Origin of the sequence: Robiginitalea sediminis (assembly GCF_002198115.1) — a bacterium.
Taxonomy (GTDB): domain Bacteria; phylum Bacteroidota; class Bacteroidia; order Flavobacteriales; family Flavobacteriaceae; genus Robiginitalea; species Robiginitalea sediminis.
On record NZ_NGNR01000001.1, the window covers coordinates 1,336,018 to 1,427,618 of the forward strand.

A 91,601-nucleotide genomic window follows, 5' to 3' on the forward strand; every position below is an offset into this window, starting at 1 on the left:
CACCTGTGGGGGGTTATGCCCGGGAATAAATAACGTAATCAGAGGGGTGGTCATGGGCCTCTACTACTTTTACGGCGTCAAGAAAATTATCGGGATTCCCTATGGGTTTGAAGGCCTCACAAGGGATTGCCCGCACCCGTACCGGGAACTAACCCCGGATTCGGTCCGGGACATCCACCAGTTTGGTGGCACCATCCTGGGGTCCTCCCGGGGAGCGCAGGACGTGGGGGAGATGGTGGAAACCCTCCAAACTCTGGGGGTTAACATGCTCTTTACCATTGGCGGGGACGGAACCCTCAAAGGGGCAGACGCCCTGGGTGCCGAAATCCAGAAGCGCGGCCTGGACATTGCCGTGGTGGGTATCCCCAAAACCATCGACAACGACATTGACCTGATCGATAAATCCTTTGGGTTTGAAACCTCCTATGGGGTTGCCGCAACGGTAATCCGCGATGCCCACAATGAGGCTACCGGGGCCTACAACGGCATCGCCCTGGTGAAGCTCATGGGGCGCGACAGCGGGTTTATAGCCGCTTCTGCCGCCATGGCCATGCCGGAGGTGAATTTTGTTTTGGTTCCGGAGTTGCCTTTCCGTCTCGATGGGGACAATGGTCTTTTAAAACTCCTGGAGCACCGGCTGAAAATAAAGAAGCACGCGGTCATTGTGGTGGCCGAAGGCGCCGGGCAGTATCTCTTTGAGAAAGGAGAAACGGTGAAGGACGCCTCGGGTAACATCAAGCACCAGGATATCGGGGTCTTGCTGAAGGACCGCATTGGCGCCCATTTCAAGGCCCTGCAGACCGAAGTGACCATCAAGTATATAGACCCGAGTTATATCATCCGCTCGGCCCCGGCCAATGCCAGTGACAGCATTTTCTGCAACCGGTTGGCCTACCAGGCCGTCCATGGCGCCATGGCAGGCAAGACCCGTTTTTTGGTAGGTCTTGCCAACAACCAGCTGGTGTACTTCCCCATCGAAGCAGTGGGAGGCCGTCGCAAGAAAATCGACCTGGAAGGGGAGTTTTGGTTCGCTACCCTCCAGAGTACGGGGCAGCCCTACCATATCGGTTAGTCGGCGTATAATTCCCGGTAATACTGTTCTGCCATCCGGTGGCTTGAAAACCCGGGGACCACGTCCTGCATCCCGTTAAAGACCATTTCCTGCCAGGCTTCGGGTTTCTCATAGTAGAGGGGTACTACCTCCTCTTCCAGAATCCGGTACAGGTTGCCTGCATCCATGTCGTCCTGGACCGGGTGCGGCTGCCGGGCATCGGCCTCGGGCAGAATGAAGGCATTTTTGCCGTGTTTTCCGAATTCCGGGATCCACCCGTCGTTAACCGTCAGGTTCAGGGAGCCGTTCATGGCCGCTGTCATCCCGCTGGTGCCGGAGGCTTCCCGGGTAATCCTCGGCGTATTGAGCCAGATATCGGAGCCTTCCTTCAGGGCCCGGGAGAGGGCCATCTCGTAACCGGTAAGGACGGCCAGGTTGGGAAACTGCCAACTTACTTCCATGAGCCTGTTGAACACCTGTATGGCCCCGAAATCGGTCGGGTAGGGTTTTCCGGCCCAGATAATCTGCACCGGGCGGTCCGTTTGTGAAACCAGTTTCCGGAAGCGCTCGAAGTCGCGCAACAGGAGGTCGGCCCTTTTATAAGCCGCAAAACGGCGCGCCCAGACCACCGTGAGAACATTCGGGTCGAAGCGTTTGCCGGTCTGGTCCAGGACGGTTTCGAACAGGGCGGCTTTGAGTTCCCCTTTACGCCTTTTAAAAGCCCGGGTATTTCTTTTTTCAAAGGCCTTTTGCAACGCGGCATCGGTCCAGTAAACGGGGTGTTGGGCGTTGGTGATGGGGATAATCTTCCCCTCCAGCCCGAAAGGCTGCCACATGCCCCTGGCCACCTCGGCGTGTAGCTTGGAGACCGCATTGGCCTTTTTACTGTGGCGCAGGGCAGAGACCGTATAGTTCAGGGTATCTCCCCCAACCAGTTCCTGTTGCAGCTCGGGTGGGGTGAGTTCCCGCCCGAAAAACCCCCTGTTGTTCAGATGGTATCCGTTGCGTTCCTCGTTTCCGCCTTTTTCCGGGGTATGGGTAGTAAAGACCATTTGGGACTGCGGGACGCCGCGGTCCCGAAGGTAGTAGAAGGCCGGGAGGGCGTGGCCCTCGTTTAGGTGGTAGATAGATGCCCCACCCAGCATCTCGACAATCTTGGCGCCCCCGACCCCAAGGACGATGCTTTGGGAGATCCGGGTCTCGTCGTTGGAATCGTAAAGCTGGTCTGTAATAGTCCGGGAAAGGTGGTCGTTTTCGGGCAGGTCCGTGGTGAGCAAATACAGGGGGACAGAACCGAAGACTTCCGGCTTCAGGATATAGGCCCGGACCCTGACGTTAGGGTTGCCACTGATGGTAACCGAGACTTCCAGCCCCGTATCCTCAAGGAAATCGTAGCGTTTGCGGATGCGTTCGGCCCGCATACTGCGGTCCTCGTGCCGGCTTTGGTCGTAATACCCGTATTTCCAGAGCATCCCTATACCAATCATGTTTTGCTTCAGGTCGAAGGCCGACCGCAGGTGCGAGCCCGCCAAAAACCCCAGGCCGCCACTGTAAATCTTAAGGGCCTGGTCGATGCCGAATTCCATGCTGAAATAGGCCACGCGTTTGGAGAAAGCTTTTGCCGGCGTATAAGGGTGGTGCCAGGTACGGTATAGGGAAGGTGAGGTGGACATAGGTCGGATTTAAAGACCCCGAAAATACATATTAATCCCCATTTGCAATACGCTCTGTCCGTTTAACAACCGGTTAGTACGGCCAGAATACCGGAACCAGCAGGAGGGTGGCGGCAAAAAACAGCAGCAGCAGGGGAAACCCAACCCTGAGGTAATCGGTAAACCGGTACCCCCCGGCAGACAGCACCATGGCATTGGTGGTAGTCCCCACCGGGGTGAGGAATGCCGTGGAAGCACTTATGGCCACCGCGATCAGGAAGGGTTCGGGGGACAGATTCAAAGATGCGGCCGCCATGAGGGCTATGGGAGCCATCAGGACGGCAGTTGCCGAATTATTGATGGTTTGGCTAAAGGCAGTGGTCAGCAGGAAAATACCGCCCAGCAACAGGGTCGGGTGGGTATTGCCCAGGGCTGTAACCAGGGCAGTAGCGGCCGTAGCGGCCATCCCGGTCTTCTGGAGGGCAACCCCCATGGGAATCATTGCGGCAATCATAACGACGCTGGTCCAGGAGATCCGGGCATAGGCTTTACTGACCGGGACGCAGCCGGTAAGCATCAGGATGCCGGCTGCAAGTAGCGCGGCCATGGCCCCTGGCATAATTTTGAAAACAAGCAGCAATACGAGCAGCAGCAGGCAGCCCATGGCAATCCAGGATTTGGGGGTGAGCTGTTCCACATCCCGCGCCATGGATTCCGGGCTCCCGGTAATAACCAGGTTCCGGTATACGCGTTTGAGCTGGTCCATATTTTCCCAGGCGCCCCGGATGACAAAGGCGTCACCGGCCTGGATGTCCACCTCAGGGCCGGATAGCGGTTTGTTATTGCGGGAGGCCCCTAGAAGCTGGATGCCATACTTTTCCAGGTAGGCCCCCATAGCCACCCGCCTGCCCACAAAATAGGAGTTGGGGGTAATGAGCATTTGGGCCATGCCGATTTCCTGGTTGATGAATTCGGATTTCAATTCCTCGGGGCTGAAGGGCTGCGGCAGGACCCCCAGCTTGCAATCCCGCTGCAGGCGGTCTACCGCCTGGGGCGTACCCTTTACCGTCAGGATATCGTGGTAGCGCAATTCGGTCTCAGGGGCCGGGAATTCCACAAATCCTGCCCCGGGTTCGCGCAGGAGCGGGTGGCGCCGGCGCAGGCGCAAGGCCTGAACCCCATAGGTGCTTTCGAGGTTCCACGCCCCCAGCAGGGTCCCGATCATGGGCGACATGGACCGGATCCGCAGGCGGTACACATCTTCTGCTATGCTGAAATGCCCGAGCCAATTCTGCATTTCCGAGTCGATGTTGGCGGGCTGGTTAGAGGTGCGGTTGGAGGGAAGCAGGCGGTGCCCCACAAAGCGGAAATACAAGAGGGAGATGACCAGCAGAGGTAACCCGATTAAGCCAAATTCGAAAAAGGAAAACCCTTCGGCCCCGGACTGTTCCAGTACCCCGCTTACAATGATGTTGGGCGGTGTCCCGGTCAAGGTCAGCAGCCCCCCGGTGTTGGAACCGAAGGCAAGGGGCATCAGTACCTTGGAGGGAAAAGTACCGGCGCTCCAGGCAGCGGCAACGGCTACCGGAAGCAGGGCGGCAACCGTCCCGGTGTTGCTCACAAAGCCGGACAGGAGGCTGGAGCCCCCGCTCAGGATGACGGTAAGGCGGGAAGCGCTGCGCCGTGCCAGGGAGACAAAGGTCTTTCCGGCCACGGCCGTCCAGCCCGTACGGGAGAGGCCTTCCCCAATGATAAACAGGGCGGCAATCATGATCACGGTGGGGTCGCTGAAGCCGCTGAGGGTTTCCCCCAGGGTCAGGATACCTGTAAAGAACAGGGATAGCATCGCCATCATGGCCACTACATCCGGGGGCCATTTCCCCCAAAGGAATAGCAGCACCGTTAGCAGGAGGATAATCAGGACCAGGGTCATACGCTCCGGACCTCAGTGCTCGATAGCCAATAGGGGAGAGTGTGACTGCAGGGTCAGGATGCGTGTCAGGCGGCCTTCCGAAGGCGTCCCTTTACGGGCATGGTTCCTCGGCAGGATGGCCAGCATGTCGATTTCCTTTTCCCGAACGTAGTCGAAAATACCCTGTACCACATCTTCATTTTCAATAAAGATGTGATGGGAGTAGAAACTCTCCAGGTAGTACTCCAGGAGCTGTTCGTTGCGCTCCTCGCTTTCGGAGTACCCATAGGTCCCTGGCTTGTTCTCTATGGTAAGCACGTGGACTTTGGCATTGAAGGTCCGGGCGACATCCAGGAGGGTGCCCAGTACATGGGGGTCGTCTATTTCCTTGGAACCCAGTACCAGGGCGATGGTTTTCAGCTGGAATTCCTCTTGTACATCATGAGGGACCACCAGTACCGGGCATTCAGTGGAAAGGACGGTTTCGGATGTCTTGGTAGTACCGTTGGGGTCCTCCGACCCGGCGGTACCCATAACGATCAGATCCGGTTGCGCCCATTGGCATTTTTTGAGCAGCCCTTCCACAGATGGGGGGGAGAACGCCACCCAGGAAAGTTTCGCCCTGAAGGCCTTGCTTAAGCCGGACTTGATTTTATTGAAAGCTGCCTCCAGGGCGGGTTGATCTTCTTTTTCCTGCATAAAGCACACTTCGATGTGCTTCTCCGGCCTGCTGCCGGCAAAATCGATCGCATAGCGCAGGGCGCGATCCGAAACCTCACTGAAATCGTAGGGAACGAGGATTTTGGTAATTCGATCCATTTGAGCGGGTGATTGAGTTATGGCATAAAACTAAGGGTAAGGTTACGAACAATTCATGACAATTATCAAATCTTTGCCCGAACTTTTCCCTGTTTTGCAGGAATTGAAGGATACGCCCGCTATAGGGGTACTTCCATAAGCAGGACCTTGCCGGGGGTATCGAAATGGAAGGATAGGGAGTCCGTTCCGGATACTTCCATGGCATCGCGTTTGCCGAGCAACTGATCCCCTGCCTTTGCAGACCCCTCAGTGACAAAGACGTACACGCCATTCTCAGGATTTTTAAGGGTGTAGGAGGAGGAACTCCCGGCCTGGAATTCCCCGAGGTGGAACCAGGCGTCCTGGTAAATCCACAACCCGTCGAAGGCTCCGTGTGGCCCCAGGATGGTATTCCACCTACCCTGGGATTGGGCGGGGTCCAGGGTAACCTGGCCGTAGCGGGGTTCCACCCCCTGGGTATGCGGCAGGATCCAGATTTGGAGGAAGGCTACCTCCTTGTCTCGGTTTTTGTTGTATTCACTGTGGGTAACCCCTGTTCCGGCACTCATCACCTGGATGTCGCCCTGGCGGATAACCGTGGTATTCCCCATATCGTCCTTGTGCTCCAGGTCCCCTTCCAGGGGGATGGAAATAATTTCCATGTCGCGGTGCGGGTGGGTGCCAAACCCCATCCCGGGCGCCACCCGGTCGTCGTTAAGGACCCTCAGGGCGCCGAATTGGATGCGCTCCGGGTTGTAGTAATTCGCAAAACTGAAACTGTGGTAACTCCTGAGCCAACCGTGGTTGGCAAAGCCGCGGGAATCTGCACGGTGCAGGGTTGTTTTCATAGTAGGAATAAGGTTGAGGTGGTTGTTTGATGTGTAAAAATACGGCGGGAAAGAGGATTGAGGGCTTAAGGAAAGGTTAAAGACCTTAGGGGGTCCACCCGCCCTCCTAAACCGACCTGAGCGCCACCAGTATATCCCGCTGTATGGCCTGGTCTACCCGGTGGTCAAATTGCTGGTAGGGTCCTTCGGTAAGCACCTCGAATCCCGCTTCCCGGAAGGCCTTTTCCATGTCCTTCCTGGGGGTTACCCGGGTGTTCCAGGACAGGGCGATGGCGCCGCCCGGGACCAAAACCTCTTTCCAGGCCGGCAAACAGTCCCGGACCAGTTCCAGGGTGTTTCGGGACCCACCCTTTCCTTTGCGCGCGTTTTTGCTGGTATGGGCAATCCCGTAGGGGAGGTCGCCTGCAATAAGCTCAAAAGACGCCTTCTTAAAATAGGTGTCCGCCAGGCGGGAGTCTCCCTGCACCAGGGCCCAGGTTTTGGGTTGTGGAGATTTGCCGCCATCGGGAAGATTCGGGGTGTAAAGGATTTCCCGGGCCATGACGGCGTCGGATTTCTGCCGGCCGGCCACCCGGCGCTGGCCTGCCTGGTGCTTGATGCGTTCCTTCTCCAGGAATTTTTTGAAATAGGTAAAACCTTCATGAACCGCTTTGGGGTCCAGTTCTATCCCCTGGGCCTCGTACCCCTTTATTGCAGCTTCGTATAAAGTGGTACCCCGGCCGGCTACCGGGTCCAACAGGCGGATGGGCCGGTTGGGTTCGGTTTCGGCGGAAAGCCCTGCCACACTTAGGAGCAACCGGGTAAAATTCTCATTGGTTTTGCCCTTGTATTTCAAAAGGGAACTGAGTTTGTTATCCAACACCCCGGAGGCCGGTCTGGCCAGGGGTTTCAGACAAGGGCCATGGTCGGCTTCCAGGAGCTGGAATAGGGCATAGGTAAAGGACAGGCCGGCGAGCAGGCCGAGGTCTGCTTCGGAAGGGGTCCCATCGAGTTCCAGCCGGAGGTAGCGCACCCCGCCCAGGCGCACCAGTTCCGGGGGTTTCCCGCCAACGGACAGTTTGCGCAACCCCAATTCCAGTTCTGCGAGGGCCATAGGGGCAGACGCTTCAAAATACATCTGGTTATGCCCGGGGTGTTCCAGGATCAACAGGGTCATGGGTTGTTCTTTTGAGATTCCCTGAACGCCTGGTTCACTCCTTCTATATAAGTAAGGACTTCCTCTTTTCCCACACCATGGGCCGATGAGGTAATAAAGTGGGGCGGGGTTTCTACCCACCCGGCCTCGCGCATCTGCTCCAGGTACTGCCCGGCCTGCCGCTCCTGTGCCCCCTGTTTTAATTTGTCTGCCTTGGTAAAGACCATGCAGAACGGGATGCCTGCCCCGTTAAGCCAGGCCATAAAGTCGAGGTCAACGCTCTGGGGTTCGTGCCGGAGGTCCAGCAGGACAAAAGCACAGAGCAGCTGGCGCCGGTTGGCGAAATAATGCCGGATAAGGCCCTGGAAGGCAGCCTTGTCCTTTTTGGAAGCGCGCGCATAGCCATACCCGGGGAGGTCTACCAAATACCAGGTGTCGTTAATCAGGAAATGGTTAATGAGCTGGGTCTTGCCCGGGCGTCCGGAAGTCTTGGCCAGGTGCTTGCGTTCGGTGAGCATATTGATCAGGGAGGATTTCCCCACATTACTCCGGCCTATAAAGGCGTATTCAGGCAGGTCGCCCCCCGGGCACTGGTCTGCTTTGGTACTGCTTTTAACAAAAGTGGCGGATTTGATTTTCATCTTCGGGCAAATGGGCCTGCTGCTTTTTGGGCAAAGTTACGTGTTTTCCTACGACCGGATTTCCGATAGACTACTAAAAGGACTGTTCAACGACACCTGCAAATATATCAGGGAATACGCTGATTTTTATGGAAATCCCCAGAACAGTTACTTAAACGAGATTTTATGCAGTTCATCGACTAAAAATCACGGTGAATTGTAAAATCCTATACCCGGCCGGAACTTTAAATAAGCATTTTTTTTGGCCGAAAAGGCATGTTCCGGATTGCTTTTTCAGCCTTCAGCCCGGGTTCGGGTATCCATGATACTTCCCAAGGAAGATGTCCCCAACATCTTCGGGTACAGCAACTACTTATTGCGTGTTTCGGCACAGCCAACAGGCTATGGTTTTTGGATTATCTAACCTTTAATAATTAAAACCGTTAACCATGAAAAAAGTAGTTTTATCTGCACTGGCACTGGCTATGGGGTCTTTTATGATGGCCCAGGACAATGACAGTAAGGTTACTCAGAACGGAGATGCGAACAAAGCCACGGTCAACCAGGCCGGGACCACCCACCGCAGTGTGGTACGCGTTTTCGGGGACGAAAACCAAAGCAGCGCATTCCAGCGCGGAAATTCCAACAACCAGGTTACCGAAATTGCCGGACTGGGCAGTTCCGATGGGAACAAAACCAGTGTGGAGCAGCGCGGTACGACCAATAATGCGACCTTGGATATTGCAGGGGATGGCAACACCGTAAGTGTAGACCAAAGGGGTAACTCCAACAACAATGGCCCCAACTCAGGCAGTGTCTGGTCTGGCGATCCGAATGCTGTGGAAATCACCGGTAACGACAACCGGGCAACCCTTAAGCAAAACGGACACCTCAATGAAGGTTTTGTGTTGACTCAGGGAGATGGCAACATTGCCAAAATTACCCAGATGGGAGACGAAAACCTGTCCTATGTTACCGCTACAGGCGATGCCACCGGAAACCGGGGAGAATCCTTCCAGGACGGTGCGTCAAACAAGTCGTTTATCAACCAGACCGCCACAGGTATTTTTGCGGATTCCCGGCCCGATGGCAATACGGCATTCGTTCGTCAGGTAGGAACCTCCAATGAAAGTACCGTAGAACAATCCCGGTATATGGCCTATGCCAATGTAGACCAGGGAGGAACCGGGCATATGAGCGAAGTAGTTCAGGAGTCCTGGGGAGACGACAGGGCTTACGTAGAACAACGGGGCCAGAACCAGGATAGCTATATCGAACAGGTATCCGGACTTGGTAACCGCGCGGATGTAACGCAGCGTGGCGATGGCAATGAAAGCGACGTCATTCAGGGCGGCGAGTACGACAAAGCCGTGGTTTTCCAAAGCGGAAGCGGAAGCGTCAGTATGATAGACCAGGATACCAATGCCAGTAAGGCAAACGTAAACCAACAGGGCATGAACCACGACAGCATGATCCTGCAACGCGGGGCCGGTATGAACCAGGCCAATGTGACCCAGACAGGCATGGGCCAGATCAGCACCATTAACCAAAACGGCATGTCTAACGTGGCAACCGTTATTCAAAGCAACTAATCCGGATGGTTCAGGAAGGGAAGGGTATCTTCTGCGATGCCCTTTCCTTCCCTTTTGCCTTGTCCTGCCTTGAGTATTTCCGGAACCCGGGCGGGACGGATTAGCAATATTCATTCTTTAAAAACCATTAATCATGAGAAAAGTTTTATTAAGTGTAATGGCACTTGCCATCGGGTCCTTTGGTATGGCCCAGAGCAACACCAGTGCCGTAACCCAGTCGGGTACGGGCAACGCTGCCAATGTGTCCCAGACAGGAGCCAGCAATGCCTCTACCATAACCAACACCAACGGGGTGGACAATACTGTAAAAGTGGCCCAGGTGGGCCAGACCAACGTTTCCACCTTCGAAACCACCGATGGTTCCAGCACCAACGTAGCAGACCGCATTTACCAGAATGGGGTTACCAATACCTCAGCCTCCATCATCACCGGAAACGGGAATGACCAGAGCGTGGACCAGCGCGGGGAAATGAACGTCAGCACCGTAACGGTAGTGGGCGACAATAATACCGTTGAGGTGGATCAGCGGGGGAATAAAAACACCTCTGTTATTGACCAGATCAACGGTACATCAGGCAGTACTGCAGATGTTTACCAAGGCAATGGCTCCGACAAGCAGATGAGCACCATCAATCAGGATGGCGCTACGGATAGTGATGCTTTTGTTCGGCAGATCGGGCCGGACAAAAATACCAGCACGGTAAAACAAACGGGTACTACCAATGCCTTGGCGGATGTGTACCAGAATGGTACGGGTAATACCAGTACGGTACAGCAAATTACCGGCCAGGCAGAAGGAAATACAGCCATGGTAGACCAGATCGGAACCAATAACAAGAGCTTTGTGAACCAGATTTTCGGGGCGCCCAACCTTGCGACGGTTAACCAGAATGGTGACAGCCATGAGAGCCAAATTCGCCAGGAATCCGCTCAGCGCAATGAGGTTCAGGTTTCGCAGTCCGGTGTGGGCCAGTGGAGCTGGGTGAAGCAACGCACCAGCCAGGATAACCTTGCCAAGGTAAATCAGTCCGGTACTGCAAACCGCAGTAAAATCCAGCAGGGATTTGCACCCCCAACTGCATCTGTGGGTTCAGTAGCCGATGTGAAACAAACTGGTAATGCGCAGAACAGCTATGTGGAGCAAACCGGATTCGGGGATGTAGCCACAATTAGGCAATCCGGAGCGGTTGGCGGTAACGACAGCTTTGTGCAACAGGATACCGACGCCAACAGTATGGCCAAAGTAACCCAGAACGGGGAGGCCAACGAGAGCGACGTCCTCCAGAACGGTGCGGGCGATAACATGGTTACCGTGAACCAGAATGGTGCTGCCAACATGAGCCTGGTAGACCAGATGGCAACCGGTGCCGGCCAGAACGCCGCCACTGTGATGCAGAATGGCTCCGGCCACATGAGTACAGTTAGCCAGATGGGCGCCGCAAACGTGACCAATGTCATGCAAAACAACTAGGATGGAAAGTACCTTCCGTCTGTGATTTAAAAGGGCTGCGGGGCGCCAACCAGGTGTTCCGCTGCCCATTTTAACCCTCTAAGTGCTCAGTTATGAGACCCATTACTTTCATATTATCCTTTCTGATGTCTTGTGCCACAGCCTTTCAGGTCAGCGCCCAGGGTATAATCAATACCGAAATCACGGGGGAGACCGAAGCGCAACAGTTTAGTTTTCTCACCCTGCAATCCGACCAGGCGCCAGCGCCTTCCGACCTGCTAATTGCCAACAACGGCGTGTTTATCAACCAGGTGGGCAACGATAATGCTGCCCTTGTGGCCATACGGTCCAAGGTAAGTGACGTAAACCTGCTCCAGGCGGGCGACCTGAACAAGATGCGCCTGAATCTGCAGGCCGATTTTGTGGACTACCAGGCCCTCCAGCTTGGGACGAACAACTTATTGCTCGAATACCCCTCCCTTGGGAACAAAACCCTGCTGCAGCGGGTGGTAGAGCAGTACGGGGATAACCAGAGCCTCATTATCCACGGCCAGAACAGCATTATTGACAAAATGAGGATCCGCATGGAGGCCGGGTCCCAAAGCCTGATTATCAGGAATACCCAGTAACGATGGTCTTGCCCCGGATGACCACACCAAAGGCGATATGCCTGTTCCTTATCCTTGGAATCCACGGCCAGCTCCTGCTTGCCCAGAATTTCAACCGGGAAGTGGAAGCCTTTATTGATGTGGATTCCCGGGGGGTCCGCACTTCTATCGTCTTCTCGGCCTACAACAAAACCCCCTTAAAGAAAAGCCTGAGGTACCGTGCCCTGATCGTGAAGAGCGACCGGGAAGGGACCTCCCAACAATACGAGGACGAGCAGTACTTCATTGCCGAGGCCGGTGAACGGAAAATCATCAGCCAGGCCAATATCGAAATCTCCGAAGGGGAGCGAACCATTGTCTTTGTCCTGATTTATGAAGAGGACCAGGTCATTGGGAAGGACCGCATTGTGATTAACGGTTTTGAGGGTGAGGACGACCTGCAGCCCAGTATTGTGGAAGAGCAGCGCCTCGTGCCTCAACAAGAGGCCGCTCCTTCGGCAGATGTGGAGCTACTTACAGGGCTGGTCTTCGAAAACACCAAAACCAAGCCGGGCCGGGATTTCTACCAGAAATTTTATCTGGCCTATACCACCAACAATATCAACGGAAACAAGATGGTCAAGGTAGACGAGGTCCTGGCCATTGGGGGCAATACCCAAATCCGCATTTATGCGGGGGACGACCTGGTGGTCCAGTTCTTTGTGAACCCCAGAAGCTCCTACATGGATCAGATGGTGGAGTATTCCATCCGCCGGGTGAACCAGTATTTCCAGCAGAATAAGGCCATCCGCCAAAACACCATATCCTATTAAGATGAAACGATTCCTTTTCACCTGCCTTCTCCTGGTATTTTCAGGATACACCTACAGCCAACAGCTGGTCTATACCCCCAAGAACCCGAATTTCGGGGGGAACACCTTTAACTACCAGTGGCTGCTGAGCTCTGCCAATGCGCAGAATTCCTTTACCGACAATACGGACCGATTCGGGTCCGACCGGTCGGAGCTGGAGGATTTTCAGGAAAGCCTCAACCGCCAGCTGCTGGGCCAGCTCACCCGTTCGGTTTTCGATTCCGAATTGGGCGACGGCTTGCAGCCCGGCACCTTCAATATAGGGGATCTGCTCCTGGAAATTTTCGAATCCGGTGAAGGCCTGGTCATCAACATCCTCGATACCACCACCGGGGAGCAAACCCAGATTATTGTCCCGAACTAACCCCGTATCTATGAAGCGTTACAGAACGTTCGCAGCCCTGGGAGCCCTCCTCGCATTATCGGCCTGCGGCACCTATTTTAACCAGCCCGTTGCACCCACTACCTCCAGGACAGGGGAAACCACTTCGGAATCGGATGCGCTTAGGAGCTTACCCCTCCCGGCAGAGCCAATCGTGGTGGGGGTGTACAATTTCAAGGATCAGACCGGGCAGTACAAGGCGGTCGAAAACGCCAGTACCTTCAGCACGGCGGTTCCCCAGGGGGCAACTACCATGCTGATTAAGGCCCTGGAGGATTCCAAATGGTTTACCCCCATAGAGCGGGAGAACCTCTCCAACCTCCTCAATGAACGCAACATCATCCGTTCCACCCGCCAGGAGTATACGGGCGACCAGAGTGGTCAGCCCAACCTGCCCCCCTTGCTCTATGCCGGGATCCTGCTCGAGGGGGGGATTATTTCCTATGACACCAATATCATCACTGGCGGCTATGGCGCCCGGTATTTCGGGGTAGGGGGCTCTGCCCAATACCGGCAGGACCGGATCACCATCTATCTCAGGGCCGTATCCACCTCCAATGGAAAAATCCTGAAAACCGTTTACGTGTCCAAGACCATCCTGTCCCAGGCCCTGGATGCCAGCCTTTTCCGTTATGTAAAGTTCCAGCGCCTGCTGGAAGTGGAAACGGGGATTACCAAGAACGAACCCATACAACTGGCTATTCAGAATGCGATAGAGAATGCCGTCGAATCCCTGATCATTGAGGGGATACAGGATAACCTCTGGAGTACCGCTGAGGGGCTAGAGGTAAACGATTCCCTGGTGTTGGCCTACAACCTAAGGAAGCAGGAAGAAGAGTCGTCCCTCCTGTACAACCGGTCGCAAGCCGGTGAATTGCGCAAGTCCGGGCTTAGTGTGTACGGGAATGCCCCCGTGTTCAACGGGGACTTCACCAAGAAATCCTTAGGGGTAGGCGGCGGCCTTCGATACAGTTTGTACCTGACCCCACACCTGGACCTCGGACTGCGCGGGGACTATTTCTATTTCACCGGCGGGCAGAACTTTTATAAGGAATATATGTCCGCGAACCTGAACCTGGGCTACACCATCCTCCCGCGGGACCGGTTTACCCCCTATGTATATGGCGGCGGCGGGCGTATTTTCGATTTGCGATCGCCCAAGCCGGGCCTTACCGAGGACCCTTCAGGTTTTAACTTCCAGTACGGACTGGCCCTGAAATACCGGGTTAACCCCGGCCTGTCCATTTTTATTAGTGCAGAGAACAACCATACGACCACCGATGCCCTGGACGATGTCGTCAACGGGGTGCGTGACGATTTTTACAGCAACTTCAGCCTGGGGCTGGAGTGGCGATTTGGAAAAAACATATCAATACGATAACTGATAACCCATGACCCAACGCTATTTCATCCGTTTACTGGCGCTTTCAGCCTTGTTATTTGTAGGTTCATGCGAGGAGGAGACCCTGGACGACCAGGCCTTCGGCACCCTGGAGGGAAAAGTGGTAACCCAGGGGGATAACACCCCGGTGGAGAACGTCAAGATTACCACGAGCCCCTCTTCAAACACCGTCTTCACAGACCGGGATGGGAATTTCAGGATTCCCGATATCCTGGTGGGGGACTATTCTGTGCAGGCCGAACAGGAGGACTTCCAGGCCGCTTTCGAGCCCGCCTCAATCCTGGCGGGTAAAACTACGAATGTGGTTTTTGAGCTGGACAGCCTTCAGGCAGCTAACCTGAGGCCACGGGTACCCCTGTTGCTGGCCCCGGAGGACAAGCAGACCGATGTGCTGAGCCCCGTGGAGTTCGTCTGGTCGTCCGCTGCCAATGACCAGGACCCCATAACCTACTCTCTGGAGCTGCGAAATGGAAATACGGGAGCTACCCAGACATTTGAAGCCCTTGCCGATACGGTCCTGGTCGTGGAGGACCTGGCTATTGGCGCCAATTATTTCTGGCAGGTAACCGCTACGGACGATATTACCGAGCCGGTCCAGAGTAAAATCGGTAGTTTTCAGCTGAGGGGTGTTTCACAGAACCGCTACCTTTTTGTAAGGAACCTGGAAGGCAACAATGTTATTTTTTCCGGTGGCGAACCGGGGGGAACTTCGGCAGAAGTCAACCAGAACGAGATCCAGCTGACCGCTTCGGGCATCAATGCCTACAGGCCAAAGGCCAACCGCCTGGTGGGTAAAATTGCCTATATCCGGACCGTAGGGGGAGAAGCGCATATCTTCACCATGAACCTGGACGGTACCGACCAGAAACAACTTACTGCCGAGGTGCCCGTGGCCGCATTCCGCCAGGATGAGGTGGAATTCGCCTGGTACCCGAATGGCAGTGCCCTCTATTACCCGAATTTCAACAAAGTGTACAGCATCAACCTGGATGGTTCCGGGGTGCAGGTGGTCTATGAGGCTGCTGTCAATGAATTTATTACGGAAATTGCCGTGAGCCCGGGAGGAGGGGAACTTGCCCTGAAACTCAACGATGCACAAGGCTACAATGCCGAAGTACGGACCGTCAATATCGCCAGTGGCCAGGTAACCCGGACGGTCATTTCCGGGGTGAGTGGTGCCCTGGGTGGCATTGATTATGCCCCGGACGGAAACCGGATCCTGTACACCCGGGACGTATCGGGCACCCAGAACAACCAGTACCGCCAACTCGACGCGCGCATTTTTGAATACAACCTGGTAAGCGGTACAGCTGTGGAGATCGATACCCGGAAACCTGCGGGCTTTAATACCCTCGATGCCAAATACGCGCCCAATGGCGGGTCTGTTATCTATACGTATACTTCCAACGATGGGATTTCCGAAAGGAGTATCCGAAGGAAGCAGCTGGATACCGAAGAATTCTTCGAAAGCGAAGTGGTATTCACCAATGCCTCTATGCCGGATTGGGAATAAACGGGGAACAGGAGTTTCCTGAGTATCAGAACCCCCTGGCTACCAGCCAGCTCTCCAGGATGCGGTTGAAGTCATTGGGGTGCTCCATCATAGGGGCATGCCCGCATTTCGGGATCCAGAACAGGTCTGAATCCGGCAATAGCTGGTGGAATTCCCGGGCCACGTTGGGTGGGGTAACCGAATCGTTTTCCCCCCAGATGATACAGGTGGGGGTGGTCATCTTGGGCAGGTCCTTGGACATGTTGTGGCGGATGGCGCTCTTCGCTATGGAGAGGGTCTTGACCAGTTTCATCCGGTCGTTCACCGTGGCGAATACCTCATCCACAATCTCCTTGGTGGCCACAGCCGGGTCATAGAACACATCCTGCGCCTTTTTCTTGATAAACTCGTAATCGCCCCGTTTCGGGTATCCGTCCCCCATAGCGCTTTCGTAAAGGCCGGAGCTCCCGGTAATGACCAGGGCCTTCACCATTTCAGGGTACATCTTGGTGTGGAGCAGGCCGATGTGCCCGCCCAGGGAATTTCCCAGCAGGATGACATCCTTCAGGCCTTTGTATTCTATAAACTGCTCCAGGAAACGCGCAAAATTCTTGACGTTGGTCTTGATCAGCGGCATGTCGTAGATGGGCAGTTCCGGGATCAGGACCTTATATCCTTTGGCAGGAAAGTACTCCGAAACCCCCTGGAAGTTGCTGAGGCCTCCCATGAGGCCGTGCAGGATGATCATGGGGGTGCCTTCCCCCATCTCGATATAGCGGTATTTACCATCCTTTATTATCTGCTCTTCCATCCCTGGGGCGTTGTTATGAGTTGGCAAATATAGGGATTTCCCCCTTACCGCAAGGCCTCAGGCCGCTTTCCCGAACGGACAGGAGGCCGGTGGGATGCCAGTTTTCGGCGCAGGGACCCTTCCCACTTTACAACCACAATAAAACCAATGCCTGAAGGCGTGTTGGTATGACTTCTTTCACTTTTTTTTCACAAAGTGGGATTTTGTGGTAAAATGTGGTAATAATTTCTATATATTTGAGTTTTATAAGAAGAATCAACCTGACTTTTTCGTGATCACCTTCGTAGGAACATACGATTGCAAGGCCGATGCCAAGGGGCGTGTTATGATCCCCGTGGCCTTGAAAAACCAGATGGCGCCCGTGGTGAACGAAGGGTTTGTGATCAAGCGGTCGGTGTTCCAGAATTGCCTGGAACTCTATCCGATGTCTGAGTGGAACCAGTTGATGCAGCAGATGCATCGCAAGAACCGGTTCAAGAAAAAGAACAACGATTTTATCCGGAGGTTTACGGCCGGCGTCAAGATTGTGGAAATCGATGCCACAGGCCGTTTGCTCATCCCCAGGAACCTGATGGCGGTGGCCGGCATAGACAAGGAAGTCGTGCTGAGTTCTGCCATCAATATTTTGGAAATCTGGGACAAGGATAGCTATGAAAAAGTGCTGGAGGAAACCGCGGCAGATTTTGCCGACCTGGCCGAAGAGGTAATGGGCGATGACGGAGACGCCCTACCATAGGCCCGTGCTGCTGAGGGAGTCGGTCGACGGGCTGGCGGTCCGTGCAGATGGGGTCTATGTAGATGTCACCTTCGGAGGCGGGGGGCACAGCCGGGAAATCCTCAGCAGGTTGGGTTCTGAAGGCAGGCTAATCGCGTTCGACCAGGATGAGGACGCCTTGGCCAACGCCCCTCAGGACGACCGGTTTTTGCTGGTCAATGAAAATTTCAGATACCTGAAAAGGTATTTAAAGTTCTATGGCATTCTGAAGGTTGACGGTATCCTGGCGGATTTTGGGGTTTCTTCCCATCAATTCGACCAGGCCAGCCGGGGCTTTTCCACCCGTTTGGAAGGGGAACTCGATATGCGCATGTCGCGCCGTTCGGGGCGTTCGGCCAGGCAGGTGATCGGGGAATACCCTTTTGAAGCCCTGCGGGAAATCCTCCGGAATTACGGGGAACTCCGCAACCCGGCACCCGTGGCCCGTGCTATTGTGGAGGCCCGGGAGAAGGCGCCCATCTTAACCACCTCCGACCTGAGTGCCGCGGTGCGGCCCCTCTTGCAAAAAGGGAAGGAGAACAAAGGGTTGGCCCAGGTGTACCAGGCCATACGGATGGAGGTCAATGAGGAGCTCGGCGTGTTGCGCGAATTCCTGCTGCAGACCCCGGATGTCCTGAAGGCAGGGGGCAGGCTGAGCCTGATCAGTTACCATTCCCTGGAGGACCGGCTGGTTAAGCGCTATATCCGCTCGGGCAAGTTCGAAGGGGAGGTGGAGAAGGATTTCTTCGGGAACCCCATCAGGCCGTTTAAGGCTGTGGGCAAACTTATCGTCCCGTCCGATACTGAAATACAGGTCAACCCCAGAGCCAGAAGCGCCAAACTGCGGATCGCAGAGCGGCTGCAAACGCATAACGAGAGCAAAAAATGAAAAAAGGAATCGTGGCCATACTGAAAGGAACCTTCCTGGTGAGCGGGGATGCCCTGCGCAACTGGAAGTTTATCCTTTTTGCCTCCGCCCTGGCTACCATCATGATTGCCAGCTCTCATGCCGCAGACCGGAAGGTGCACCAGATTGCAGCTATGAATGATGAGGTGCGCGAGCTGCGGAGCGAGTTCGTGGAGACCCGTTCCCGTGCCCAACGCCTCAAACTGGAATCGACCATCCGCGAACGGGTCCGGGAGGTTGGGTTGTTGCCCGCCCAGAGCCCGCCCCGCAAAATCCTTATAAACGCAACTCCGTAACCCTTGGCCATCACCCCGAAAAACATATTGATCCGTTTGTACGTCGTGGCCGGCGGGATGTTCCTTTTCGCCCTTGCCGTGGTCTTTAAGCTGGTGAATATCCAGACGGTAGACGGCGACAAGTATCGCGATCTGGCCATGCAGCGGACCGAGAAAATGTTTACCATTGCCCCCAACCGGGGCAACCTCTATTCGGACGATGGCAGCCTGCTGGCCACTTCCGTTACCAAATACACCATCCGCTTCGATGCCGTTACGGTTTCCGAACAGGATTTCCAGGAAGAGGTCGGTCCCCTGGCTTCTGCCCTGGCCAACCTCCTGGGCAAACCCCAGGCACACTATGAGCGGCTGCTTCGCAAGGCGCGCTCGGGTAAGAACCGCTATGCCCTGGTGGCCCGCAACCTGGATTATTCCCAGTACACGGCCGTTAAGCAGTTCCCGCTTTTTAGAAAAGGCCCCTACAAAGGGGGCATGATCGTGGAGCAGCGCACCGTACGGGAACACCCCCTGGGCAAGATTGCCGAACGCAGTGTAGGGTACGAGCGCATTGACGACAATGGCTATGCCACCCGGGTAGGCCTGGAAGGGGCTTTCGGGAATTACCTCCGCGGGATGGAGGGTAAGCGGCTCAAGCAGCGCATTGCCAAGGGGCAATGGAAACCGATCGGCCTGGACAACATCATTGAGCCCAAGGACGGGTATGATGTGGTTTCCACCATAGATATCAACATCCAGGATATTGCCCACCACGCCCTGTTGCAGCAGCTGGAACACTACAAGGCCGAACACGGCACTGTTATTGTCATGGAGGCCGCCACGGGGGAGATCAAGGCCATCAGCAACCTGGGCCGCACCGAGGAAGGCACCTATTACGAAAGGCTCAACTACGCCATTGGGGAGTCCCACGAACCCGGCTCCACCTTTAAGCTGATGTCCCTGGTGGCCGCCCTTGAGGATGGCATTGTAGACACCGCAACGGTGGTAGACACAGAGAAGGGTTACTGGCGTATATACGATCGGGTGGTACGCGATTCGCGCCATGGGGGCTACGGAAAGATCACAGTGGGGGAAGCCTTCGAGGTTTCTTCCAATACCGCATTTGCCAAAATCATCCATAACGGATACAAGGACCGCCCGCAGGATTTTGTGAACCGCCTCATGGAGATGAACCTGCACAGCGACCTGGGCATGCCCATAAAGGGCGAGGGCAAGCCCGTTTTGCGCAGCCCGGGAGACAAGGGTTGGTCGGGGATTTCCCTGGCCTGGATGTCCCACGGGTATGAGGTGTCCCTAACGCCCCTTCAGACCCTGGCCTTCTACAATGCCATAGCCAACGGGGGGGAGCTGTTGCGCCCAAGGCTTATCAAGGAGGTCCGCGAGTGGGACCGCACCGTACAGCGCTTCGACAAACACGTGCTCAACCCGCAGGTGGCCTCTGCCGAAACCATCTCCAAGGTGCAGCAGCTGTTGCGCAATGTAGTGGCCAAGAAACACGGTACGGGCCATAAACTGGAAACACCCTACCTGGCCATCGCCGGAAAAACCGGGACGGCCCAAAAGAATTACGCCCAGCGCGATCCGGAAAAGCTGGCCTACATCTCCACCTTTGCCGGGTATTTCCCCGCAGACAATCCGCAGTATTCCTGTATCGTGGTCATCCATGAGCCGGATAAAAGTGTAGGGTATTACGGGGCCGATGTGTCCGGACCGGTTTTCCGTTCGGTGGCCCAGAAAATCATTGCCAACCAGCCCATTGTGGAGCAGTTGCCCGGGGTGGTGTTGCACACGCCGGACCTGGACCAGTCCTATGAGTCGTATTACCAGGCCCTCCGACAAGAGTATAAAACGCTCCCCGACCTGCGTGGGATGAGTGGGATGGATGCCCTCTCCATTCTGGAGAATATGGGGGTTCAGGTCGAAATACGGGGCAACGGCAAAGTGCGAAAGCAATCGGTCTCCAAAGGAACCGACCTGAAAAAAGTAAAACGAATCGTCCTGGAACTATCATGAAGCCGCTAAAAGACTTGTTGTTCGGGGTCTCCATCAATGCCGTTAGCGGAAGTACCGCCATACGGGTAGGAGGCCTTTGCTTCGACTCCAGGTCAGCAGGCCGGGACGATGCCTTTGTGGCCGTCCGCGGAACCCAGGCAGACGGGCACCGCTTTATAGATAAAGCCCTGGAAGGCGGGGCAAGCGCCGTAATCTGCGAAACCCTGCCCGAAGACCTCAGGGATGGGGTTACCTATGTGGAGGTAACGGATACCCAGGAGGCGCTGGCGGTAATGGCTTCTAATTTTTACGGAAATCCTTCGGCCAACCTCAAGCTGGTCGGGGTTACCGGAACAAACGGGAAAACCACCGTGAGCAGCCTGCTTTTCGATTTGTTCCGCCAGGCGGGGTACAAGGTAGGCTTGCTTTCCACCATCCGCATTGTGGTGGGCGATACCGTTTATCCTACAACCCACACCACCCCGGATGCCCTGACCATCAACAAATACCTGGCCGAGATGAGCCGGGAAGGGGTGGAGTTCTGTTTTATGGAGGTCAGTTCCCACGGGATTGCCCAGGGGCGGATTGCCGGGCTGCATTTTCAGGGGGCGATATTTACCAACCTCTCCCACGACCACCTGGACTACCACAAGACCTTCGCGGAATACCGGGACACCAAGAAACGCCTTTTTGACGGCCTGCCGGCCGCTTCCTTTGCCCTGACCAATGCCGACGACAAGAATGGCCTGTTCATGATCCAGAACACCCGGGCACGAAAAGTTACCTATGCCCTGAAATCCTATGCGGACTACAGGGCCCAAATCCTCGAACAGCAGATAGACGGGCAGTTGCTCAAGATCCAGGAGAGCGAAGTCTGGACCAAGCTGATCGGGGCTTTCAATGCATACAATATTCTGGCAATTTATGCCACAGCCCGCTTACTCGGGCTGGAACAGCTGGAGATCCTGAAACTGCTCAGCGGCCTGCAAACCGTGGATGGCCGGTTTCAGTACTTCGTCTCCAAACAGCGTATAACGGCTATTGTTGATTATGCCCATACGCCGGACGCCTTAAAAAATGTGTTGGTTACTATCAATGCATTGAGGACTGGAAATGAGTCCGTCATCACCGTAGTGGGGTGTGGTGGTGATCGTGACAAGTCTAAGCGTCCGGTAATGGGTCATATCGCATCGGAAATGAGCAATACGGCCATTTTCACCTCGGACAACCCGAGGTCAGAAGACCCGGCTGCGATCATTGCCGAAATGGAAAAAGGGGTAGAGGCCCAGAATACCCGCAAGGTCCTCTCCATCGAGGACCGGGAACAGGCCATCCGTGCAGCTTGCAAATTGGCTGCCGGCGGCGATATCATCCTCATTGCGGGCAAGGGCCATGAGACCTATCAGGAAACCCGGGGTGTCCGCCGGGATTTCGACGATTTCAAGATTGTCCGGGAGATCCTGGAGGAGTTGGCGTAACGATTAGAGCGGAGCGAGATGCTGTATTACCTATTTGAGTACCTGGAACAGGCCTACCAGTTGCCTGGTGCCACCCTTTTCCGGTTTTTGACCTTCCGGGCAGGGATGGCAGTCCTGCTCTCGCTCATCCTGGCCACGGCATATGGCAAGCGGGTGATCCAGTTCCTGCGCCGCCGTCAGATCGGGGAAACCATCCGGGACCTCGGTTTGGAGGGGCAGCAGCAAAAAGCCGGCACCCCAACCATGGGTGGTCTCATAATTATTTTTTCCACCCTTATCCCGACCCTGCTTTTTGCCCGGCTGGACAATATTTACGTCATCCTGCTGATCATCACCATGCTCTGGATGGGGGCCATCGGTTTTATCGACGATTACATCAAGATTTTCAAAAAGAACAAGAAGGGCCTTAAGGGGCGTTTTAAGATAACCGGGCAGGTGATCCTTGGCCTCATGGTGGGGGCGGTGCTTTACTTCCATCCGGAAGTAACCATGAAGGAGAAAAACACCACCATCATTACCCAAGCCTACGAAGTTCAGCAAATCGAGGGGCGGGAGGTAAAGTCCCTGAAAACCAATGTGCCTTTTTTCAAGAATAACCAGCTGGACTACGCCAAATGGGTGTCCTGGCTGGGAGAAGGGGCCGAGAACTACGCCTGGCTGATCTTTATCCCGATCGTCATTTTTATCGTCACCGCGGTTTCCAACGGGGCCAACCTCACAGACGGCATAGACGGCCTGGCTGCGGGCACCTCCGCCATAATCGTCCTCACCCTTGGGATTTTTGCCTGGGTTTCGGGGAACGTGATTTTCTCGGAGTATCTGGATATTTTCTTTATTCCCCGGGCAGGGGAGCTGGTCGTGTTTATTGCGGCCTTTGTAGGGGCGCTGGTGGGCTTCCTCTGGTACAATGCCTTTCCGGCCCAGGTCTTTATGGGAGATACCGGGAGCCTGACCATAGGCGGGGTCATTGCGGTTATTGCCCTGATCGTCCGCAAGGAACTGCTCATTCCGCTGCTATGCGGGATCTTCTTTGCCGAGTCGCTTTCGGTCATGTTACAGGTGAGTTATTTCAAGTATACCCGGCGCAAGCTGGGAGAAGGGAAGCGGATATTCCTGATGGCACCGCTGCACCACCATTACCAGAAGAAGGGATACCACGAAAGTAAGATCGTAACCCGCTTCTGGATTATCGGTATCCTGCTTGCCATCATAACCATCGTGACCCTCAAGGTGCGTTAAGGATGGGAACAGGAAAGGAGTACCCCGGAATGGAACCCCTGTTGAAAGACGGCCTGCTGGTAGTTCTGGGATCCGGGGAAAGCGGGGTAGGGGCAGCCCTCCTCGGGAAACAAAAAGGGTATGAGGTCTTTGTTTCGGACAAAGGCCAGATTGCCGAGAAGTACAAGGAAGTTCTTATACAAGCTGGTATTCCCTGGGAGGAAGGGACCCACACTATTGGGCGGGTCCTGCAGGCAACCCTCTGCGTGAAGAGCCCCGGGATTCCCGATACGGCCCCCCTGGTGGTAGCCCTGACGCAACGCGGTATTCCGGTGATTTCGGAAATCGAGTTTGCCTCCTGGTTCAGCAACGCCACCCTGGTGGCTATAACCGGGAGCAACGGAAAAACAACCACTGCCATGCTTACCCACCACCTGTTGGTGGAGGGCGGGCTCAAAGCCGGGCTGGCGGGGAACATCGGCAACAGCTTTGCGCGGATGGTGGCCGAAGACCCGCATCCGTGCTACGTGCTCGAGGTAAGCAGCTTCCAGCTGGACGGGATCCGCCGGTTCAGGCCGCATATCGGGGTCATAACCAATATCACCCCGGACCACCTGGACCGCTACGGGAACCAGATGGAGTTGTACACACGCTCCAAGCTGCGTCTGGCAGAGAACATGCAGCAGACGGACCACCTGGTTTACGACCGGGATTGTCCGGTGCTCTCGGAGCATATCAGTCCGGAAGGGATGCAGCCGCAAGTGTGGCCGTTTTCCCTGGAGGAACAAGGAACCAAAGGCGCCTGGCTGGACCAGGACATGATTTATATACAAACGGATAACACCGAAATGCAAATGAGTACGGATTCACTGGCCCTCGAAGGCCGGCACAACATTAAAAACACCATGGCGGCGGCCACGGTGGCCCGGCTTCTGGGTATTCGCAAGGAAAGCATCCGGCAGAGCGTCGCCAATTTCCAGGGGGCGCCACACCGTTTGGAAAAGGTGCTGAAAATACACCACGTGCAATACATCAACGACTCCAAGGCTACCAACGTAAATGCCACTTATTACGCCCTGGAAAGTATGACTGCCCCCACCGTCTGGATTGTAGGAGGGGTGGACAAGGGCAATGATTACAGTGCCCTGATGCCTCTGGTACGCGAGAAGGTTAAGGCTATCATCTGCCTTGGGGTAGACAATACCCGCATCCTTGAAGCGTTCGGGCGTGCCGTGGACCTGGTGGTCGAGACTGTGGCCATGTCCGAGGCGGTTAAGGTGGCGTACAAGATAGCCGAGCGGGGCGATACCGTCCTGCTGTCTCCGGCCTGCGCCAGTTTTGACCTTTTTAAGAATTACGAGGACCGGGGCGATCAATTCAAAGAGGCAGTAAAGGCGCTATAAGGTGAAAAGGGTTCTGCAACATCTGGAAGGAGACAAGGCCATCTGGGCCGTGGTGGCCCTGTTGGCGCTCTTTTCCTTTTTGCCCGTTTACAGCGCCAGCAGTAACCTGGTCTACGTAGTGGGCAGCGGAACCACCTTCGGACACCTGCTTAAGCACGGGGTACTCCTGTTGTTGGGCTTCGGCATCATCTACGGGATCCATAAGATCCCGACCCATTTCTTTAAGGGCCTTTCCATTATTGCCATCCCTGTAGTACTGGTCCTGTTGATCTACACCCTGGCCCAGGGGAACACCATTGAAGGGGCCAATGCCAGCAGGTGGATCCGCATCCCCGTGGTGGGCTTCACCTTCCAGACCTCCAACCTGGCTGCCGTGGTCCTGATGATCTACGTGGCCCGGTACCTGAGCCGGATCAAGGACCGGAGCATCCGTTTTACCGAGAGCCTGTGGCCCCTCTGGGCCCCGGTTTTTGCGATTATCGCCCTTATCCTGCCGGCGAATTTCTCAACAGCGGCCATCCTGTTCTGTATGGTACTGATGCTTTGCTTTTTGGGAGGGTACCCGCTCCGCTACCTGGGCGGGATTGTCCTGACCGGCCTCGCATGCCTGGCCCTTTTTGTGCTGTTGGCCAAGGCTATGCCAGGGGTGTTCCCAAACCGGGTGGATACCTGGATGAGTCGTGTGGAAAGCTTCTGGGACGGGCAGGACTCCGAAGGGGACTACCAGATTGAAAAAGCCAAGATTGCCATTGCCAGCGGCGGGCTGGTTGGAAACGGTGCCGGGAAGAGTGTGATGAAACACTTCCTGCCCCAGAGCAGTTCGGATTTTATATACGCCATCATCATTGAGGAGTACGGGCTTCTCGGGGGGCTGAGCCTGATGTTCTTTTACCTGTTGCTCTTGTTTCGAATTGTGGTGGTGGCCAATGCCAATGCCAGTGTTTTTGGCAAACTGGTGGTGATAGGGGTGGGCCTGCCTATCGTATTCCAGGCCCTGATCAATATGGCTGTGGCGGTGGAACTCTTCCCGGTAACCGGGCAGACCCTGCCGCTGATCAGCAGTGGGGGGACGTCCATCTGGATGACCTGCCTGGCCATAGGGGTAATCCTTTCGGCCAGCCGGAAGCAGCCGGAAGTGCCCGATGAGACTAAAATTAATGAGGAACATCCTCTGGAGATATTGAGTGGACAACTATAGGTTTTTACTCTCCGGCGGTGGCACCGGGGGCCATATTTACCCGGCCATTGCCATTGCCGATGAACTGAAGAAAAGGTACCCCGGGGCCCGGTTCTTGTTTGTAGGGGCCCGTGGGCGGATGGAAATGGAAAAAGTTCCCCAGGCGGGGTACGAGATTAAAGGCCTCTGGATAAGCGGCCTGGTGAGGAAACTGACCTGGAAGAACCTGCTGTTTCCGATCAAGTTAATAGTGAGTCTGATGCAAGCGCGGAAAATCATACGGCAATTCAAACCCCACCTGGTGGTGGGCACGGGAGGTTTTGCCAGTGGCCCCACCCTGCGCATGGCCGCCGCCCGCGGAATCCCCTGTGTGCTTCAGGAACAAAACTCCTATGCCGGGATTACCAATAAATGGCTGGCTTCCAGGGCGCGTCGCATATTTGTGGCCTACCCGGAGATGCACCGGTTCTTCCCCAGGGAAGCCATCGTCTTTACGGGCAACCCCGTACGCGGAAAGCTGGCCGGGACCCTGCCGCCCCAAACCGACGCCCTTCGGCATTTTGGCCTGGAACCCGGAATGACCACCTTGCTGGTACTTGGGGGAAGCCTGGGTGCCGGAAGGATCAACCGCCTTATAGACGAGAACCTGCCGCTTTTTGAGGCTCTGGGCCTGCAGGTATTGTGGCAGTGTGGCAAGATGTATTTCGACCAGTATGCCCACCGCGAAAGCCACTCGGTGGCAGTCCGGGCCTATATCCCGGAGATGGAACAGGCCTACGCGGCGGCCGATATGATTATTTCCCGGGCCGGGGCGGGTTCCGTATCGGAACTCTGCCTGGTGGGAAAACCGGTTCTTTTTATCCCATCGCCCAATGTGGCTGAGGACCACCAGACCAAGAATGCCCAGGCCATGGTAGACCAGCAGGCGGCCCTTATGCTTCGGGAACGGGAACTGGAGGAGCGCTTCGAAAGCACCTTCCGCCAATGGGTGGCTTCGCCCGCGGAAATGCTGCGCATGGGCCAGCGGCTTCGCGAGCAGGGAAAGCCGGCAGCCACAGCCCACATCGTCAATGAAATAGAAAAAATACTCGCAACAGATGCAGCTGCAAGCCGTTCATAGGGTTTACTTCCTCGGGATAGGAGGCATCGGCATGTCCGGGTTGGCGCGCTATTTCCTGAGGGAAGGCCGCCAGGTGGCCGGGTACGACCGTACCCCTACCCCCCTGACGCGCGCCCTGGAGGCCGAAGGGGCCCAAATCTGTTACGAGGCGTCCACAGCGCTGATTCCGGAGCCTTTCCAAAAGGCCGGGGGTACCCTGGTGGTTTATACCCCAGCGGTGCCCCAGACACACCCCGGTTTTGCCTTTTTTAACGCCGGTGGGTTTGAGGTGCTCAAACGGGCGCAGGTCCTGGGGATGATCAGCGAAGCTACCCGTTGCCTGGCTGTAGCCGGGACGCATGGCAAGACCACTACGAGCTGTATCCTGGCCCATTTGCTTAAGGAAGCGGGGATGGACGTCCTGGCATTTTTGGGCGGGGTTTCCGAGGATTTCGGCAGCAATTTCCTGATGGAGGGAACCGAATTTTCCGTGGTGGAGGCCGATGAATACGACCGGTCCTTCCTGTGGCTTACCCCGGAGGTGGCCTGCGTGACCTCCATGGATGCAGACCACCTGGATATCTACGGGAGCGGAGCAGCCCTTACCGAAGCCTTTGGCGCTTTTGCCGGGCGGGTAAGGCCTGGCGGTAGGTTAGTGGTGCGCAACGGGTTGCCGTTAAAGGGTATCACCTACGGCATTGGGGACGATTCCCAGTACTGTATCGAAAACCTCCGGACCGAGGACGGTCACTATTGCTTTGACATCCGTACCCCGGACAGAACCTACCGCTCGGTGCGCTTCAGCAAACCGGGCCGGCATAATTTATTGAATGGATTAGCTGCTTTTACCATGGCGGTCCAGGTTGCAGCCCAGCCGGACCGCCTCGTAGAAGCCTTGGCGACCTTCAAGGGCGTCGAGAGGCGATTCTCATATAAGCTCCGAAGCGAGCACCTGATTTTTATAGACGATTACGCCCACCACCCCACCGAGATCGATGCGGTGTACGAGGCCATCCGGGAAATGCACCCGGGCCGGGAAATCCTGGCGGTTTTCCAGCCCCACCTGTTTTCCCGCACCCGCGATTTCGGGCCCGAGTTTGCACGGAGTCTCTCCCGATTTGACCGGGTCTGGCTGCTGGACATTTATCCGGCTCGGGAAGAGCCCCTGGAAGGGATCACCTCGGAGTGGTTGCTAGGGCAAATTGAAAACCCGCGGAAAAGGCGGGTGGAAAAAGGGCAATTAATAGATGAAATCCGGGCCGCGGCACCTGAGATCCTCCTCACCATAGGGGCCGGCGACATCGGGTTGGAAGTAGAAGCGATCAAAGATGCATTAAGCCATGCGAATGAATATGAATAAGTGGAAGCTGATAGGGTTATGTATTTGTATAACAGGGTTATACGCCTTTACTGATATCCGCAGCAACAAAAGGCAGGTACAGGGGATCCGGGTGCAGTTTACCGGGCCGGATGCCCTCTATATGACGGAGTCTGCGGTTAATAAATTGTTAATACAAAATTATGGGAGCCTCCAGAACGTCCCTCAAGAAGCGATAGTTTTGAATACTATAGAATCGGTTCTGAGGAGCCATGATATGGTGAAAAGTGCCCAAGTCTATCTCACTGTCAACGGTGAACTTAACGCGAAAATAACCCAGAGGCATCCCATTGGCCGCGTGGCCGCCGACCGGCAATTCTACCTGGACGACCAGGGTACGAAAATGCCATTGTCTGCGAACCATTCAGCGCGGGTCCCAATTATTACGGGCAAGATTACGGGCAAAAGTCTGGAAGACGCCTATGTAATCTTAAAATTCATCAACGAGGATCCCTTTCTGAGTAAAAATGTGATCGGGATCCACATTGAGGAAGAAGGCGATTATCGCCTGAAATTTCGCATGGACCCCTTCGAGGTACACCTGGGCGGGGTTGCAGACCTGAAACAGAAGTTTGACAATTTCAAGGCCTTTTACGCCAAGGCCGCACAAGACAAGACACTGGCACAATACCAGATGGTAAGCCTGGAGTTTGAGAACCAGGTAGTGTGTACTAAAATTTGAGAAGCCATGGAAGAAGCGAAGTATTCGGTAGGACTTGACATCGGAACCACCAAAATCGTGGCCATAATCGGTAAGAAAAACGAATATGGCAAGATTGAGGTAGTCGGTACAGGCCGATCCAAGAGCCTGGGGGTACACAGGGGGGTGGTAAACAACATCACCCAGACCATCCAGTCCATTCAACAGGCCGTGGAACAGGCCGAAGCCAATTCGGGCCTAAAAATCGATTCGGTAACCGTTGGGATCGCCGGGCAGCACATCCGCTCCCTGCAACACAGCGACTACATTACCCGCCCGGATTCCGAAGAGGTGATCTGCGAGGAGGACCTGGAAAAGCTCTGCGACCAGGTGTATAAACTGGTCATGCTTCCCGGGGAGGAGATCATCCATGTCCTGCCACAGGAATACAAGGTAGACGGCCAGGCCGAGGTCAAGCAGCCCATCGGGATGTACGGGGGGCGGCTCGAGGCGAATTTCCACGTAGTAGTCGGGCAGATTTCTTCCATAAAAAATATTGGTCGCTGCATAAAGAGTGCCGGCCTGGACCTGGACAGTATTACCCTGGAACCCCTGGCTTCAGCAGATGCCGTCCTGAGCCAGGAGGAGAAGGAGGCGGGAGTGGCCCTGATCGATATAGGGGGGGGTACCACAGACCTCGCCATCTTCAAGGATGGGATTATCCGGCATACAGCTGTAATCCCTTTCGGGGGCAATGTGATAACCGAAGACATCAAAGAGGGGTGCTCTATTATTGAAAAGCAGGCCGAGTTGCTCAAGATCAAGTTCGGGTCGGCCTGGCCCGGGGAGAACAAGGATAACGAAATCGTATCTATCCCGGGGCTCAGGGGCCGTGAGCCCAAGGAGATCTCCCTGAAAAACCTCTCAAAGATCATCAATGCCCGGGTGGTGGAGATCATCGAGCAGGTATACCTGGAGATCAAGAATTACGGGCACGAAGACCAGAAAAAGAAACTCATCGCCGGGATTGTACTCACCGGCGGGGGCAGCCAGCTCAAACACCTGAAGCAGTTGGTGGAGTATATCACCGGTATGGATACGCGGATTGGCTACCCCAACGAACACCTGGCCGGGGATTCGGAGGCGGAAATCGCCAGCCCGCTGTACGCCACGGCAGTGGGGCTGCTGATGAATGCCGTGAAGCAGAAGGACCGGCATAAAAAGCGCCCGGAAGCCGGGGAGGACCAGCCCATGATGGGCGAGCCTGTTCTGGAAGGTGTTCCGGAGGCGGTTGCCGGGGGAATGAAGAAGGAACGTCGGTCCGTACTCGATAAATGGGCAGACAAGCTCAAGGAATTCCTGGACAACGCCGAATAGGCTTTACAATAAGAGAACCCACAATCTATAATTACAAAAAACGAACAGAAGACATGGAAATGGAGAACATCACCTTCGACCTGCCTAAGAACCAAAGCAACGTCATCAAGGTCATCGGCGTAGGCGGCGGCGGTAGCAACGCGATCAACCACATGTTCCAGGCGGGCATTAACGGGGTGGACTTCGTGATTTGCAATACGGACGCCCAGGCCCTCCAGAACAGTGCCGTTCCCAATAAGATCCAGCTCGGGGTAAGCCTTACCGAAGGCTTGGGAGCCGGGGCCAACCCTGAGGTTGGCGAACAGGCTGCCCTGGAGAGCATGGAAGAGATCAAGGGGATGCTCTCGGCCAACACTAAAATGGTATTTATTACCGCAGGTATGGGAGGCGGTACCGGTACAGGTGCGGCCCCTATTATCGCCAAGCAGGCCAAGGAGATGGACATCCTCACTGTGGGTATCGTGACCATCCCATTTCAGTTCGAGGGTAAGATGCGGTGCCAGCAGGCCCAGCGCGGCATCGAAAAACTGCGCGGCAATGTGGATTCCCTTATCGTGATTAACAACAACAAACTCAGGGAGGTCTATGGCAACCTAGGTTTCAAGGCCGGGTTCTCCAAGGCCGATGAAGTGCTTTCCACCGCTGCCCGCGGGATTGCCGAGGTGATTACCCACCACTATACCCAGAACATCGACCTTCGCGATGCCAAGACCGTCCTTTCCAACAGCGGCACCGCCATTATGGGGTCGGCTGCAGCCACGGGGTCTGCCCGGGCGCACGAGGCCATCATGAAGGCGCTGGATTCGCCCCTGCTGAACGACAACAAGATTACAGGAGCCAAAAATGTACTGTTGCTTATCGTTTCCGGTTCCCAGGAAATCACCATCGACGAGATCGGGGAGATCAACGACCACATCCAGGCCGAAGCCGGCCACGGGGCCAATATCATCATGGGGGTTGGGGAAGACCCGGACCTCGGGGAGGCTATTGCCGTGACGGTCATCGCCACCGGGTTTAACATGGACCAGCAGGACGATATCGTCAATACCGAATCCAAGAAGATCATCCATACCCTCGAAGATGAACAAAAGGCCCAGCAGGACCTCTCCGAACCGGAAGTAGTACATCATGTCCTGGACATGAGCGAGGCAGAACTGGACGAGATTGAAGTGGTGGAAGCAGATATCCTGGGTGCAGAACCCGAACTGGTACCCACCACCGACTATATCCGGAACTTTAATGTTTTCTATGAGGAGGTAGTGGCCAGTCCGGCGCCTTCCGAAGATTTTGTCATTGTAGACACCCAGGACCTGATCCGGGATATGGAGGTCATAGACCCCATTGTGGTGAAGGCCGATACAGAGGAGCGGGACCAGATGAGCCTGCTCTTCGATATGCCCATGGAGAACAAGCAAAACCCGGAAGAAGAGGAGGAAAAGCAGCACATCATTACCTTCGACCTGAATGACGATATCCGGGATATGGATGTGAAGGAACACGTGGAGATTACCCCTGTTCTGGAATACCGCAATGAGGGGGAAACCCGGTACTCCCTGGATGAGTACATGGAACTGGAGCGCCACCTGACCGGGGCTACCTCCAAGGCCGAGCACTACGAGCCCAAGCTGGTGGAGGACGAACTGGTTTTTGAAAAGAAAACAGTGGAGGCGCCCAAGCCCCAGGAAACCCCGGCTGATGCCGACCCCACAGACCGACCCATTAGCGAAATCCTGAAGGAGCGGGCCGATGAGCGCCGCCGGAAGCTAAAGGACTTCAATTACAAGTTCCAGCACAACCGTTCCCATATTGACGAGATAGAAAAAGAGCCCGCTTACAAACGGAAAGGCGTGGACCTGAACCCACCCAAGGAAGGGGAGGGCAGGGTTTCCCGGACCACCCTGAGCGAGGACTCCAACGAGGAGATGCGCCTGAGGACGAACAACTCCTTTTTGCACGATAACGTGGACTGATATTACCAATATTCGTTTCCGACCCCCGGGGCTTTGCTTCGGGGGTTATTTTTTGGCGGGATCTCTGGAGGTTCCCTGGGACGGATATACTTTCCTAAGGAGTTCCGGGAGTAGGAAGAGGTCGCAGGCTAGGGCCAGAAGGATGGCGGAGGTACTCAGCAACCCGAAATAGTGGATAGGGGGTGCCCCTGAAGCCATCAGAACGGAGAACCCCATGGTAATAATGACCGTGGTAAGCACGATGCCAGGGCCGGCATACCGGAGGGCGGCATCCACATCTCGGTGCTTGCGGTAGGCGTGCATGAAGTGGATGGTATCGTCCACCACAATCCCAAGCAGGAGGCAGCCCAGGGGGATCGTTATCATGTCCAGGCGGATGCCCAGCCAGCCCATGGCCCCCAGCATGGCCCCTATGGGGACCACATTCACAACCAGGGTGGGAAGGATCAGTTTCCAATTTCGCAGATAGAGAATCATCATCAGGAAAATAATGCTGAAACCCAGTAGCATCCCGTTGTGGAAGGCCTTCAGCAAATCGTCCGACATTCCGGAATACACGGGCATAAACCCTTTGATCTGAGGCCGGTTTGTCTCAAAGAAGTCATGTCCGAGCGTTTCTATCCGGCCTGCGAGGGCTTTCCCTTCTTCGGTGGATAAGAGGGGAATGAAAAAGGTAATCCGGTACTGGTCCGGTTCCTTCCGGGAACGAAGCCCCAGGCCAAACAGGTCTGCCATGGGCGGGATGCGGTGGAAGGAGGCCATGGCGCCAACTTCGGGAAGTTCAAAAACGGCCCGCGCCCAGGCGCTGAGTTCTTTCCTCGGGACGGATTCGCTTACGGTGTATTCCAGGGGGAAATAGGGGCCTACGGTTTCCAGGGTTTTCAAATGGTCCTGGTAGGCCTTCTCGGACCGGTCCAGAAGGGAGAGGCTGTGGATTTCGGACCGGAGCATCCCTACTCCGGGGGCAGTTATGGCAAAGAGGGCGAGGACCGCCATGGCCATATACTTCCGCAGGGGCCTTTTGATTTTCCCGAAGCTGCGGGTAAACCGGTTGCCTGGGTAGGGATAGACCCTGGGGAAGAACACCCACAGGGAGGCTAGGACCACCCCAACCATCCCGGAAATGCCCAGCAGGGCAAAGTCCTGCAACAAGGGAATACGGCTCACCAGGAAAGCCGAAAACCCAAGGATGGTCGTGCCCGCCACCCAGAGGCTGGGCGCGAGGATTTCACGGTAGTTGCCCCCATGGGCCAGCACATGCATAGCTGTGGAGGTACTGTAAAAGAGGATCAGGACCGGGATTACCGTATGGGCCATGCTGATGGGCACCTCCAGGAGGACCGAAGCGTAAACCAGCGTGGCAATGGCGGCCAGGGCAACCGAGAATACCTGGAGGATGGCAAGGGCGTCCCGGACCAGGTACACCAGGCCGGCCAGCAGGAGGATAAACCCGATAACCAGGAATTGGGAGGCATCCCGTTGCGTCTGTTCGTTGATGGCCCGCCCGACCACCCCTGTCCCCGCCAGGTAATAGTCCCTGCCGGTTTGGGCCATGATGGAATCGATCCCTTCCAGGAGTTCCATGCGGTTGGGGTTCAGGTGGGATTCCGGCCGGAACCGGATCAGGGCCGTGCGGTAACCTGCCGTTGGTTTGACCTTGTGTTGGACATAAGGCGGGGGCCAGGGGCTTATGTCCAGGACGTGTTCGAAGTCTTTAACGACCTTCAGCTCTTCTTCGAAGGCTTGGGTTCCTGCCTCTGAGGTGTCTACCTCCCTGCTGAGCAACAACAGGGCATCGGACCCAAAGCTGTCCAGGAAGTCCGCATATTGGGAAAGGGCTTCGGAATCCCGCGCCAACCACCGCTCCAGGGAATTGTTTAGCTGGAGGCCGGGGAGCAGCCAAAGGGCTCCTGCTATATACAGGAATAGGGGGAATAATCGAAAGGCAAGCCTACCAGGTTTCATGCACACGTATCGGTAGGGATTCCGGACAGGTTGCCCGTTTGGATCTTCTCGGTCATAGCGGTACAAAAATAGCCATTGCGGGGGAGTTTGCCCAATGGGCCTTTACCACTTAATGCCTCCATGGTGTTTATGGGATACCCTCTCTTCTTCGGTTTGGGCCAGCCCACGCGAGTTCCGTATCTTTGAATGGCAATTTAAAGTCTGAAACTATGAGCCTGGAATCGAGAGTTATGGAGGAAATGAAGGCCGCCATGAAGGCCAAGGATACGGTAACCCTGGAATCGCTTAGGGCCATTAAGTCTGCGCTCCTGCTGGCCAAGACCGAAAAAGGCGGGGGCAGTGGCCTGGCCGAGGCCGAGGAAATGGCCTTGGTGCAGAAACTGGTCAAACAGCGGCGGGACAGCGCCGCAATCTACAAGGAACAGGGCCGGGAGGACCTGGCCGGGCCCGAACTCGCACAGGTGGCCGTCCTGGAGCGTTTCCTGCCGGAACCCCTCACCGAGGCCGAAATTGAGAAAGTTGTGGTGCAAACCATCGAAGCCCTGGGGGCCGATGGCATGAAGGATATGGGGAAGGTAATGGGCGCCGTGACCAAGGAGCTCGCCGGGGCTGCCGATGGGAAGACCATTTCGGCTATCGTGCGGAAAAACCTCCTTTGAGTATTCTGCCCCTGTGGTTTCGGGGCTATTAAGGGTTGTATTTATCTTCTAGTATCGACAGGAAACTTTTCCAGGAACATGAAGCTCTTTAAAGGTTGCTTTTCAGGCCAATCGCTACGCTCGCGGTCGTCTTTCATTGCGGTAGGCCTCGCGGTTTGCCTCCTTTTGCAGTCCTGCAGCATCTACCGGAAAACCTCCATTTCCCTGGAGGAGGCAGCAACATCGGGTACGCCCGTCAAGATTCAGCGCCAGGATGGCCGGCCCCTGCGGTTCAAGGCAGTAGAGCAGCGCGGGGACAGGTACTTCGGCATCCCCAATTCGCCAAGGAAAAGCCAGATTCCCATCGATACTGCGGGGATAAGCGGCGTATACCCGAAGAACATCAAAGCCTCCCGCCGGGTAACTACGGCCGTTGGGGTTTTGGCTGCCGGGGGAATCGCATTTGGGTTTATGGTTGCCATGTTCTCCTATCTTGGCGAGACGGTTGTCGATGAAGGGGAACAGTAAGCGGGCAGAAGGACAATACTATCCCACCCGGATGGGCATACGATCGGGCCGCTGACCCGTTGCCCGCGTCACGGCATTGGCAATGGCGGCCCCTACAGGCCCCAATGGCGGTTCGCCAACAGGCCCTGGGGTATCCTTCCCTTGCAGCAGGACCACCTCGATTTCCCGGGGGGCATCCTTCATCAGCCCCATCCGGTATGGCCCGTACATGGAAGGGGTCAGTTGGCCGTCTACTACCTTCATTTCCTCAAAAAGGGCCGCGCTGAGCCCCATGTGGATGGCGCCTTCGCATTGGGCCTTTACCTGGTCCGGGTTTACGGCCAGGCCGGGGTCCAGCACACAAGTTACCTTGTGCAGCCGGATCTCCCCGTCCGTAACGGAAAGCTCCACGACCTGGGCGCATGGGGTGCCCACATCTACCGAGGCAGCGAGGCCCATGGCACGCCCATCCCGGACTTCTTCTGTATACCGGGAAGTCTCCACCGCTTTTCGGATCACGGCTTTCAGTCGCCTCCCTGCCGGGTCATCCGGTATATGCCGCAGTCGGAACCCTGCAGCATCCTGCCCGGCGAGGGATGCCATGTGGTCCATAAAACTTTCGATGGCAAAGGTGTTGGCCAACAGGCCCAGGCTCCGCCACCAACTGGTGGCAAACGGCAGGTCCACATGCCAGTAAACCGAGCGGTGGTTGGGAACGGCCCCGTACTGGAGGAACCCGCCCCGGACAGCACCTATATCTGCCCCGACCAGGGTGGGGACCCCCGGGGGCATCAGGGCGGAATCGTTACCTACATCCCCGCTCACAAAATGGTGTTCGAGTCCTTCGAGGCTGCCGTCCGCGGCCAGTTTGCCCCGCAGGATGTGGTGGGTGGGCGGGCGGAACATGTCGTGCTGGAATTCCTCCTCCCGGCTGAAGATGTATTTTACGGGTTTACCCACTGCCCGGGACATCAGGGCAGCCTGAACGGCGTGGGGCGTATGGAGCCTGCGGCCAAAACCGCCCCCCAGGTAGGTGGGAACCACATTGACCTTTTCCTCCTCAAAGCCCAGGCTTTTGGCCACCTCTTTGCGGGTGAGGGCTACCACCTGGGTGGAAAGGATAACCGTGGCCCGGTCTGCCTCAACATGGGCGAGTGCCCCGTTGGGTTCCAGCTGTGCATGGGCCCCGATGGGACTCCTGAACTCCAGTTCCACGACGTGATCCCCGTCCAGGCCGCGTCCCTCCTTCTGGATGATGGTGGACTTGCCATGGCCAACGGTCATCAGGGCTTCGATATCGGCTTGCTGCAGGTCCGAAGGGGCATCCCAGGTGACCTCAATGGCATTCTTGGCCCGCTCGGCCTGCGGGTAGGTGCGGGCTACAACCCCTACAAACCCGGCTTCTTCCACAATTTGAACCACCCCGGGCATGGAAACGGCCCGGGAGGTATCCGCGCTTACAAACCGGGCGCCAATCCGGGTAGGTCGCACCACCGCCCCATAGAGCATGTCCGGCAGTTCGGCATCCAGTCCGAAGATGGGATGGCCGAAAACCTTGGGCTCCAGATCTACGCGGGGCTCGGGCTTTCCGATATACCGGAAGGATTCCCTGGGTTTCAGTTTCGGGACTTCAGGGATGTCCCAGCTGGTTACTCCCTGTGCAGCCTGAGCATAACTCAGGCGTTTCTCTCCATACCGGAATATGCCTTCGGCAACGGTAAGTGCCGCCGGGGAGGCATTCAGTTTTCCTGCGGCGGCCTCCCGTAGCATTTCCCTGAAGGTGGCGGCCAGGGACCGCAAGGGTTCCCAAAGCCCGGAGATAGAGGTACTGCCCCCGGTACTCATGCCGTCTATGTTCCCGGTTATGGTGGGGGCGTGGATTACCTGCAGGCGGGCTAAAGGGAATTCCAGTTCTTCGGCAGCCAGTTGTGCCAGGCCCGTAAAGGTGCCCTGCCCCATTTCCACCTTTGGGGAATACAGGACAATATGGTTGTCCGAAGTTAGTTCGAACCAGATCATAGGGTTGTCGATTTCCCCTATATAGCTCATTTCCATTGTGTTGGCCATGGCCAGGATGGACCGGCGGATGGGGTTGCGCGCCAGGTAGGTCCCCAGGGCGAGGACCCCGGCCGTACCCAGACCGCCGCGGATGAGGAATTTCCGGCGGGATATCTTTTGGGTGTTGGTCTTGCGCCTGGCCATTACCGGGGATTTTCGGTTGAAGGGACGGCGAGCAATGCTGCGGCACGGTGGATGGCTTTTCGGATGCGCCCATGTGTGCCGCAGCGGCAGACATTGACGATATGCTGGTCGATATCGGTATCGGTGGGCTGCGGGATTTTCTCCAGCAGGGCTGCTGCTGCCATTATAAAGCCGGGCTGGCAATACCCGCATTGGGGTACGATTTCCTCCATCCAGGCCTGCTGTACCGGGTGGGGGGCATCCGGGGAGCCGAGCCCTTCGATGGTAGTGATTGTTTTCCCCACAACATTGGCCGCCGGATAACTGCAACACCTAACGGCCTCACCATCTATCAGGACGGTACAGGCCCCGCATGCTGCGCGGCCGCAACCAAATTTAGTGCCCATAAGCCCCAGGGCGTCCCTGAGGACCCACAGCAGGGGGGTGGCCGGGTCTTCCAGTTCCAGTTGCAAAGGGGCGCCGTTAAGGGTGCATTCCAGGGTCATGTGCTCTTAGTATGGCCTTCCTGTAAAGGTAGGAAAATGATATGAGGGTCCTGTGGGGAAAAACCGGGACTTTCCGCTGGCGGCCCGGATTTTTCGTACCTTAAACTCAACATAAAACCAACCCTATGAAAACCCGACTTTTACCCCTCCTTTTGATGCTGCCCCTACTGGTAACCGCCCAACGCGATTGGAGCCAGGTGGAGGTCACCTCCGAGCCTCTGGCCGACAACCTCTATGTGCTTTTCGGGGCCGGTGGGAATATGGGCCTGGCCCTGGGGGATCAGTATGCCTACCTGATCGATGACCAGTTTGCCCCCCTGTCCGATAAAATCCTGGCGGCCATACGCCAGATCACCGACAAGCCCCTGAAATATGTCGTAAATACGCATTGGCACGGCGACCATGCCGGTGGTAATGCCCCCATGGCCGCGCAGGGGGCCGTCCTGATTGCCCACGACAATGTGCGAAAGCGGATGTCCTCCGTCCAGTGGGAGGGAACCGACCGGGAGACCCAGCCTGCGCCGTTTGCAGCCCTTTCCCGGATCACCTTCAATGAGAAAATGACGGTCCACCTCGATGCCTCCAACAGCATGCACCTGATGCATGTGAACCCATCCCATACCGATGGGGATACCTATGTCTACTTTCCCGAGGCCAATGTAATCCACATGGGAGACAACTTCATCAGTGGGTATCCGTTTATCGACATTGCCTCCGGGGGCGATATAGACGGCCTGGTCAGCAACCTGAATATGGCCCTTTTTATCGTGGACGACCAGACCCGGATTATCCGGGGCCATGGGCAAGTGGCTACCCGTGCAGACCTGCTGGCATTCCGGGATATGGTGGATACCATCCGCATGCGGGTACATCAGGCCAAGTCTTCCGGCAAATCCCTGGAGGAGGTACAACAAATGGGCCTTACAGCCGAATGGGACCAGCAATACGACAACGGGTTTATCAATGCCCAGCGCTTGCTGGAAGCGGTTTACGCCTCTGTGGACTAAAGCCCTGCCTGTAAAATTAAAAGCCGCCTCTTCAGGCGGCTTTTTCATTTATTTCTTCTGAGCTGCCAGCCACTGCATGACCGTTACCGGGGTGTTGCCCAGGCGCACCGGTTTCCCATCGAAGTCGCGCATGGCGGTATTCGCGTGGGAATAGATCCAGGACCAGTGCCCGCTATAGTGGAAGTCTTCCCCGCCATATTGCCCCGTGATATCGGTAACATGGTCGTAGAACGAGAAATGGACCTTCCGGGCCCCGGCTGCCATAAGCCGGTTGTATATGGGGACCACGGTTTCCTCCGGTACAGTAACCGGGTCGTCCTTGGAGTGGATAAACCAGATGGGTACGTTGCGGATGCTTCGGATCTGGGCATCGGAGAGGAACTCGGAGTGGTAGGCCAGGGCGCTGATATAACCGGCGGCGAAGTAGTCCGGGTGTTCCAGGATGAGCTTCAGGCTCATGTACCCCCCGTTGCTGCACCCGCCTACGTAGATCCGGTTGCGGTCTATTTCCGGATGGCGTTCCACATAATCCTGTATCAGCGCCATAAGCCCGGCATGGTAGATGTCATCGACGTCCCCACGGGTATATCCGCCCCCTTCTCGGTTCATCCAGAAGGTAGGGGTTTGGGGAACCAGAACATAGGCCCCTCCAAAAATTTGCTGGATCTCCGGAGAGGCGTAGTTGGCCGCCCGGTTGCCCAACAGGGCAATGGTGGGGTCGGTACCTCCTTCACCACCGCCGTGAAGCCAGATGAGAAGGGGTTTTTTGCCACTTCCCGTGGTAGGGGTATAATGGGCATAGGAGAGGGATTTCCCGGGGGCGTATTCGAAGGAGCCATCCAGGCGGAAACGGTCTGCCTGCGGCATGATCCGGCCGGTTTTCCAGGTCCAGGTCCTGCTGCTGGGCAGGTGGGTAACGCCTACCTGGTAGTCTACCCAGAAGTTGCCCCGTACTTTTTCATTGCGGGCATAATGGAAAGGGGAAGCCAGCCGCATCTGTGGGTTTACCGAAAGGACCAGGGTGAGGTATTCCCCTTTCGATTGACGGTTCCCGGAAGCATCTGAGATATAGGCGCCCAGGACTTCCCTCTCCCCGGAGGCGGTGTCCTCAGGCAGCTCTGCCAGGTCGGTTTTCCGGGTGGCCAGAACCGTAAAGGACCCTTCCGGGACGGAGTCCAGGGTTTGCCCGAAGTCCAGAACGACCTTGTTTACGGCGGGTCCCCAATCGAAGCCTTCAACCACAATCCGGTACTGTCCGGCCGGCTCGGGTGCGGGTTCGGCTTGGGCCTGCGCAGCGAGTATTACCAGGCTAAGGATGCCTGTGAGAATAGTTCGTATTGTTTTCATGAGTATGGTGTTTAGAGTTGGTTATGGCCCCGCCTTCGATCGTGATGGGCCAGGGGTGAAACACCCCTGGATGTTAGACGTCCCAGCTCCCAAAAGGTTTATTCCTCCTGTGGGTTCCGCTCATTTTCTGCCCTGCGGTAAGGGCGGATAATAAGCCCCAGGGGTCGGTCATAGCTGATATAATTGAAGGCCCAGTGGTAAAGGGCCGAGAGTTTGTTGCGGAAGCCAACCAGGGAAAGGATATGCACCAGCATCCAGACCAGCCAGGCAAAACCGCCCTGGAATTTCCAGTTGGGCAGGTCCACCACTGCACGCACCCGGCCTACTGTGGCCATTACGCCCTTATTGCTGTACTGGAAGGGCTGCATTTCCTGTTTGCGCAAAAGCCTGTCCAGATTCCGGGCCAGGTGCCTGCCCTGTTGCTGGGCTACAGGTGCCATCATGGGCAGCCCCTTTGGGTAGTCTTCCGAAATACATGCGGCTACATCCCCTATGGCAAAAATATCCTGGGTACCCAGGACCCTGTTACACGCATCCACGGCAATCCGCTGGCCGCGGCCATAACAGGAATCGGGCATGCCGGGAACCGGCGCTGCGCATACCCCAGCCGTCCAGATGACCGTATCGGTTGGGAAGGAGGAGCCGTCTTCCAACAGGATGCGGTCCTCCGTATAGGAGGCAACCCGGGAATGCAGCAAAACGTTTACCCCGAGCTCCTTCAGGTAGTCCAGCGCTTTTGCAGACGCTTCTTCGGACATGGCGTTTAATACCCTGGACCCTGATTGATACAGGTTTATGCTCATTCGGGAGGTGTCCAGGTCCGGGAAGTCCTTCGGGATGACGTGTTTTTTCATTTCTGCCAGGGCCCCGGCCATTTCAATACCGGCCGGCCCGCCCCCCACGATGGCGATATTCATGATCTCCTCCAGAGATTCCCCGCTGTAGTTGGCCAGGGCTTTTTCCAGGTTCTGGTAGATATAGCTGCGGATGTTCAGGGCATCGGGTACCGACTTCAGGGTAAGCAGCCGGTCTTTTACTGTGTCGAAATTGAAAAAATTGGTGGCGCTGCCCGTGGCCAGAACGAGGTAGTCATAGCCAATAGCGCCGATACTGGTATGGATGCGGTTGCGTTCCCATTCCACGGAATGCACCTGGGCCATCCGGCAGGTTATGTTGCGCTGGTTGCGGAAGATGCGGCGGATGGGGTAGGCAATACTGTCCGGTTCCAGTCCACCCGTGGCCACCTGATACAGCAGGGGTTGGAAATTGTGATAGTTGTTCCGGTCAATCAGGATAACCTCCACCGGCATTCGCCTGAGGGCCTTGGCCAGGGCAATCCCGCCGAAGCCGGCGCCTACGATTACGATTTTTGTGGGTGATGGCATCCGGGGATGGTTTTTAGGGAGGTAAGATACAACGGCGTATTGGGAAGGGCAACCCGTCGGCGTGGGTGCTATGGGGTTGCAGGGGTGGAGGGTAATTTAGCGGGTGGGAGGATGGGGGTTTTAGTGCTACAAAAAAATAAATCAAAACCCCTTACAAACTCCATCGGTTCCCGACTTCAGAAACCGGGATACAGCCGTTATAGGCCCCAGGGATCGGATCGTAGCTCAGGACGTTTTCGCCTATTTCTTCCGAGCTGAAATACGCCCAGATCAGGGTGGATTTAAACTGCCGGTAGAATCCGATGGGTGCTTCTTCGCCCACAGGGGTGCCCCATACGCTAATCCTGAATTTACCGTCCTCCTGTTCGGCCTGCTTCAGGACTTCGTGACGGCGGTCCTGGGAAAGTTCCGCAAAAACAGCCCCGAAAGCCTCTTTACAATGCGCGTCGAAACCCGCAAATGCATACCGCATACCCTCTTTTCCCTCAGGGTCGAAGGATTTTGCAATAAGGCGGTCTATAAAGATGTCGACTTTTACATCCAGGGCCCCGGGGGTATCGGTACGGGGGAGGATGGTATCGGCAAGGGATGCCACCAGTGCCGCTTCGGCCGGAGTAAAGAACAAGGGGGTCCAGTCCAGCCTTTTTTCGGATTGGCATGCCTGGAGAAGTGAAAGGGCAGAAGGCAAGGCCAGGGAGGCGCTGGCAAGGAGGCCGGTAGTCTTAAGGGCTTTTCTACGGTCCATCAGAGGTTGAATTTTTTGAGTTCAGAAACGGCGTGGTGTGCGGCGCGGGCGCTCAGGGCCATGTACGTAAGGGATGGGTTGACACAAGAGGAGGAGGTCATGCAGGCCCCGTCGGTAACGTACACATTTTCCGCCCCAAACACCTGGTTGTGGGCATTGAGGACCGCGGTTTTGGAGCTGTGCCCCATCCGGGCAGTCCCCATTTCATGTATGCCATAACCCGGTTCGTGTTCCTTGTCGAATCCTTCGACATCCTTCAGGCCTGCGCGTTCCAGCATCTCCACGGCATCTATCCGGATTTGCCGGTTGATGGCTTTTTCGTTTTCCTTAAACTCGCAGTCAATGGCTAGGGTTGGTTGTCCCCATTTGTCCAGGACGTCGGGATTCAGGCTTACTTTGTTTTCGTGGTAGGGCAGGCATTCTGCGAACCCTGTGATAAAGAACTCCCAGGGCCCGGGTTTGAGGATGGCATCCTTGTAGTCTGCTCCGAATCCTTCCATGTTGGCTGCCGCCTGTATCCCGCCACGGCTCCCGCCACCCTGGAACCCGAAGCCCCGCACAAAATCCTGTGACCGGGTGGTGTCGTCCAGGTTCCAGTAACGGGGGATGTAGATCCCGTTTGGCCTGCGCCCGCTGTAGGTTTCATTTTCAAAACCGTCCACCCGGGCTACGGCACCAATGCGATAGGTATGGTCCATCAGGTTGTGTCCGAGTTCCCCGCTGTCGTTGCCCAGGCCGTTAGGAAACCGGTTGGAAGTGGATTGCATCAGGATCTGGGTGGAACTCAGGCAGGAAGCATTGCAGAAAATAACGCGGGCGTGATATTCCAGGGCTTCGCCTGTTTCGGCATCGATGATGCGCACCCCAGTGGCCTTGCCCTTGTTTTCGTCGTAAATGATGGATTGTGCGATAGAGAAAGGCCGGATGGTCAGGTTGCCCGTGGCGTGTGCGGCGGGCAGGGTGACGGCATTGCTGCTGAAATAGGCCCCGTAGGGACAGCCCCGGCTGCAGCGGTTGCGGTACTGGCACTGACCCCTCCCGTTCAAGGGTTGGGTCAGGTGGGCCACCCGCCCAATAATCATATGCCTTCCCGGGAAGGCGCCCTCTATCCGCTCCTTCACGTGTTTTTCCACACAGTTCATTTCCATGGGGGGCAGGAAATGGCTGTCCGGCAGTTGGGGCAGCCCCAGGGCCTCCCCGCTAATCCCGGCAAACTTTTCCACATAGGTGTACCAGGGTTCTATGTCTTTGTAACGGATGGGCCAGTCCACACCGAAGCCGTCTTTGGCATTGGCCTCAAAATCCAGGTCGCTCCAGCGGTAGGTCTGTTTGCCCCATAGAAGACTCCGTCCTCCCATCTGGTGGGCCCTTACCCATAAAAAGGGTTTTACTTCCGTGTACGGGTTTTCCTGGTCATTGGCCCAAAAGTGCTCCGTGCTTTTTCCGATGAATCCGGTTCGTATGGCTTTATAGTGCCTGGCCTTTTCTTCCGGGGTTAGGGCCTCCCGGAGATTCATGTCCCAGGGGTCGTCGTTCATGGTGGGGTAATCCACCACGTGTTCTACCAGGCGCCCGCGTTCCAGGACAAGAGTCTTCAGGCCCTGTTCGCATAATTCCTTTGCAGCCCAGCCTCCGCTGATGCCCGAACCGATGACAATGGCATCGTAAGTCATCTCTTTGCGGGCATCAATATTGTAGTTTGCCATTCGTATTGGGTTAGGTGATCCCCAAGATACGAAATTGGAATAAAGGTAGGGGGGAGGTTTGTGGCGGGACTGCTTTTGCCTTGCATTCCTGAGTTGTAAGTTTTCTGCGGGCGGGGTTGGGGCCCCGCCCAAAGCCGTTACACAACCTTACAGTCTCTGTACCCCAGTACCACACCCCATCCCGAAACAGGCGCTCTCCATAGTGTTCACATGGAGGTATTAGCAATAACCCACATAGTTTTTCTGGGATTTCAGAATGGCACTTAATTGGGTAGTCCCCTTAGATCTTGTTCTGTTGGGAGAATTACCGGAACCGGTTTTCAGGGAAGGTGTAAAGGATGCCGATATTGGCAGTGGCCCATTCAAAACCATCTACTGCAATGCCTGTGTAGGATACGCTTATTTCGGTCTGTGGGCCAAAGAGGAAGCCCAGGATAGGCTTGTAATAAACCCCGCCCTCGTTGCCGTCATTCAACCCCAGGGCATATCCGCCATCAATTCCAAAGGAAAAGGAATTGGAGGGCCAGATGCGCACGCTGGCGGCCAAGGGAAGAAACTGTACACTGGGCAGGTCTATCCCCCCGCTGTCGAACTTTTCAGGGAATCCGTGGATGTAGCCCAGCATGGGCCCAAGGTCTACTACCTCCCCAAGGGCAAACATATATCCGGTATCAATCCCGGCTACCAGGCTTACGGCGTCGTTGGCATCGCCGGCAACAGGAAGGGATCCGTGTATACCGAGTTTAAACCCCTGCTGGGACTGCAGGGCACCAAAACAGCTCAGAAATAGGAATGTCCAGACAAATCGGTTCATAAGGTCAGTTTGTCCCTATAAACGCGTCATGGGAAATTTATTGCTCCTTACCAGGAGGTTTTGTTGTAAAAACCGGGAAAAAAGGGGTTTTGGGGTTAGTCTGCCAGAAAACTGCGGAGCTGGGCCTGGGTTTCCGGGTTCAGGAAGGCCCCACCGTAAAAGGCGGTAACCGTGGAGGAATGGTCGTCCTGGATTCCCCGGGAGGCTACACAAAGGTGTTTGGCGTCAATGATAACGGCCACATCTTCGGTGCGCAGGAGTTGCTGCAGGTCTGCCCCGATCTGGTTGGTCATGCGCTCCTGGACCTGGGGCCTGCGGGCATAATAATTCACAATCCGGTTCAGTTTGGACAGGCCGATGACCTTGCCACTGGAGATGTAAGCAATATGCGCTTTTCCGAAGATCGGGACAAAATGGTGTTCACAATTGGAATAGAACCCGATATGCTTCTCCACCAGCATCTGCCCGTATTGGTATTTGTTTTCGAACAAACTGGCTTCGGGGCGGTTCTCCGGGTTAAGGCCTGCAAAGATTTCATCTACATACATCCGGGCCACCCTCCCGGGGGTTCCCTTCAGGGAATCGTCGGTGAGGTCCAGGCCAAGGGTTTCCATAATCTGCCCGAAATGGTAGGCGATGCGCGCTTTTTTTTCGGAGTCTGAGAGGTCAAAAGCATCAGGCCTGAGTGGGGTCTCCATCCCTGAAGGCAGGTGGTCGTCCCCGTAGAGGTCGTGGCTATGGCCGTTGAGATTCTTGGCTTTGAGTATGGAATCGATCATTGGGCGTGTCTTTAGGCAGGGTTAGGTCAGGATTGGCTTTCCAGGGCTTTGATTTGGTCCATAACCGCTTCGGCCTCGGCATACTTGGCATCGCCCTGGCTGCGGTTTACCTGGGAAAGCCGGTGAGCTTCTCCCATAAGCTTGCGATAGCGGCGCTCCAGTTTTTCCTTCTGGGAAGTCGATTTAAACCATCCTAACATATCACCTTGGATTTGTAGGGTCCAAAGTAGGTATTATGTTTAACAATAAATGTTAAAGATTAAACAAAATTTGATTTACGGAGGTAACCCCAGCCGTCACTCCACGAGGAAGGGGGGCCTCAGGGGAGGAGGTCCTCGGGGCGCAGTTCTGGTTTATAGACCTGTCCGAAGCCCGAATTGTTTGGGGCGTATGGTCTAACAGGCTCCAGGTTGGGATTTTCAGGGACGGGAAGGTCGAGCCCCCACGCGATGCCATTCAGGGCAAGCCTGCGCATGTTGGGGTCCTTCCAGTCATAGGGATGCCCCAGCGTGGTAAAGAATACCCGGGCGGCTTTCCCGGCCTCCCCCGTATACGTCTTGGTCCAGGCAACGGGATTGGTTAGGGGGTACTGGTCGGTTTTGCCGGCCTCTTCATGTGCCGATCGTAAAGCCTGCCCGGTCAGCAAAGGGCGCGAATCGCCATATAGCTGCCACTCCCCGCCGTCCACATGGTAGAGCCAGGAGTATGCCTGGAAGGGTTCAACCCCGCCGAGGATGGGATGGTTGCCACCCTCGGCCACGGAAACCGAGGTAAGCGGGGCGCGCCCATCGTCGAAATGCCCGTGGTGGGTAATCCATTGCTGCCCAAATACGCGGGTGGGCCAGTCGTTGTTCATATGGGTATATGCGGAGGAATCGGGATAGAGGAAGGCATGGGTTGCCGTGCGGAAACCGACCATGGGTTTTCCGGATTCGGCGAATGCGGTAATCCGGGAAAGTTCTTCCGGCGGGAGGGCTCGGAAACGGGTGAAGAGGACCATCAGATCGGCGCTGTCCAGGGCTTCCAGTCCCTGGATATGGTCCAGGCGGTTCGGGTCGATAACCCCTGCGGAGTCCACCGAAAAACAAAGGGTTACCCGGGCCCCCAATTCTCGTTTTACCAGCCCGGCCAGCATCGGCATGGACTCTTCGGAACGGTATTCTTCATCCCCGATTACAAAGACGATATGCGGGGTGCCTTCACCCTGCTTGCTGGCATCAGTTTTGGATACGGCCTCACCGCAAGCAACCAACAGGAACAAAATCATCAAAAAGAGGAAGGGGTGGAGCGCTTTGTTCATGGGTATTACTTTAATTCATCAGTATGGTAAAAGCCTTTTTTGTCTTTTTCTGCTTCCCGTATCTCCGAAACGACCCCGGCAGAAACGGGTGCTGCCCGGTTCCCGAAAGCATTGCGGACATAAGTCAGGACCGCAGCTATTTCCTCATCGGTCAGGAGGCCCTCAAACGGAGTCATGGGCACGGTTCCATCATAGGCGATGGCATTGATCATAAGCGGGCCCTGCAAGCCTTTTAAAGTAACTTTTATCAGCCGTTCTTCTGGGCCGCTGACCCATGAGCTATTGGCCAGGGGCGGAAACCCCGAACCCGGGAGCCCTTGTCCATCCTCCTGGTGACAAGTTACGCAGAAACCGTCTCGCATGTAGATCTCCCGCCCATTTACAAAGAGCAGACTATCACGGGCGTTAAAACCTTCGGGCACCGGAATCTCCATTTTTTCCACATCGTTTTCCCGCTGACCCGTAATGCGGCGGTTTACGGCCAGGAAGGGATCTTGATTCCAAGTATCCAGGCCCGACCTGAGCAGGGTTTCCATAATGGTTTTCGCCTCGGCGTCCGGCAACCAGGAGGCAGCGGCCAGGACTTCCATACGCACCCTGCCATGGGGGTCTGCGGCAGCGGAAAGCAACAACCCGGGTGCCTCTTCAATAACATGGGTGTTGTAGCGCACTGCACGTACTGCAGCGGCCCTTACCCTGTGGTCCGTGGAGGCCAGCAAGTCGCCCAGCAATGCGGTATCGACGCGGTTGGCCCCCCAACTCACCCAAAGGGCCTCCAGGCGGTGGTGTTCCGAATCTGGGTCTTCCGGGTCAATTTCGCTGAGCCATTTGGTCAGGGCTTCCATTACCCTGTCCGAATCCCTGCCCCTGAGTGCCCGCCGAGCCCGGTAACGGGTCCGGTAGTCGGGGTTTTTCAGCAGCTCGAGCAATGCCGCCGTACCTGCCCCGGCGACCTGTGCCGGCACGGTGGTGGCACGGTCGGTCCGGCTGATCCTGTAAATCCGCCCATGGCTGTGGTCGCGGTAGGGGTCACGGGCGTTGTGTTGCATATGGCCCACCAGCATATTGTGCCAGTCGACTATATAGAGGGTCCCGTCCGGTGCAAATTCGAGGTCTACCGGGCGGAAGTTCCGGTCCGAGCTCTGCAGCAGGTCCTGGCGGAATTCCAGGCGGTACCCGGTGCCGTCCTCGACTACCTTATGCTGTTTGATCCCCAGAAACCCTATGCTGTTGCACAGCAGGACATCTCCCTGTACCTCTTCGGGGAAATGGCGGCTCGAAACGAATTCCAGGCCGGCGGTGGGCCTGACCTTATGCGCGTCGGGTACCAGGTCTGCCGGAAGGGGGTGGGATACGCCGTACTCCGGCTGGATTGTCCCGGGTAGCATCCACCGCAGGGCCGGGCCGGAGGTGTCCAGGAAAAACGGCTGCCCCCATCGGTCGAAGGCGATCCCCCAGGGGTTGGGGATGGGGAGCTGGGCCGTGCGCTCCAGGTGCTGGCGTCTGGGGTTGTACCGGTAGAACCCGCCCTGGGTACCCCTTACCGTACCGTACGGGGTCTCCACATTGGTGTGCAGGAAGGTGCCCTCCCCCATATAAATGGCCCCGCTTGGGTCTGCCGTGTAGGCGCTAATGGCATGGTGGGTATCGTGGTCGTCGAATCCGCTCAGGAGGATTTCCTCTTGGTCTGCACGGTCGTCCCCATCGGTGTCCGAAAGTCGTTTGAGGTGGCTGCCCTGGGAAACATATACCCCCTCCGGGCTTAGCTCGAAGCCCACTGGCAGGTGGAGGCCGTCTGCCCAGACCTTCAGGGTGTCGGCACGGCCATCCTGGTCGGTGTCCTCCAGGATGATCAGTTTATCGTTGGGCCGGGAATCCCCGGGTTTATAATGCGGATAGGAGGGCATAGTGGCCACCCAGAGACGACCCGAGTCGTCGAAGGAGAGCTGAACCGGATTAGCCAGCTCGGGGAATTCCCGCTCCGAGGCAAAGAGTTCTATGGTATACCCCGGAGCAAGGGTAAAGGACGCCAGGGCATCCTCCCCATAAAGATAGCCGGAGCCATGCCCGTAGGTCTCGGGTTGGTAGTTGGAGGTAACTTCCGGAAGCACCCGGGTACGGGCATCTGCCGCAGCCAGGTCGAAGGCCTCCCCCCTGGCGGCGGCCCAGATGGCGGTATCCCGCACCGCGGTCATCTGGCGGATTTTTTCGAGTTCGAACGGGTAGTTGTCCGGGCCAAAGGGGTCGTACCGCCGCCCGAAGACATGTACCCCGTTCGGGATTTTGAAGTCGTTTTCCCAGAACCAGTTCTTTTCCTGTACCGCCTGGAGTATTTCCGGGTTGGGTGTGTTGGTGTCCCGGAGCCCGAAAAGAGCCTCCGCCAGGTGTGCTGCCAGTTTGCGGTTGCCCAGTTCGTTAAGCTGTAACCCGTCTATGGTATGGGGCTCTTCGGCCCTGTACCAGCCTTCTGAAGCGTGGTACAGGTCCACGAAAGGGACGTCCATTTCCGAAGCCACCCGCTGCATCATCGCCGTGTGCGCTTCCAGCTTTTGGTTAGCGGCTTTAAAGTCCGGGAGTTCCGCCTCGGTAATGCCTTCCTCCAGGGCCGTGGGGGAGAGCAGGACCAGGAAGGGCGTGCTGTTGCCGTTATAGGCCTGGGCCCGGGTATGGGTTATAAAGGCCCGGAGTTCCTCTTCCGAAACGGCTTGGTAGCCCTCTGGGCGAAGGGCTTCGCTATACCCGAAAAACGCCAGGAGGAGATCGGCCTGTAAGCGGGTCAGCCATTGGTCCGGGGTCTCCAGGTGTCCTTCGCTCCCGGAAGGCGGGTAGAGCCCGGAAAGCAAGGCTTCCGCCTGGGGGAAAGCCCATGGGCTGTTCCTACCGGAATGGGGCCGGAAGCCCGGGGTGTTGCCCCCGTCCCCCATATTCCGGATGCGCAATAGGCTGTCCGGGAAGGCCTGCTGCAGGGTGGCCTCAAAAAGGCCGTACTGCATCATGCGGGAAGGCAGGTTGTTGCCAATAAGCACCAGGGTATCCCCTTTGCGGATGGGGACCAGCGGCTGGTTTCGGTCACAGGCTGCGGCCAGGACAAGCAGGCCGGCGAGGTACCCGAGGATTCGGGTCCGGGAGGTAACGTGCATCAGGGAGCGGTTGGGTTCCCCTAAAGCTAAGGAAATTTTTGGCGTAACGCCCCTTAAGCCTCTGAGCTGGTCGGCTTTTGAGAGGCGGAAATGTGGTTGGCAATGAGCCGGGCGTGGTCGCGGGAGTTTTCGATGAACCACTTGTGGGTTTCCATCCCCCCGCAGATCACCCCTGCCAGGTAGAGCCCCGGCACGTTGGTTTCCATGGTTTCCGGGTTGTAGTGCGGCCGCTTTTTGCCATCCTCGCTGAGGTCGATGCCCGCCTGTTCCAGAAACGCAAAATTGGGTTGGTATCCGGTAAGGGCCAGGACGAAGTCATTTGGCAATTCCACCCGCCCATCAGGGGTGTCTATCAGCAGGCGGTCCGGAAGCACTTCTGCCACCGTACTGTTGTAAAAGGCCTTTATACTGCCTTCCTCAATGCGGTTAAGGATATCCGGCCGGACCCAGTACTTTACCCGCGTTCCGATTTCCGGGCCCCTTACGATCATGGTGACTTCGGCACCTTTTCGCCAGCACTCAAGGGCGGCATCTACCGCAGAGTTGCTGGCCCCTACTACGGCCAGTTTCTGGCTGGCATAGAAGTGGGGGTCTTTATAGTAATGGGATACCTTCGGCAGGTCTTCCCCGGGAACCCCCAGCAGGTTGGGCAGGTCGTAGAACCCGGTAGCGATGATTACATGGCCCGAATGGTACTCCGCCTTACTGGTCCCGATATGGAACCCACCGGCCTCCCGCCGGATCGCGGTGACCTCCTCAAAAAGGTGGATGTTGAGTTTGTTGGAGGTGACGATGCGGCGGTAATATTCCAGGGCCTCGTTGCGCTTGGGTTTCGCTTCCTTGCTGATAAACGGTATGTCGTCGATCTCCAAGCGTTCCGAGGAGGAAAAAAACTGCATGTTAACCGGATAGTTGAACAGGGAGTTCACGATAGGGCCTTTTTCCAGGATGAGGTAGGAGAGCCCCTTCTTCTGGGCTTCCAACCCGCAGGCAATCCCAATTGGTCCTCCTCCAATGATTATCAGGTCCATATCCGCTCCGGCTTGTTTCTTGCAAAATTAGCTAAACTATCCGGAAAGGCCACGGACCCGCCCGGCATGATATTTATCATACTTTTTGGGAGGTAAACCTATGATCTTTAAGTCACAGAACCCTGTAAATCCTATTGATATGAAAGTCCAGGAGCGCGTACCGGTTTCCAGCATCATGAGTACCCAGTTGGTCGTGCTCAATACCTCCGACGGACTGGAAAAGGCCGAACACCTGTTTAAAAAACACCGTATCCGTCATATCCCTGTCATCCAGGGGAAAAAGATCGTGGGCATGCTCAGCCTCACGGACCTGTTGCGCATCAGTTTTGCCGATGGGGCCTATGAGGAGGAAGAGGACATCGAAGCCGTGGTATACGATATGTTCTCCATCTCCCAGGTCATGGCCAAGAATATCAAGACCGTAAGCCCGGAGACCACGGTTAAGGAGGTGGCCCAACTCCTCTCAAAAGAAGAGTTTCACGCCCTCCCGGTAGTGGAAGACGGCGCCCTGGTGGGGATCGTAACCACCACAGACCTGATCCGCTACCTGCTGGACCAGTACTAAGGAAGGGAAAGGGATGCCAGACGGGAAATAGTACCTGTCGGGTTCTCAGAGCGGAAGACTGTACTTCCCGCCACCAGCACATCTGCCCCTGCCTCCAGGAGGGAGGCGGCATTCTCCAGGGTAACCCCCCCGTCAATTTCGATATGGGTGTTGCAGCCCCGATCATTAATTAGGGCGCGCAGTGCTTTAATTTTTTCGTAGGTTCTGGGGATAAAACGCTGCCCGCCAAAGCCGGGATTGACGCTCATCAGGCACACCAGGTCTATTTCTTCGAGCACCTCAGAAAGCACTTCCACAGGGGTATGGGGGTTCAGGGCCACCCCGGTTTTCATCCCGGCGCTGTGGATGTGCTGCAAACTCCGGTGCAGGTGGGTGCACGCTTCGTAGTGCACGGTTAGGTTATGGGCTCCCAGCCCGGCAAAAGTATCGATGTAGCGGTCCGGATCCACAATCATCAGGTGAACGTCCAGGGGTTTGGTAGCGTGTTTTGCTATAGCCTGAATAACCGGCATCCCATAGGAGATATTTGGCACAAAAAGCCCGTCCATAACGTCTATGTGGTGCCAGTGGGCTTCGCTGGCTTCCACCATCTTAACATCGCGTTCCAGGTTTCCAAAATCCGCTGCCAGCAGGGAAGGGGCTATTATCGGGTGTTTCATGCGCTTGGGAATTAATGCAAAGGTAGGGGTTTTGGGCTAAGGTTCCTCCGCTGCCAGGGCAGCCAGCGCCTCCAGGTCCAGGCTTCGGGTAAACATTTTAAGGTTGCCCTCAGGGTCCCGTGGCCACCGGGCGCGGGGCCGGTCCCAGTAGAGCTCCACCCCGTTGCCGTCCGGGTCATCCAGGTAAAGTGCCTCGGAAACCCCATGGTCTGCCGCCCCGGTAAGCGGGTATCCGGCTGCCATAAGACGCGCGTAGATCCGGGCCAGGTCTTCCCGCTTCGGGTAACAAATGGCCACGTGGAATAATCCGGCGCTGTTCCTCGGGGCAGGAGGGGCACCGAGGCTCTGCCAGGTATTCAGGGCAAGGTGGTGGTGGTAGTCCCCGGAAGCGAGGAAAACAGCCTGTTCTCCGTAGCGCTCTGTGATATGAAACCCCAAGAGGTCCCGGTAAAAGGCCAGGGCGCGGTCCAGGCGGGAAACTTTCAGGTGGACATGCCCAATCCGGGTACCGTCCGGTACCTGATAGACATTGGAAGCGTTGCCGTTTTCCATGGTCAAGGAGGGTTATGCAGGAGGGCTGGGTGCTAAAATGAAAAAACTCCGGTAATCAGCCGGAGTTTATTCATCAATCAAAAAACGAACAGTCATGATATACTGCTGTTGCGGTGTACAAATTACAAACTTTATACCAAATTTCCAACAGGAAGAGGTTTTAACATGCAATTTGCATTTCGGTTACCCGAGGTAGGTCTTCAGGATTTTACTCCGGGAGGTGTGCTTCAGCCTCCGGATCGCCTTTTCTTTGATCTGGCGTACCCGCTCGCGGGTCAGGTCGAAGGTTTCCCCGATTTCCTCCAGGGTCATGGAATGTTGCCCGGCCAGCCCGAAATACAACCGGATCACATCCGCCTCACGGGGAGTAAGGGTTTCCAGGGCCCGTTCTATTTCGGTGCGCAGGGACTCGTGCAGGAGTTCCTTATCCGGATTAGGGGATTCCCCGCTGCGGAGTACATCGTACAGGTTGGAATCCTCCCCGTCAATCAGGGGGGCGTCCATGGAAACGTGGCGCCCTGAATTCTTCAGGCTCTGTTTCACATCTTCCACGGTCATGTCGAGTTCCTTGGCGATTTCCTCTGCGGAAGGCTGACGCTCGTGTGCCTGCTCCAGGAAGGCATAGGTCTTGTTGATCTTGTTGATGGAGCCAATCTTGTTCAGGGGCAGGCGAACAATACGGGATTGCTCGGCGAGCGCCTGCAAGATGGACTGGCGGATCCACCATACCGCGTAGGAAATGAACTTAAAACCGCGGGTCTCGTCAAAACGCTGGGCGGCCTTGATCAGGCCCAGGTTCCCTTCGTTGATCAGGTCCGGGAGGGTAAGCCCCTGGTTCTGGTACTGTTTGGCCACAGAAACCACAAAACGAAGGTTGGCCTTGGTGAGCTTTTCCAGGGCAGACTGATCGCCTGCCTTGATGCGCTGTGCCAGTTCTACTTCCTCATCGGCTGTAATCAGGTCTACCTTCCCGATCTCCTGGAGGTATTTGTCCAGGGAGGCTGTTTCCCGGTTGGTAACCTGTTTTGTAATTTTTAACTGTCTCATCTATAATCCTTTGCTAAACCTTATGATGCCCCTTTACTTATGGGTTGCTTAAGTTATACGTACAAATTGTGTAAATGTTACACAGGCACCCCAAAAAATCCAAAAACACGCTAAAATGCATAAAAAAACCCCTGAGAACAGGGGTTTTGATACTTGGATAGGGTTTCGGGTTAATCGCGGTTGCGGCGACCTCCACGGTCTCCGCCTCTGCGGTCTCCGCCATTGCGGCGGTCTCCACCGCGGCCTCGGTCTCCGCCACCGCGACGGTCTCCACCGCGGCCTCGGTCTCCGCCTTCCCGGCGCGGCGGGCGTTCCTGCCAGCCTTCGGGTTTGGGTTGCAATACGCGGTAGGAAACGCGCTCCTTGCGGGTGCGCGGGTCGATACCCATATACTTCACGTCGATGACATCGCCCAGTTTTACCACATCCTCCACGTTTTCCGTGCGTTCCCACGCGAGTTCGGATACGTGCAGGAGGATTTCGTTCCCCGGGGCATCGGTATATTCCACCACGGCGCCAAATTCGAGGATCTTGATGACCTTCACCTCGTATACGCTTCCCTCTTCGGGCACGAACATGATGGAGTCGATCTTGGCCAGTACGGCGTCGATACCGTCCTGGTCGGTTCCGAGGATTTCCACAATACCTTCCCCGGTAACGGGGTCTTCGTTGATAACGATGGTGGTTTTGGTGGTTTTCTGCAGTTCTTGGATGACTTCCCCGCCTTTTCCGATAACTGCACCGATGTACTCGTTCGGAATAATACGGGTGACCATTTTCGGGGCATGCGGTTTTACGTCCTCACGCGGCTCGGCAATGGTGTCGGTCAGTTTGGAGAGGATATGCAGGCGTCCGTCGCGGGCCTGCTTGAGGGCCTTGATCAGGATTTCATAGGCGAGGCCTTTGATTTTGATATCCATCTGGCAGGCTGTGATCCCATCTGCGGTACCTGTAACCTTGAAGTCCATATCTCCCAGGTGGTCTTCATCGCCAAGGATGTCCGAAAGCACGGCGTACTTCCCGGTCTCGGCATCGGAGATGAGTCCCATGGCGATACCGGAAACGGGCTTTTTCAGCTGTACACCGGCGTCCATCAGCGCCATGGTCCCGGCGCATACCGTAGCCATGGAGGAAGAACCGTTGCTTTCCAGTACCTCGGAAACGACCCGTACGGTGTAGGGGCAATCTTCAGGTACCATGCGGGAGAGGGCGCGCTGCGCCAGGTTCCCGTGACCGATCTCCCGGCGGGATGTCCCGCGGATGGGCCGGGCTTCCCCGGTGGAGAAGGGCGGGAAGTTGTAGTGCAGGTAGAAACGCTCTTCCCCTTCGAAGGAAGGCATGTCAATGATATTGGCTTCCCGGGAAGTACCGAGGGTTACCGTGGCCAGGGCCTGAGTTTCCCCACGGGTAAATACCGCGGAACCATGGGTGGAGGGGAGGTAGTCCACCTCGCACCAGATGGGCCGGATCTCGTCGGTCTTACGCCCGTCCAGGCGAACCCCTTCGTTCAGAGTGAGGTCGCGGATGGCCGCTTTTTCAGCTTTGCCGAAGTATTTGGAGATCAGATCGCCATGGGCTTCCTGCTCTTCTTCGCTGAAGCTGGCCACGATTTCGTCCTTAAGGGCACTGAAGGCAGCGCTTCGCTCCTGCTTGGAGGACCCGCTTTTGGCAATGGCATAGACCTTGTCATAGGCCATGTCGTGGATTTTCTTCTGGAGTTCTTCGTTCTCCTCTGCGGTGGCGTATTCCCGGACCTCTTTGCGGCCAAAGGCATCGGCCAGGCGCTCCTGGGCCTGGATTTGTACCTTGATGGCTTCGTGTGCAAATTTGATGGCCTCGGTCATATCCTCCTCGGAAATCTCATTCATCTCCCCTTCCACCATCATCACGGAATCCGCAGAAGCCCCAACGATCATATCGATGTCGGACTCCTCCAGTTCGGTGCGGGTAGGGTTGATGACGAACTCCCCGTTTACGCGGCCTACGCGGACCTCGGAAATGGCGCATTCAAAGGGAAAATCGGAAAGCTGGATGGCGGCTGAAGCGGCCAGTCCGGCCATGGCGTCCGGCATTACGTCCTCGTCGTGGGACATCAGCTGGATCATGACCTGGGTTTCCGAGTGGTAGTCTTTCGGGAAAAGCGGGCGCAGTACGCGGTCTACCAGACGCATGACCAGGATTTCCCCCGTACTCGGGCGGGCTTCACGTTTAAAGAAGCCTCCGGGGTACCGCCCGGAAGCGTGGAATTTTTCGCGGTAATCTACCGTAAGCGGCAGAAAATCGACGTCAGAAGGTTTGTAATTGGATACGACGGTACACAGCAACATACATTTGCCGGATTGCACCACCACGGATCCATGGGCCTGTTTGGCCAGTTTTCCGGTTTCGATAGAGATTTCCCTACCGTCGCCGAGGTCGATGACCTCTTTGAATACTTGTGGTATCATAAAAAAGAATTGTTACCCAGGGGTAAATGTTAAACAAAGGTCTACCGTCTTACCGGACGGCCAGGGTTGTGTTGTTGTGCAGGTCAGACCAATGAAAAACCGGAAGTAAGCTTTTTATGTTGCCCTGCCGGGGCAGGGACTTGTAATGGGCGGCCGGCAGGCCGGCCTATAGCAAAACAGGGGAACCCGAAGGTTCCCCTGATCTGATTTATTTCCTGATATTCAGCTCCTTGATAAGGGCGCGGTACTTTTCGATATCCTTTTTCTTGAGGTAATCCAAAAGGCTGCGGCGCTTTCCTACCAATTTCACCAGGGCGCGTTCCGTGTTGAAATCCTTTTTGTTGTTCTTCAGGTGGCCGGTAAGGTGGTTGATCCTGAAGGTGAACAGGGCAATTTGCCCTTCGGTGGAACCCGTATTGGTTTCTGAATTGCCGAATTGTTTAAAGATCTCGGCTTTCTTTTCTTTCGTTAAATACATGCCAATATTATTGTAAATGATTCTTATGTATTTGAACGTGTCGTTACGTTCGCAGACGGGAGGTTCTCCCAATCAGGCTGCAAAGATAGGAATATTTTTTATTGCCTGACGCCCAGGGGCCAATATTTGCGCTTTTAAACCTTTTGGCCTGCCAGGAGGTCCAAGAGGGGTAATCAAAAATTGCAATGTTATGAAAAAGCCTCAGGTTCAAACCTACTTGCTCGCCGTGCTCGGCATGGCAACCCTTGTCCTTTCCTCCTGCCAGAAGGAGGATGTGCAGACCCCTGAGCCCGATGCCCGGGAAACTTTGGACGCGTCCGTCCTGCTCCAGGCTGACGAATCGGAGTGGATCTCCGAAGAAATCGTCAGTATCGGGGAAGAAGTTTATGCGGCGGAGGAGCTGTCCGTTACCGGGAAGGGTATTGCCTTTTCCGGGTTCATCCCGGAATGCGTGACCATTACCACGGTGCGAACCGGGACCACCGTGGAGAAAACCATCGATTTTGGAGCCGGGTGTGAAATGCCCAACGGAAACCTTCTCTCCGGCATGATTGCCCTGACCTACCAGGCCGATGTGGAAGCCGCTACCCAGACCCTGGAATTGGCCTTGTCCGGTTTCGCCTTCAACGGTATTTCGGTGGAAGGCGGCGCTGAAGTATTCCGTACCCGGGTCAACGCCAACGGCAACCCCCAGTCTGAAGTCACTTCCGCCTTTGAGGCCTCCTGGCCCGAAGGGGAGAGGGCATCCTGGACGGGCAACCGCACCCGGGAGTGGGTGGAAGGCTACGGCAGCGGATTCTGGGGGGATAATGTCTTCCTCATTTCCGGCAGCCAGACCTTTACCGGCCCGGCCGGCAATACCTACAGCCGTACGGTTCTGGAAACCCTCAGGCGTGAACTTTCCTGTCGGTTCCTGGTAAGCGGTGTGTTGGAGGTAAGCCGCAACGACCAGGCGGCCGAGCTGGACTTTGGCGATGGGAGTTGTGATGCCTTCGGCACCCTGACCTACCCGGATGGGACCTCGGAAACGGTAACCCTCAGGCGGATTCGTAAGTAGGGCACCCAAATAGCTCGCACCAAAAAACCCCGGCCTTTCCAGGCCGGGGTTTTTTCTTTGTTATGCCGGGGGCCCTAGGCCTCCTGGACTTCTTCCTTTCGGATAGGCTGGTTCTGGATCAGGTCCAGGTAGAGGTTGATTTTGGTCTTCAGGTCCCTGCGATGGACTATAAAATCCAGAAAACCGTGCTCCAGGACGAATTCAGCGGTCTGGAAATCTGGCGGCAGGTCCTTTCCGGTGGCCTCCTTGACCACCCGGGGTCCGGCAAACCCGATCAGGGCACCGGGTTCGGCAATGTTAATATCGCCCAGCATGGCGTAAGATGCCGTGGTCCCACCCGTGGTAGGGTCCGTGCAGAGGGAGATGTAGGGCAGTCCCGCTTCGGCCAGCTGTGCCAGTTTGGCGGAGGTCTTGGCCAGCTGCATCAGGGACAGGGCGGCTTCCATCATCCGCGCCCCGCCGGACTTGGATATCATCAGGAAGGGGAGCTTCTTTTTAATGGCATAATCGATGGCGCGGGCAATCTTTTCGCCTACCACACTCCCCATGGAGCCGCCAATGAAGGCGAAGTCCATACAGGCGATAACCAGTTCTTTCCCCATGGATTTCCCAACCGCCACGCGGACCGCATCCTTCAGGCCGGTTTTCTTTTCGGCGGCCTTGAGCCTGTCCGAATACTTTTTCGTGTCTTCGAATTTCAGGGGGTCTTTGGAGGTGATGTTGGCATCGAGCTCCTTGAAGGTATTGTCGTCGAAGAGGATTTTGAAATATTCCTTGCTCCCGATGCGGACGTGGTAGTCGTCCTCCGGGCTTACATAGAAATTTTTGGCGAGCTCTTCCGATTCAACAATCTTTCCCGTGGGGGATTTGTACCACAACCCTTTCGGGGTGTCCTTCTTTTGCTCCGTGGCAGTTTGTATGCCCTTTTCTTTACGCTTAAACCAGGACGACATAGTATTGGGATTTGGGGTGGCCTATAAGGTGTTGACGTTATTCAGGTCTTCGAAGGCCTTTTTCAGGCGCTCTACAAAGGTCTTTTCCCCTTCGCGGAGCCAGACCCTGGGGTCGTAGAATTTCTTATTCGGCTGGTCGGCCCCTTCCGGGTTGCCGATCTGCGCCTGCAGGTAGGCCTCCTTCTGCTTCATGTAATCCCGGATCCCGGTCATAAAAGCGTATTGGAGGTCGGTGTCTATATTCATCTTGATGACCCCGTAGGAAATGGCCTCCCGGATTTCTTCCAGGGTGGAGCCGGAGCCCCCGTGGAAGACGAAATCGATGTGGTTGTGTTCCACCTTGTATTTTTCGCTGATATATTCCTGGCTGTTCTTCAGGATTTTGGGCGTGAGTTTCACGTTGCCGGGCTTATACACCCCGTGTACGTTTCCAAAGGCGGCCGCGATGGTAAAGCGGTGGCTTACCTTGGAGAGCTCCTCATAGGCATAGGCCACTTCCTCGGGCTGGGTGTAGAGCTTGGAATCGTCCACATCCGTATTGTCTACCCCGTCTTCTTCGCCCCCGGTGATCCCGAGTTCGATTTCCAGGGTCATATTCATTTTGCTCATCCGGGCGAGGTACTCCTTACAGATCTCGATATTTTCCTCGAGGGGCTCCTCTGAAAGGTCTATCATGTGGGAGGAAAAGAGCGATTTTCCGGTGGTGTTAAAGTGGGCCTCGCTGGCATCCAGCAGCCCGTCTATCCAGGGCAGGAGTTTTTTGGCGCAATGGTCGGTATGCAGGATAACGGTTGCCCCGTAGGCCTCTGCCAGCTGGTGGATGTGTTTGGCGCCAGCTATGGCCCCGTGGATGGCTGCCTGTTGGCCCTCGTTGGAGAGGCCCTTGCCTGCGTTGAACTGGGCGCCTCCGTTGGAGAACTGGATGATGACCGGTGCCTTGAGTGCCGCCGCAGTTTCCATAACGGCGTTGATGGTATCGGATCCGATTACGTTTACCGCCGGGAGGGCAAAACCTTTCTCCTTGGCGTATTGGAAAATCGCCTGGACTTCGTCTCCGGTGGCAACCCCCGGTTTGATGCTATGGGCCATAAAAATGCTTTTGTGGGTTGGGTTATTGTTGCGACAAAAGTAATAATATCCGCTTTAAAACGGGTAATTTATTCCGATCTGCAGCACGGAATTGGCGAAGTTGTAGGCCCGGAACCACCTTTTGGATGGCGGGTCTGCCGGGTTATACGTCTTAAACCCGAGGTCTGCCCGGAATACAAAGTAGGTGAAATCGTAACGCAGCCCGAAGCCGGTACCCAGGGCGATATCCTCCAAAGAACCCAGGCCGGTGAAGGTGGCCTCAGGGTTGTCTTCGCTGTCCCAGATGTTCCAGATATTCCCCAGGTCCGAGAAGAAAGCCCCTTTCAGGTCGCCTACCACCGGGAACCGGTATTCCAGGTTCAGGGCGATCTTGAAATTGGCCTCGTTGAAGTCATTGAGGTTTTCGGTGCGCCCGGGGCCTAAGGAATAGGGAAACCAGGCGCGGTTGTCGTTGGAGCCTCCGGCAAAATAGGAGCGCACAAACGGGATATCCTGGCTGTTGCCATACGGGATCGCAATCCCCACGAAGGAGCGGAAAGCCAGGACGTTTTCTCCGGACATGGCCCAGTGGCGGATATAATCCACCTCGGTTTTCACGTATTGGGAATAGGGGACCCCGAAGACCAGCCGCTGTTCGGAGTCGTTTTCGTCGAAGGGTATGAGTCTGGAGAGGCCCGAAAGGAAGTTTCCGGCCCCTTCTATCTTCCACCGGAACTGGTAGAAGGTATTGTCGTTGATATCCGTTTTGGTATTCTTGGTATAGGTGTAGTTGGAGGTAAAGATCAGGTTGTCTTCGGTAAGGCGCTGGCGGCGTTCCTCCACCCGGCGCACTTCGGTGTAGTCGTCCGAGCCCACCGGCGCCAGCCCATCCTCGAGGACGGCCTCCGTAAAATCTGAGGTCCCTTCGGGAATACTCAGTCGGAGCGGGTTTTCGGGGTCGTCCGAAGGCTCGAAAAAGCCTGCGGCTGCAGGGTTGTCCACATAATTCTGGGCCACGTTGTTCAGCCGGGCGTACGTGCTCTGGTACACATTGAAGAAGCGATCCGGGTTCAGGTTGCGGACAAATTCCACGTTGAGGATTTCAAACTGGTTGCGGCGCATCTCGTCCGGTTGCCAGCTGAACTCCATAATGGAGTTGAAGGTCTGCTTGTCCAGCCCCAGGTTTTTCTGAAAGCTGGTCCCCAGGCGCAGTCGGGTCTGGGGCAGCATGTAATACGGGATGATCTTGTCGGTATTGACAAAGGGCATCATCCAGATCCTGGGGAATATCAAATTGATTTCCCCCCCGATCTCCGAAAAGAAATCCTCCCCCTGGTTGTCGTTGCGCAACAGCCCGAAGGACCCGTTCACCGAAAGGCTCAGGGTTTCCGCGCCTTTGAACACGTTCCGGGTAATAAGGGCGGTCCCCAGGCCTACCCCCAGGCGGCGGATATTGGAGTGGGTTACGTCAAAGTCCAGGCTCAGGGAGTTTTTGGGCCGGGATGTAAGATAAATATTGGCATCCAGGCGGTCCCCGGGGGCTTCCAGCAGCTCTATATTGGGGTAACGGAAGGTGTTCAGGCTGGTGATCCTGCGGTAGGTGCGCAGGCGGTCGATGTCCCGGTACACGCTATCACGGGCCAGGAATATGGCATCGGTAAGGGCCTTGGGCCGGTACCGCAGTGCCCCGTCATAGTACAGGGTATAATTCTCATATTGGATGGAATCGAGGCTTTGGCTTTGGGGGCCGAAACTATGGTCCGGATAGATGTGGATATCCCCCATGCGACGGACCCTGTAGGGCTCCGAGGCGGTAATGCTGTCCCCCCGGCTGCGGAGGTTGTCTATGTTCAGGGTGACATCCAAACGCTGATCCTGCCGGTTGAGGGTATCGAGAAGGATGTCGAAGGTGATGGAACTCTCCTGGAAATTCCAGACCCCGGAGTTGCGGAAAAGGTTCGTAAGTCGTTCCCGCTCCCCGGTAAAGTGGTCGGTGTCGTATTGGTCGCGCTGGCGGACCAGGCTGCCACCCTTATGCAGCAGGTAGAGGGAATCCAGGGCAGGGGAGGCGATGCTGCGCCCCAGGGTATCAATGGTATAGGGGTCTCCCAGGTCAATTTGGTAGCGCACCTGCGCCCTGCGGTCTCCGGTCTTTTCCACTTCGTACCGGCCTTCCTTGTCGAAATAGCCCCGGTCGAAGTAATAGGCTTCCAGGCGCCTCAGCCCCCGTTCGGTCCGGGAGGAATCGACCAGGACCGGGGCTTCTCCCACCCGTTTGAGCCACTGGCTGTAGCCGCTGACCATAAAGGAGTTACCCAGGCGGTCTACCTGCTTCTCCGAAAGGAAATTCACCAGGCGTTGCCTGCGTTTTTCCTTGCGCTCCAACCAGGCCTGGTAGGAGGAGTCCGCGTCTTTCTTGGCCAGGTTGTACAGGTGCAGGCGCAGGGGGAACCCCAGCACCTTGCTGTTGGGTTTTTGGTAGACCAGGCTGTTGACGTCCGGATCGGTTATCTTCAGGCTGTCTGCCAGGATTTCGTATTGGGTGAGCAGTAGCTGATCCTCCTCCACCCGTTTGAGGGTGTTGCAGGAGTAAATACTGATCCCCAGCAAGAATAATCCTATTTTTGGGGGGATCCCCGCCATGCGGCCACAGACCTTCATACCCGTCAAAATTAAACTATTTGGATGGTTGCCAAAAACGAAATAAAGCGAATACGGAGCCTGCATCAAAAAAAGTACCGCTCCCGCCTTGGCCTTTTTCTGGCCGAAGGTACCAAGCTCGTAACCGAGTTGCTCAACTCCCCCCTTGAAGCCTGTGGGCTCTATGCCTCGGAGGAGGGGATCCTGGAGGAGGCCGTATTGGTTACAGAGGCAGAGCTGCGCAAAATGAGTGCCCTGAGCCAGCCCAGTAAGGTCCTGGGGGTGTTTCGCATACCCCTTCAGGCATCGCCCGTATGGCAGGGCTGGACCCTGGCCCTGGATGGGGTGCGGGATCCCGGAAACCTGGGTACGCTGATTCGTCTGGCCGACTGGTTCGGAGTCCGCCAGGTCCTCTGTAGTCCGGATACAGTGGACTGCTTCAATCCCAAGGTGCTGCAGGCCACCATGGGGTCCATCGGCCGGGTTCCTGTTATTTACGTGCCCCTGGAGGAGACCCTCCGCCACTCCGGCCTCCCCGCCTTTGGGGCGAGTATGGAAGGGGAATCTGTAGGGGGGGTGACCCTGCCCCAGGACGGTATCCTCGTCCTGGGGAGTGAGTCCCATGGCCTGTCGGATACGGTACGTGAGGAGTTGGCCCAAACCGTTGCCATCCCGTCCTACGGGCAGGCGGAAAGCCTGAATGTAGCAACTGCCGGGGCGATCCTGCTATACGAGTTGCGCAGGGGTACCCCAGGCCTTACTCAAAAGTGAAGTTCACAAAGATGCCCCGGGTTTTAATGGCCGTAAGGTTGCCGGTCCACGGGCTGTTGGGGTCTACGTCTGGCACCAACTCGTCCGAGATGGCGAAAACGCCCCGTATGGAAGGGGAAAACTTGAAGTATTCCAGGTAAAAGTCGATCCCGAAACCGAGTTCGTAGTTGTAGACCTGCCGTTTCATGCGGAAGGTACCGCTGCTGTTGTCGTCCAGGGAGTCCTCGTTGGCCCCCAGGTTTAGGGCTGTTCCTACCCCGCCCACCACGTAGGGCTTCCAGTTGCCCAGGCGCCTGGCGCTGAGCTTGACCAGAAGCGGGACGCTGATGTAGGTGGATTTGACCTCCCGCTCGGCATCCACAGGGTCTTCGATACCCGGGTAGCGCAGCAATCGGCTGGTGTAAAACAGGCCTGGTTCTATGCGGATATCCACAAATTCGTTGATGCGCATCTCCCCGATGAGGCCCACATTAAACCCGAAGGATCGGTCTACGGCTATATTGGGCACATCGTTTTCGTACTCGAATTTGAAATCGTAGTGGTTAAAACCGAGGTAGTACCCCCAATTGAGGAATTTTTTGTCTTCGTTTTCCAGGTTCAGGACCGGTTTCTCGTTAAACTGGCTCCGGGAGGTGGTGGCCAGCAGGAGAGAACCCAGGGCAAGGAACAGGCGGAATCCCTTATTTAGTGGCGACATAGATAGCAGCTACCCCGAACGTCTGCGGGTGGTGTTTCATACCTATAAACCCGATTTTGCCCAAAATATTGTTGAATGCCTGGCCGCAAGGGAAGGCCGCGGCAGATTCGGAGAGGTAGGTATAGGCCAGGCCGTCGCTGGAGAACCATTTTCCGATGCGGGGCAGGAGGTATTTACCGTAGAGGTGGTACCCCCAACGGAAGGGCTGCCGCTCCGGGACGGAGGTTTCCAGGATGGCCAGGGTACCCCCGGGTTTTAGCACACGGTAGATCTCTGAGAGCCCTTTCTCCAGGTTTTCGAAATTCCGGACCCCAAAGGCCACGGTTACCGCATCGAAGTGGGCATCGGGGAAATCCAGGGCCTCACTGTCTCCTTCTACCATTTCCACCTGCTGTTCCAGCCCTTTCCGGGCTACTTTTTTCCGGCCAACCTCCAGCATGCCAGGGGCCAGGTCCAGGCCCACTACGCGGCGCGCCCCGGTTTTGACCAGGGCAAGGGCCAGGTCCCCCGTCCCGGTCGCGATATCCAGGATCTGGTCCGGGTTGCCTGCCGCTACTTTGCGCACCAGGCGCTTGCGCCAGCCCTGGTCCAGGCCCAGGGTAATGACGCGGTTCAGGCCGTCGTAGTTGCCCGAAATAGTATCGAACATCTGGCGGACCTGTTGCTTTTTTCCCAGTTCGGAATCTTTGTAAGGGAGGATTTCCTTACCCATCTGTTGCCGTTTTAGGGCGCAAAGATACGACAACAGATGCAAGTCCCCTTCCCGACAGGACCAATGGGCTGTACTTGAGGATTGCATTTCCTTTAACGGGTGGGAATCATAAAATTGCGTAATTTTGCCCTGCGGGGCAGACGCTTCCGGCCAAGGGGCTCCCGCGGCCCGGCCCGGAATCAATCCCAAATGGAATGAAGATTATTATTGCCGGCGCAGGTGAAGTTGGCTTCCATCTCGCAAAACTCCTTTCTTACGAATCTCAGGACATCACACTGATCGATACGGACAAGGAAAGCCTTGCCTACGCGGAAGGGCACCTGGATATCCGCGTCCTCAGGGGCGATGCCACCAGTATTTCGGTCCTCAAGGATGCCCGGGTTACCGGCGCAGACCTGGTCATTGGGGTAACCTCTTCTGAGACTACCAATATCACCCTGTGTATGCTGGCCAAGCAGCTGGGTTCCCGCCGGACCATTGCCCGGATATCCAACACGGAATTCGTGGAGTTCAAGGATACGATCCGGTTCTCCCAGCTGGGCATCGATGAGCTTATTTCCCCGGAAGAGCTGGCCGCCACGGAAATCCAGCTCCTGCTGAACCAGTCCGCCTTTAACGATACGTACGAGTTTGAGGAGGGGCTGCTCATCATGGTGGGGGTTTCCCTGCCCAAGGGCGCGCCCTTTATCGGGAAGATGGTCAAGGAGGCTGCCCGGGTTTTCCCGGAATTGCATTTTATGCCCATCGCCCTGCAGCGCAGGGGGACGCAGTATACCCTCATCCCCAGGGGGGATACGGTTTTCCAGGAGGAGGACCAGGTCTATTTTATCACCGATCGCAAGGGGGTGGACGAGCTCTACAAACTCACCGGAAAGAAGAAGGAGGATATCCGAAACGTGATGATCCTGGGAGGCAGCAAGGTTGGGGTAAAGGCCGCCCGTGAACTCTGCGACAAGCGCTTTAACGTGAAGATCATCGAGAAGGACAAAAACAAAGCCTTCGAGATTGCGGACATGCTGCCAAATGCCCTGGTCATCAACGGGGACTGCCGCAATGTGGAGCTCCTCGAGGAAGAGTCCCTGGAATCCATGGATGCCTTCATTGCCGTTACCGGGAACTCCGAGACCAATATCATGTCCTGCCTGGTGGCAAAATCCAAGAACATCAAGAAGACCATTGCCCTGGTGGAGAACATGGACTACTTCCAATTGTCCCATTCCATAGGGGTAGATACCCTGATCAACAAAAAACTGCTGGCGGCCAACAACATCTTCCGCCATATCCGAAAGGGCGAGGTGGTGGCCCTGACCCGGCTGAACAACCTCAATGCCGAAATCCTGGAGTTTGTGGTGAACGCCTCCTCGGAGGTAAACGACACGATCATCCGGGAATTGGATTTTCCCAGGGAAGCCATTATTGGCGGGGTCATCCGGGAGGGCAAAGGCCTCATTGCCCTGGGGGATTTCCGCATCGAGGAGGGAGACCGGGTAGTGGTTTGCTGCCTGCCCAGCGCCATCCACAAGGTAGAAAAGCTATTCCTCTGAAATGGGAATGAACACCAGAATTATCGTGCACCTGATGGGGATGCTCCTGCTCATCAACGGGGGCTTCATGCTCCTGGCCGCCCTGGTGAGCGGCATCTACCAGGATGGGGTAACCTATAATATCGCCCTGGCAGCCATAACCACCCTTTTTGTAGGTACTGCTTCCATGTACGCAACCCGCGGCCACCGCAAGGAGGTGAAGCGGCGGGAGGGCTATGTGATCGTGACCCTGGGGTGGGTGGTCATGTCCGTTTCCGGGGTGCTGCCTTACCTGTTTACAGGGGCCATTGAAAACCCTGTGGATGCCCTTTTTGAAACCGTGAGCGGGTATACCACCACGGGGGCCTCCATCCTGAACGATATAGAAGTTTTACCCGAAGGGCTCCTGGTATGGCGCAGCCTCACCCACTGGATAGGGGGGATGGGGATCATTGTGCTGGCCATCGCCATCCTGCCCTTACTCGGCATTGGGGGCATGCAGTTATTTGCGGCAGAAGCCCCCGGTCCCACGGGCGATAAACTCCACCCCCGCATAACCGATACCGCCAAGCGCCTCTGGTATATCTATGTGGGGTATACGGCAGCCGAAACCATCCTGCTCAAGGTGGCCGGCATGAGCTTCTTCGATGCCCTGAACCACGCCCTGGCCACGTTGTCCACCGGCGGGTTCTCGACTAAAAACGCGAGCGTGGCCTACTGGAACGACCAGCCGGTGATCCAGTATATCATCATCCTGTTCATGTTCCTGGCCGGGTCCAATTTTGTGTTGAGTTATTTTGCCTTCAAGGGCAAGGTGCAGAAGATCCTGAAGGACGAGGAATTCAAGTATTACGGGATCTTTATCGGCTTGTTTGCCCTGATGGTAGGGGCCGTGGTCCTGTTTCGGGCCGATGTTCCGGTATCGGATTACCACCCGCAGGTATGGGGAGCGGCCGAAAGCGCCTTCCGGCATGGCCTTTTCCAAGTGGTTGCCGTGGTCACTACCACCGGCTTTGTGTCTGCCGATTTTACCGCCTGGACCCCTTTTCTGACTATCTTCTTTTTCGGGTTGATGTTTGCCGGGGGATCGGCAGGGTCTACCGCCGGGGGTATCAAGGTGATGCGCCATATCCTGATCATCAAGAACGGGCTGCTGGAGTTTAAGCGGACCCTCCACCCGAGCGCTATCATCCCGGTACGGTTTAACAATAAAACCGTTTCGGAGCACATCGTTTACAACATCATCGCCTTCTTTGTGCTCTACATGCTCCTGTTTATCATTGGGGCCTTTGTATTGGGGCTGATGGGGCTGGATTTTGTTTCGGCCATAGGGGGAGCCGCTTCGGCCCTGGGCAATGTGGGGCCTGCCTTCGGCGACTTAAGCCCGCTGAATAACTTCAGCAGCCTCCCGGACCTGGGCAAACTCTGGTGTGCCTTCCTGATGCTGGCAGGTAGGTTGGAACTCTTTACCGTGCTGATTCTGTTAACCCCGACGTTCTGGAAACGGACCTAGGTTAAAGCCTCCTTCATCCGGCGGACGGCCTCCCGGATCTCCGCCTCGGAAGCCGCATAGGAAATCCGGATACAGTCCGGGTTGCCAAAGGCTTCCCCGGTTACCGTGGCCACGCTGGCTTCTTCCAGCAAGTACATGGCCAGGTCCGAAGCATTGGCAATAGGCTTCCCGCGGAGGGTCTTTCCGAAGTAGTCCGAAATGTCCGGGAAGACATAAAACGCCCCTTCCGGAACATTCAGCTTAAACCCGGGGATTTCCCCCAACAACTCCAGGATGAGGTCCCGGCGCTGGTGGAATTTCTCGATCATGAACTGGATTTTCTCCAGGGGGGCGTCCAGGGCCGCGATGGTAGCGCGTTGGGCGATGGCGTTGGCCCCACTGGTAATTTGCCCCTGGAACTTGGTACAGGCTTTGGCAATCCACGCCGGGGCGCCGATAAACCCAATCCGCCACCCGGTCATGGCATAGGCCTTGGAGACCCCGTTCACCGTAATGGTCCTTTCGTACATCCCGGGCTGGGCTGCGATACTCACATGGCCGCCCCGGAAGTTGATGTGCTCGTAAATCTCATCGGAAACCACGTAAATATCCGGGTGGTCCCTGAGGACTTCCGCCAACCCCCTGAGTTCCGCTTCACTGTATACGGAGCCGCTGGGGTTGCAGGGGGAGCTGAACCAGAGCATCTTGGTTTTCGGCGTTATGGCTGCCCGCAACTGGTCTGCGGTCATTTTAAAGTCCGATTCGATCCCCGTGGGGACTTCCACCGGGACGCCCTCGGCCAGTTTTACAATATCGCTGTAGCTCACCCAGTACGGGGCCGGCAGGATTACCTCGTCGCCCTTGTTGAGCATGACCATGGCCACGTTGGCCAGGGATTGCTTGGCCCCTGTGGAGACCACGATCTGATCCAATCCGTATTCCAGGCCGTTGTCCCGTTTAAATTTCCGGGAGATGGCGGCCTTCAGGTCTCCGTACCCGTCTACGGGCGAATAGCTGCTGTAGTTTTCGTCTATGGCGACCTTGGCGGCCTCCTTGATGAAATCCGGGATGTTGAAATCGGGCTCGCCCAGGCTGAGGCCAATGATGTCTTTGCCTTGGCCGCGCAGTTCGCGGGCTTTTGCAGCCATGGCCAGGGTAGCCGAAGTGGACATGGCGTTGATCCGGTCGGAGAGAGCGTGGGTCATGGACCTTGGTGCTTTAGGTTAGTTGGTACCCGGGTTTGCGGCCCAGGTCTTTCAGGTGTCTGAAGTGCGAAAGTATGGCTTTCCGGGTGGTTTTGTATTCGTTGTACGGCAAATTGAATTCCCGGGCCGTTTGTTTCACAATTTCAGCAATTTTTGTGTAGTGGATGTGGGAAATATTCGGGAAAATATGGTGCTCCACCTGGTGGTTCAAACCTCCGGTAAACCAGTTCACCAGGCGGTTTCGGGTACCGAAATTCACGGTGGTTTTCAGTTGGTGTATGGCCCAGCTGTTTTTCATGGTCCCGTCTTTCTGGGGCAGGGGCATATCCGCATGGTCCACTACGTGGGCCAGCTGGAAGACCACACTGAGGATGACCCCGGCGGTGTAATGCATGATAAAGAAGCCCAGCAGGACCTTCCACCAGGCGATATCCAATACCAGCATAGGGAGGATAATCCATACGGTGGCGTAGATCAGCTTGGTGATGACCAGGACACTCCAGTTCACGATGGGGTTGGGCAATTTCCCATAAGCCAGCTTGCGCCTGGTATACCGGGACATTTGCAGGAAGTCCGAGGTAATGGCCCAGTTAAAGGTCAGCAGCCCGTACAGGAAAATGGAATAATAGTGCTGGAAGCGGTGGAAGCGGTGCCACTTGGCGTGCTTGGAGAAGCGTAAAAGCCCCTTGGCTTCGATATCCTCGTCGTGCTCGTGGATGTTGGTATAGGTGTGGTGCAGCACGTTGTGCTGTACCTGCCAGTTATAGACATTGCCGGCAAGGATGTAAATGCTGCTGCCCATGATCTTGTTTACCCAGCTCTTGGAGGAGAAGGTCCCGTGGTTGCCGTCGTGCATCACATTCATACCCACCCCGGCCATGCCAATGCCCATCAGGATGGTGAGCAGCAGGTTGGCCCAGTTGGGCAGCCCCAGGGTCATGATCAGGAAATAAGGGGTGAAAAACAGGCTGAACATCACGGCGGATTTCAGGTAGAGTTTCCAGTTGCCGGTTTTCTTGATGCCGTTTTCTTTGAAATACGCATTGACGCGTTTGTTGAGCGTCCTGAAAAATTGGGGGGAATCGGTCCGGGAGAATCGGATGTTTGTTTGCTCCATACTAAAACTTAAAATGAATCATTCAGATTTGGGAGAGGCCAAAAACTACCTCCATGTGAAAATAGTATTTTTGCCGTCAAAGCACAAAGATACGCATGAAAGCAGAAACAGTCTTCAGGTATTTCCCGGATTTGTCCGACCTCCAGCGCCGGCAAATCGAAAAGCTCGGGGCGCTCTACCAGGACTGGAACCAGAAAATCAATGTGGTTTCCCGAAAGGACATCGAGGAACTCTATCTCCGCCACGTACTGCATTCACTGGGTATTGCTAAGGTTCTTGCTTTCGAGCCCGGCACTTCTGTTCTCGATGTGGGAACGGGCGGTGGCTTCCCCGGAATTCCACTGGCCATCCTTTTTCCCGATGCTCAGTTTACCCTTGTGGACTCACGGATTAAGAAAATAAGCGTGGTGGAAGAGGTGATTCGCGGCCTGGGCCTTGAAAATGCACGGGCCCTCTGCATGCGGGTAGAGGAGATGGACCAGGCCTTCGACTACATCGTCAGCCGCGCCGTGGCGGCCATGCCCACCTTTGTGCGCTGGACACACGGGCGCCTTACCACAGGCCCCGGAGCACCGAAAAGCGGCGGGACCTACTACCTGAAGGGAGGAGACCTCTCCGAGGAACTGGCAGGGTTCCCACAGGCGCAGGTAACCGACCTCTCCTCCTTTTTCGGCGAACCCTTTTTCGAAACCAAGAAGGTGGTATACCTGCCGGCACGGGCACAACAAAAAAAGCCCCGCTAGGCAGGGCTTGTTTCCATTTATGAGGCCATACCTACCCCAGGAACGGGTAGCGATAGTCTTCCGGGGTAACGAAGGTTTCCTTGATTAGCCTGGGGGATACCCACCGCAGCAGGTTCTGGGCAGAGCCAGCCTTGTCGTTAGTCCCCGAGGCCCGGGCACCCCCGAAGGGCTGTTGCCCTACAACGGCTCCTGTGGGTTTGTCGTTGATGTAGAAATTGCCCGCACAATCCTGCAGGGCCTCGGTAGCCTGGCTGATGGCATAGCGGTCCGTTGCCAGTACGGCCCCGGTAAGGGCGTATTCCGAGGTCTGGTCTACCAGCTTCAGGGTGGCTTCCCAGTCGGAGTCCTCGTAGATGTAAACCGTAACCACCGGGCCGAACAATTCGGTTTCCATGGTCACATAATGGGGGTTCGTGGTGAGGATTACCGTAGGCTCAATGAAATACCCTTTGGATTTGTCGTACCCGCCCCCGGCGATGATTTCCGCATCCTTGTCGGCCTTAGCCCGGTCGATGTAGGAGGCGAGTTTGTCGAAGGAACCTTCGTGGATGACAGCGGTAATGAAATTACTCATATCCTCCGGAGACCCGGGTTTGTTAAAGGAGGCGATGTCCTTTTTTACCCGGTCCAGAACGGCGTCGGCCGTGCTCTTGGGCAGGTAGACCCTGGAGGCTGCGCTGCATTTTTGCCCCTGGAGTTCGAAGGCCCCGCGGGTAATGGCGGTGGCTACCTGCTCCGGCTTGGCACTGGGGTGGGCAATGATAAAGTCCTTGCCCCCGGTTTCCCCCACAATACGGGGGTAGGTTTTATAGCGGCCGATGTTGGTCCCGATCTGTTTCCAGAGGGCCCGGAAGACATCGGTTGATCCGGTGAAGTGCAGGCCGGAGAAGTCCGGGTGGTCCAGGATGGTGTTGGTAATCATGACCGGGTCCCCGAAGACAGTATTGATGACCCCGTCCGGTACGCCGGCTTCGCGGAATACCTCCACAATTACCTGGGCGGAAAAGATCTGGTGGTCCGAGGGTTTCCAGACTACCGTATTCCCCATAAGGGCGGCGCTGGCCGGCAGGTTTCCTGCAATGGCTGTAAAGTTGAAGGGGGTGATGGCGTAGATGAACCCTTCCAGGGGGCGGTACTCGATCCGGTTCCATATCCCTTCTGCGGACTCCGGCTGGTCTTTGTAAATGCCGGCCATGAATTCCACGTTGAACCGGAGGAAATCGATCAGTTCGCAGGCGGCGTCGATCTCCGCCTGGTGGATGGTTTTGGACTGCGCCAGCATGGTGGCGGCATTGATCCGCGCCCGGTAGGGCCCGGCAATGAGATCTGCGGCCTTCAGGAACACCGCGGCCCGCTGCTCCCAGGGCAGGGCTGCCCAGGATTTCCGCGCCTCCAGGGCTGCGGAAATGGCGCTTTCCACTTCCTTTACCGAGGCCAGGTGGTACTGCCCCACGGGGTGCTGGTGGTCGTGCGGGGGCGACATGGTACGGGTCTTCCCGGTACGGACGTCCTTCCCGTTAATCGTCATGGGAATATCCTTGTTTCCCTGGTAATACGCCCGGTATTGTTTAAGTACGGATTCGCGCTCCGGGCTTCCCGGGGCGTAGCTTTTTACCGGCTCGTTATACGCCGGCGGGACTTGAAAAAACCCTTTGCCCATAGTTCGTGATTTTCGCGGTTAATAAAGTTCCGCAAAGGTACGAAAACCGGGAGGGTTTAAAAAGTGTGCCGATGGGGGCGGGAACTAATTCAACGCAAAGGGCGCGCTGAGCTTGAATGTGGGGACGTAAACCCTGAATTTCTCCGTGGAGGAGAAGTTCACCATGTTGTAGTGGCCCTTCATGGCCCCAATGGGGGAGGCTAGCAGGCAGCCGGAACTGTAGGTGTGGGATTCCCCGGGCCGGATCACCGGCTTTTTGCCGATAACCCCTTCGCCATCGAGTACCTCCATGTCGTTCAGGGCATCGTAGATATTCCAGTGGCGGGAGGTGAGCTGCACCGAATCCTTGCTCTGGTTCTCGATGGTAATGGTGTACCCGAATGCGAAATGCATCTTGTAGTTTTTGAAGAATGTGCCTTCAAAAGTGGTCGCTACCGAAATCCGTATGCCTTTGGTTACTTGTGTGATCATGTATCAGTACGTAATGGCGCTTGAAAACAATACTACCAACCCTGCAAAAATGGCAAGGATAAAAAATACCGTATTGAGGAAAACAAACTTAAGGATGGTCTTAAAGTGGCCCTGCTGGTAAAACTTTCGCATGGCTGCATACAAATAGATGCAAAAGGCCAGTACACAGAGTCCGTTGATGTCCCACCCCACGAGATTCTCAAAGAGGTATCCAATGATGAGCAAGATAAAAAAGAGGGACTGATTGTGAAAACTAAACACCAGATTATCGGTGTAGGTATAATTTTTCCTGATGTATACCAGCCAGATGAACACGGTAAAGACCGGGAGGAAGAAAAAAGTGACCAGGGGCAGCCTGGAAATCAGGTCGTTTACGAAGGATCCAGGGCGCGATAACGCCCGCTTCAATGAGCTCGCCCCATTGAAACTCATGCGGTTTTCCCGGGTGCTATCAATGCCGTATTTCTGCGCTGCATCCTCGAAGGTATACAGGGTGTCTTTCCGCATCAATTCGTAAAAGGCCTCCGATTTTTTAACTAACCGCCCCGTAAACCCTCCTTCCACAGACTGGAAATAGGCTTTTGGGTTGGCCCGGATGGCCGAGTCCTTTTTGCGTTCCCCTTCCAGGAAACGATCGATCAGGCCAACCGAGTCCTTGCCCTGGAGCGAATCCAGCACGGCCCGGGCTTCCGCATTGGGGATTTCATCCACATCCAGTTCCAGGTTCAGGGCCGACGGATCTACTTTCTGGGCCTGCTGGTCCAGGTTCAGGCGGTCCAGGCTTCGGAAATCCCCGCTCATTTGCATGAGCAGGAAATAGATAATGGCAAGGCTCAGCAGGAACCTGAACGGGTTGGTGTAGGTGACGCGTTTGCCGGCCACGTAATCCAGGGAAATGCGCCCGGGGCGCAGCAACAGGGCGGACATGGTGCGCAGCAGGCGGGAATCGTAGTCGATAATACTGCCGAAAAACTCCTCCGCAAAATCCCGCATGGTGAGTTTCTTGGAGCTGTTCAGCTGGGAACAGTTCGGGCAGTAGCGGTCGCTCAGGTCCAGAGGGTGCCCGCAGTTCAGGCACTCGGTCCCCCGGTACTTGACCATAAAGCGGGTAGCGCGTCTTGCGGGCTTGGATTCCATGGGCGAAACGGGTGTCCGTTAGTTGCTGATAGTACTGGAATTGGCGTTGCCAACCCCAATGAGGCTATCGTAAATATCCCCAAAATTCCGGTAATACACCAGAATCGTGTAGTGGTTTTCCGCAAAGTGGAAGTTACCCCCAACCGTATTGAGCTCCACGGTCCCGTCCTCTCGCTCCACCACGTATTTGTAATTGTAGAAGCCCTGTTTGAGCAGCAGGCGGGCCTCCATATCGCCCGTATCCGGGTTAAAGGTCATCCGGTTGAGGTCCTGCAGGGCGTAATTGTTGAATTTGCCGTAGATGTAAAGGTTATCCAGCCCCAGGCGCTCGGTGTAGGGGAGTTTGAAATGCACCCAGGTGTATTCCGCTTCCCGGCCGGGGTCGGACCCTTGAAGAGTGCGGATGCGGAAATCCCCGTTGATGTCCGGAAAATAGGTGTAGGCCCTGTCGAAACGGTAAAGGTCCCGGAAGAGGTAATGGTGGTAGAGGTCCTCCAGGGAAATATGGGATATGGCTGCTGTGGGGGCCCTCAGGTCGCTGGAATCGAAATTCAGGAATTCGTTCCCCCCGAAAAAGGCGGTTTCCTGATCGTATTTGTAAACCAGTTCCTGGCCTATGGTAAACTGGGGTGCAATATCGTAGCGGGCCGTGGGCCAGTGGTAATTCTGCAAAATGGCTACCCGTACTTCCTTCTTGGGGTTGATAAGCTGAATCCCTGTGGGGATAATGCTGAACTGTACGGACTGTTTCTCATCGGCGAAATTCAGGTCGCGCGAGCGCCTGACAACTGCAGGGACCTGCACCAGGTCCTGGTACACCACAAAGCGGCGGGAAAACTGCAGCTCCCCCACCATGTTGTAAATCTCCAGCACATAGTTTCCGCTTACCCGGAGACTCACCTGGTTGTTGGGGATGCGCAGGCGGTAGTTGGAATAGGGCTGCAGGGTGGTGTAGCTGTTGCCGTAATCGATGATGCGCTGGTTGTCTATTCCGTTGAGGTACTGCGATTTAAGCAGGGCAGAGGGCTGCCAGTCGTAATCGCAATGCACCAGTTTGTAGTAGAAATCCTGTTCGCTGGCGGAGAGGTCGTCGAATTCCAGGGTAATGCTTTCCCCCAGCCGGATGATGGGGAACTGGTCCTGGGTGGACCCGCGGAAGATTACGGACTTGATATGCTCCGGTTCCGGCACCTCCACCTGTACCTGGGCCAGTGCCCCGGCAAAGGCCAGAAAGATCGGAATTTGTTTAAGAGATAATCGCATGGAGCCCCCGTTTTCCGGGCAAAGGTAAACAAAAACACCAGGGTTGGAATTCCCATCGTTGTAATGTCCAAAAAATGGGTTAATTATTATGATTACTTTTAATTGTTCGTTATTTTTGCGACCGTATTTTCATAACCTAAGGTTTACGATCCTATGCCAACTGACATCCGAATTAAAAAGGGGTTGAATATCAATCTTGTCGGTGCTGCAGAACCTTCCACTTCCAAAGCTGTTTCCAGTAACGCCTATGCGCTTAACCTCCTCGATTTTCACGGGCTAAAGCCCAAGTTGATGGTCAAGGAAGGGGGCGAGGTACAGGCCGGGGAGCCCTTGTTTTTCAACAAGGATTTTCCGGATATGTACTTTGTTTCGCCGGTGAGCGGGGAATTGGTCGAAGTGGAACGCGGTGCCCGTCGCCGGATCCTTTCCCTGCGGATCCTCGCAGACAAGGAGCAACGCGTGCTGAAGCACAAGCCGTTGGATGCGGAGAAGGCAGATGCCGACGCCATCCGCGCCTTCCTGCTGAAATCCGGTTGCTGGCCCTTTATCCGCCAGCGCCCTTACGATGTGGTTGCAGACCCGACCTTCGTGCCGAAAGCGATCTTTGTTTCGGCCTATGTGACGGCGCCCCTGGCAGCGGATATCAATTATACCCTCAAAGGGAAGGAAAAGGAGATGCAGGCTGCCCTGACGGCCCTGGGCAAACTCACCCCTGGCAAAGTCCACGTTAGCGTAGGCAAGGGCGAGGAATCTCCCTTTGCCGCCCTTACCGGGATTGAACTCCACAAGGTGAGCGGGCCGCACCCGGCCGGCCTGGTGGGGACGCAGATCAACCGCATTGACCCCATCAATAAAGGGGAACGCGTCTGGACGGTATCGCCCCAGGATTTGGTCATTATCGGCGAAGCCTTGCTAACCGGTGTTTTCAACCCGGAGCGCACCGTTGCCCTGGCAGGCTCCTGCGTAAAGCAACCCCAGTACTATACCACCAAAATCGGCGCCGAGATTTCCACCTTCCTCTATGCGAGCGGGGTGAAAGAGGAACGCTGCCGTGTCATTAACGGAGACGTGCTGACCGGAAGCAAAACCAGCCCTGAAGGGTTCTTAGGGTTTTACAACAACACCGTTAGCGTGATCCCGGAAGGGGATGACTACGAGCTCTTTGGCTGGGCCAAGCCAGTTACGAAAAAGGTGTCTACCACCCGGTCCCTGACCTTTTCCTGGCTGACCCCCAAGAAGAAATATAATCTGGATACCAATACCAACGGGGAGCACAGAGCCTTTGTGGTCACCGGCCAGTACGAAGAGGTCTTCCCCCTGGATATTTACCCCATGCAGCTGCTTAAAGCCTGTATGTACAAGGATATTGACGAGATGGAGCAACTGGGACTCTACGAAGTGTCCCCGGAGGATTTCTCCCTCACCGAGTTTATCTGCATCTCCAAACAACCGCACCAGCAGATTATCCGCGAAGGATTGGATTTATTGCAAAAAGAAATTGGATAACCCATGAGTGACAGCAACAACACCCTGAAGAAAAAGCTGCACGCCATAAAAGTCCGCATGGCGGGCAAGAAGATGGCGCCGGCTTTCAACGCGTTCCATACCTTCTTGTTCACCCCGAACGACACTACGCATTCCGGTGCGCACGTGCGGGGTGCCGACGATTTGAAGCGCACCATGAATACAGTAATTCTGGCTCTTATCCCGGTCTTGCTGTTTTCCTTTTTCAACACCGGCTACCAGCACTTCGCCGCCATTGATGCCGCCAACGGCATGCCGCGTACCCTGGACCTGTTCGGCAACTTCCTGACCTGGGAGAATTTCTGGCTGGGCTTCGTGCAGGTGATCCCCCTGGTAATCGTCTCCTATGCGGTAGGCCTTGGGGTGGAGTTCCTGTTCGCCGTAATTAAGGGCCATGAAGTGGAGGAAGGCTACCTGGTTACCGGGATGCTGGTCCCGCTCATTGTTCCTGTAGACACCCCCCTGTGGATGCTCGCCGTTGCCGTGGTATTCGGGGTGGTTATCGGCAAGGAGGTCTTTGGCGGAACCGGGATGAACATCCTCAACCCGGCCCTGACCATCCGCGCCTTCCTGTTCTTTGCCTATCCCACCTGGATGAGTGGGGACAAGGTGTGGGTGCACGGTGCCGTAGAGCGCGCCGGTACGCCGGACGCTATTTCAGGAGAGACTATTCTGGGGTCCCTGGCCCAAAACGCGGATTACTCCTACAGTACCTTCGATATGTTCTTTGGGTTTATCCCGGGCTCCGTGGGGGAAACCTCCGCCTTTTTGATCCTTTTAGGGGGCCTCTTTCTGGCCTTCAGTAAGATCGCCAGCTGGCGTATCATGCTGAGCGCCGTTATCGGGTCCCTGGTAATGGGCCTGATCTTCAACGGCGTGGTAGATATGGGGTGGGTATCCGAGAGCAGCCGCTTCTACGGTCTTATGAGCTTCGATTTCTGGAAACACCTGATTGTAGGCGGGCTTGCCTTTGGTATCGTCTACATGGCTACCGACCCGGTAACCGGGTCTCAGACCCACCGCGGTAAATGGATTTACGGGTTTCTGATCGGGTTTATCTCCGTGATGATCCGCGTCTTTAACCCGGCCTACCCGGAAGGGGTATTCCTGGCGATCCTGCTGATGAACGTCTTTGCCCCCACCATAGACCACTATGTGGTACGGGCCAATGTGCGCAAACGCCTTAAGCGCCTTAAAAATGCTACCATCCTGCCCAAGGCTGGGGAAGGCAAAATGGAAGAACTTCAAGCTGAAACTGTCTGATTATGGCCATTAACACCGAAAAGAACGTCTATACGGTACTCTTTGCAGCGGTAATGGTTGCGGTAGTCGGGACCATCCTGGCCTTCGCCGCATCCGGCCTCAAGCCGCTGATTAAGGAAAACGAGCGCTTCGAAAAGCAGCAGAACATCCTCTACGCCATGGGCGTGAATGAAAATTCGGATGAGGGTTCTGTCTCCTTTATCCCTACCAGCGAGGTGGAAAGCACATTCTCCGAGTACATCACCAGGCAAATCGTGGTGCGCGACGGGGAGATTACCGAAGACCCGGAAGCTTATCTGATAGACATGAAGAAACAGCTCAACCTGGCCAAGGATGGGGAAACCCCCAGCCTCCCGGTCATGATTGGCGAAAAAGACGGGAAGACCTACTATGTGATCCCCATGTATGGCAAAGGCCTCTGGGACGCGATCTGGGGCCACATGGCCATAGACGAGAACATGGTGGTCCAGGGCGTTTACTTCGACCACAAGGGTGAAACCCCCGGTCTGGGCGCCAACATCAAGGCCCGCTACTTCATGGACGATTTCAGCGGGGAGTCCCTGCTTAACAACGGGCGCTATGCCGGTATCTCGGTAGCCAAGGGAAACAACGACCCCCTCAACCAGGACAAAGACGACAACCAGGTGGATGCTCTTGCCGGTGCCACCATTACCGGTAACGGGATCACTGCCATGATCTCGGAGACCCTCTATCTGTATAAAGACTATCTCGAATCCATAAGAACCCAATAGCATATGGCACTCTTAAGTAAAAAAGATGCAAACCTGATCCTGGACCCGCTGGCGGACAACAACCCCATCACCATCCAGGTTCTGGGGATCTGTTCGGCCCTGGCCATCACCGCGGAGCTCAAGGCCTCCGTCGTCATGGCCCTGTCGGTTATCTTCGTGCTAGGGCTGGGGAACGTGGTGATTTCGCTGATGCGGAACATCATCCCGTCCAAGATCCGGATCATCGTGCAGCTCATCGTAATCGCCACCCTGGTGATTATCGTAGATCAGGTCCTCAAGGCGTTTGCCTATGAACTGAGCAAGACCCTGGCGGTTTTTGTGGGCCTGATTATCACCAACTGTATCATCATGGGCCGTTTTGAGGCCTTCGCCCTGGGTAACGGCCCCTGGCGTTCCTTCCTGGATGGGATCGGAAACGCCCTGGGTTATGGCGTTATCCTGATTATTGTCGGGTTCTTCCGGGAGCTCCTGGGTTCCGGGACCCTTTTCGGCTACCCTGTACTGGGCGACCCCATCGCAAAGACCGGGCTTTATGCCACCGGGTACGAGAATAACGGGTTTATGATTATTCCCCCTGCCGCGCTTATCGTCGTGGGGGTCATCATCTGGGTACAACGCTCGCGCAACCGCGCCCTGATCGAAGAAAACTAAACGCTGCGCACTAAAAGCACAAGAAGATGTTAGAACACGTAGAACTCTTTTTCAAATCCATATTCATAGACAATATGGTCTTTGCCGTCTTCCTGGGGATGTGTTCCTACCTGGCTGTTTCCAAGAAGGTGAGCACGGCGGTAGGTCTCGGGGCGGCCGTTATCTTCGTCCTCGGGGTAACTGTGCCCCTTAACTGGCTCCTGGACCAATACCTCCTGCAGGAAGGTGCGCTGAGCTGGATGGGACCGGAATATGCCGATTACGACCTGAGTTTCCTCTCCTTTATCATGTTTATCGCTACGATTGCCACCATGGTGCAGCTCGTGGAGATCGTGGTGGAGAAATTTTCCCCGGCCCTGTATAACTCCCTCGGGATTTTCCTCCCGCTCATCGCGGTAAACTGTGCCATCCTCGGGGGCTCCCTGTTCATGCAGGCGCGGGAAATCCCTTCCCTGGGCCTGGCCTTCAATTACGGGATCAGTTCCGGAATCGGATGGTTTCTGGCCATTTTGGCCATTGCAGCCATCCGGGAGAAAATCCGGTACTCCAATGTTCCGCCACCCCTGCGCGGGCTGGGGATTACCTTTATCATTACCGGCCTGATGGGCATTGGCTTCCAGAGTTTCGGGGGCATGCTTACCGGAGGGGACAGCGGCCCTGCCGAGGAGGCAGAGCAGGCTGAGGTAATCCGTACGGAAATCCCGGCTACCGAAGCGGCGGAAACCGAAGACGAAATTAAAAGTGAGGCGCAGGACGCCGTATCCTATAACGATCTTACAAACCCGAATTAAATGATCTTAGCTGCAAGTACCGTAGGTACCATTGTCATTACCGTAGTTGCTTTCCTGATCCTGGTTTTGCTCCTGGTGGCCCTGTTGCTGTTCACCAAGGAGAAGCTTTCGCCCTCCGGCCCGGTAACCATTACCATCAACGGGGAAAAGCAGATTGAGGTGGCGTCTGGGAACTCCCTGCTCTCCACCCTTGGAAACGCCAAGATATTCCTGCCCTCGGCCTGCGGGGGAGGGGGAACCTGCATCCAGTGCGAGTGCCATGTGATGTCCGGCGGGGGAGAAGCCCTGCCCACCGAAACCCCCCACTTTTCGAAGCGGGAACTTAACGAAGGGGCCCGGCTGGCCTGCCAGGTAAAGGTGAAGCAGGACATGGAGATCACCATCCCGGAAGAAGTATTCGGGATCAAGAAATGGGAAGCCACCGTGGTCCGGAACTACAATGTGGCCTCCTTCATCAAGGAATTTGTAGTGGAAATCCCCGAGGATATGAATTACAAAGCCGGGGGGTATATCCAGATCGAGATCCCGCCCTGCGAGGTGCCCTATAAGGACATCGACATTACCGCCCACCCGGAGGAACACGAAACCCCGGATAAATTCCAGGCGGAATGGGATAAATTCAACCTCTGGCCCCTGGTCATGAAAAACCCGGAAACAGTAGAGCGGGCCTATTCCATGGCCTCCTACCCGGCAGAAGGGCGTGAAATCATGCTCAATGTGCGGATTGCCACCCCGCCCTGGGATCGTTCCAAGAACGACTGGATGAGCGTGAACCCGGGTATTGCCTCCTCTTATATCTTTGCGCGCAAACCTGGGGACAAGGTGACTATTTCCGGGCCTTACGGGGAATTCTTTATCAACGAATCCGAGTCCGAAATGCTGTACGTGGGAGGTGGCGCCGGGATGGCCCCCATGCGTTCCCACCTGTACCACCTCTTCAAGACCCTGAAGACCAACCGGAAGGTAACGTATTGGTATGGCGGGCGCTCCAAGCGCGAACTCTTCTATATTGACCATTTCCGCCAACTGGAAAAGGAATTCCCGAACTTCAAGTTCTATATGGCGCTTTCCGAGCCCCTGGAAGAGGACAACTGGAAGGTGAAGGAAAACCTCGACGCTCCGGGAGATGGTTTTGTAGGCTTTATTCACAACTGTGTGATTGAGCATTACCTGAACCACCACGATTCCCCGGAAGACATCGAACTTTATTTCTGCGGGCCGCCCCTTATGAACAAGGCGGTACAGAAAATGGGCGAAGACTTCGGGATCCCGGACGAGCACATCCGATTCGACGACTTCGGGGGCTAATCCCGAAACGAGAAATACCCAAAACCGATATGAAACCATATCGGTTTTTTTTACCCTGGTAACTGTGAAGGAACTGACCCAACAGGAATTGCACAACCTGGCCATGAATATAGTAGGCCGCCAGCTCGAGGCAGAGGGCTTCGAGTTTATGGGCGTGAATTCCAAGCCGGGGAAAAACCCCCAGTTTGTCTGCCTTCGGGAAAAGGTGTTGCACTTTATCGTGGTCCGGCCGGTAGCACACCCTCACGATCCTAAGGTTTTCGACGAAACCCTGATGCAAAAGGTCCGGGACCACGCCCTGAAGTTCGAGGCGCGGACATACTATGCCGGGGTGGGGCTTTACAATGCCGAAGACCGGAATGCGCCGGTTTACCTCAATGAAAATTATTTGGTTGAATATGCGGGCCTTATTGAAATTATGTAGCGCCGTGGCCCTGCTGGGGGCCCTGGGTTGCCAGAGCGGCGCCCTCCACGAACAGCAGTACCAGGGCGGGGCCCTGGGCACTTCCTACGCCATAACGGTCTTCGGGCCGTCTGCGGAGGACCTGCAACCTCAGATCGACTCGGTCTTCCGGGTGCTGAACCAGTCCTTGTCTACCTATATCCCCCAGTCCGATATCAGCCGGATCAACGCCGGGGATACCACCATCACAGTGGATGCTATGTTCCGGGAAGTGTTTGAGGCTTCCCGTGAGGTACACCGGGCTACCGACGGCTACTTTGATCCCACGGTGGGCATCCTGGTGGACGCATGGGGCTTCGGGCCGGGAACGGCCCTCGAAATGGACTCCCTGGTGGTCGACAGCCTCTTGCAGTATGTTGGGTTGGATAAAGTCCGTATAACTTCGGATAACCGGGTAGGGAAGCAGCTTCCCGGGATCCGCCTGGATTTTAATGCCATAGCCAAGGGCTATGCTATAGACCGCCTTGCCGCGATGCTGGATGCCCGGGGCGCGGAACTCTACCTGGTGGAAGTAGGCGGAGAGGTGCGTACCCGGGGCGGACATCCGGTCAAAAAACAACCCTGGATGGTGGGCATTGACGACCCACAGGTAACGGACGGCCGCCGCATCATGCAGATCGTGGCGCTGCAGGACGTATCCATGGCCTCCTCCGGGAATTATCGCAAATTCCGGGTAGATCCGGAGTCGGGCGAGAAGTTTGTGCATACCATAGACCCGCATACCGGCTTTACGCGCAGCTCCAACGTCCTGGCGACCTCTGTGCTGGCGCCTACCTGTATGCTGGCCGACGGATACGCCACGGCCTTTATGGCCATGGATCTGGTGGACTCCAAAAAGCTGCTGGAAGCTTCCGATACCCTGGAAGGTTATATCATTTACCTGGACGCCTCGGGTAACCTGGCCGAGTATTTTACCCCGGGGTTTGAGGCGCTGCTGCGCTAACGCCGGAGAGCTACAGGGATTTTGCCCGGCGCGCCTGCAAGGCGCAACGAGACGAATTGGCATAGGCTATGCAGTCTGGAAACTAAGCCCCGGCAGGTTTCCGCACCAGCGGAATAAGCTCGCCATCTGCCAGGCGGTAGCGCGCTATGGCCTCCGGCCCCAGGGCCTGGGTGTAGTCCACGGCTTCCACTTCGAACCCCGCACTTTTCAGGATATCGAAATAATCTTTTCCGTATACGCGGACGTGGTCGTACTGGCCAAAGAGGCGCTTGCGTTCTTCGGGGTCGGTAATGCCCGGGTCTTCGAAGGTGGCGTCCCGGTTCAGGTCCTGGGGGACCTGGAAGATGCCCCACCCCCCGGGTTTCATAACCCGCAGGAGTTCCGAGAGGGCCTTGAGGTGGTCCGGGATGTGCTCCAGGACATGGTTGCACAATATGACATCGAACTGGTTGTCCTCAAAGGGCAGGTTGCAGATATCGGCCTTCACATCGGCAAGCGGGGAATTCAGGTCTGTGGTAGTGTACTGCAGATTTTGGAGTCTTCGAAACCTTTTGTAGAAGGCCTGCTCCGGAGCGAAGTGCAACAGCTGTGCAGGGCGGGTGAAAAAATCGGTTTCCCGCTTCAGGTAGAGCCAGAGCAGGCGGTGGCGTTCCAGGGAGAGGGTAGAGGGGGAGAGGACATTTTCCCGGGTTTTCTCATACCCGTAGGGCAGGAAGCTTCGGAAGGTTTTCCCGTCTATGGGGTCGGTGTAGCGCCTTCCCCTCAACAGGAGGGCCAGCAGCGGCCGAACCGCGTAACTCAGGCGGATCAGCCAGGGCCTTGGCAGAGCCCCGAGGGCCCATTTAAAAAGCCGCTTCACCCGCCTGCCTGACCTTTGGTTACCGGCTGGGACCGAAATTCGTCCTCTTCGTCTGAGGTAATCCCGAGGGCCTCGTAGATATAGGCGAAGGTGGAGAGCAATTCGGGTTTGCCGTTTACCAGGGCCACGTCGTGCTCAAAGTGGGCGCTGGGTTTGCCGTCTGCAGTAAGGATGGTCCACCCGTCCGATAGCTGTCGGATCCGGCGTGTTCCCATATTGATCATAGGCTCTATAGCCACTACCATTCCATCCACGAACTTTTTGCCCCGGCCCCGCTTGCCGTAATTGGGCATTTCCGGGGATTCGTGCAGATCGCGCCCCAGGCCGTGGCCTACCAGTTCGCGGACTACTCCGTACCCATGGCTTTCGCAATGGTGCTGGATGGCCCAGGCCACATCGCCCACCCGGTTGCCCATGCGGAACTCCCGGATGCCCACATAGAGAGACTCCTTGGTGACCTGCAGGAGTTTGCGGGTCTCCGGGGCTACCTCCCCCACCTCGAAGGTGTAGGCATGGTCCCCGTAGAATCCGTTTTTAAGGGCCCCGCAATCTACCGATACGATATCCCCTTCCCTAAAGGGTTCGTCGTTGGGGATGCCATGGACCACCTGTGCGTTGGGGCTTATATTCAGGGTGTTTGGGAAGTCGTACATCCCCAGAAAACCCGGTTCTGCCCCATGGTCGCGGATAAAGGCCTCTGCCAGGGCGTCCAGTTGCAGGCCGGTGACCCCGGGTTTGATTTCCGAGGCGAGCATCCCCAGGGTACGGGACACGATTAGTGCGCTTTCGCGCATCAGTTCAATTTCTTCGGCGGTTTTCACTAGGATCATAGGGGCAAAGATAAGGAAGGAAGAAATACCGGTTTTAATCCCAGTCGTAGGCGTGTTTGTAGGGTTGCCCGCTCAGGATTTTGACCATGTCGGTCTCCAGGTCCTCGATAGGGAATTCCACGATGCGTCCCAGTTCCTGGCCGTCCTTGTAGAAAATAAAGGTGGGCACGTTAATGATATCCATCCCGGCTTCGTATTGCTGGGGGGTGGTCTTGTCCCGCGTCATGGCGATGACTTCCACCTCTTCCACCGGGTAATCTGCCGTTTCCAGGATCTTGACAAAGCGGGGCACCTCCCGTTTGCTGTCCTTGCACCAGGTTCCCATAAAAGTGGTAATGCGTACCCCCCGTAGGAGCTCCTCCAATTGTTCCGCTTTTTCGATATTCGGCTCGTAACTCTTCACGGATGCCTGAAACCAGTTTCCGAAAGGGGCGGTCCTGAGGGAGTCGAAATTGGCGGTACCTACCAGAATTTCGGTTTCCTCCCGGTCCGGCATCCGCTCGGCGGTGTGGTAGGGCTGGGCCTTACAATTCGCAAAGAGCACCAACACGATACCGCACCCTGCGGCCAAGAGTGTCTTATGCATCGCGCAATAGGGATTTACGGGTCATGGCATCCGGAGGGGCAATCCCCAGGATGTCCAGCAGGGTAGGGGCTACATCGCCGAGGACCCCGCTGCGGATATGGGTGCGGTCCGGATCTACCAGAATAAGCGGAACCGGGTTGGTGGTATGGGCTGTGTTGGGGCTGCCATCCGGGTTAACCATGGTGTCACAGTTTCCGTGGTCCGCGATCACCAGGGTGGTATACCCGTTTTCCAGGCCAGCGGTGATGACATCGCGGGCACAGGCATCTACGGTTTCACAGGCTTTGATGGCGGCCTCCATTACCCCTGTATGCCCCACCATGTCCGGGTTGGCAAAGTTCAGGCACACAAAGTCCGCTTCCCCTTTACGCAGTTCCGGGACGATGGCGTCGCGTATTTCATAAGCGCTCATTTCCGGTTTCAGGTCGTAGGTGGCCACCTTGGGCGAGGGACATAGGATGCGCTGTTCCCCCTCGAAGGGCGTTTCCCGCCCCCCGTTGAAGAAGAAGGTCACATGGGGGTATTTTTCGGTTTCGGCAATGCGGATCTGTTTCCTGCCAGCCCGTGCCAGAACTTCCCCCAGGGTATCCTGGATGTTCTCTTTATCGTAAACGACATGGACCTTTTTAAAGGTGTCGTCATAATTGGTGAGGGTCACATAATACAGGTCCAGCGGGTGCATGTTGTGCTCGTGGAAGGCTTCCTGGCTCAGGGCCTGGGTAAGTTCCCTGCCGCGGTCCGTGCGGAAGTTGAAAAAGACAACCACATCCCCTTCCTGAATACTGCCCATCGGCTTCCCGTCGACCCCCGCCACAGCGATGGGCTTCAGGAATTCGTCCGTCACCCCGCTGGCATAGCTGGCGGCAATGGCACCTGCCGGGTCTGTGGTCAGCTCGCCGCTGCCGTGTACCAGCAGGTCATAGGCCAGTTTAACCCGTTCCCAGCGCTTGTCCCGGTCCATGGCATAGTACCGACCTATTACAGAGGCCAGTTGGGTCCGGGTCCCTTTAAGGGTGGCCAGCAGGTCTTCCACAAATCCTTTTCCGCTCTTGGGGTCCACATCCCGCCCGTCGGTAAAGGCGTGGATATAGGATTCCGGGACCCCGGCAGCCATGGCAGCCTTAACAAGGCCTTTGAGGTGGTCAATATGGCTGTGTACCCCGCCATCGCTGAGCAGGCCAAGGAAGTGTACGGGTTTGTTCTTTTTAATGGCATAGGCAAAAGCATCCTGCAGGACCGGTTCCTCCTTGAGGGTATCCTGTTGGACGGCCAGGTTGATTTTGGCCAGGTCCTGATAGACAATACGCCCCGCCCCCAGGTTCATATGGCCCACTTCGGAATTTCCCATCTGCCCTTCCGGCAAACCCACGTGCATCCCATCGGTGAGCAGGGTAGCATGGGGGTAACGGGTATATAGACTGTCTACAAAGGGGGTATCGGCCTTTTCGATAGCAGAGATGGAAGGGTCCGGGGAAATACCCCACCCATCCAGGATCATCAGGATCGCTTTCTGATTCATAGGTTCAATTGCTTCTGCTGCAAAAATAACGCTTTTACGCGGCACCTCACAGTTCCCCTGCAAATTGGGGCAGCCCGGCAAACAACCATGGGTGCCACGGGAGACTTCCTGAAGGGGGGATGATGCCCTGAAGCCCCATTAGGGTCCAGGTTCAAGCACCGACCCTGCTGCAGTTCCATGAAAAAACCCCGGCCTTGCGGCCAGGGTTTTCCTTTTCATTTTCAGTGTAACAAGTGTTCCGGCAGAAGAGCCCGAAATATCAGAATTCAAAACCGGTAAAAGCGCGGTAGAGGAAAGCGTAAAAAGCCATCAGCAACAGGGCCGCGCAAAAGATCGAATACCCCTTGAGGACCACCACCAGGTAGGAGGGTTTACAGTCGTCGAAGGCGTGTACATACAAATTTCTAAAGTGCAATAGGGTTCCCATATAGTTGTTCTTCGTGTTAAGACACAGCTATAAGGGTTAAATAAAGGCAAGCATAAGATTGGGATAGGGCCAATATACGAAAATCCATTTCCGGCACTCCCCTGAGGTATAAATACTCGATCAGTTGCGATATTTCTCGATGGCTGCCCGGATTCGCTCAATCCGGTTGTCCGGATCCGGGTGGGTGCTCTGGAATTCCGGGACCCGGTTGGGCCCGGCGGCTTCCTTGAGGATTTCCATTACCCGGATCATATCTTCCGGGTTATATCCGGACTGCAACATAAAGAGCACGCCGAGTTCATCGCTCTCCAGTTCGTCGCCCCTTCCGTTCTTCAGGAGGGTGTTCTGGCCGATGCCGGCCACCACATTCCCCATGTCGGCGCCTACCGAGGCACCCATCGAAAGTTGCTGCCAGTATTGGCTCTCTGCAATCCGCTCTGCCGAATGCCGCCCGATGACATGGCCAATCTCGTGGCCCAGTACGCCGGCTACCTGCCCTTCGTTGAGGCGGGAGAACAACGCATAGGTGATGAAAATCTGCCCCCCGGGCAGGGCGAAGGCATTGATGGTCTGGTCATCGGCAAGCAGGTGGAACTCATACTGGTAGGGGGTTTCCCGGGCGATACTGTTCTGGACCAGGCGCCTGCCCACGGCGTCCACAAAGGCCTGCAGCCGCTCGTCCGGGTAAAGGCCCCCGTGTTGCTGGGCAATTTCCGGGGCCGATTGCAGACCGATGGCAATTTCCTGGTCTGCGGACATATTGATGTGCTGGACCCGGCCGGTATAGGGGTTTTCCTCCTGGTTGCTGCACCGGTTAATGTAGGCAAACGCCACAATAGCCAGGCCTATGAAAATACGGACTTTCCAACTGCTCCTGCGCATGGACAAGGGTAATGGTTAACTCGAAAAAGGTACAAAAAAACTACAGCAAATCCGGGTTGATATCCAGGATGTTGTCGGTGAAATAGGTGCGCAAAAAACCGGTGGTAAAATGTTCGGACCCCAGGAAGTCCTCCTTCTCCATGAGCCGGACCAGGTTCAGCGACCGGTAGGCTTTGAGCATGGGGATGGATATGGGCGCATAGCTATAGTGCCAGGGCTCGTACTTGAAGCCCCTTCGCCGCGGGTTGTCGGTGTAAACCAGGTAAAATCCATATTCCTCACTGTGGGCGTCCATCCACTTCTTGAAATCCTCGAAGGGCCCGCCCGCCTCAAATTTATCGGCCACGAGGACATCGCCTTCCGCAGGCTTGGAAGCGTCTATCAGGTCCACATCCGTTCCCCAATGGTGGCGGCTGGTCCCCGGGATGGTGGAATATTCGATGATCTTGTCGATGGCCTCCAACGGGTCCAGGCCGTCTTCGTCCGTGTACTGGATATATTTTCGTTCGAAAATGGCCCGCTGCCGCTCATAGCTGCGGTAGCTGCTCACAATTTTGATGTCGATCCCGTCCTGGTACGCCTGGCGCTTCATATCCAGGAAGGCATCGTGGGCTTCTTCCTGCAGGTTAATGCCTTCCCCAAAGAGTTGCAGGTCTGCCTTCCCCATGAGCTCTTCCAGGGTATATTTCAGGTCCTGCCCGGCCCAGGCGGGCAGGGGAAGGGCAAGGGAAAGCCCCCCAAGGGTGGTGCGTGTAAGAAAGGATCTGCGCAGCATGGCAATCGGTTTTGCTTTCGAAGATACCAAAATTGACGTAACGGAGCCCCTAGCGGTTGAGGTAGAAATACCCCTGGTGGCGCTCACGCAGGTCGTGGAAGGTAATGATGTAGAAATAGATCCCGTCTTCCAGCCCGGATTTCGGACTCACCACCAGGTCTACGTTGGCATTGCCGTCGAAGCCCCCGGTGTACTGGTCCTGCTGGAAGACCAATTGGCCGTAGCGGTTGTAAATCTGGATGGAGTTGTTCGGGGAGTCTGCGGCCGCTTCCAGTTCCAGGGTCTCGTTAAGCCCATCCCCGTTGGGTGAGAGGTAGTAGTTGTCCAGTTCCACGGTCCGGTACCCCTGCGACTGCAGGTCTGTCCCGCCCAGGGTGATGATTTCGTACTGGTCCGGGATAAAAGTGCCCGAGGTAATGGAGCCGTAATCGCGGCCACCGCGCACGTCGGTATTGCCCAGGTCTACCCAGGCCTGTGCCGATTTGCTCCACCCCACCACCCGGAGTTCCTCCAGAAAGGAGGATAGGCCGGAGACATTGCTCAGAACGTCCCAGGTCAGGGTGGCGCGCACCGGGCTGGGACCCTCGAGCTTCCAGAATTCCACCTGGCTTACCTTCAGGGGGCCTTCCGGCGCCTCGGATTTAAAGCTGCGGCCCAGGGTGCCGCTGGCCTGGGGGGCTTCGTAGAAGTAGGCGGCCCGGGCCATGGGGACCTGGGTGTCTGCTGTTATCGTCAATTCACGAAGCCGGGAGATATCGCCAATGGGAAAGGTAAATTCCCGTTTGTTCTGCATGCCGGCATACCCGTCAACTTTGGAAACATCACTGTCCCCCGTATAGAAGGAGTCGAAAGAAAAGAGGGTGTAAGCGACGGCCTCCACCCGGGTGGTGCGGATATCCCCACTCACCAGGTTGGCGTTGTTGCTGATGGCCAGGGGTGTCTCGAGCCAGATGCCCGCGGGAACGTCGAATTCGGCGTCGTAGATAACGGGGGTGTGGGTCCCGGATATGGAAAGCGCTGCCCCCTCACGGTAGAACCCCACCAGGCCCGACTGGTTTTCGAAAGCCCCCTGGTTGATAAAGTCCCCGTGGATCCCTGCCGCGCCATCGGCGTGGAGCCGGAGCGAACCGTGGTTGCCCACCCCTTCCTGGGCCTGCGTTAGGCCTGTAAGGGACAGGCACAACAGGAGTGCCAGAAGGTATGTTCGTGTTAACCCCTGCATTTATCGGTAGGCTTGGAAAAGGACCACGATGCCATCGGCAAACTGGTCTGTATTAATCGTAAAACCGTCGGCGTTCAGACTGGTCACCGTGGCACTGGTAATGCCCAGACTGGTTCCGTTCTGATCGCCGTACCGAAGCCCAATGCAGTGGGAACTGGAGGAGAAACGGGAAATATCGTTGATGGAATTACCGGACCCGCCAACATAAATAACTTGCTGGTTAAGCCCGGAGCCGGTGTCCTGTACAAAACCGTTCATACTACCAAACGAGTTGGCGATGCCCCGCTCATTGTTGCGGATGCCATTGTCCGAATCCAGGTTGTAGTCCTCCACATTGGCATGGGCCGTAAAACTGATGCTGCTCGGCTGAAAAGGCAAGCCACTGATGGTTTGCACCCCGGTTCCGGTAATTCGGAAGGCCCCCATCCAGACGCGCGGCAAATTGTCCACATAATTCTTGGTGGCCGCATCCTGGGCAGCGGTGGGCTCCGCCAGGTCCCGGATTTGGGCGTTGCCGGCACTGTTGCCTTCGGAGAGGACGTCGGCCAGGGGCTGATCATCGGTATAAGAGGAAACAATTTCATCCAGGGCATCCTGGACCGTAGTCGCAGCCATGGCCGATGTGCTGTTATCGTAGGAGACTTCTGCAGCGGTTTGATCGTCTGTCCCGGCAATCCCCGAAAGGTCCACGGATTGTGTCCCGCCATCTTCCAGGGTTAAAGTCAGGATATTCCCGGCGAGGCTGAAGTCGGTGATTTGTTGGTCGTCTGAGTTATCCAGGTAGGCTGACAGGTCTACAGTACCACCATCCTCCAGGGTCAGGGTGTTTCCAGAGAGACTTAGTGCCTGGTCATCGGATGAAACATATCCGGAAAGGTCTACGGTCTGGGTGCCTCCATCTTCCAGGGTCAAAGTCAGGATATTNCACGGTTTGGGTGCCTCCATCCTCCAGGGTAAGGGTCAGGATATTCCCGGCCAGGCTAAAGTCGGTGATTTGTTGGTCGTCTGAGTTGTCTAGGTAGGCTGACAGGTCTACAGTACCACCATCCTCCAGGGTCAGGGTGTTTCCAGAGAGACTTAGTGCCTGGTCATCGGATGAAACATATCCGGAAAGGTCCACGGTTTGGGTGCCTCCATCCTCCAGGGTAAGGGTCAGGATATTCCCGGCCAGGCTAAAGTCGGTGATTTGTTGGTCGTCTGAGTTGTCT

The 91,601-nt window shown here is 56.0% G+C and carries 83 protein-coding genes (1 of these 83 running past the window's edge); 38 read left to right on the plus strand and 45 right to left on the minus strand.

The annotated features are described in order from the left end of the window. Positions 1-1,072: the 3' portion of an ATP-dependent 6-phosphofructokinase gene (locus tag CA832_RS05965; protein ID WP_088340620.1), read on the plus strand. It extends 248 nt beyond the left edge of the window; only the last 1,072 of its 1,320 coding nucleotides appear in the window; the start codon falls outside the window, past its left edge; its stop codon occupies positions 1,070-1,072. On the opposite strand, the gene glgP is transcribed toward CA832_RS05965, so the two are convergent. From glgP to yihA, 6 genes are all read right to left on the minus strand, one after another. Beyond that, a complete protein-coding gene (gene glgP / locus CA832_RS05970) occupies positions 1,069-2,724 on the minus strand; it encodes an alpha-glucan family phosphorylase (protein ID WP_088340621.1) in 1,656 nt (551 codons plus the stop codon). The two genes, CA832_RS05965 and glgP, sit on opposite strands and share 4 nt — an antisense overlap. 73 nt (positions 2,725-2,797) lie before the next feature. Further along, positions 2,798-4,636, minus strand: a complete 1,839-nt coding sequence (locus tag CA832_RS05975) for an SLC13 family permease (protein ID WP_088340622.1) — start codon at positions 4,634-4,636, stop codon at positions 2,798-2,800. A gap of 12 nt (positions 4,637-4,648) precedes the next feature. Further along, positions 4,649-5,434 (minus strand): universal stress protein, encoded by a 786-nt coding sequence (locus CA832_RS05980; RefSeq protein WP_088340623.1) that lies wholly within the window; start codon positions 5,432-5,434, stop codon positions 4,649-4,651. Positions 5,435-5,553: 119 nt separating this feature from the next. Further along, a complete protein-coding gene (locus CA832_RS05985; protein ID WP_088340624.1) occupies positions 5,554-6,261 on the minus strand; it encodes a pirin family protein in 708 nt (235 codons plus the stop codon). A gap of 106 nt (positions 6,262-6,367) precedes the next feature. After that, entirely contained in the window at positions 6,368-7,417 is a 1,050-nt protein-coding gene (locus CA832_RS05990; protein WP_088340625.1) for a TRM11 family SAM-dependent methyltransferase, read from the minus strand. Next, positions 7,414-8,037, minus strand: a complete 624-nt coding sequence (gene yihA, locus CA832_RS05995; protein ID WP_088340626.1) for a ribosome biogenesis GTP-binding protein YihA/YsxC — start codon at positions 8,035-8,037, stop codon at positions 7,414-7,416. The genes CA832_RS05990 and yihA overlap by 4 nt, the downstream gene beginning before the upstream one ends. 428 nt (positions 8,038-8,465) lie before the next feature. Here yihA and CA832_RS06000 point away from each other — a divergent pair, with 428 nt between their 5' ends. From CA832_RS06000 to CA832_RS06030, 7 genes are all read left to right on the plus strand, one after another. Next, positions 8,466-9,608, plus strand: a complete 1,143-nt coding sequence (locus tag CA832_RS06000) for a hypothetical protein (RefSeq protein WP_088340627.1) — start codon at positions 8,466-8,468, stop codon at positions 9,606-9,608. Positions 9,609-9,741: 133 nt separating this feature from the next. Then, a complete protein-coding gene (locus tag CA832_RS06005; protein WP_088340628.1) occupies positions 9,742-11,079 on the plus strand; it encodes a hypothetical protein in 1,338 nt (445 codons plus the stop codon). Between the two features lie 92 nt (positions 11,080-11,171). Beyond that, positions 11,172-11,687 (plus strand): hypothetical protein, encoded by a 516-nt coding sequence (locus tag CA832_RS06010; RefSeq protein WP_143542339.1) that lies wholly within the window; start codon positions 11,172-11,174, stop codon positions 11,685-11,687. A 17-nt stretch (positions 11,688-11,704) separates the two neighbouring features. Then, positions 11,705-12,478 (plus strand): CsgE family curli-type amyloid fiber assembly protein, encoded by a 774-nt coding sequence (locus CA832_RS06015; RefSeq protein WP_158211886.1) that lies wholly within the window; start codon positions 11,705-11,707, stop codon positions 12,476-12,478. Position 12,479: 1 nt separating this feature from the next. Further along, positions 12,480-12,881, plus strand: coding sequence for a curli production assembly/transport component CsgF (locus CA832_RS06020; protein ID WP_088340631.1), 402 nt, complete (start codon positions 12,480-12,482; stop codon positions 12,879-12,881). A 10-nt stretch (positions 12,882-12,891) separates the two neighbouring features. Continuing rightward, entirely contained in the window at positions 12,892-14,280 is a 1,389-nt protein-coding gene (locus CA832_RS06025) for a CsgG/HfaB family protein (RefSeq protein ID WP_088340632.1), read from the plus strand. 10 nt (positions 14,281-14,290) lie between these two features. Beyond that, on the plus strand, positions 14,291-15,814 hold the full coding sequence (locus CA832_RS06030; protein WP_088340633.1) for a carboxypeptidase-like regulatory domain-containing protein: 1,524 nt from the start codon (positions 14,291-14,293) through the stop codon (positions 15,812-15,814). A 25-nt stretch (positions 15,815-15,839) separates the two neighbouring features. On the opposite strand, the gene CA832_RS06035 is transcribed toward CA832_RS06030, so the two are convergent. Then, a complete protein-coding gene (locus CA832_RS06035) occupies positions 15,840-16,604 on the minus strand; it encodes an alpha/beta fold hydrolase (protein ID WP_088340634.1) in 765 nt (254 codons plus the stop codon). A 271-nt stretch (positions 16,605-16,875) separates the two neighbouring features. Between CA832_RS06035 and mraZ the strand changes: the two genes are divergently transcribed. The 13 genes from mraZ to ftsZ are packed head-to-tail and all read left to right on the plus strand — an operon-like array spanning position 16,876 to position 32,290. Continuing rightward, positions 16,876-17,340 carry a division/cell wall cluster transcriptional repressor MraZ gene (gene mraZ, locus CA832_RS06040; protein WP_088340777.1) on the plus strand — a complete coding sequence of 155 codons (465 nt, stop codon included), beginning with the start codon at positions 16,876-16,878 and terminating at the stop codon, positions 17,338-17,340. Further along, positions 17,318-18,247: a 16S rRNA (cytosine(1402)-N(4))-methyltransferase RsmH gene (gene rsmH, locus CA832_RS06045; protein WP_088340635.1), complete on the plus strand. Its 930-nt coding sequence runs from the start codon at positions 17,318-17,320 to the stop codon at positions 18,245-18,247. The genes mraZ and rsmH overlap by 23 nt, the downstream gene beginning before the upstream one ends. Then, complete coding sequence (locus tag CA832_RS06050; protein WP_088340636.1) at positions 18,244-18,561, plus strand: FtsL-like putative cell division protein; 318 nt, start codon at positions 18,244-18,246, stop codon at positions 18,559-18,561. Before rsmH ends, CA832_RS06050 begins: the two co-directional genes overlap by 4 nt. A gap of 3 nt (positions 18,562-18,564) precedes the next feature. Beyond that, positions 18,565-20,571 (plus strand): penicillin-binding protein, encoded by a 2,007-nt coding sequence (locus CA832_RS06055; RefSeq protein ID WP_088340637.1) that lies wholly within the window; start codon positions 18,565-18,567, stop codon positions 20,569-20,571. Beyond that, on the plus strand, positions 20,568-22,028 hold the full coding sequence (locus CA832_RS06060; protein WP_088340638.1) for a UDP-N-acetylmuramoyl-L-alanyl-D-glutamate--2,6-diaminopimelate ligase: 1,461 nt from the start codon (positions 20,568-20,570) through the stop codon (positions 22,026-22,028). The genes CA832_RS06055 and CA832_RS06060 overlap by 4 nt, the downstream gene beginning before the upstream one ends. 18 nt (positions 22,029-22,046) lie before the next feature. Further along, positions 22,047-23,267 (plus strand): phospho-N-acetylmuramoyl-pentapeptide-transferase, encoded by a 1,221-nt coding sequence (gene mraY / locus CA832_RS06065; protein ID WP_088340639.1) that lies wholly within the window; start codon positions 22,047-22,049, stop codon positions 23,265-23,267. 2 nt (positions 23,268-23,269) lie between these two features. Continuing rightward, positions 23,270-24,649 (plus strand): UDP-N-acetylmuramoyl-L-alanine--D-glutamate ligase, encoded by a 1,380-nt coding sequence (gene murD, locus CA832_RS06070; protein ID WP_233131741.1) that lies wholly within the window; start codon positions 23,270-23,272, stop codon positions 24,647-24,649. Between the two features lies 1 nt (position 24,650). Continuing rightward, positions 24,651-25,847 (plus strand): FtsW/RodA/SpoVE family cell cycle protein, encoded by a 1,197-nt coding sequence (locus tag CA832_RS06075; protein ID WP_088340640.1) that lies wholly within the window; start codon positions 24,651-24,653, stop codon positions 25,845-25,847. Continuing rightward, positions 25,834-26,946 (plus strand): undecaprenyldiphospho-muramoylpentapeptide beta-N-acetylglucosaminyltransferase, encoded by a 1,113-nt coding sequence (gene murG / locus CA832_RS06080; RefSeq protein ID WP_088340641.1) that lies wholly within the window; start codon positions 25,834-25,836, stop codon positions 26,944-26,946. The genes CA832_RS06075 and murG overlap by 14 nt, the downstream gene beginning before the upstream one ends. Beyond that, entirely contained in the window at positions 26,924-28,285 is a 1,362-nt protein-coding gene (gene murC, locus CA832_RS06085; protein WP_088340642.1) for a UDP-N-acetylmuramate--L-alanine ligase, read from the plus strand. The genes murG and murC overlap by 23 nt, the downstream gene beginning before the upstream one ends. After that, entirely contained in the window at positions 28,278-28,985 is a 708-nt protein-coding gene (locus CA832_RS06090; RefSeq protein WP_317042266.1) for a cell division protein FtsQ/DivIB, read from the plus strand. The genes murC and CA832_RS06090 overlap by 8 nt, the downstream gene beginning before the upstream one ends. Positions 28,986-28,991: 6 nt before the next feature. Further along, on the plus strand, positions 28,992-30,320 hold the full coding sequence (gene ftsA, locus CA832_RS06095; protein ID WP_088340643.1) for a cell division protein FtsA: 1,329 nt from the start codon (positions 28,992-28,994) through the stop codon (positions 30,318-30,320). Positions 30,321-30,373: 53 nt separating this feature from the next. After that, positions 30,374-32,290 carry a cell division protein FtsZ gene (gene ftsZ, locus CA832_RS06100; RefSeq protein WP_088340644.1) on the plus strand — a complete coding sequence of 639 codons (1,917 nt, stop codon included), beginning with the start codon at positions 30,374-30,376 and terminating at the stop codon, positions 32,288-32,290. Positions 32,291-32,335: 45 nt separating this feature from the next. On the opposite strand, the gene CA832_RS06105 is transcribed toward ftsZ, so the two are convergent. Beyond that, on the minus strand, positions 32,336-34,255 hold the full coding sequence (locus CA832_RS06105) for an efflux RND transporter permease subunit (protein WP_088340645.1): 1,920 nt from the start codon (positions 34,253-34,255) through the stop codon (positions 32,336-32,338). Positions 34,256-34,464: 209 nt separating this feature from the next. Between CA832_RS06105 and CA832_RS06110 the strand changes: the two genes are divergently transcribed. Both CA832_RS06110 and CA832_RS06115 read left to right on the plus strand, forming a co-directional pair. Next, positions 34,465-34,914: a GatB/YqeY domain-containing protein gene (locus tag CA832_RS06110; protein ID WP_088340646.1), complete on the plus strand. Its 450-nt coding sequence runs from the start codon at positions 34,465-34,467 to the stop codon at positions 34,912-34,914. Between the two features lie 78 nt (positions 34,915-34,992). Next, positions 34,993-35,421: a hypothetical protein gene (locus CA832_RS06115; RefSeq protein ID WP_143542340.1), complete on the plus strand. Its 429-nt coding sequence runs from the start codon at positions 34,993-34,995 to the stop codon at positions 35,419-35,421. Positions 35,422-35,439: 18 nt separating this feature from the next. Here the strand turns inward: CA832_RS06115 and CA832_RS06120 are convergent, their stop codons facing one another. Together CA832_RS06120 and CA832_RS06125 are read right to left on the minus strand one after the other, a co-directional pair. Further along, entirely contained in the window at positions 35,440-37,602 is a 2,163-nt protein-coding gene (locus tag CA832_RS06120; protein ID WP_088340648.1) for a xanthine dehydrogenase family protein molybdopterin-binding subunit, read from the minus strand. After that, positions 37,602-38,087: a (2Fe-2S)-binding protein gene (locus CA832_RS06125; RefSeq protein WP_088340649.1), complete on the minus strand. Its 486-nt coding sequence runs from the start codon at positions 38,085-38,087 to the stop codon at positions 37,602-37,604. The genes CA832_RS06120 and CA832_RS06125 overlap by 1 nt, the downstream gene beginning before the upstream one ends. Before the next feature lie 125 nt (positions 38,088-38,212). Between CA832_RS06125 and CA832_RS06130 the strand changes: the two genes are divergently transcribed. Next, positions 38,213-39,094 (plus strand): MBL fold metallo-hydrolase, encoded by an 882-nt coding sequence (locus tag CA832_RS06130; RefSeq protein ID WP_088340650.1) that lies wholly within the window; start codon positions 38,213-38,215, stop codon positions 39,092-39,094. Between the two features lie 48 nt (positions 39,095-39,142). Here CA832_RS06130 and CA832_RS06135 read toward each other — a convergent pair whose 3' ends face one another. From CA832_RS06135 to CA832_RS06175, 10 genes are all read right to left on the minus strand, one after another. Next, entirely contained in the window at positions 39,143-40,441 is a 1,299-nt protein-coding gene (locus CA832_RS06135) for a prolyl oligopeptidase family serine peptidase (protein WP_088340651.1), read from the minus strand. Between the two features lie 98 nt (positions 40,442-40,539). Next, positions 40,540-41,826: an NAD(P)/FAD-dependent oxidoreductase gene (locus CA832_RS06140; protein WP_088340652.1), complete on the minus strand. Its 1,287-nt coding sequence runs from the start codon at positions 41,824-41,826 to the stop codon at positions 40,540-40,542. A gap of 151 nt (positions 41,827-41,977) precedes the next feature. After that, positions 41,978-42,571 (minus strand): gluconate 2-dehydrogenase subunit 3 family protein, encoded by a 594-nt coding sequence (locus tag CA832_RS06145; RefSeq protein WP_088340653.1) that lies wholly within the window; start codon positions 42,569-42,571, stop codon positions 41,978-41,980. Beyond that, on the minus strand, positions 42,571-44,277 hold the full coding sequence (locus CA832_RS06150) for a GMC oxidoreductase (RefSeq protein ID WP_088340654.1): 1,707 nt from the start codon (positions 44,275-44,277) through the stop codon (positions 42,571-42,573). Before CA832_RS06150 ends, CA832_RS06145 begins: the two co-directional genes overlap by 1 nt. 304 nt (positions 44,278-44,581) lie before the next feature. Next, on the minus strand, positions 44,582-45,091 hold the full coding sequence (locus CA832_RS06155) for a hypothetical protein (RefSeq protein WP_088340655.1): 510 nt from the start codon (positions 45,089-45,091) through the stop codon (positions 44,582-44,584). A gap of 95 nt (positions 45,092-45,186) precedes the next feature. Next, entirely contained in the window at positions 45,187-45,870 is a 684-nt protein-coding gene (gene folE, locus CA832_RS06160) for a GTP cyclohydrolase I FolE (RefSeq protein ID WP_088340656.1), read from the minus strand. Positions 45,871-45,896: 26 nt separating this feature from the next. Then, a complete protein-coding gene (locus CA832_RS14930) occupies positions 45,897-46,070 on the minus strand; it encodes a Lacal_2735 family protein (RefSeq protein WP_143542341.1) in 174 nt (57 codons plus the stop codon). A gap of 119 nt (positions 46,071-46,189) precedes the next feature. Further along, on the minus strand, positions 46,190-47,170 hold the full coding sequence (locus CA832_RS06165; protein ID WP_088340657.1) for a ThuA domain-containing protein: 981 nt from the start codon (positions 47,168-47,170) through the stop codon (positions 46,190-46,192). 5 nt (positions 47,171-47,175) lie between these two features. Further along, complete coding sequence (locus CA832_RS06170) at positions 47,176-50,310, minus strand: PVC-type heme-binding CxxCH protein (RefSeq protein WP_088340658.1); 3,135 nt, start codon at positions 50,308-50,310, stop codon at positions 47,176-47,178. A 53-nt stretch (positions 50,311-50,363) separates the two neighbouring features. Further along, positions 50,364-51,341 (minus strand): YpdA family putative bacillithiol disulfide reductase, encoded by a 978-nt coding sequence (locus CA832_RS06175; RefSeq protein WP_088340659.1) that lies wholly within the window; start codon positions 51,339-51,341, stop codon positions 50,364-50,366. Between the two features lie 139 nt (positions 51,342-51,480). On the opposite strand from CA832_RS06175, the gene CA832_RS06180 reads away from it, so the two are divergent. Further along, complete coding sequence (locus CA832_RS06180; protein ID WP_088340780.1) at positions 51,481-51,906, plus strand: CBS domain-containing protein; 426 nt, start codon at positions 51,481-51,483, stop codon at positions 51,904-51,906. Here the strand turns inward: CA832_RS06180 and rpe are convergent. The 5 genes from rpe to rpsO all read right to left on the minus strand — a co-directional run bounded on the left by rpe (position 51,903) and on the right by rpsO (position 57,089). After that, on the minus strand, positions 51,903-52,565 hold the full coding sequence (rpe, locus tag CA832_RS06185; RefSeq protein ID WP_088340660.1) for a ribulose-phosphate 3-epimerase: 663 nt from the start codon (positions 52,563-52,565) through the stop codon (positions 51,903-51,905). The genes CA832_RS06180 and rpe overlap by 4 nt on opposite strands. A 36-nt stretch (positions 52,566-52,601) precedes the next feature. After that, positions 52,602-53,117 carry a VOC family protein gene (locus CA832_RS06190; RefSeq protein WP_088340661.1) on the minus strand — a complete coding sequence of 172 codons (516 nt, stop codon included), beginning with the start codon at positions 53,115-53,117 and terminating at the stop codon, positions 52,602-52,604. Positions 53,118-53,300: 183 nt separating this feature from the next. Beyond that, positions 53,301-54,164: a sigma-70 family RNA polymerase sigma factor gene (locus CA832_RS06195; RefSeq protein WP_088340662.1), complete on the minus strand. Its 864-nt coding sequence runs from the start codon at positions 54,162-54,164 to the stop codon at positions 53,301-53,303. A 170-nt stretch (positions 54,165-54,334) separates the two neighbouring features. After that, entirely contained in the window at positions 54,335-56,611 is a 2,277-nt protein-coding gene (locus CA832_RS06200) for a polyribonucleotide nucleotidyltransferase (RefSeq protein ID WP_088340663.1), read from the minus strand. A gap of 208 nt (positions 56,612-56,819) precedes the next feature. Continuing rightward, positions 56,820-57,089, minus strand: coding sequence for a 30S ribosomal protein S15 (rpsO, locus tag CA832_RS06205; protein WP_088340664.1), 270 nt, complete (start codon positions 57,087-57,089; stop codon positions 56,820-56,822). Between the two features lie 190 nt (positions 57,090-57,279). On the opposite strand from rpsO, the gene CA832_RS06210 reads away from it, so the two are divergent. Beyond that, entirely contained in the window at positions 57,280-58,146 is an 867-nt protein-coding gene (locus CA832_RS06210) for a hypothetical protein (RefSeq protein ID WP_088340665.1), read from the plus strand. Positions 58,147-58,220: 74 nt separating this feature from the next. Here CA832_RS06210 and accD read toward each other — a convergent pair whose 3' ends face one another. Genes accD through tamL form a run of 3 tightly spaced genes read right to left on the minus strand, consistent with a single transcriptional unit; the run spans position 58,221 to position 62,828 of the window. Then, on the minus strand, positions 58,221-59,099 hold the full coding sequence (gene accD, locus CA832_RS06215; protein WP_088340666.1) for an acetyl-CoA carboxylase, carboxyltransferase subunit beta: 879 nt from the start codon (positions 59,097-59,099) through the stop codon (positions 58,221-58,223). 21 nt (positions 59,100-59,120) lie between these two features. Next, complete coding sequence (gene fbaA / locus CA832_RS06220) at positions 59,121-60,188, minus strand: class II fructose-bisphosphate aldolase (RefSeq protein WP_088340667.1); 1,068 nt, start codon at positions 60,186-60,188, stop codon at positions 59,121-59,123. A 54-nt stretch (positions 60,189-60,242) separates the two neighbouring features. Further along, positions 60,243-62,828 (minus strand): translocation and assembly module lipoprotein TamL, encoded by a 2,586-nt coding sequence (gene tamL, locus CA832_RS06225; protein WP_088340668.1) that lies wholly within the window; start codon positions 62,826-62,828, stop codon positions 60,243-60,245. Positions 62,829-62,852: 24 nt separating this feature from the next. On the opposite strand from tamL, the gene CA832_RS06230 reads away from it, so the two are divergent. Then, entirely contained in the window at positions 62,853-63,578 is a 726-nt protein-coding gene (locus CA832_RS06230; RefSeq protein WP_088340669.1) for a TrmH family RNA methyltransferase, read from the plus strand. Here CA832_RS06230 and porT read toward each other — a convergent pair. Together porT and ubiE are read right to left on the minus strand one after the other, a co-directional pair. Further along, positions 63,565-64,275: a type IX secretion/gliding motility protein PorT/SprT gene (gene porT / locus CA832_RS06235; RefSeq protein ID WP_088340670.1), complete on the minus strand. Its 711-nt coding sequence runs from the start codon at positions 64,273-64,275 to the stop codon at positions 63,565-63,567. The two genes, CA832_RS06230 and porT, sit on opposite strands and share 14 nt — an antisense overlap. Beyond that, positions 64,259-64,987, minus strand: coding sequence for a bifunctional demethylmenaquinone methyltransferase/2-methoxy-6-polyprenyl-1,4-benzoquinol methylase UbiE (ubiE, locus tag CA832_RS06240; RefSeq protein ID WP_088340671.1), 729 nt, complete (start codon positions 64,985-64,987; stop codon positions 64,259-64,261). Before ubiE ends, porT begins: the two co-directional genes overlap by 17 nt. A gap of 194 nt (positions 64,988-65,181) precedes the next feature. Here ubiE and trkA point away from each other — a divergent pair, with 194 nt between their 5' ends. Further along, complete coding sequence (trkA, locus tag CA832_RS06245; protein WP_088340672.1) at positions 65,182-66,531, plus strand: Trk system potassium transporter TrkA; 1,350 nt, start codon at positions 65,182-65,184, stop codon at positions 66,529-66,531. A gap of 1 nt (position 66,532) precedes the next feature. Then, entirely contained in the window at positions 66,533-68,023 is a 1,491-nt protein-coding gene (locus CA832_RS06250; protein WP_088340673.1) for a TrkH family potassium uptake protein, read from the plus strand. Here CA832_RS06250 and CA832_RS06255 read toward each other — a convergent pair. Continuing rightward, on the minus strand, positions 68,020-69,207 hold the full coding sequence (locus CA832_RS06255) for a pyridoxal phosphate-dependent aminotransferase (protein WP_088340674.1): 1,188 nt from the start codon (positions 69,205-69,207) through the stop codon (positions 68,020-68,022). The genes CA832_RS06250 and CA832_RS06255 overlap by 4 nt on opposite strands. Before the next feature lie 13 nt (positions 69,208-69,220). Then, entirely contained in the window at positions 69,221-70,324 is a 1,104-nt protein-coding gene (locus tag CA832_RS06260) for a fatty acid desaturase family protein (RefSeq protein WP_088340675.1), read from the minus strand. A 95-nt stretch (positions 70,325-70,419) separates the two neighbouring features. Between CA832_RS06260 and rsmG the strand changes: the two genes are divergently transcribed. Beyond that, a complete protein-coding gene (rsmG, locus tag CA832_RS06265; protein ID WP_088340676.1) occupies positions 70,420-71,067 on the plus strand; it encodes a 16S rRNA (guanine(527)-N(7))-methyltransferase RsmG in 648 nt (215 codons plus the stop codon). Positions 71,068-71,098: 31 nt separating this feature from the next. Here the strand turns inward: rsmG and pruA are convergent, their stop codons facing one another. The 4 genes from pruA to CA832_RS06285 form a co-directional block, all read right to left on the minus strand. Continuing rightward, positions 71,099-72,727 (minus strand): L-glutamate gamma-semialdehyde dehydrogenase, encoded by a 1,629-nt coding sequence (pruA, locus tag CA832_RS06270; RefSeq protein ID WP_088340677.1) that lies wholly within the window; start codon positions 72,725-72,727, stop codon positions 71,099-71,101. Positions 72,728-72,811: 84 nt separating this feature from the next. Then, a complete protein-coding gene (apaG, locus tag CA832_RS06275; RefSeq protein WP_088340678.1) occupies positions 72,812-73,198 on the minus strand; it encodes a Co2+/Mg2+ efflux protein ApaG in 387 nt (128 codons plus the stop codon). A gap of 3 nt (positions 73,199-73,201) precedes the next feature. Next, positions 73,202-74,335 (minus strand): DUF3667 domain-containing protein, encoded by a 1,134-nt coding sequence (locus CA832_RS06280; protein ID WP_088340679.1) that lies wholly within the window; start codon positions 74,333-74,335, stop codon positions 73,202-73,204. Positions 74,336-74,353: 18 nt separating this feature from the next. After that, positions 74,354-75,598, minus strand: coding sequence for a type IX secretion system plug protein (locus tag CA832_RS06285; protein WP_088340680.1), 1,245 nt, complete (start codon positions 75,596-75,598; stop codon positions 74,354-74,356). A gap of 153 nt (positions 75,599-75,751) precedes the next feature. On the opposite strand from CA832_RS06285, the gene CA832_RS06290 reads away from it, so the two are divergent. The 8 genes from CA832_RS06290 (at position 75,752) to CA832_RS06325 (ending at position 83,293) form a co-directional block, all read left to right on the plus strand. Then, the gene (locus tag CA832_RS06290) at positions 75,752-77,104 is read left to right on the plus strand and encodes a Na(+)-translocating NADH-quinone reductase subunit A (protein ID WP_088340681.1); all 1,353 of its coding nucleotides are present in this window, start codon (positions 75,752-75,754) and stop codon (positions 77,102-77,104) included. Positions 77,105-77,107: 3 nt separating this feature from the next. After that, positions 77,108-78,385, plus strand: coding sequence for an NADH:ubiquinone reductase (Na(+)-transporting) subunit B (locus tag CA832_RS06295; protein WP_088340682.1), 1,278 nt, complete (start codon positions 77,108-77,110; stop codon positions 78,383-78,385). Between the two features lie 2 nt (positions 78,386-78,387). After that, on the plus strand, positions 78,388-79,137 hold the full coding sequence (locus CA832_RS06300) for a Na(+)-translocating NADH-quinone reductase subunit C (protein WP_088340683.1): 750 nt from the start codon (positions 78,388-78,390) through the stop codon (positions 79,135-79,137). A 3-nt stretch (positions 79,138-79,140) separates the two neighbouring features. Continuing rightward, positions 79,141-79,788 (plus strand): NADH:ubiquinone reductase (Na(+)-transporting) subunit D, encoded by a 648-nt coding sequence (locus CA832_RS06305; RefSeq protein ID WP_088340684.1) that lies wholly within the window; start codon positions 79,141-79,143, stop codon positions 79,786-79,788. A 26-nt stretch (positions 79,789-79,814) separates the two neighbouring features. Beyond that, complete coding sequence (gene nqrE, locus CA832_RS06310; RefSeq protein WP_088340685.1) at positions 79,815-80,579, plus strand: NADH:ubiquinone reductase (Na(+)-transporting) subunit E; 765 nt, start codon at positions 79,815-79,817, stop codon at positions 80,577-80,579. Further along, positions 80,580-81,887, plus strand: coding sequence for an NADH:ubiquinone reductase (Na(+)-transporting) subunit F (gene nqrF, locus CA832_RS06315; RefSeq protein ID WP_088340686.1), 1,308 nt, complete (start codon positions 80,580-80,582; stop codon positions 81,885-81,887). A 64-nt stretch (positions 81,888-81,951) separates the two neighbouring features. After that, positions 81,952-82,311, plus strand: a complete 360-nt coding sequence (locus CA832_RS06320) for a Na(+)-translocating NADH-quinone reductase subunit F (protein WP_088340687.1) — start codon at positions 81,952-81,954, stop codon at positions 82,309-82,311. After that, positions 82,298-83,293 (plus strand): FAD:protein FMN transferase, encoded by a 996-nt coding sequence (locus CA832_RS06325; RefSeq protein WP_233131742.1) that lies wholly within the window; start codon positions 82,298-82,300, stop codon positions 83,291-83,293. The genes CA832_RS06320 and CA832_RS06325 overlap by 14 nt, the downstream gene beginning before the upstream one ends. 82 nt (positions 83,294-83,375) lie before the next feature. Here CA832_RS06325 and CA832_RS06330 read toward each other — a convergent pair whose 3' ends face one another. The 9 genes from CA832_RS06330 to CA832_RS06365 all read right to left on the minus strand — a co-directional run bounded on the left by CA832_RS06330 (position 83,376) and on the right by CA832_RS06365 (position 91,305). Continuing rightward, positions 83,376-84,152: a class I SAM-dependent methyltransferase gene (locus CA832_RS06330; protein ID WP_088340689.1), complete on the minus strand. Its 777-nt coding sequence runs from the start codon at positions 84,150-84,152 to the stop codon at positions 83,376-83,378. Next, on the minus strand, positions 84,149-84,982 hold the full coding sequence (gene map / locus CA832_RS06335) for a type I methionyl aminopeptidase (protein ID WP_088340690.1): 834 nt from the start codon (positions 84,980-84,982) through the stop codon (positions 84,149-84,151). Before map ends, CA832_RS06330 begins: the two co-directional genes overlap by 4 nt. 34 nt (positions 84,983-85,016) lie before the next feature. Continuing rightward, positions 85,017-85,568 (minus strand): thioredoxin family protein, encoded by a 552-nt coding sequence (locus CA832_RS06340; protein WP_088340691.1) that lies wholly within the window; start codon positions 85,566-85,568, stop codon positions 85,017-85,019. Continuing rightward, the gene (gene gpmI / locus CA832_RS06345; RefSeq protein WP_088340692.1) at positions 85,561-87,087 is read right to left on the minus strand and encodes a 2,3-bisphosphoglycerate-independent phosphoglycerate mutase; all 1,527 of its coding nucleotides are present in this window, start codon (positions 87,085-87,087) and stop codon (positions 85,561-85,563) included. Before gpmI ends, CA832_RS06340 begins: the two co-directional genes overlap by 8 nt. Positions 87,088-87,346: 259 nt before the next feature. Further along, positions 87,347-87,514, minus strand: a complete 168-nt coding sequence (locus tag CA832_RS15110) for a DUF6747 family protein (RefSeq protein WP_198944445.1) — start codon at positions 87,512-87,514, stop codon at positions 87,347-87,349. Positions 87,515-87,634: 120 nt separating this feature from the next. Then, the gene (locus tag CA832_RS06350; RefSeq protein ID WP_088340693.1) at positions 87,635-88,396 is read right to left on the minus strand and encodes a M48 family metalloprotease; all 762 of its coding nucleotides are present in this window, start codon (positions 88,394-88,396) and stop codon (positions 87,635-87,637) included. Positions 88,397-88,436: 40 nt separating this feature from the next. After that, a complete protein-coding gene (locus CA832_RS06355) occupies positions 88,437-89,171 on the minus strand; it encodes a M15 family metallopeptidase (protein ID WP_088340694.1) in 735 nt (244 codons plus the stop codon). A gap of 49 nt (positions 89,172-89,220) precedes the next feature. Further along, positions 89,221-90,393, minus strand: a complete 1,173-nt coding sequence (locus tag CA832_RS06360) for a gliding motility-associated C-terminal domain-containing protein (RefSeq protein ID WP_088340695.1) — start codon at positions 90,391-90,393, stop codon at positions 89,221-89,223. After that, complete coding sequence (locus CA832_RS06365; RefSeq protein ID WP_158211887.1) at positions 90,394-91,305, minus strand: hypothetical protein; 912 nt, start codon at positions 91,303-91,305, stop codon at positions 90,394-90,396. Positions 91,306-91,601 lie beyond the last annotated feature (296 nt).

Bases quoted from the DNA above. Each gene is read 5' to 3' on its own strand.
- CA832_RS06010 (WP_143542339.1), top strand. From the start codon at position 11,172: ATGAGACCCATTACTTTCATATTATCCTTTCTGATGTCTTGTGCCACA.
- CA832_RS06105 (WP_088340645.1), bottom strand. From the start codon at position 34,255: ATGAAACCTGGTAGGCTTGCCTTTCGATTATTCCCCCTATTCCTGTAT.
- CA832_RS06140 (WP_088340652.1), bottom strand. From the start codon at position 41,826: ATGCCATCACCCACAAAAATCGTAATCGTAGGCGCCGGCTTCGGCGGG.
- CA832_RS06005 (WP_088340628.1), top strand. From the start codon at position 9,742: ATGAGAAAAGTTTTATTAAGTGTAATGGCACTTGCCATCGGGTCCTTT.
- CA832_RS06050 (WP_088340636.1), top strand. From the start codon at position 18,244: ATGAAAAAAGGAATCGTGGCCATACTGAAAGGAACCTTCCTGGTGAGC.
- CA832_RS14930 (WP_143542341.1), bottom strand. From the start codon at position 46,070: ATGTTAGGATGGTTTAAATCGACTTCCCAGAAGGAAAAACTGGAGCGC.
- CA832_RS06295 (WP_088340682.1), top strand. From the start codon at position 77,108: ATGAGTGACAGCAACAACACCCTGAAGAAAAAGCTGCACGCCATAAAA.
- CA832_RS06020 (WP_088340631.1), top strand. From the start codon at position 12,480: ATGAAACGATTCCTTTTCACCTGCCTTCTCCTGGTATTTTCAGGATAC.
- CA832_RS06125 (WP_088340649.1), bottom strand. From the start codon at position 38,087: ATGACCCTGGAATGCACCCTTAACGGCGCCCCTTTGCAACTGGAACTG.
- murC (WP_088340642.1), top strand. From the start codon at position 26,924: ATGCAGCTGCAAGCCGTTCATAGGGTTTACTTCCTCGGGATAGGAGGC.
- CA832_RS06150 (WP_088340654.1), bottom strand. From the start codon at position 44,277: ATGGCAAACTACAATATTGATGCCCGCAAAGAGATGACTTACGATGCC.
- ubiE (WP_088340671.1), bottom strand. From the start codon at position 64,987: ATGGGTAAGGAAATCCTCCCTTACAAAGATTCCGAACTGGGAAAAAAG.
- CA832_RS05990 (WP_088340625.1), bottom strand. From the start codon at position 7,417: ATGACCCTGTTGATCCTGGAACACCCCGGGCATAACCAGATGTATTTT.
- CA832_RS06250 (WP_088340673.1), top strand. From the start codon at position 66,533: ATGGGAATGAACACCAGAATTATCGTGCACCTGATGGGGATGCTCCTG.
- CA832_RS06305 (WP_088340684.1), top strand. From the start codon at position 79,141: ATGGCACTCTTAAGTAAAAAAGATGCAAACCTGATCCTGGACCCGCTG.
- CA832_RS06290 (WP_088340681.1), top strand. From the start codon at position 75,752: ATGCCAACTGACATCCGAATTAAAAAGGGGTTGAATATCAATCTTGTC.
- CA832_RS06255 (WP_088340674.1), bottom strand. From the start codon at position 69,207: ATGACCCACGCTCTCTCCGACCGGATCAACGCCATGTCCACTTCGGCT.
- CA832_RS06260 (WP_088340675.1), bottom strand. From the start codon at position 70,324: ATGGAGCAAACAAACATCCGATTCTCCCGGACCGATTCCCCCCAATTT.
- ftsA (WP_088340643.1), top strand. From the start codon at position 28,992: ATGGAAGAAGCGAAGTATTCGGTAGGACTTGACATCGGAACCACCAAA.
- CA832_RS06190 (WP_088340661.1), bottom strand. From the start codon at position 53,117: ATGGAAAACGGCAACGCTTCCAATGTCTATCAGGTACCGGACGGTACC.
- CA832_RS06350 (WP_088340693.1), bottom strand. From the start codon at position 88,396: ATGCGCAGGAGCAGTTGGAAAGTCCGTATTTTCATAGGCCTGGCTATT.
- rpe (WP_088340660.1), bottom strand. From the start codon at position 52,565: ATGAAACACCCGATAATAGCCCCTTCCCTGCTGGCAGCGGATTTTGGA.
- CA832_RS06360 (WP_088340695.1), bottom strand. From the start codon at position 90,393: ATGCAGGGGTTAACACGAACATACCTTCTGGCACTCCTGTTGTGCCTG.
- apaG (WP_088340678.1), bottom strand. From the start codon at position 73,198: ATGATCACACAAGTAACCAAAGGCATACGGATTTCGGTAGCGACCACT.
- CA832_RS06035 (WP_088340634.1), bottom strand. From the start codon at position 16,604: ATGGAAGAGCAGATAATAAAGGATGGTAAATACCGCTATATCGAGATG.
- CA832_RS06195 (WP_088340662.1), bottom strand. From the start codon at position 54,164: ATGAGACAGTTAAAAATTACAAAACAGGTTACCAACCGGGAAACAGCC.
- CA832_RS06130 (WP_088340650.1), top strand. From the start codon at position 38,213: ATGAAAACCCGACTTTTACCCCTCCTTTTGATGCTGCCCCTACTGGTA.
- CA832_RS06115 (WP_143542340.1), top strand. From the start codon at position 34,993: ATGAAGCTCTTTAAAGGTTGCTTTTCAGGCCAATCGCTACGCTCGCGG.
- gpmI (WP_088340692.1), bottom strand. From the start codon at position 87,087: ATGAATCAGAAAGCGATCCTGATGATCCTGGATGGGTGGGGTATTTCC.
- nqrE (WP_088340685.1), top strand. From the start codon at position 79,815: ATGTTAGAACACGTAGAACTCTTTTTCAAATCCATATTCATAGACAAT.
- CA832_RS06300 (WP_088340683.1), top strand. From the start codon at position 78,388: ATGGCCATTAACACCGAAAAGAACGTCTATACGGTACTCTTTGCAGCG.
- CA832_RS06280 (WP_088340679.1), bottom strand. From the start codon at position 74,335: ATGGAATCCAAGCCCGCAAGACGCGCTACCCGCTTTATGGTCAAGTAC.
- CA832_RS06145 (WP_088340653.1), bottom strand. From the start codon at position 42,571: ATGGACCGTAGAAAAGCCCTTAAGACTACCGGCCTCCTTGCCAGCGCC.
- trkA (WP_088340672.1), top strand. From the start codon at position 65,182: ATGAAGATTATTATTGCCGGCGCAGGTGAAGTTGGCTTCCATCTCGCA.
- CA832_RS06175 (WP_088340659.1), bottom strand. From the start codon at position 51,341: ATGGACCTGATAATCATTGGAGGAGGACCAATTGGGATTGCCTGCGGG.
- rsmH (WP_088340635.1), top strand. From the start codon at position 17,318: ATGACGGAGACGCCCTACCATAGGCCCGTGCTGCTGAGGGAGTCGGTC.
- CA832_RS06135 (WP_088340651.1), bottom strand. From the start codon at position 40,441: ATGAAAACAATACGAACTATTCTCACAGGCATCCTTAGCCTGGTAATA.
- rpsO (WP_088340664.1), bottom strand. From the start codon at position 57,089: ATGTATTTAACGAAAGAAAAGAAAGCCGAGATCTTTAAACAATTCGGC.
- accD (WP_088340666.1), bottom strand. From the start codon at position 59,099: ATGTCGTCCTGGTTTAAGCGTAAAGAAAAGGGCATACAAACTGCCACG.
- map (WP_088340690.1), bottom strand. From the start codon at position 84,982: ATGATCCTAGTGAAAACCGCCGAAGAAATTGAACTGATGCGCGAAAGC.
- CA832_RS06285 (WP_088340680.1), bottom strand. From the start codon at position 75,598: ATGCGATTATCTCTTAAACAAATTCCGATCTTTCTGGCCTTTGCCGGG.
- fbaA (WP_088340667.1), bottom strand. From the start codon at position 60,188: ATGGCCCATAGCATCAAACCGGGGGTTGCCACCGGAGACGAAGTCCAG.
- CA832_RS06180 (WP_088340780.1), top strand. From the start codon at position 51,481: ATGAAAGTCCAGGAGCGCGTACCGGTTTCCAGCATCATGAGTACCCAG.
- porT (WP_088340670.1), bottom strand. From the start codon at position 64,275: ATGTCGCCACTAAATAAGGGATTCCGCCTGTTCCTTGCCCTGGGTTCT.
- CA832_RS06025 (WP_088340632.1), top strand. From the start codon at position 12,892: ATGAAGCGTTACAGAACGTTCGCAGCCCTGGGAGCCCTCCTCGCATTA.
- ftsZ (WP_088340644.1), top strand. From the start codon at position 30,374: ATGGAAATGGAGAACATCACCTTCGACCTGCCTAAGAACCAAAGCAAC.
- CA832_RS06200 (WP_088340663.1), bottom strand. From the start codon at position 56,611: ATGATACCACAAGTATTCAAAGAGGTCATCGACCTCGGCGACGGTAGG.
- tamL (WP_088340668.1), bottom strand. From the start codon at position 62,828: ATGAAGGTCTGTGGCCGCATGGCGGGGATCCCCCCAAAAATAGGATTA.
- nqrF (WP_088340686.1), top strand. From the start codon at position 80,580: ATGATCTTAGCTGCAAGTACCGTAGGTACCATTGTCATTACCGTAGTT.
- CA832_RS06000 (WP_088340627.1), top strand. From the start codon at position 8,466: ATGAAAAAAGTAGTTTTATCTGCACTGGCACTGGCTATGGGGTCTTTT.
- CA832_RS06030 (WP_088340633.1), top strand. From the start codon at position 14,291: ATGACCCAACGCTATTTCATCCGTTTACTGGCGCTTTCAGCCTTGTTA.
- CA832_RS06120 (WP_088340648.1), bottom strand. From the start codon at position 37,602: ATGGCCAGGCGCAAGACCAACACCCAAAAGATATCCCGCCGGAAATTC.
- pruA (WP_088340677.1), bottom strand. From the start codon at position 72,727: ATGGGCAAAGGGTTTTTTCAAGTCCCGCCGGCGTATAACGAGCCGGTA.
- CA832_RS06015 (WP_158211886.1), top strand. From the start codon at position 11,705: ATGACCACACCAAAGGCGATATGCCTGTTCCTTATCCTTGGAATCCAC.
- CA832_RS05975 (WP_088340622.1), bottom strand. From the start codon at position 4,636: ATGACCCTGGTCCTGATTATCCTCCTGCTAACGGTGCTGCTATTCCTT.
- mraY (WP_088340639.1), top strand. From the start codon at position 22,047: ATGCTGTATTACCTATTTGAGTACCTGGAACAGGCCTACCAGTTGCCT.
- rsmG (WP_088340676.1), top strand. From the start codon at position 70,420: ATGAAAGCAGAAACAGTCTTCAGGTATTTCCCGGATTTGTCCGACCTC.
- CA832_RS06060 (WP_088340638.1), top strand. From the start codon at position 20,568: ATGAAGCCGCTAAAAGACTTGTTGTTCGGGGTCTCCATCAATGCCGTT.
- CA832_RS06165 (WP_088340657.1), bottom strand. From the start codon at position 47,170: ATGAACAAAGCGCTCCACCCCTTCCTCTTTTTGATGATTTTGTTCCTG.
- yihA (WP_088340626.1), bottom strand. From the start codon at position 8,037: ATGAAAATCAAATCCGCCACTTTTGTTAAAAGCAGTACCAAAGCAGAC.
- CA832_RS05980 (WP_088340623.1), bottom strand. From the start codon at position 5,434: ATGGATCGAATTACCAAAATCCTCGTTCCCTACGATTTCAGTGAGGTT.
- CA832_RS06155 (WP_088340655.1), bottom strand. From the start codon at position 45,091: ATGAACCGATTTGTCTGGACATTCCTATTTCTGAGCTGTTTTGGTGCC.
- folE (WP_088340656.1), bottom strand. From the start codon at position 45,870: ATGATCGATTCCATACTCAAAGCCAAGAATCTCAACGGCCATAGCCAC.
- glgP (WP_088340621.1), bottom strand. From the start codon at position 2,724: ATGTCCACCTCACCTTCCCTATACCGTACCTGGCACCACCCTTATACG.
- CA832_RS15110 (WP_198944445.1), bottom strand. From the start codon at position 87,514: ATGGGAACCCTATTGCACTTTAGAAATTTGTATGTACACGCCTTCGAC.
- CA832_RS06090 (WP_317042266.1), top strand. From the start codon at position 28,278: ATGAATAAGTGGAAGCTGATAGGGTTATGTATTTGTATAACAGGGTTA.
- CA832_RS05985 (WP_088340624.1), bottom strand. From the start codon at position 6,261: ATGAAAACAACCCTGCACCGTGCAGATTCCCGCGGCTTTGCCAACCAC.
- CA832_RS06170 (WP_088340658.1), bottom strand. From the start codon at position 50,310: ATGCACGTTACCTCCCGGACCCGAATCCTCGGGTACCTCGCCGGCCTG.
- CA832_RS06340 (WP_088340691.1), bottom strand. From the start codon at position 85,568: ATGCATAAGACACTCTTGGCCGCAGGGTGCGGTATCGTGTTGGTGCTC.
- CA832_RS06355 (WP_088340694.1), bottom strand. From the start codon at position 89,171: ATGCTGCGCAGATCCTTTCTTACACGCACCACCCTTGGGGGGCTTTCC.
- CA832_RS06230 (WP_088340669.1), top strand. From the start codon at position 62,853: ATGGTTGCCAAAAACGAAATAAAGCGAATACGGAGCCTGCATCAAAAA.
- CA832_RS06210 (WP_088340665.1), top strand. From the start codon at position 57,280: ATGAAAAAGCCTCAGGTTCAAACCTACTTGCTCGCCGTGCTCGGCATG.
- CA832_RS06110 (WP_088340646.1), top strand. From the start codon at position 34,465: ATGAGCCTGGAATCGAGAGTTATGGAGGAAATGAAGGCCGCCATGAAG.
- murD (WP_233131741.1), top strand. From the start codon at position 23,270: ATGGGAACAGGAAAGGAGTACCCCGGAATGGAACCCCTGTTGAAAGAC.